We start from the raw sequence: 115,343 nt of genomic DNA, 5'->3' as shown, positions 1-115,343 counted from the left end.
CAATGAAATCTATGTTGAATCAGATTCGTGAGCGTGCGTTCATGAAACCGGTTCCACCAATATTTGATACAGATAAGAAGGTGCGTCGTGAATATATTGATCGCGAACGACGGGTAGAGTTGTTCTTTGAAAATAATCGTTATTTTGCTTTACGTTATAAAGGCATTATAACTAACCCTGTTGAAGAGAACAAAGAAGAACAGTATTTGGCTATGCCAGAAGATACTCGTGCACAGAGATGGTTTGATGAGAAGAAGATGCAATATCCTCAGACACAGCACTACATACATGGTATGAAACCTGTGTTGGATGAAAATGGAGCAATTAAGGTAGGTGGAAAGTCTTATCGTATGGAACGCTTTGAAGGGCAACAATTGAATCCGAGACGTGTGACTTATCGTGATTACTTCTTCCCAATAAACTCCAATGAAATTGCTAAGACACCTTCTTTGAAGCAAAATCCGGGATGGTAAAGTGTAACCTAAAAACTAATTGATTATGAAATTATTGAAGAATTTTATATGTATCGCTTTAATGAGCATGGCAATGGGGGCATGCGATTGGTATAGTGACCCGTTGGAATTGGTGTATCCAGGTACAGATTTGAGTGGTAATAAAGACGACAATAAGGAGTCTGAACTGATTAAGGATGTTGAGCAAGTACTTGCAACTAGTGCAGATGAGGTCTGGAAAATTGCGAAGGAAAATGTTACGGTATATCTTTTCTTTAATGTGGAGGAAGGTAAATATCAGATGAAATCTACGGTTAATCCGAAGTTGGTTTCTTATGAATATAAAACTTCAGTCAATGAGGAGGAGAATGTGGTACTTTCATTTGCTGGATCAGATTTAAAGACAATATTAGGTGATGAGACTTTTGTGGTAACGAATGCAAAAATAAGTAGCATTACTTGTAAGGGACAAGAATCTAATACGGAGTATGTGTGGAAACGTACAGCCCGTTCAGAGATGGATGCGCTGATGACTGAAGAAGAGAAAGTAGAATCCTTGTTAGCTTCTGTGGAAGAAGGTGGAGGTTGGAAAATAGATTTGGTTAATGCTTGTTACTTTATTTTTGATACAGAACAGAAGACTGTAATAACTAAATCGGAACGTGAACCTCAAAATGTTTCTGGAACTTATTCTTTAGTCTTGAATAATGAAGGAAAGGTTGAACTGACTTTGGTACAATCGCATTTTGAAACACTGACTAAGGAGAATGTGCTGGTGGTAACAGAGTATAATGAGAATTCTATTACCTGGCAGGGTAAGTCGAATGGTACTTCTTATATAATGACTAAAGTGACAAAAGCAGAAATGGATAATATTAAGACACCAGAACAACAATTGATTGAAAAGATGTTTGCTCAAGGATGGGGCTCAGGTGTAATTCGTTCAGCTTCTGATGGAAACTTTGCAGCTTATTATTATGTCACGAAGGATGACCATACTGTTCATTTCTTAAGTTATGCGAATAAAACTGTAGTACGAGAAAATATAGTTGCCACTGTAACAGAAGAAGGTGTATTGACTTTCCAAAAGCCTATAACAGTAAGCGGTAGTTCATTGTCTGCTATTAAGGTGAAAGAAGATGGAGTAGAATTAGTAGGCCTGACCGCAGAAAGTAAATTGGTTGGAAATGTTTCTTATGGAAAGGATAAGACCAGTTTATATAAGATGGTAGATTGGATTAAACTGCCAGGTGGAGGTCAGCCTCAGTTTAAAAATGCAAGATGCATCTTAAGCGCTAATCTGGAAGCTGAATATAATAGAGTTCCTGCATTTGATTTCCCGATATTTGAATGGAATGGAGATTGGACTTCAATCGTGATATATGCAGATAATTATTATTTTATGCTTTATCAGGGTGGCAATATGACTCCAATTGAAGGTACAGATATTATCCGATTTAATAAAGATGCAGGATTAGCTCCAGGTTATGGTTCGGATATAAATAAAGTAAAATCTGACTATCCTAATATTTATGGTTTCTTATTTGATGAAGATCATATCATTGTGAGAAGCAATGAAACTCCTGAGGCAGGTTTATATGTGTTCAGTATTTCAAGCGACAGTTTTGTATATTGGCCGCAACCCGTTTTTCAATAATAATTAGTAAATAAAAATGAAAGATATGCGTACACTATTAATATGTTTGATGGCTTTAGGCTTGTTTACAACAAGTTCTTGCGTAAATGAAGGTGGACAGGTTTTTGGAGAACTTCCTGAAGGTGTAGTTCCTGTAAGTGGGGAAGCTTTGGAGGCCAGAGGTGCCATTTATAACAAAGATTTGAATGAATTGAAGATTATGTGGCAGACCACAGCTGATGCCAAATCTTATAAAGGTGTAGAAGTCTCTTTTATGGCTTTGAACGGACTTTCTAAATCAGTAAAGATCATGGCAAATCCTAATTTTGCCAGTTCTTATGATTATTTTACCGTGGTAACCAAAAATCCTAGTACAGTACAGTATCGTTGTATTTGGAATAAAGATGGAGCAGAGGAGGTGAGTGAATGGGCTTCCGCAGAAAACCTGACCTTGACTAATGTGACTTCGTCAGAAGTATTTTTTGATATCATGCCTCCCACCTATAAATTGGTCACAGAATCTGCTGTAACTCCTGAGATAGCTGCTGCTTATGATAATATTGTAGGAAAGACAGATGAAGAAAAGAAGGCTTATTATACGAAGGTGTTACAATTGGTATTATCTTCTATGTATTATTCATCTGTAGATGCAAAACAGCAGCCGGTTCCTTGGTTAAAATGTATTTTGGGCCCTATGGATTATGCTGGGGCTGTTGCTTATGTTTCGGGTGACAGCGAAGGACCGTTGATGAGAATGAGTTCAGAATATGTAGGACAGGTCAATAACGGAGCTGTATCCATGGACGATGCAACTTTTGAGATTCGTGGTGTATTGATTCATGAATTTACCCATTTAGTACAGAAAACTGGTGCTGTAGACAGCAATCAGCCTTCTTGTATAGAAGGAATGGCTGATGCCGTAAGAAGTGCTTGTGGTGGAGTTACTGATGCCAATCGTATTAATACAGCTTTGAATTCTGGTGCATATTATGATGAGAATCGGAAGTCTGGCAATACTCCTTGTCCTTATATATGGCAATTACCTTATGGAACTTCTGGCTATTTTATGAATTGGCTAAGAACTTATGATGGTGATTTTTTGCGTAAATTGACGGTGTCAATTGTGCAATTAGGTTCTCAGTGGTCTTTGGAGAAGGCTGTTCAATATATTCTGGGAGAGAATTATAAGATAGAGGATTTATGGAAGGAATATGTGGAAGATGCAAAGAGTGAGAATGTGAAATAAAATATAGTATTTTATACCTTAACTAGATAGAAATCCCCAAGTTTACTTCGTTGGAATGTAAATTTGGGGATCTTTATATTAGATAAAACAATTATAATCTCATCACCTCCTGTTCAAAGTTATCCTTATCACCTTTAGCCTTGTTGCGGATTTTACTTCTATAATTATATACTGTGGCTAATGAGTATCCCAAAAAATGGGCAATTCGGTTGGCATCGGTTACACCCAGGCGAATCAAGGCGAAAATACGTAACTCCGTGTTTAAGATTTCTCCGGGTTTGGGTTCAATTTTTCCATCTTCATTCAATAGACTGTTGAAATCATGGATGAAATTAGGAAATAGTTCCAAGAATGATTTATCAAATTCATTATAGAAGTTTTTACGCTCTTCACGCAGAAAATCTGCCGAACGGATGGCTTTAAATAAATCTTCTATACGGGAAGCCATAGCTAATTTCTCTAATGAGCGTCTGTATTGCTCCAGTTTGTCCAGGTAGCTGACACAACGGTCCAAGTAGCGGGCGATGTATACTTCTTTGATTTTCCCTGTCTGCTGCAACTGTTGGTTGAGAGCTACTAGTTCTTTGTTGCTTTTCGAGAGATTCTTTCGCATGAGAGAAAGTTTTCTTAGTCCATGGTATAGGTAAAAGGCCAGTAGGATGAGACATACAGCCAATCCGGTAATGCTAAGAGTGAGGATTCTTCCTAATCGTTTTTCCTGTGCCTTTTTGTCGGAATAAGCCTTATCGATGATGGGATAGAATTCTGTAACTTCTAAAAAACGTAAGCGTGCATTGCAGGCTACAGCGTCTTTCATGGAGCAACTTACGTAATTATAAGCTCTTTCCGGGTCGCCTTGCTGGTATACCAGACGAGCAAGCTTTTGAAGGGCTGCGTATTCACGAACCGATGCATTGAGGTCAATGAGGGCTGTCTGAGCAAGGTAATAGATTTCCATGTCTGTGTCTTTCTTGGCTTCGTATGCCAATGAAAGGGTATAGTATGCGTATGCTTTCTCTTGCATGTCTAAAGGAGAAGTAAGTACTTTGTTCAAAATGGGAATAGCTTGGTCTGCCTGACCGCCTAATATCATTTTTTCTGCCAATACAATACTACGGTCGCTCCCCTGAGGAAGTATTTTCAATAGGGAGTCACGATACAGTTCCGTCTTTTTCAGATACGTTTGTTTTACGTGTGGGTCTACTGTATTGTCTGCCATCCATCCATAACAGGCTCTTATGGTGAAATAATAATATTCTAAGTTGGGTGAAGACAACTCGTGAGGGTGAATAGTTTGTAACTCTGTCAAGGCTTCGTTGTACATTCCCATGACACCTCTTACTTCTGCCCGATTGATGGAGATTTCGATGTCTCGCTCCGGTTGAGGCTGGAGAGAGTTGTAGTATGCTTTACGACGAATATAGTGGCAGGCAGAATCAGCCTGATAATGTAGATATAAATTGAAGAGTTCTCCACAGAGTTTATAACGTTCAATATTGTCTGTGGCATAGTTCAGTCTTTGTTTGATTTGAGATATGACAGCTTCTCTGTCATTTTTAAATTTCTCTTTTTGGGAAATCGCTTTATCTAATTGCTCTAAGATTCGTTGCTCGGAGCTTTGTGCAGAAATGGAGATGAGCCAGCCTTCTGCAATAAACAGTATAAGGAAAAGTATAGATCTCATAGTTTTAAGGTTGAATATCTGGTGTTATATCATTTATATTTTAGTTGTTTCAAACTTTGTTAACTTGTTGTAAATCTTGCGTTTATTTTCTTTATGTATTTATATTTTATTTCCAAAGATAAGAAATCTTTTTTCATGAATCTACTTTTGCGTTGAAAAACATTTCAACCTCAATATCATGAAACATACATTAATTTTATTGATTGTATTCCTCTTCTCGTGGGGAGGAGGACAGAATGCTCGGGCAATGGAGATAAAGAAAGTAGCTCCTTCTTTCTGGTGGGCAGGAATGAAAAATCCAGAACTCCAAATTTTGTTGTATGGAGAGGATTTGGCTTTGTCGGATGTAAGCGTATCGGGCGAAGGTATTTATCTGAAAGAAGTGGTTAGACAGGACAATCCGAATTATTTGTTACTTTACCTTGATTTATCGGAAGCAAAGGCACAGACTTTTCAGATTCTGTTGAAGAACGGAAAGAAGAAATTGCAGGTTCCATACGAGTTGAAATCGCGCATGCAGAGAGGAGAAGATGTAAAAGGTTTTACTTCTGAAGATGTACTTTACCTGATCATGCCTGATCGTTTTGCCAATGGTAATCCAGAAAATGATGTGGTAGACGAGATGCGTGAAAAGAAGGTAGACCGTACAGATTCGTTTGCACGTCATGGTGGTGATATTCAAGGTATATCGAATCATCTGGATTACATTGCTGATTTAGGAGTGACAGCAATCTGGCTGAATCCTACTCAAGAAAATGATATGGAAAGTGGTTCCTATCATGGATACGCTATTACAGATTATTATCAGATTGATAAACGGTTTGGAAGTAATGAAGATTTCTGTGCATTGGTAGAGAAAGCGCATGAAAAAAATCTGAAAGTGGTGATGGATATGATTTTTAATCATTGTGGAAGTGAAAACTACCTGTTTAGAGACAAACCTTCTGATGATTGGTTTAATTACCGTTCTAATTACGTTCAAACCTCGTTTAAAACGGCCAGCGTAATGGATATTCACGCTAGTGCATACGAAAAGAAGATTGCTACTGACGGGTGGTTTACTTCTGTAATGCCTGATTTTAACCAGCGTAACCGCCATGTGGCTCGTTATCTGATACAAAGTAGTATCTGGTGGATTGAATATGCAGGAATCAATGGTATTCGTCAGGATACACATCCCTACGCAGATTTTGATTTTATGAGTCAGTGGTGTAAAGAGGTGTTGGATGAATATCCTTATTTCAATATTGTAGGAGAAACTTGGTTGAATAGCAATGTGCTGGTTTCTTATTGGCAAAAAAACAGCAAACTGGCAGCTCCGCTGAATTCTAACTTGCCTACGGTGATGGATTTTCCTTTGCAGGCTTTAATGAATCAGGCATTTGATGAAGAAACCGGTGAATGGGGAGGAGGATTGTATAAGCTTTATGATTATCAGACACAGGATTTGGTATATGCCAATCCGATGAATCTGCTGACCTTTTTAGATAATCATGATACTTCCCGCTTTGCACAGACAGATGAAATGGCGAAGAACCTGAAACGTTATAAGCAGGCCATGGTCTTTCTGCTCACTACCAGAGGCATTCCGCAGATTTATTATGGTACGGAAATACTGATGACCGGTGATAAAGGCAAGGGTGATGGTGACTTGCGTAAGGATTTTCCGGGAGGATGGCAGGGAGATACGCGCAACTGCTTTGTAGAAAATGGACGGACGGAACAGGAAAATGAAGCATTTGAGTTTACTCGTCAATTGCTGAATTGGAGAAAAGGTAATCAGGTGATAGGTAAAGGTAGCCTGAAACATTATTCTATTCAAAACGGAGTGTATGTGTATCAGCGTGAGTTTAACGGTAAATCGGTGGTAGTTATCATGAACGGAACGGATGATTCAAAAGAGTTGGACCTGACTCCTTATCAGGAAATTCTTCCAAGAGAAAATGCTTTCGACGTATTGACTGGAAAAAATGTGGATTTAAGTAAGAAACTTCGCTTGGATGGAAGAGAAAACCTCATTTTGAACTTCTAAAACGTTTCTATTTTGAGACTATGTAAAACTGATTAATCAGCTTATTATAAGATGATTACCATTTATGCTGATTTATATTTTCCTTTTTGTGAAAATAAGATGAGAAAGTGACGCATAATTTTGCTTTCGGTAATTGAAAAACATAAAATCTAATCAATATTAATACCACAAAGAACTTATGAAAACAAGAAAAACTTTTGCCTTTGTAGCTTTGTGTTGTTGTGCATTGTGGGCGAATGCACAGAAATTGACCTCACCGGATGGGAATCTGGTAATGGACTTTAGCTTGAACCAAAAGGGTGCTCCTGTTTATGAATTAACTTTTAAGAACAAGCCTGTGATAAAACCCAGTACATTGGGACTGGAATTAAAACGGGAAGACCCGGAAAAAAGGATTGGCTTTGAATGGACAGAACGTAAGGACAAGGAACGGGTAGATGAGAAAATGAATCTGATGACCGGTTTTAAAGTCAGAGAAACACATACTTCTACTTTTGATGAAACCTGGCGTCCGGTATGGGGTGAAGAAAGTGAAATACGCAATCATTACAATGAATTGGAAGTGACACTTGATCAGCCGGAAAATGACCGTTACATAGTGATTCGTTTCCGTTTGTTTAATGATGGCCTGGGATTCCGCTATGAGTTCCCTCAGCAACCTAATTTGAATTATTTCGTCATTAAGGAAGAACATACTCAGTTTGCCATGACGGGAGACCATACGGCATTCTGGATTCCGGGAGACTATGATACACAGGAATATGACTACACAACTTCACGACTCTCTGAGATTCGTGAGAAAATGAAAACGGCGGTGACGGAAAATTCTTCACAGTTCGTGTTTTCACCTACGGGAGTACAGACAGCTTTGATGATGAAGACGGATGACGGTCTTTATATTAATCTGCATGAAGCTGCTTTGGTGGACTATGCTTGTATGAGCCTGAATCTGGATGATAAGAATATGGTATTTGAATCATGGCTGACTCCGGACGCGAAAGGAGATAAAGGCTATATGCAAACTCCTTGCAACTCGCCTTGGCGTACGATTATTGTCAGTGATGATGCACGTAACATTTTGGCCTCTCGTATTACGTTGAACCTGAATGAGCCGTGTAAAATTGAAGATACTTCCTGGATTCATCCGGTAAAATATGTGGGTGTATGGTGGGATATGATTACCAACAAAGGAACTTGGGCTTATACTGATGAGTTGCCAAGTGTAAAACTTGGGGTGACTGATTATTCACAGACAAAGCCGAATGGTAAGCACTCAGCCAATACTGCTAATGTGAAACGTTACATCGATTTTGCGGCACAACATGGTTTTAATGCGGTACTCGTAGAAGGATGGAACCAAGGTTGGGAAGACTGGTTTGGCAAGAGCAAAGACTATGTGTTTGACTTTGTGACTCCTTATCCAGACTTTGATGTACAGGAAATTCATCGTTATGCGGCAGGTAAGGGTATTGAAATGATGATGCATCATGAAACTTCAGCCTCTGTCCGTAATTACGAACGTCATTTGGATAAAGCATACCAGTTTATGGTGGACAATGGGTATAACTCAGTGAAGAGCGGCTATGTGGGTGACATTATTCCTCGTGGTGAACATCACTATGGACAGTGGATGGTAAACCACTATCTGTATGCTGTGAAGAAAGCTGCTGATTATAAAATTATGGTAAATGCGCATGAAGCTGTTCGTCCGACCGGATTGTGTCGTACTTATCCGAACCTGATTGGTAATGAGTCGGCACGTGGTACGGAATACGAGTCATTTGGCGGAAATAATGTGAACCATACGACTATTCTTCCGTTTACACGTTTGATTGGTGGTCCGATGGATTATACGCCGGGTATCTTTGAACCAGACTGCAGCAAGATGAATCCGAATAACAAATCGCATGCACGTACTACCCTGGCACGTCAGCTGGCACTTTATGTTACGATGTATAGCCCATTGCAGATGGCTGCTGATGTACCGGAAAATTATGAACGTTTTATGGATGCTTTCCAGTTTATTAAAGACGTGGCTGTCGACTGGGATGAAACTAAATATCTGGAAGCGGAACCGGGAGAATATGTGACGATTGCCCGTCGTGCCAAAGGTACTACCGACTGGTATGTAGGATGTACTGCAGGGTATAACGGTCATGAATCGAAACTGACTCTCGATTTTCTGGAACCGGGAAAGAAGTATGAAGCCGTGATTTATGCAGATGCCAAAGATGCAAGCTGGGATAAGAATCCGCAAGCTTATACTATCACTAAGAAAAAAGTCACGAACAAGACGAAGTTGAATCTGAAGGCAGCTGTGGGAGGTGGATATGCTATCTCAATTAAAGAAATTAAGTAACTGAACAGGATTGTAATAAGGTAAAGATTGGGCTTTCAATAGGTATTAGCATAAAATTTACGGAATACTTTAATTTAATAATATGGAAATAAAGAGGAATGTAGTAAGTAAATTCCTGCTATTATGGGTAGTTGGAATGTTACTTTCCGTGCAAGTTTTTGCACAAGGACTGACCGTGAAAGGTGTAGTGAAAGATAATACCGGAATGGGCGTGATTGGAGCTAATATTCTGGTGAAAGGAACAACGAACGGAACCATTACGGATTTTGATGGTAATTTTACCTTGGAAGCAAAAAAGGGAGATGTGATAGTCATTTCTTTTATCGGTTATAAAACTCAGGAACTTCCTGCGGCAGCTACAATGAATGTGACGCTTCAGGATGATACGGAAGTGTTGGATGATGTGGTGGTGATTGGTTATGGTTCGGTGAAGAAAAATGATGCGACTGGTTCGGTTACTGCAATTAAGCCGGATGAACTGAGCAAAGGTATTACTACCAATGCGCAGGATATGTTGACTGGAAAGGTAGCTGGTGTGAGTGTGATTTCCAATGACGGTACTCCGGGGGGAGGTGCACAGATCCGTATCCGTGGAGGCTCTTCCCTGAATGCCAGCAATGATCCGTTGATTGTAATTGACGGGCTGGCCATCGATAACAACGGTGTCAAGGGTATGTCGAATGGGCTTTCTCTGGTGAACCCAGAAGATATTGAAACGTTTACGGTACTGAAAGATGCTTCGGCTACAGCCATCTATGGTTCCCGTGCTTCCAACGGTGTCATCATTATTACTACGAAAAAAGGAAAGAGCGGTCAGGCTCCGAAGGTCAGCTACAACGGTTCGGTTTCCGTATCCACCATTCAGAAGAAATATGATGTGCTGAATGGAGACGAATACCGGGCATACGCTCAGCAGATTTTTGGCGATGAATTGCCGGCGTCGCTAGGTACGGCTAATACCGATTGGCAGGATGAGATATTTCGTCCAGCCATCAGCACAGACCATCATGTGTCCATCAATGGAGGTTTGAAGAATCTTCCGTATCGCATTTCATTAGGATACAGTTATAATGATGGTATTTTGAAAACTTCTAATTTTCAGCGTTTTACCGCATCAGTTAATCTGGCTCCTTCTTTCTTTGATGACCATTTGAAGGTGAACGTAACGGCGAAATACATGAATGGAAAGAATCGGTATGCTGATGCCGGAGCTGCTATTGGAGGTGCACTTTCCATGGATCCTACTCGTCCGGTATATGGCGGTGACAGCATGTATGATGTGTTTGGAGGGTATTATCAGAATGCACAGTCTACTTCTGATTTTTCGGATCCGGACTGGCGGTATACGGCGAATAAGAATACGCCGCAGAATCCTGTGGCAGCTTTGGAACAGAAAGATGACAGTGCCAACAGTAATGATTTCGTAGGTAATGTAGAAGTGGATTATAAATTCCATTTCTTGCCCGACCTGCATTTGCATGCCAGCTTGGGTGGTGAATATGCAGATGGTACACAGACTACCATTTATTCACCTTATTCATTCTCTTACAACTATTATGGAAATACTTCGGCTGTGACTGAATACAAATACAATTTGTCGTATAACGTATATGCGCAATATATCAAGACATTGGGCGCACATACCTTTGACATCATGGCCGGTGGGGAGGAACAGCATTTTCACCGGAATGGATTTACCATCGGGAATGGAGTGGATCCTTATACTGGGGAAATTCATGATGCTGTATTGAAGGAACAGACGGCGTATGCTACCCGTAATACATTGGTCTCTTATTTCGGACGTTTGAACTATACGTTGTTAGACCGTTACCTGTTCACCTTTACCATGCGCTGGGATGGCTCTTCACGTTTTGCCGATGGGAACCGCTGGGGGACTTTTCCCTCTTTGGCTCTGGCTTGGAAGATGAAGGAAGAAAACTTCTTGAAAGATGTTAATTTTCTGTCTGATTTGAAGCTTCGGTTGGGATGGGGTATCACCGGACAACAGGATGTGACTTCGGATTTTGCATATATGCCGCTGTATGTAGTGAGTGATGATTATGCACAATATCCGTTTGGAGACACATATTATCATACTTCTCGTGCCAATGCCTTCAATACGAACTTGAAGTGGGAGCAGACCACCACTTATAATGCCGGATTGGATTTCGGATTCTTCAACGGACGTATCAGCGGTAATGTGGATGGTTATTACCGTGAAACAAACGATCTGTTGAACAGTGTGAAGATTCCGGTAGGTACGAACTTCAATGCACAAATGTTGCAGAATATCGGATCGCTGAAAAATTATGGAGTGGAATTTGCCTTTAACGTAAAACCTGTGGTTACGAAAGATTTTATGTGGGACGTGACCTATAACTTTACTTGGAATCATAATGAGATTACCAAGCTGACCGGTGGGGATGATGCCGATTATTACGTAGAAACGGGTAACAGCATATCCCGTGGTAACAATACGAAGGTGCAAGTCAATAAGGTGGGTTATGCGGCTAACTCTTTCTATGTGTACCAGCAGGTGTATGATGAAAACGGTAATCCGATTGAGAATATGTTTGTTGACCGCAATGGAGATGGTATCATCAACAGTTCTGATAAATATATCTATAAGAAACCGGCAGCTGATTTTATGATGGGACTCACTTCGAAGATGACATATAAGAACTGGGATTTCAGCTTTTCTTTACGTAGTAGCTTGAATAATTATGTGTATTATGACTTCCTGGCAAATAAGGCAAATGTAAGCAGTTCAGGATTATTCTCTAATACGGCTTATTCAAATACAACTGCGGAGGCTATTGCGCTTGGTTTTACAGGAAAGGGAGAATATTATATGAGTGATTACTTTGTACGTAATGCTTCATTCTTGCGTTGTGATAATATTACGTTGGGTTATTCTTTTAAAGATTTGTTTAAAACTTCTGCTTATAAAGGTCTCGGAGGACGTGTTTATGCGACAGCGCAGAATCCGTTTATTATTACTAAGTATGAAGGATTGGACCCGGAAGTAAAAAGTGGAATTGATTCAAATCCTTATCCGCGTGCATTTACATTCTTGTTGGGAGTTAATTTACAATTCTAATTTTATGAAAACATTAAGACGTATGAAAGCTAATTATTTGAAACATATATTTTCTGCTGCATTGATTGTGGCCATTTCATTAGGGAATGTTTCCTGTGTCAATGATTTGGACATTAGTTCTATTGACCCGCAAAGTTCATCTAGTTTTGACCAAGATGCAGCTTTTGTTAAGCAATATGCATTGTTGGGATTGACAGGGCAGAAAGGTCTTGCTGGAACTCCGGATTTGGATGGACAGGATGAAGGCGAATCGGGCTTTTACCGTACTATTTTTAATTGTCAGGAATTACCTACAGACGAATGTGTATGGGTGTGGCAAGACAATGTCGATATTCCTCAGTTTACTAATATAGCATGGAATTCTTCAAGTCAGCGTACGGAATGGGTTTATGTGCGATTAGGTTATGACATTACGCAAATGAATTTCTTCTTGGATCAGATTGCGGATAAATCGGATCAGGAATCTTTGCGGCAGCGGGCTGAGGTGCGTTTCTTGCGTGCGTTACATTATGCTTATTTCCTTGACCTGTTCGGCAAGGCGCCTTTCAAGGAGCATTTTGACAATGATTTGCCGGTAGAGAAAACAGGAAAGGATTTATTTGATTACATCCAGAATGAACTCAGTGAATGCGAGGCAGACATGTATGAGCCGGGACAAGCTCCTTTTGGTCGTGCAGACAAAGCTGCTAACTGGTTGCTGAGGGCTCGTGTCTACTTGAATGCGGAGGTGTATACCGGTACGGCAGATTATGAAGATGCCAAGACGTATGCAGATAAAGTTATCAATAGTGGTTATTATGAATTGTGCGATGACTACAAGCTGATGTTTATGGCTGATAATGACCAGAATGAAAAGGCCATGAAGGAAATTATTCTTCCTATTCGTCAGGATGGTATGAAAACTCGAAATTATGGAGGATCTACTTATTTGATTTGTGGCACGCGTACGGGTGGAATGCCTCATATGGGTACTACAAATGGATGGTCTTGCTTGATTGCAAGAAATGCGCTGGTATATAAATTCTTTGATGAAGACAAAGTCCCTATGATTCCTGAAAATGTAGAGGTACCAGGACAGAGTGATTTTGCAAATGATGAGGCTATTGATTCATGGGATGCTCAATATGGTGTACGGACGCAGGATATGATTAAGGCAGCTGGAGATGACCGGGCTATGTTTTATTCTGGAGCAGGTGGAGGAAAGAGAACGATGGATCCGAAATCCATTACTGGTTTTCAGAGTGGTTTGTCAATTGTGAAATGGCAAAATATCCGCTCAGATGGAGCTTCTACCAGTCATACAGAATATCCAGATACAGATATACCTTTGTTCCGTTTAGCAGAAGCTTATTTGACCCGTGCTGAAGCCAACTTCCGTCTGAATCAAAAAAGTTTAGCATGGGAGGATATTAAAACATTGCGTGCGAAACGTGGTTGTACCAAACAACCTACATTGAATGAACTAACAGAGATGTATTTATTGGATGAATGGTCACGTGAATTTTATTTGGAAGGCAGACGTCGTAGCGATTTGATACGTTTCGATTGTTTTACAACTGATAAGTATTTGTGGGACTGGAAAGGTGGTGCGAAAGAAGGAAAATCAGTAAGCGATATTTATAATGTATATCCTATCCCTGCTACAGATTTGAATAATAACAATAATATGCATCAAAATGAAGGGTATTAATTTATAAGAATTTTGGTAATATGAAAAAAATAATATTTCCCATTTTATCATTAATCGGATGTATACTTCCGTTATTAACAGCTTGTAATACGGATATAGATGATAATCCGGTTTTACATGAAGCTGAAACTTTTGTCCTTGAGACTCCAGATGACAAACTTTATGATTTGGGAGAAGCTCAAGATACAGTTGTTCTGACATGCGCACAGCCTGCTTATGGCTTTACTGCTGCTACTACCTATAGTGTGCAAGTTTCATTGGAGGAGACATTTGTTGATGAAACTGAAGAGGTAGGGTCTAATTATAAGGTTTTGTCTACTGCTTATACATCTTCTACGGTTTTATTGAAACCTGCGGAACTGAATGCTGCAATTGTAGAATTGTGGAAACAGGCTAATCCGGATGTGGAAACCTATATAGGTATCGTGATTCCAGTGTATGTTCGTCTTACGGCAGTAATTACAGGTAGTGAATTGGGAAATTCTGTTTCCAATGTAATTAAAATTAATCAGATAAAACTGGGTGAGGTTGTTTCTACCATAGCACCTCCAGAAGAAATGTATCTTGTAGGTTCAAGTATCGGAACGTCTTGGGGTACATGGAAACCAATGGTTAGTGTAAATGGCCTGGCGGGGGAATTCTGGAGTATGGTTTATTTTGACGCAGGGGCTGAATTTAAGTTTGGCAAGTTTGAGCAAGACTGGAATGGTTACTCGAAGATTCATCAGTTTAATGATAATGCTGGAGCTGGTCTTTCTGACAGTGGTGATAATATCAAGGTGGATAAAGGAGGATGGTATATAGTGTATTTGATAGCTGAAGTGAATGGAGAGGATTATCAGTATACCATGAATTTCTACAAGCCTAATGTATATGTGTTGGGAAATACGGTGGGGGATTGGAATTATAATGATGCTTATTTATTCTCTGTTCCTGAAGATAAAAACGGTAGTTTTGTGTCTCCGGCCTTAATTGCTACGGGTGAAGTCCGCATGTGTGTCAAAGCAGACACTGATTGGTGGCGACTTGAGTTTACATTAAAGAATGGTGAAACAATTTTCTATCGTGAAAATAATGCTGTAAATAATGGATGGACAGATTTAGGAGAAGAGTATTCTTTATCAGCTAATTCTGGACAGACTATTTCATTGAATTTTACAGATGGAACCGGGTCGCTTAATTAAATAAAATGTGATTGACATAAAAATAAGGAGCTTCTCATTAATACAATTGAGGAGCTCCTTATTTTTATGTTATTCTTTAATTTCTTTCAACTGGAAATCCTTTCTTCGAAGTACGAAACTGTTACTCAGGTATTTTTCACGAACAATCTTGTTTTCAGCTAGTTCTTCCGGAGTTCCCTGGAAGAGGATTTTTCCTTCAAACAGCAGGTAAGCGCGGTCGGTGATGCTAAGTGTTTCCTGTACGTTATGGTCTGTAATCAGAATACCGATATTCTTGTCCTTCAGTTTCCAAACGATATGCTGGATATCTTCCACGGCAATCGGGTCTACTCCGGCAAATGGCTCATCAAGCATGATAAATTTAGGGTCGATAGCCAGACAGCGGGCAATTTCTGTACGGCGACGTTCGCCTCCGGAAAGTTGGTCCCCTAAGTTCTTGCGTACTTTCTGCAGACGGAACTCGGCAATCAGGCTTTCCAGTTTCTCTTTTTGATATTCCGGTGATTTATTAGTCAACTCCAATACAGAAGCGATGTTATCTTCCACGCTCATTTTGCGGAATACGGAAGCCTCCTGTGCCAGGTAACCGATACCATTTTGGGCTCGTTTGTAAACAGGGTAGGAAGTTATGTCTTTATCATTTAGATAAATATGTCCTTCATTGGGGACAATCAATCCGGTAGTCATATAGAACGAAGTGGTCTTACCCGCACCGTTAGGGCCGAGCAGTCCAACGATTTCTCCTTGTTTCACATTGATGGAAACATGGCTTACCACTGTTCGTTTCCCATATTTTTTGACCAGGTTCTCGGTTCGTAGCACCATTCTGCCGTCTGAAGGTAATTCAAACTTTTCGGTTGTAGATTCTTGATTTTCTTGTGCTGCCATTGTCCTTTTGTTTGCTGTTCAGTCGTGCAAAAGTAGTAAAAATCTTGGCTTCTGTGGTTCTTAATTCGAAAATCCTCCTGTCTTTTATTATAATATAGCTAAAAAGCACTACTTTTGCGTCAAACATGATTGTAATAATATGATAAAGCCTGTTACAAACCTCGGAAAATACCTCATGTTGATGGGGCGTGTATTTTCCCGTCCGGAACGTTTCCGAATGTATTTTAAGCAATACCTGAATGAAATGGTACAATTGGGTATCAATTCGATTGGTATTGTGCTGCTGATATCTTTCTTTATCGGTGCCGTAATTTGTATTCAGATTAAATTGAATATTGAAAGTCCTTGGATGCCGCGTTTCGTGGTGGGATATACCACTCGTGAAATCTTGCTGCTGGAGTTCTCGTCTTCTATCATGTGTTTGATTTTAGCGGGAAAAGTTGGGTCGAACATTGCTTCGGAGATTGGTACGATGCGGGTGACGCAGCAGATTGATGCACTGGAAATTATGGGAGTAAACTCAGCCTCTTATCTGATTCTTCCAAAGATTCTGGGATTGATGACTATGATTCCTTTTCTGGTGATTTTCAGTATTTTTGCGGGAGTGATAGGTGCTTTCTGTACAGCCTGGTTTGCCGGTATCATGAATGCGACGGATTTGGAATATGGTTTACAGTATTGCTTTGTGGAATGGTATATCTGGTGTAGCTTTATTAAATCCTTATTTTTTGCCTTTATCATAGCCAGTGTGTCTGCTTATTTTGGATATACGGTAGAAGGAGGTTCTATTGCGGTGGGTAAAGCCAGTACGGACTCTGTTGTTTCAAGCAGTGTCTTGATTTTGTTTTCAGATTTGATACTTACACAATTGTTGATGGGATGATACAGCTAAATTCTATATGCAAGTCATTTGAAGGACGTACAGTTCTTGAAGATATTAATTTTTCGTTTGACAACGGGAAAACCAACTTGATTATCGGACAGAGTGGTTCCGGTAAGACGGTACTGATGAAATGTATCGTAGGGCTGCTTACTCCGGAGTGCGGGGAGATTCTGTATGACGGACGTAACCTGTTGGACATGGGAAAGAAAGAAAAGAAAGCACTGAGACGTGAAATGGGCATGATTTTTCAAAGTGCAGCATTGTTCGACTCACTTTCTGTACTGGAAAATGTGATGTTTCCACTGGATATGTTCTCTAATGATACTTACCGTGACCGGGTGAAGCGGGCACAGTTTTGCCTGGATCGTGTGAACTTGATTGATGCGCAGTCAAAATATCCTGGAGAAATCAGTGGGGGTATGCAGAAGCGTGTGGCTATTGCACGTGCTATTGCTTTGCAGCCGAAATACTTGTTCTGTGATGAGCCTAATTCTGGGCTTGACCCTAAAACTTCATTGGTGATTGATGATTTGATTCATGATATTACCAAAGAGTATAATATGACCACAATCATTAATACACATGATATGAACTCTGTGATGGGTATTGGTGAAAGCATATTGTATATTTACCAAGGTCACAAGGAGTGGGAAGGAACAAAAGACGAGGTATTCAATGCCACGAATGAGCGGTTGAATAATTTTATATTTGCTTCAGATTTGCTGCAAAAGGTGAAGAAAGAGGAAAATAGCAAGGCTCGTAAAGTTTAATATTGACAAGACTCAGGGTGAAATAACAAGGAACGGTAGAAGGTGGATATGCTTTCTGCCGTTTTTTATTTGGATGGTTGATAAGGATTCTAAAGCCGTAAAGATTTTTTAGCTTGTCAGTTTGGTTATTGAAAGATTAAACATTATTTTTGCAACCTCTTTTGGTAAATACGAGAAATAATTAATAATTAAATAAATAAGTCGAAAATGAATATTTCATTGCAAAATGTAGACAACGTAAGCGCTGTGCTTACTGTTCAGATTGAAAAAGCTGATTATCAGGAAAAAGTTGAAAAAGCACTGAAAACTCTTCGTCAGAGAGTAAATATGCCTGGATTCCGTAAAGGAATGGTTCCTATGGGATTGATAAAAAAACAGTACGGAACTTCTGTATTGCTGGAAGAAGTTGACAAACTGTTGCAGGAAAAAGTAGGTGAGTATATCCGTGAAAACAAAGTTAACATGTTGGGTACTCCTCTGCCGAAAGAAAATAACGCAAACTTTGAAACTGATGAGAATTTTGAATTCTCTTTCGATATTGCATTGGCTCCTGAATTCAATGTAGAATTGTCTAATAATGATACTGTTGACTACTATGATATTAACGTAACAGATGAAATGGTAGATCAGCAGGTAAATATGTACAGACAGCGTACTGCTAAGTATGACAAGGTTGAAGACTATCAGGATAAGGATATGCTGAAAGGTTTGTTGGCTGAGCTGGATGAGAACGGTAATACAAAAGAAGGTGGTGTGCAGGTAGAAGGTGCAGTAATGATGCCTTCATACATGAAGAACGATGACCAGAAAGCTATTTTCAACGGTGCGAAGGTAAATACTGTATTGGTATTTAACCCGTCAGTTGCTTTCGATAACAATGAAGCTGAATTGGCTTCTCTGTTGAAAGTGAAGAAAGAAGAAGTGGCTAACTACAAAGGTAACTTCAGCTTCCAGATTGAAGAAATCACTCGTATGATTCCGGGTGACTTGACTCAGGAACTGTTCGATCAGGTATTGGGTGAAGGAAAGGCTCACAGCGAAGAAGAATTCCGTGCTCAGATTAAGGAAACAATTGCAAAACAGTTTGAAGCTGACAGCGATTATAAGTTCTTGTTGGATGTACGTACTTACTTATCAGAAAAGGTTGGCAAACTTCAGTTTGCTGATGAACTGATGAAACGTATCATGTTGGAAAACAACAAGGAAAAAGGTGAAGAGTTCGTTTCTGAAAACTACGAAAAGAGCTTGGAAGAACTGACTTGGCACCTGATTAAAGAAAAACTGGTAGCTGCTAACGATATTAAGGTAGAACAGGCTGATATCACTAACATGGCTAAGGAAGCTACTCGCGCACAGTTTGCTCAGTATGGCATGATTAATGTTCCTGATGAATTGTTGGAAAACTATTCAAAAGAAATGTTGAAGAAACGTGAAAGTGTAGAAGCTCTGGTAAACCGCGTTGTTGAATCTAAGTTGTCTGAAATCTTGAAAGGTCAGGTAACATTGAACCACAAAGCTGTTTCTGCAGAAGAATTCAACAAAATGTTTCAATAAGCAATTTGGCTTTCAAAATTGATTGCTAAAATATTCTAAAAAAGGAGGCTTTTAACTTGACTTCTTCTGTAAGATAGAAGTGTTTTGTACTTTTGTTTTTTCAGAGGAAAGGGGGTTAAAAGCCTCTTTTATATTGTAGAATTAATATAAGGATTATGATGGACGATTTTAGAAAATATGCTACCAAGCATCTCGGAATGAACAGTATGGTACTTGATGATGTCATCAAGTCGCAAGCAGGATACTTGAATCCGTATATTTTGGAAGAACGTCAATTGAATGTGACGCAGTTGGATGTCTTTTCTCGTTTGATGATGGATCGTATCATTTTCCTCGGAACCCAGATTGACGATTACACAGCTAATACTTTGCAGGCTCAGCTTTTGTATCTGGATTCAGTGGATTCTGGTAAGGATATTTCTATTTATATCAACTCCCCAGGCGGTTCTGTGTATGCAGGTTTAGGTATTTATGATACCATGCAGTTTATCAGTAGCGATGTGGCTACAATTTGTACAGGTATGGCAGCTTCTATGGCAGCCGTATTGTTGGTAGCTGGAAAAGAAGGAAAACGTTCAGCTTTGACTCATTCACGCGTGATGATTCATCAGCCGATGGGAGGAGCGCAAGGTCAGGCTTCAGATATTGAAATTACTGCTCGTGAAATTCAGAAACTGAAGAAAGAACTGTATACAATCATTGCAGATCACTCTCATACGGATTTTGATAAGGTTTGGGCAGATTCTGACCGTGATTATTGGATGACGGCATCCGAGGCTAAAGAGTATGGTATGATTGATGAAGTGCTATCTCGTAAACCTTCATTGTAACACTGTGATTTACTTAAAAACTAGATAGGCTTTGGAAGAAAAAAGGACTTCAAGAAACTCGAAAAGGAGATGTAGCTTTTGCGGTCGCACAGAAGACGAAGTGGGCTTCCTGATTACAGGAGTGAACGGATGTATCTGTGACAGTTGTGCAGAACAGGCACACGAAATCGTAAAAGAAGCGATGCATCATCAAGGACAGGGGCAAACAGATCTGAATTTGTCTGAGCTCCCTAAGCCGAAGGATATTAAAGAATTCTTAGACCAGTATGTGATCGGTCAGGATGATGCAAAACGCTATTTGGCTGTAGCGGTGTATAATCATTACAAACGTTTGCTTCAGCCTAAGGATAAGAATGATGTGGAGATTGAAAAGTCAAACATCATTATGGTGGGAAGTACTGGAACAGGTAAGACATTATTGGCTCGTACCATTGCTAAGTTGCTTCACGTACCTTTTACCATTGTAGATGCGACTGTGCTGACCGAAGCAGGGTATGTGGGAGAAGATATTGAAAGTATTCTGACACGCTTGCTTCAGGTGGCTGACTATAATGTAGAGGAGGCAGAACGGGGTATCGTTTTCATTGACGAAATTGATAAAATAGCCCGGAAAGGAGATAACCCTTCCATTACGCGTGATGTAAGCGGAGAAGGAGTACAGCAAGGCTTGTTGAAGTTGCTGGAAGGTTCTGTGGTGAATGTCCCTCCTCAGGGTGGACGTAAGCACCCTGATCAGAAGATGATTCCGGTCAATACTAAGAATATCCTGTTTATTTGCGGAGGTGCTTTTGACGGTATTGAACGAAAAATCGCTCAACGTCTGAATACAAATGTGGTAGGATATAGTGCCGCGAAGGAAGCGGTGAAAATAGACCGGGGAAATTTGATGCAGTACATTGCTCCTCAGGACTTGAAATCATTCGGTTTGATACCGGAAATCATTGGCCGTTTGCCGGTACTCACCTATTTGAACCCATTGGATCGTATGGCCTTGCGTAATATTCTTACAGAGCCCAAAAATTCAATTATCAAGCAGTATGTAAAATTGTTTGAGATGGATGGGGTGAAACTGGAATTTGAACCGGAAGTGTTTGAATATATTGTCGACAAGGCGATAGAGTACAAATTGGGTGCTCGTGGCTTGCGTTCTATTGTGGAAACCATAATGAATGATGTCATGTTTGAAATTCCGTCACAACAGACCGAACGTTTTGTGGTGACGTTGGATTACGCCAAGCAGCAAATGGGGAAGGCAAATGTTTCCCGTCTGCAAATGGCATAATGTAAAGGTTTTTTAGTGAGAAAATAAAAGCTTCCGATGAAATATTCCCAGAAATATTTGTGTAATATGAAAAGTTGTTTATAACTTTGTTACATGCGGAAACAAAATTTCTACAATCAATGAAAATCTAAATCCAAGAACAATGGCGGAAAATATCAATTTAGTAGCAGCTCTTAAAAAGTATTTTGGATTCGATACTTTTAAAGGAAACCAGGAGGCGATTATCCGAAACTTATTATCAGGAAAGGATACGTTTGTGTTAATGCCTACAGGAGGTGGAAAGTCATTATGCTATCAGCTTCCTTCTCTGTTGATGGATGGAACTGCTATTGTGATTTCACCGCTTATTGCCCTGATGAAGAACCAGGTGGATGCTATGCGTAATTTTAGTGAGGAAGATGGTATTGCTCATTTTATTAATTCCTCATTGACAAAATCGGCTACTGATCAGGTGAAAGCTGACATCATGGCCGGAAAGACAAAGTTACTTTATGTAGCTCCTGAATCTTTGACGAAAGAGGAGAATGTAGATTTTCTGAGACACGTGAAGATTTCATTTTATGCGGTAGATGAGGCACATTGCATTTCGGAATGGGGGCATGACTTCCGACCGGAGTACCGCCGGATTCGCCCGATAATCAATGAAATTGGAAAAGCACCAGTGATTGCTTTGACGGCAACGGCTACTCCAAAGGTAAAGATGGATATCCAAAAGAATTTGGGAATGATGGATGCAACGGAATTCCGTTCGTCATTTAATCGTCCGAATCTTTATTATGAAGTACGTGCCAAGTCTGCTAATGTGGATAAAGATATTATTAAGTTCATCAAGCAGAACGAAGGCAAGTCAGGCATTATCTATTGCTTGAGCCGAAAGAAGGTAGAAGAGTTGACTGAAATATTGCTGGCAAATGGCATTAAGGCCCGCGCTTATCATGCAGGAATGGATTCTGCTACCCGTAATGGGAATCAGGATGCTTTCCTGAAGGAAGACATTGATGTGATTGTCGCTACGATTGCGTTTGGAATGGGTATTGATAAACCGGATGTACGCTTTGTGATTCATTATGATGTACCTAAGAGTTTGGAAGGGTATTATCAGGAAACCGGACGTGCAGGACGTGACGGTGGAGAAGGACAGTGCATTACATTCTATTCCAATAAGGACCTGCAGAAACTGGAGAAATTTATGCAGGGAAAGCCTATTTCAGAGCAAGAAATCGGACGTCAGCTATTGCAGGAAACAGCTGCTTACGCAGAATCTTCAGTGTGTAGAAGAAAAATTTTGTTGCATTATTTTGGAGAGGAATATACGGAAGATAATTGTGGTAATTGTGATAACTGTTTAAATCCAAAGAAACAAGTGGAGGCTCAGGATTCGTTGTGTGCAGTGATTGAAGCAATCATTGCCGTAAAAGAAAACTTTAAGCAAGATTATATTATCGATATATTGTTGGGTAAAGAAACATCTGAAGTGCTTGCGCATAAGCATGAAGACTTAGAGGTGTTTGGTTCAGGTATGGGAGAAGAAGAAAGATTGTGGAATGCAGTCATTCGTCAGGCTCTTATCGCTGGTTACCTAGCAAAGGATGTGGAAAACTATGGCTTATTGAAAGTTACGCCAGAAGGACATAAGTTCTTGAAAAAACCGAAGTCGTTCAAGATAGTTGAGGATGCAGACTTTGAAGAAGAAGAGGTAGATGAAACTCCGATGAGAAGTGGAGCTTCGTGTGCAGTAGACCCCGTGTTGTATTCCATGTTGAAAGACTTGCGGAAGAAAATGGCAAAGAGACTGGATGTACCACCTTATGTGATTTTCCAGGATCCTTCTCTTGAGGCAATGGCTACTATTTATCCGGTTACTTTGGAAGAATTGCAGAATATTCCGGGCGTAGGAGCTGGAAAGGCTAAACGCTATGGTCAGGAATTCTGCGAATTGATTAAGAAGCACTGCGAAGAAAATGAAATAGACCGTCCGGAAGATTTGAGAGTGCGTACTGTAGCTAACAAATCTAAGTTGAAGGTCTCTATTATTCAGAGTATCGATAGAAAGGTAGCTTTGGATGATATTGCAGTGGCAAAAGGTATTGAATTTGGTGAATTGTTGGATGAAATCGAAGCTATTGTATATTCAGGAACCAAACTGAATATTGACTATTTCTTGGAAGAAATTATGGATGAAGACCACATGCAGGATATTTATGATTATTTCAAGGAATCAGTAACTGATAAGATTGATGATGCAATGGATGAACTGGGTGACGACTATACAGAAGACGAAATTCGTCTGGTACGTATCAAGTTCATTTCTGAAATGGCTAATTAATCATTTATTAAATGATATTGTACAGCTGCTTGTGAGGGGCGTTCCTTGCAAGCAGCTGTTTTATTTGATAGGTATGTGGTATAAAAAAGATGTTAACTGCTTTTTTACTTTTTGAGAAAATTCTGTATATTTGCACGCAATAAAATCTAAAGCATAAAGCCCTATGTCATTTATTGCAGATAAAGTTGTTATGGACGGATTAACTTACGATGATGTATTGTTGATTCCGGCCTATTCTGAGGTTTTACCTAAAACAGTCGAACTCTCGACTAAGTTTTCACGTAACATTGAGTTGAAAATTCCGTTTGTAACTGCAGCTATGGATACAGTTACCGAAGCACAGATGGCCATTGCCATTGCTCGTGAAGGAGGTATCGGAGTAATTCATAAGAACATGTCTATCGAGGAGCAAGCTCGTCAGGTAGCAATTGTGAAACGTGCGGAAAACGGAATGATTTATGATCCGGTGACCATTAAGAGAGGTTCTGTAGTGAAAGATGCACTCGATTTGATGGCTGAATACAAAATCGGAGGTATTCCTGTAGTAGATGATGAGAATTACTTGGTTGGTATTGTTACAAACCGTGACCTGCGCTTTGAAAAGGATTTGAATAAGCGTATTGATGAGGTGATGACAAAGGAAAACATTGTAACAACAGAGCCGGGTACAGACATGGAAACTGCTTCCAAGATTCTGCAGGAAAATAAAATTGAAAAACTTCCGGTTGTAGATAAGGATGGAAAGTTGATAGGTCTGATTACTTATAAAGATATCACAAAAGCAAAAGATAAACCAATGGCTTGCAAAGATTCTAAAGGTCGTTTGCGTGTAGCTGCCGGTGTGGGAGTAACTGCTGATACATTCGACCGTATGGAAGCTTTGGTGAACGCTGGTGCAGATGCCATTGTAATTGATACAGCTCACGGACATTCTATGTACGTGATTGAAAAGCTGAAAGAAGCTAAGAAACGTTTCCCTGGAATTGATATTGTTGTAGGAAATGTAGCTACAGGTGAAGCAGCTAAGATGTTGGCTGAAGCTGGTGCTGATGCAGTAAAAGTAGGTATCGGCCCGGGGTCTATCTGTACAACTCGTGTGGTTGCTGGTGTAGGTGTTCCTCAGTTGACAGCCGTATATGATGTAGCAAAAGCCTTGGAAGGAACTGGTATTCCTTTGATTGCAGATGGTGGTTTGCGTTATTCAGGTGATGTGGTGAAAGCATTGGCAGCTGGTGGTTATAGCGTAATGATCGGTTCATTGGTTGCAGGTACAGAGGAATCTCCGGGTGACACAATCATCTTTAACGGTCGTAAGTTTAAATCATATCGTGGAATGGGTTCATTGGAAGCTATGGAGAATGGTTCAAAAGACCGTTATTTCCAGAGTGGAACTACTGATGTGAAAAAGCTTGTTCCGGAAGGAATCGCTGCTCGTGTGCCTTATAAAGGTTCTTTGTATGAAGTGATTTATCAGCTGGTAGGTGGTTTGCGTGCCGGTATGGGTTATTGCGGAGCTCATAATATTGAAGAGTTGCATAATGCGAAGTTTACTCGTATCACTAATGCAGGAGTTCTGGAAAGTCACCCGCACGATGTATCTATTACAAGCGAGGCACCTAACTATAGTCGTCCTCAGTAAGATAATCTTTGACTTATATAATACGGATATAATCATTCTGACGTCAGGCAGACTTGCTTTTGGTGAGTCTGTTCTGGCGGACAGGATGATTTTTTGTTTAATGAAATGATGAATAGAATCTGTTATGTATAGAATTGCGTGGTTATTCCTATGTTTGTTGATGGGATTGGAATTCTCTGTTTCTTATGCAGAAGATCGCAGAGTACTTTTCCGGATTGATGGAGAGGAAACTTCAGTAGAGGAGTTTGAGCATTATTATACCCAGGTATATGCAGTTAGTCGTGTATCTGTAGAACAGTTCTTGCCTCATTTCTTGTATTATAAATTGAAGGTGGCAGATGCTAAAAGACAAAGCTGGGATACTATCACTGATTTCCGGTTGCAATGCAGTGCCTTGCAAAATGAAATCCTGAAATCGGAAAAGAGGGGAGTGCCCCAAAAACAAGATACTCTTTTAAATTGGGTAAGATTTCGTCAGATTTCGTTTCTTTTGCCCCAACATGCTTCTTCCGAACAGGAACGTGTAGCCAGACAGCGTATAGATTCCGTTTATACGGCTTTAAAAAATGGTATACCTTTTGAAAAACTGGCACAGCCCTATATCAAGAATCTGTTGCCTTCTCCTTATTTGGATGGCGAGTGGATTCCGGAAAGATGTCTGATAAAAGAGTTTACCGAGCAATTGAGCACATTGAAGAAGGGGAATTATTCTGCTCCATTTTTTTCTCCTTTAGGTATTCACATCGTGTATTTATTGGATCGCAGGCAAGGGGTATATCCATCAGGAGCGACTGGAAATGTGGCTGTGCAAAAGGTTGCTAATTCAGGTCCAACCGAGTGGAAAGATAGCCTGTTGAACAAGACTCGAATGGAGTTGTGTCAAGTTTCCGATGGCTTGCTGGCTGCGTATTGGGATAAGCGCCATGGAGGCACAAAATCAGGTAATATTTCTGATAAGGAATTGCAGAACTATTTTGAAAGTCATAAAAACGATTATACATGGGATTTACCTCATTTTAAGGGAGGAGTGATACATTGTTTGAACAAAAAAGTGGCTTCAAAGCTGAAAAAGAGATTGAAAAAATGTCCGTTAGATAAATGGAATGAGGAAATTTCCGCTTTTTCTCAAGAGAATCCCGAATGTAAGGTCGTTGTAGAAACAGGTTTGTTTCAGATTGGAACAAATCCTTATGTGGATAAATTAGCTTTTAAATGTGGACATTTCACTCCTCGTACGGATTTACCTTATGCTTTTGTATTGGGAAAGCGCCTGAAGAAAGGGCCGGAAGACTTTCAGGATGTGCGCGATGAGGTGCAGCGTGACTATCGTTTGTGGACGGAGAGAGCACAAATGGAAGAGTTAAAGCGAGGCTTCAGGATTGAAATTAACCAAGACATTTTAAAAACCGTTAATTGTAGCGGAAAAAAGTAATTAATGCCGTATCTTCGTCCTTTGTAATGTAATGGACCAAAACAAATCAAATAGACAGAAAATGAATAAATTGATTATGACTGGTGTCTTGGCTATTTTGCTTGCCTTGACAGGAACAGTACCCGCCGTGGCACAAGATAATGTGATTGATGAAGTGGTGTGGGTTGTCGGCGATGAAGCCATTCTGAAATCAGACGTAGAGAATGAACGTTTGAATGCACAGTATGAAGGCCGCCGTTTTGATGGTGATCCCTATTGTGTGATACCGGAAGAATTGGCTGTGCAGAAACTTTTTCTTCACCAGGCAGAGATAGATAGTATTGAAGTGAGCGATCAGGAAGTTCTGCAGCAAGTAGAAACACGAATTTCATGGTTGACTGACCAGATTGGTTCAAAAGAAAAACTCGAAGAATATTACAATAAGACTTCTACCCAGATACGTGAAATGTTGCGCGAGAATATTCGTGACGGACTGACGGTACAAGAAATGCAGAAGAAGATTGTAGGAGACATCAAGCTGACTCCTGCGGAAGTGCGTAATTATTTCAGTAAGCTTCCTCAGGACAGTATTCCTTTTGTACCTACTCAGGTAGAGGTGCAGATTATTACCAGAGAACCTAAGATTAAGGAAGAAGAAATTGAACGTGTAAAGAAAGAACTGCGTGATTTTACAGATCGTATCAATAAGGGAGAAACTACTTTTTCTACGTTGGCCCGTATGTATTCAGAAGATCCGGGCTCTGCTCGTCGTGGAGGAGAATATGGTTTCACAGGTCGTGGGGAGTTGACTCCGGAGTTTGCCAATGTGGTATTTAACCTGACTGACCCGAAGAAGATTTCAAAAGTGTTTGAAACAGAATATGGTTATCATATAGCTCAGTTGATTGAAAAGCGTGGTGACCGTGTAAGCTATCGCCATATTTTGATTAAGCCTCGTGTAGATGAGAAAGAAATTGAGGCCGAACTGAATAAATTGGATACACTGGCTAACGACATTCGAAAAGGAAAAGTAACTTTTGATGAAGCGGCTACATGGGTATCTCAGGATAAAGATACACGTAACAACCACGGTTTGCTGGCTAACCCGCAGACTTCTACTTCTCGTTTTGAAATGCAGCAGCTGGCTGGCTTGATTTCTCAGGAAGTAGCAAAGACCGTAGAGGGAATGCAGATTGGCGAAGTATCCAAACCTTTTACAATGATTAATGCAAAAGGAAAAGAAGTGTGTGCTATCGTAAAATTGAAAAATCGTATTGACGGACATAAAGCTACAATCTCAGAAGACTACCAGCGTCTGAAAGACATTGTTACAGCTAATCGCAGTGAAGAAAAACTGCAAAAATGGATTGTAGAAAAACAAAAAAATACTTACGTGCGTATCAACCCGTCTTGGCGTAAGTGCGATTTTAAATATCCGGGATGGATTAAACAGTGATGAGAAAGTCTGCAATTTTTTTGTTCTTTGTGACATTTTGCCTGACCATTCTTGGCCTTTCGGCACAAGGGGGAATAGCTGTGCCTCCACAGACTGCGCGTACGAAGGTGAAGACTGAGGGGAAACAAAAGACAGAGGATTCCAAACAGCGTCCGGTAGCTAAAAGTAAAGTCTATCTGTTACATTCCGATTTGTTACGCAAGGATGCAAGTCATCCGGACGCACAGATTGTAACCGGTAACGTAAAGTTCCGTCATGATAGTGTGTACATGTATTGCGACAGCGCATGTTACTATGATAAAGTCAGCAGTTTTGAGGCTTTTGGTAATGTGAAAATGGTACAAGGGGATACGTTGTTTCTTTATGGCGACCGGTTGTACTATGATGGATTGACGCAGATTGCCGAGATGCGTTGCAATGTCCGTATGGAAAACCGTACCACTACATTGCTGACCGATAGCCTGAATTATGACCGTGTATACAATCTGGGGTATTTCTTTGATGGAGGAACCCTGATGGATGAACAGAATGTGCTGACTTCTGAATGGGGAGAATATAGTCCTCAGACTAAGCAATCCGTATTTAATTACAATGTAAAGCTGGTGAACCCTCAGTTTACACTGACTTCGGATACCTTACGCTATAATACGGCTTCGAAGATAGCTGATATTGTCGGCCCTTCGGATATTTGGAGCGATGCCAATCACATTTATTCAGAAAAGGGAACTTACAATACCGTAACAGGTAAGGCCGATTTGTATGACCGTTCTGTGCTTACCAATCAGGGAAAGCAGCTGACCGGTGATACGCTTTTCTATGACCGTAATACAGGGGTGGGAGAAGCGTTCAGCCGGATGGTGATGACGGATACGATAAACCGGAACATGCTTACCGGAGAATATGGCTATTATAACGAGCAGACAGATTATGCCTTTGCTACGGATAGTGCCGTAGCTATAGACTATTCTCAGGGAGACAGTTTGTTTCTTCATGCGGATACTTTGCTGATGGAAACTTTCCATCAGAATACCGATTCTATGTTCCGTGAGATGAGAGCCTTTCACAAAGTACGTTTTTATCGTACCGATGTGCAGGGCACGGCCGATTCGTTAGTATTCTCCACTGTAGACAGTTGTCTTACGATGTATCGTGATCCGATTATCTGGAACAAGAACCAGCAGCTTTTAGGCGAAGTGATAAAGGTCTATATGAACGACAGTACAATTGACTGGTCGCACATCATTGGGCAGGCACTATCAGTAGAACGTGTGGATTCAACGATTTATAACCAGGTGACAGGAAAGGAGATGAAGTCCTATTTCGCGAACGGAGAAATGCGAAAGACGGAAGTGATAGGTTCCGTACGAGTCGTTTATTATCCGATGGACTCAGACAGTACGCTGATAGGCATGAATGTATCTGAAACCAGTAAACTGGAAATCTATCTGCAAGACCGTAAGATAGAGCGCATGGTGATGAGTCCGAAATCCAATGGTGTGTTATATCCGATGTCGCAGATTCCTGCCGGAAAAGACCGTCTGGAGAATTTTGTGTGGTTTGATTACATTCGTCCGCTCAATAAGGCCGACATCTTTAATTGGAGAGGGAAACGAGTGGAAGACCAGCTGAAGAAAAATGTGCGTGGTCCGGTCGTTTTGCCGAATGCCCGATTGTTTGAAAATAAGAAGGAGGAATAATATATGGGAATGTTTACAATGAGAAAGCCTCGCGGATTCCGTCATGAATACATTTATGTGGATGAGCGCAAGGAAAAACTGCAGAAAATAGAAGAGACAGCCAAACGTGAACTGGGAATGCTTCCTCCTAAAGAGTTTAATCCGGAAGACATTCGTGGTAAGTTTGTAGAAGGTACTACCTATCTGAAGCGCCGCAAGGAAAGCGGACGTAAACCTCTGAGTTACGGAGCCATGTTTGTGGCTATTGTGGTATTGCTATATATTTTACATTATCTGATTACAGGAGAATTTACACTATGACATCGGGAGATGTAATCCGTTTGTTGCCGGATTCTGTAGCCAATCAGATTGCGGCAGGAGAAGTCATACAGCGTCCGGCTTCTGTGATAAAGGAGCTGGTAGAGAATGCTGTAGATGCCGGAGCAAAAAATATAGAAGTGCTGGTGACGGATGCCGGAAAAACATGTATACGTGTCATTGACGACGGACGAGGTATGTCGGAAACGGATGCTCGTATGGCTTTTGAACGTCATGCCACTTCCAAAATTCGGGAGGCGGCCGATTTGTTTGCCCTTCATACCATGGGCTTTCGTGGAGAGGCCTTGGCTTCCATCGCTGCCGTAGCACAAGTGGAGCTGAAAACTTGTTCCAGTGAAGACGGATTAGGTACTTTCATTCAGATTTCCGGTTCTCAGGTAGAAAAGCAGGAGGCAGTGGCCTGCCAGCGAGGCAGTGACTTCTCTGTGAAAAATCTGTTCTTCAATGTACCTGCCCGTCGGAAGTTCCTGAAATCCAATCAGACGGAGTTAAGTAACATTGTAGCTGAATTCGAACGCATTGCGCTGGTCAATCCCGATATATCTTTTGTGCTGAGCCATAATGGTACAGAGATGCTGAACCTGCCAGCCCTTCCTTTGCGGCAGCGTATTATGGGAGTGTTTGGCAAGAAACTGAACCAGGAGCTGCTTTCATTGGACATTGATACGACCATGGTGAAAATACATGGATATATCGGTCGTCCTGAATCGGCCCGTAAGAAAGGAGCGCGCCAGTTCTTCTTTGTGAATGGTCGTTATATGCGCCATCCCTATTTCCATAAGGCTGTGTCCAGTGCGTACGACAACCTGATTCCGGTGGGTGAACAAGTATCTTATTTCATTTATTTCGAAGTGGAACCTTCCGATATAGATGTCAATATACACCCTACAAAGACAGAAATTAAGTTTGAGAATGAACAAGCCGTATGGCAGATTCTTTCTGCGGCAGTAAAGGAAACATTAGGACGTTTCAACGCGGTACCTTCGATTGATTTTGATACAGAAGGTATGCCGGACATTCCTGCCTTTGAGAATTCTCCTTATACGGTGGCACCTCCTCAAACCAGCTTTGATCCTTCTTATAATCCCTTTAATACTACAGCTGTGCCTCCTTCTGCTTACTCTTCTGCATCAGCAACCAATAAAGAAACGGAGAGGGAGAGCTTCGGACAGGATGTAAGAGAATGGGGTGCGTCTACAGGCACCTCTGTACGTTCTTCCATGAATAAAGGTGGAATGCCGGATTTTGGCAGAAGCGGAAATTATACTCCTTCGTTTGGCAGTCACAAAAATCGGGTAGAATGGGAACCTTTGTTTGAAGGGCTGGAACGTACTTCGTCGGATTCGGATATTCAACCGGAAGAAGAAGTACGACCGTTTTTCCCAGAATCAACAGAATGGGGACAGGCTTCTCAAGAAGATGCTGTTACTCCATCTTTCTCTGGTGAAGAAGGTGAAAAGCAGTCTCAGGAAAATTCCATGCACCATTATCAGTATAAAGGCAGCTATATCTTGACTTCTGTAAAGTCTGGGTTGATGATTATTAATCAGCAGCGTGCCCACATCCGTATTCTCTTCGACCGCTATATGGCGCAGATAGAAAATAGAAAGAATGCTTCTCAGCGAATGCTGTTTCCGGATATGGTACATTTCTCTCCTTCTGAGATACCTGTGCTGGAGGAGTTTATGGACGATTTGAATGCCTTGGGATTTGATCTTAGTAGTTTGGGAGGAGGTACTTATTCTATTAACGGTATTCCAGCTGGAATTGAGGGATTGAATCCAGAGAAACTGGTTACCGAAATGATACAGACTGCAATCGAGAAAGGTTGCAAAGTGAAAGAAGAGGTACAAAGTATGCTTGCACTTTCATTGGCAAAAGCAGCTGCTATTGTACCGGGGCAAGTACTGACTGATGAGGAAATGAACCGTCTGGTCGATGACTTGTTTGCCGTATCTACTCCGAACTATACGCCAGATGGAAAGACTGTGCTGACAGTATTGAAGGAAGATGATTTGGAGAAGATGTTTAAATGATAGAAATTCTACGAATAATACAATGTGTAATCCGGGTTCTCGCAAACGAGTAATCCGGATTTTTTTATTTGTATCACACTGATTTTCGATTTCATTTTTGCAACAAACGTAATTTTAATCTATCTGAAAGTTCCAAAAAGGAAAATCTGAACAGCTCCTCTTCTTTTATGAATAATCGTGTAAGTGCCTGACATACTACCTTTGCTTCAGATTAAGAAACGAGAAAAAATGAAGCAATTAGTAGTTATTTTTACACTGTGGTTAGTGTGGATGCCTGTCGGGGCACAGAAGACACTGACATTGGAAGAATGCCTGAAATTAGGCATTGAAAATAATCTCTCGCTCGAAGGAAGCCGCAATGAGATGCGGAAAGCCAAACATCTTCTTAGCGAGAATCGTGCAAAACTGTGGCCGCAAATCAGTGCGGTGGCGGGGTTCAATGACAATTTTAATCCACCGGTATCTGTCACCGATGGGTCGGCCTATGGGAATCTGTACAATGTAACCAAAACTTTGCAGTACAATGCATCGGCAGGGTTGCAGTTGCAGATGCCGCTTTATAATCAGACGGTGTATACGGCAGTCGATATTGCCCGCACCCTGAATGAGTTGAACCGTCTGTCGTATGAAAAGGCACGTGAGGACCTGATGATGCAAATCAGCAAGATGTATTATCTGGGGCAGAATACCATGGAGCAGCTGACACTCATTCAAGAGAACATGGTGCGGTTGCGGGAACTGCGCGACATCACTTTGGCATTCTTTGACAATGGGATGGCCATGGAGGTGGATGTAAAGCGTGTCAATATTAACTTGGAAAACCAGCAGGTGCAGTATGACAATGCAAAGTCCATGTTGGTGCAGCAGTTGAATCTTTTGAAATATGTGATGGACTATCCTGCGGAAGAAGAAATTACACTGACTCCTGTAGATACAGAAAGGATGCAGTCGGCTTCGCTGACCGGTCTTCGTAGCGATTTGTATGAATTGCAACTCTTGCAATCACAGGAGAAGCTGGCCAGGCAGCAAAAGGATTTGATTCGTCAGGGATACCTTCCTTCGCTGACACTGACCGGAAGCTGGATGTATTCAGCATATACGGATAAGGCCCGCCACTGGTTCCATTCCGGACCTTCCAATCACTGGTATCCTTCTACCGGATTGGGGATTACACTTCGTGTCCCGATATTCGACGGTTTTGACAAGCGGGCACGTATCCGGAAAGCTCAGATTGACCAGGAAAATGCAAAACTGAATTATGAGAATACGCTCAAGAACATGCAGACGCAGTATCTGAATGCCACAAACGAGCTGATGAACAACCAGCGTAATTTTAAAAAGCAGAAAGACAATTATTTGCTGGCAGAAGATGTGTATCAGGTCACAACTGACCGGTATCGAGAGGGAATCGCTTCCATGACCGAGGTATTGCAGGATGAAATGCGCATGAGTGAGGCGCAGAATAATTATCTCAGTGCACACTACAACTATCAGGTGGCTAATCTTGCTTTACTGAAGCTTACAGGGCAGATGGATCGCTTGTTACAAGGAAATTAAATTCATTAAATCATTTAAAATTCAGATAATATGGAAACTCAGTATACTAATCATACACTTCAGGAAAAGGCTTTAAAGTTAAAGAAACAACGTCGTCGCCAGATTTTAGCCAGTCTTTTAGGCATCGCTATTCTTGCATGGGGAATCGTAGAAGTAGCTTGTCTGTTTTTAGATTACAAACATACCGAAACAAGTAACGATGCACAAATTGAACAGTATAATTCTCCGGTCAATCTGAGAGCTTCGGGTTATATCAAGAAAATCTATTTTACGGAACATCAGGATGTGCGTAAGGGAGATACCCTGTTGGTACTGGATGACCGTGAATATCGTATTCGTGTGATGGAAGCTGAGGCTGCCTTAAAGGATGCCTTGGCGGGTGCTACTGTGATAGATGCTACTTTGCAGACCACGCAGAACTCTGCTTCGGTTTATGAAGCTTCGATTGCCGAGATTGAAATTCGTCTGGCCAAACTGGAGAAAGACCGTCAGCGTTATGAGAATCTGGTAAAGCGGAACGCAGCTACTCCTATTCAGCTGGAACAGATTGAAACGGAATATGAGGCTACCCGTAAGAAACTGGAAGCAACCAAGCGTCAGCAGCGGGCTGCCATGTCAGGAGTGAAAGAGGTTTCCAATCGCAGAGAAAGCACGGAGGCTGCCATACAGCGTGCAACGGCTGCATTAGAGATGGCACGTCTGAATCTCTCTTATACCGTGGTAGTGGCTCCTTGTGACGGAAAATTAGGGCGGAGAACCTTGGAGGAAGGGCAGTATATTACTGCCGGACAGACGGTGACTTATATCCTTCCGGATACCCAGAAATGGGTGATTGCCAATTACAAGGAAACGCAGGTGGAGAATCTGAAGGTAGGGCAGGAAGTACGTATTTCTGTTGACGCTATCAGTGACCGTGAGTTTACCGGAAGGATTACGGCCATATCCGGAGCTACAGGTTCTAAATATTCTCTGGTACCTACCGACAATTCAGCTGGAAACTTTGTCAAGATTCAACAGCGTATTCCGGTACGTATTGAATTCACCGACTTGTCCAAAGAGGATAATGACCGTCTGGCTGCCGGTATGATGGTAGTGGTGAAAGCCAAATTGTAAACCGATTTTTTGTAAGTTTTTCCCAAAAAGTAGAATTATGCCTTCACTTCCTAAAAATTATCCGTTTTATAACTGGGTACCCAAGCCGTTGGGTATACTGATTCTGATACTGCTGTTCGTGCCTATACTGACGGCCAGTGGGGTGTATACGGCTAACAGTGGAGAGATGCTGAGCGGGCTGGGCATCCAGTCGGAACATATTCAGTTTGTCAGCTTTCTTACTTCTGTGGGTATGGCCGCTTTTTCTCCGTTCTTTTACGGACTGGTTTGCCTGCGTCGGGAGAAGATGATGTGCATCGTAGGTTTCTCTTTGCTTTATATCCTGAGTTACATTTGTGCCAAGACCGACAGTATTTACCTGTTGGCCGTGTGCAGTGTGGTGATGGGTTTTTTACGAATGGTGCTGATGATGGTCAATCTCTTTACGCTGATTAAGTATGCGTTTGGGATGGAGGCTACCCGTAACATTACACCCGGAAATGATCCGGTAGATGAAGAAGGCTGGGACAAGCTGGACCGTGAGAAGAGTACCAGTATGCCTACTATCTATTTGTTTTTCATGATTCTGGGTCAGTTGGGTACTTCACTTACCGCATGGCTGGCCTACGAATATGAATGGCAGTATGTGTATTATTTTATGATGGGAGCGTTGCTGCTTTCTATTTTGGTGATATTTGTTACCATGCCTTATCACAAGTATTCCACCCGACGTTTTCCCATTACCTTTCGTAAATTCGGCAGTGTGGTGATATTTTGCCTGATGTGTGCTTCGGTAGTATATGTACTGGTGTATGGAAAAGTACTCGACTGGTATGATGACCCTTCTATCTGCTGGGCTACGGTGAGTGCCGTATGTTTTACGACCTTGTTTATTTATATGGAGAAAAGACAGTATTCTCCCTATTTCCTGATGGATATTTTCAAGTTGAGCTCCATTCGGATGGGAATCCTGCTCTTCCTGCTGCTGATGATATTCAATTCCAGTGCCATGTTTGTCAACGTGTTTACGGGAGTAGGCATGAAGATAGACAACTGGCAGAATGCTTCCTTGGGCAACTGGACCATGTTGGGGTATTTTATAGGTTGCATCATTGCTGTCATGTTGGGCAGCAGGGGAGTGCATCTGAAGTATCTTTTTTCCCTTGGTTTTGTGTTGATAGGTCTTTCGGCTTTATTCATGTATTTTGAGGTGCAGACTTCCGGCTTGTATGAGCGGATGAAGTATCCGGTCATTATTCGTGCCACGGGAATGATGCTTCTGTATTCATTGACGGCCGTACATGCTAACCAGCGGATGCCGTATAAATACTTGTCTACCTGGATTTGCATTATGCTGACCGTCCGCATGGTCATGGGCCCCGGTATCGGTACGGCACTTTATACTAACGTGATGCAGCATCGTCAGCAACATTATGTCACTCGTTTTGCACAAGACCGTGATTTATTGAATCCCGAAGTTGCGGCTTCTTATTCGCAGACTGTAAAGGGGATGCAATATCAGGGAAAGAGTGAACAGGAAGCCGAACAGATGGCTGCCATGTCGGCAAAGGGAAGTGTGCAGGTGCAAGCTACTTTATCGGCTGTTAAGGAAATGTCGGGTTGGACTTTCTACGGCTGCATGGCATGTGCGATCTTTTTCTTGCTGTTTCCGTGGAAGAAAAGAAAACTGGAGCCGTTTGCTGCTACAGTATCTTAAAAAGAAGTTGTTACGTCACGGCGGGACTTTTCGTTTCTTAATCTATATTTTCAGCGGGGAATAATCACGTGTAAGTACCTGCCGTGACGTTTTTTTGTATATCTTAGCGCAGTATGCAAAAGAAACGACTTTAATTTGCAGTTATGATTTCACAAACAGAGCGCTTGAAGCGTCTGAATCAGATGCTGGTAGAGCGAAGGGATATTTGCTGTTCGGAAGGAAGTGTGGACGCTTTCCCGGCTGTATTGCAAAAAAACTTCCAGATGGAATACCTTGGTTTGATAGTCTGTAAACAGGGAGAATTTCAGTTTACTTTAAACCAGAAGCCTTTTGTAGCAAAAGCAGGGGAAACGATTTTTCTGTATGAGGCTACCATTTTCTGTGCAGGCTTATGCACAGCCGATTTGCGTATAGATATTTTATTTTACCGTATTGACCCTATCCGGGATTTATTAGGAAGTTCGGTGATGGCCATGCACCTTTATGCCACATTAACTCCGCAGCCTTGTTACGTATGGTCTACGGGTGAAGAAGAAGATATATCCCGCTATATTTCTCTGATAAGCAGGTATCGGCATACAACAAACAATCCGTTTGATAGCCATGAACGGAAGTTACTGCTGCTGGCTTTGACCTATAGACTTTGCTCTATTTATAGTCGTCGGTTGATGGAAGAAAATCAAGTGGCTGGGCATAAGATTGATACATTTATCCAGCTCATCCGGTTGGTGGAGCGATATTACAAGCAAGAGAGGGGAGTTGCCTTTTATGCTGACAAACTTTGTCTGTCTCCTAAATATTTGTCTGCGCTGTCAAAGTCTGTATGCGGATATACAGTGCAGGAACTGGTGTTCCGTGCCATTATCCGTCGGAGTATGTTGCTGTTGAAGAACTCCAACAAGACTATTCAGGAAATTTCGAATGAATTTCATTTTCCCAATTCCTCCGCATTTGGCACATTCTTTAAGAAGGAAACAGGGCTTTCTCCTTTACATTATCGTTGTGCGGAAGAAAACTCACTCTCAGACATGTAAATGACTTTGTTTTTAGCGTTTTTTGAAGCTATTTTCAGGATGCCCGAAAACGCCTTTGCGTTTGAATGAAAACTCTTTGGCATTTTACTTGAAACGCTTTTGTGTTTTAGTTGAAACGTAAAGGAGTTTTATCTTGAACGTCGAAGCGATTTTTTGAGAGAAAAAGTGAACAAAAAAGCCGTCCCTGAACAGGAACGGCCTTTTTTGTGTATGGAATTGTCTGAATTAGAATCCCAGTCCAGCTACGTGGTTAAGCAGTTCATACACTCCACTGCAGATACCCAATACAATGACTCCGATAAGGCAGATAAACAGACCTGTACGGGCCAGAGCCGGTGTGCGGAAGGTGGCTACCGGTGCATCGTTTGGAGTGATGTACATGGCTTTCACAATCAGCAGGTAATAGTAGAGTGAAATAATCGTATTTACCAATGCCAGGAACACTACCAGCCAGTGACCGCTATGGAAAGCAGAGGCAAATACAAAGAATTTAGAGAAGAATCCGGCAAACGGAGGGATACCGGCCAGTGAGAACAGCGCCAGTGTCATAACGAAGCTCAGGCGAGGGTTGGTCTTGTACAATCCGTTATAGGTGCTTCTGTCCACCTTTCCTCCAGTGTGCTGCTCTATGGTGCTGATGACACCGAACACAGCCAGGTTGGCTACGATATAGACTACGATGTAGTACACCAGTGAAGCCATTCCCTGTTCATTTCCTCCCAGTACAGCCAGCATGATATAACCGGCCTGTGAGATACTACTGTACGCCATGAAGCGTTTCAGGTCTTCCTGAAGGATGGCAAAGATGTTGGCAATGGTGATAGTGACCACAATGACGATGCTCAGCAAGAGACTCCAGTCGGTTACCATCTGTCCGAATACTTTTATCAGGATGCTCATCAGCGCAAAGGCGGCTGCACCTTTGGAGATGACTGACAGGTAAGCCGATACATTGGTCGGAGCTCCCTGATAGGTATCGGGTGTCCACATGTGGAAAGGTACAAGACTCAGCTTGAAGCCCAGTCCGGCAAAGAAGAACACCATCGCCATTACCTGGAGCGGGGTTCCGGTCAGGGCTGTGGTTATGTCGGCAAAGTAGGTGGTACCAGTTGTACCATATACCATGGAGATACCATAAAGCATCAGGGCAGAAGAGAACATGGAGTTCAGGATGAACTTGGCTCCTGCTTCCGCACTGTGATGGCGGTATTTGTCGAAAGCCACCAGACAGGCCATCGGGATACTGGCCAGTTCCAGGCCTACGTAGAACAGGATGAAGCTGCCTGCGCTGACCATGAAATACATACCCAGCAGCGTGCTGAGCGTCAGCATATAGAATTCTCCGGCTTTGTGACGGGTATCTTCGCGTGAGAGCCATTCACCTGACTGCAGGAATACGAGCAGCGTGCCGGCAGTCAGTATGGTTTTTACAACAGATGCCATTTGGCTGGCATGATACATTCCTCCAAAGGCTTCTCCGCTGGTAGGTACAATGTTTAAGGCCAGTTGTACAACCATCAGTGTGCAGGCAAGAGTCTGAAGCGGCTTGTGATTAGGCATTTTCAGTATCAAGTCTGCCAACAGCATGAAGAGGATAATGGCGACCAGGCTTATTTCAGCCTGCATGGTTAATAATTCGCTCATATAATTTCTTTTAGTTTATTCAGGTTATCGGATAAGTTGGCTGATAATAGGTTCTACGCTTCCGCTGATGACATTGCTGACCCAGTAAGGAGCGAGTCCCAGTCCGGCTACAGCTATAATCAGGCAGATTACGGCAAAACGTTCGTCCCAGGTAGCGTCGGTCAGTTTCAGGTGTTCCGGGTTCTGACAGGTGCCATACAGGATTTTTCCTACTACACGCAGGATGTACACAGCCGTGATGACAATACTCATCGTAGCGATGATGGTACAAGTGCGGTGGAACAGGTCCGGATTCTGGAATGAACCTACGAATACGGTCATTTCAGCCACGAAACCGCTCAGACCAGGCAGACCTAAGTTGGCCAGACCGGCAATGACATAACCCACGGCCAGGAAAGGCATGATTTTCATCAGTCCGCTCAGCTGGCGGATGTCACGTGTGTGCGTACGGCCGTAAATCATACCGATAAGGGCAAAGAACAAGGCGGTCATCAAGCCGTGGCTCAGCATCTGCAGGATGGCACCGGTAGCACTCACGCGCGTCATCATCAGCAGGGCAAACAATACCAGTCCGCAGTGGCTTACAGAAGAGTAGGCGTTGATGTATTTCAAGTCGGTCTGTACTACGGCACTGAACGCTCCGTACACCACGGAGATGGTGGTCAGTATCAGGAAGAAATCGCCCCAGATAGCGGCACCGGTCGGCATCAGGTACATGGCGATGCGGAAACATCCGTAACCTCCTAATTTCATCAATACACCGGCGTGCAGCATACTTACGGCTGTTGGGGCAGAAGCATGACCGTCGGGGCTCCATGTGTGGAAGGGGAACAAGGCACCCAGCACACCGAATCCTAAGAAGACCATCGGGAAGAAGATACGTTGCATTTCGGTCGGTATCTGGTGTTTTACGATTTCCAGAATATTCATAGTCTCGGCACCGGCTCCGTAGTAGATGCCTAAGATACCAATCAACAGGAAGGCAGAACCACCCATCAGCATCAAGGTCAGCTTCATGGCAGCATATTCCTTGCGGCCGCTTCCCCATACACCAATCAGCAGGTACATCGGAATCAAAGCCACTTCATAGAACATGAACATGGTGAACAGGTCGGTTGAGATGAAGAATCCGAATACTCCGGTGCTCAGCAGGGTGAACCACAAGAAATATTCTTTAGTGAGCGGTTTCAGCTTCCAGGAAGCGAATGTACCGGTAAATACGATGATGGCACTCAGCAGCAGCATCACTACAGAGATACCGTCTACTCCTACCGAATAACAAATGTGAAGCGGGGCATACCATACGATGCTGTCTGTGAAAAGCATTTCAGCTGTAGCTCCCGCATGGCGCTGTCCGATGTAAGACACCGTGAGGTAAGCCGCAAGCGCCAGCAATAAAGTGGAACCGGCCACCATCACTCCTCTGACTTGATTGACGTTGCGGGCAATCCATAGTCCTAACAACATCAGCAGAGGTATCAATACGAAAAGACTTAATATATTCATAAGCGTATAAGTTCTTCTTTTTTAGTTCAACAGCAAGATAATTGTCAGGACAATGATACCTGCCAGGAAATAATGCGTGTAGGTTTGTACCTTTCCACTTTGTATAGGCTGTACGGTTTCTCCGGCTGCGTTGGTACCCCAGGCCATGAAATTCATGAACTGGTCGATGACATGGCGGTCAAACCATGCCAGCGGAGTAGAGATGCAGCGGAAGATGATCTTCTTGGTCACGAACAACCAGATTTCGTCCATGTAGAAACGCTTGTAGGCCGCACGATGCAGGGTGCTGAAGCGTGTGGCGAGCATGTCGGCTACAGGCTGCTGTTCGCGGGCGTACATCCAGGTAGCCAAGGCAATGGCGATTACTGCAATAGCGATACTCGTACCGGCTACTGTCCAGTCGAGGTGGATGTCGTAGGATTCACCGTTGGCTGAAACGAAATGTCCGAAAGGAATAAAACCGGCTACGATGGTGACCAGCGCCAGGAACATCAGCGGGAAAGTCATGGTCAGCGGACTTTCATGCGGCACGTGGTGTGCATGCAGTTCCTTGTTTTCCTTTCCCCAAAAGATGCAGTAGTACAAGCGGAACATATAGAAAGCAGTCATTCCGGCAATGAGGGCCATAATCCATCCCATCACAGGGCTGTACTGGAAGCAGGCGGTCAGGATTTCGTCTTTTGAGAAGAATCCGGAGAACGGAGGGATACCTGCGATGGCCAGACAGGCAATCAGGAAGGTGATGTGGGTAATCGGCATGTATTTGCGCAGACCGCCCATGGTTTCCATTTCGTTGCTGTGTACGGCGTGTATGATGCATCCGGCTCCCAAGAAGAGCAGAGCTTTGAACATGGCGTGTGTGAACAGGTGGAACATACTGGCCATGTAACCTAAACCACCTTCGTGCGGATTGGCTGCCGTACAAACACCCAGTGCCACCATCATGAAACCAATCTGTGAGATAGTAGAGAAGGCCAGCACACGTTTGATGTCACTCTGTGCACAAGCTACGCTTGCGGCATAGAATGCGGTGAAAGCACCTACCCAGGCTACCAAGTGGAGTGTGTGCGGCGCAAAGCCGATGAACAAGGGGAACATACGGGCTACCAGATACACTCCGGCTACTACCATGGTAGCGGCATGAATCAGGGCAGATACCGGTGTCGGACCTTCCATGGCATCCGGCAACCAGATGTGCAGCGGGAACATGGCACTCTTTCCGGCACCACCGATGAACATCAGTCCCAATGCCCAGGGAAGTACCATTCCGGCCTGCATCAGGCGTTCGGTTCCAGGGTTGAAGGTGAAAGTCTGCATGTAGTATCCGTAGATAAGGATACCAATCAGGAAGCCCAAGTCAGCAAAACGGGTGACGATAAAGGCCTTTTTGCTGGCAGCGATTGCTTCCGGTTTGGTGTAGTAGAAACCAATAAGCAGATAGGAAGACACACCTACCAGTTCCCAGAACACATACATCTGGAAAATATTGGTAGCTACTACCAGGCCTAACATAGAGAAGGTAAACAACGACAGAAAAGCGTAGTACCGCTGGAAGCCGACTTCGCCTTTCATGTAGCCGAAAGAATAGATATGTACCATCAGCGACACCGTGGAAATAACCACCAGCATCATGACGGAAATCGGATCGAGCAAAATGCCCATGTCGATGTGAAGGGAGGAAGTGAACGGCAGCCATTCAATGTTCCACGGAGTCAGCGTAGGGTAGAGACCTTCGGCAGTACGTGGAGCAGAGAAATAATTGAATGCCGTCAGATAGCTCAGCACGGCTACCGCTCCTAACGATAGGGTACCGATTGTGCCTGCTACGCGATGAGGCATTTTCATGCCGGCCAATGCCAGAACCAGGAAGCTCAGCACCGGGAGGGCAAGTATCAGAATTGTATAATCCATAAGCAATTGAATAAAATGTGAGAAAGTTATCCTTTCAAGTCAGTAATATCATCGGTAAGCACCTGTTTCAGGTTGCGATACACATTAATAATGATGGCAATGGCTACAGCCGTTTCAGCTGCGGCAATGGCTATGCCGAACAGGCTGAAGAAATGGCCTTCCAGTTGTCCGGGGAAAAGATAACGGTTGAATACCGCGAAATTGATGTTGGTTGCATTAAGCATCAATTCTACCGAAATCAGCAAAGCCAGCAAGTTTTTGCGGGTAAAGAATCCGTAGATGCCGCAAAACAACATAACGGTACTGATGACGAGGTAGTGAACTACATGAATTTCTATTTCCATAATCTTACTGTGTTATTTTTGTTTACGTGCAATCAGTATCGCACCAATCATACAAGCTAAGAGCAATACACTGACTACCTCAAATGGTAATACAAACTGGTATTTCCCTGTACCAATCAAGGCATGTCCGATGTTTTCTACCGGAAGTTCGACTCCCTGTGGAATCAGGTTCAGGGCAAATCCGTTGGTCATAACTAAGAAAAGCACGAGAGCTGCACCGATAACTATGGTCAGCAGTACACTGATAAGCTTGGCGCGGTTTATCTTGTACTTCATATTCTTGTCCGACTGGGTCAGCAGGATGGAGAATACATACAGCACCACGATACCTCCAGCGTAAACCATCAGCTGTACGGCGCTCAGGAAGGTATAGCCCAGGATTCCGTAGATGGCTCCCGTACCTAAAAGAACGAACAGCAGATAAGTAGCGGCACGCAGGATTTTTCCTGTAGTGACAGCTAAAATGGAACAAGCAATGATACAGGCTCCTACGATATAAAATACGATTTCTTGAAGTGATATATTCATATCCGTTTCGTTTTATTTATTTCTTGTTCAGTGTCATGACGAGTTTTTCTTTCTGGAATACTGCATTCTCAAAGTCATTCGTAAACTGAATGGCATTGTGAGGGCAGGCATTGACGCACAGCATGCAGAACATGCAAGAGCCTAAATTGTACTCGTATTTCACCAGGAATTTTTTCTTTTTACCGTCTTCCGTCTCACGCATTTCCGTGGTCAGCCGGATGGTGCCGTTCGGGCAGCTCATCTGGCAAAGTCCGCAGGCAATGCAATGGTGATTTCCTTCTTCATCCACCGGCATCACCAGCATGGCCCGGTGACGTTCCGGAATGTGAAGTGTAGTATGGCGGTTTTCAGGATACTGTTCGGTAATTTTCTTCTGGCAGAACACCTTCATGGAAGTGCGCATACCTACCAGCAGACTCTTGACTCCACCGACATATCCTTTTAAATATTCTTTAAATCCATTCATAGTCAAAAATTTTTAATCAAAATGTCAGACCAAATACTTTGCATACGGTCATTAATAACAATACGACCAGCGAGAGCGGCATCAGGTATTTCCATTCCAGTGTCAGTACCTGGTCGATACGCAAACGGGGGAAGGTCCAGCGAATCCACATGAGCAGGAAGACGATGAAGAAGGTCTTTCCAATGAACCATACAAATCCGGGGATGTAGTCCATCACCATGTTCAGTCCGTCGAGTCCGGCAATGTGCAAGGGCATCCAGCCTCCCAAGAACAATGTAGTGGCGATACCGGCAGTAATGAACAGGTTCAAGTATTCGGCCAGATAGAAGAATCCGAAATGCATACCAGAATATTCTGTGTGGTATCCGGCAGTCAACTCCTGTTCTGCTTCTGCCAAGTCGAACGGACCACGGTTGGCTTCCGCGTTTCCGGCAATCAGGTAGATGATGAAAGCCATGATGGCAGGAATGTGTCCTTTGAAAATGTTCCATCCGTTGGCCTGACCTTCTACGATGGTCTGAATATCCATGGCACCACTCATTATGACCATGGTCAGTACGCTGAGGCCGATAGAAAGCTCGTAGCTGATAATCATGGCTCCACTTCGTACGGCACCAATCAATGTATATTTACTGTTACTACTCCATCCGGCCAGCAAAATACCCAATACACCGATGGAAGAAGCTGCCAGCACAAAGAAGATACCGATGTTCATGTGAAGGATTTCTCCACCTTTATTCCATGGAAGACAAGAGAATGTCAGAATGGAAGCAAGAATTACCAGGAACGGAGCCAAAGCATAAAGAAAATGGTCGGAATGTTTCAGGCTGATGATTTCCTTGGTAAGGATTTTCAATACGTCGGCAGGTACTTGCAACAAACCTCCTTTTCCTCCTACACGGTTCGGGCCGATACGGCACTGGAAAGCCGCACAGACTTTACGTTCCATGTAGATAAGAATGATGGCCAGTACCGCGTACATGACGAGGATAAATACTCCCACAACGAGTCCTTCCAATGTAAGTGCCAGCCATTCAGGCATTACACTGCAAAGGAATGCATGAATCTGCATGAGCAGCGGGCTGAGATTATAATAATCTAAAAACATAATTCTTTTATTTTTTCAGTTTTCTGTAATGATTGTTCCTCTGTTTGTGTGGAGATTAACGGTCAATGTCAGGGATGACAAAGTCGAGTGTACCTCCAATGGCAATTAAGTCGGCAATTTTAGCTCCACGGCAAACGGTGTCCATGGCGTGAACCAATGGTAGTCCGGTAGAACGATAGTGCAGACGGTAAGGAACTTTATCACCATGGCTCTCCAATATCACATCAAACTCACCACGACTGGTTTCTACTGATGAAGTGAATACACCCTCCGGCAACTTGATGATGGGTTTGGTCTTGGCACGGAATTCTCCTTCCGGAATATTGTCAATCAGTTGCTCGATGATATGGCAAGACTCCATGATTTCATCCATACGTACCATATAGCGGGCAAAGGAATCACCTTCCGTGTATACAATCTCCTTAAAGTCCACCTTGTCGTAGAGTGCGTACGGATGATGCTTACGCACGTCGTTGGCCCATCCGGAAGCACGTCCGGTACCTCCTGTACATCCCAGTGAGATGGCATCTTCCTTTGACAAAACTCCTACACCTTTCAGACGGGTATCGGCAATGACGTTTGAAGTAAAGATGTCATGATAGTCCTGAATTACACTGCGCAGGTGTTTGATAAAGTCTTTCACCTTCTGCTGGAAGGTAGGATGAATGTCAGCCTGTACACCTCCAATCATGTTGTAGTTCTGAATCAGACGGCCTCCGGTAGTTTCTTCAAAAATATCCAGAATCATCTCACGTTCACGGAAACCATAGAAGAAAGGAGTCAGTCCACCCATATCCATGACCAGACAGGAGTAGAACAGCAAGTGTGAGTCGATACGCTGCAACTCGTCCATGATGGTACGGATGTATTGAGCACGTTCCGGTACTTCTATTCCGGCAGCTTTTTCAATACACATACACAACGCATGGCGATTCTGGTGAGCACTCAGGTAGTCCAGACGGTCGGTCAAGGCTAATGTCTGCGGGTAGGTGAGGCTTTCGTTCATTTTTTCGATGCCTCGGTGGATATATCCCAGTATCGGGTCAATCTTACGAATGTTTTCTCCTTCAAGAGAGGTACGCATACGCAATACACCGTGTGTAGAAGGGTGCTGCGGCCCGATATTTACTACAAAATCATCTTCTCCAAACACCACGTTCTTACGGCCCTCAAGTGTGCCGTCGGGACGGAGAAAGTATTCATCTGTCATATCGGCATTTTCCTCGTTATCCATCCGAAGTGGGTTGGAGTTCATGTCATAATCCTTTCGCATAGGATAGCCAATCCAGTCCTCACGCAAGAAGATACGGCGCATATCCGGATGATTCAGGAAGCAGATACCGAAGAAGTCGTACACTTCACGTTCTTTAATCAGAGCGGTTTTCCACAAGTCGCTTACTGTGGGAAGTAATGCCTTTTCACGGTCTGTTGTTACCGCTTTGAGTGTGATTCTTGCACCTGTGCGGGTAGATTCCAGTAAGTAAAGCGCACCTAAGCCTTCTTCACCCCAGTCCATTCCTACGATATCACGCAAGAAATCCATCGGGTTTTCTTTGTCATTCAGTAGTGTCTCAGCTATCTGGTGTAACTTTTCTGCCGGGACTTTTACGACAGTCTCTCCTGTCTGGCTGATTTCGGCTTCAGGAATAATGCTTGTTATTTTTTCAATTTCCATTTGCATTTTTTCTTTTTACGTAGGGTTTATTCCTCTTTTTCTTTACGGTTTACTTCTCCTAAGAAGCGCTCCACTTTGATTTTACGTTGAAGCTGCATCATGCCATAGAAGAATGCTTCCGGACGGGGAGGACATCCCGGAATGTACACGTCTACCGGAATAATCTTGTCGATACCGTTTACTACGTGGTAAGATTTGATGAAAGGACCTCCGGAGATGGTACATCCACCTACTGCTACTACGTATTTAGGTTCGGCCATCTGGTCATATAGACGTTTTAATACCGGAGCCATTTTGTGTGTGATGGTTCCTAATACCATGATCATATCGGCCTGACGAGGAGAGTTTCGGGTTACTTCAAACCCAAAGCGGGCCATGTCATAACGGGCTGCGCCTAATGCCATAAATTCGATGGCACAACAGCTGGTTCCGAAAGTCAGACTCCAGAGCGAATTGCTTCGTCCCCAGTTAATCAGTTCGTCCACTGTTCCCAGTACGATTCCGGCACCGTCCATGTTCAGACGACGTACCATGTCTTCTAGATAATCATTGTTCTTGAAGTCCTCATACTCCATAGAACGAATAGAGGTAGCTTTTTTTACTTCCATTCAAGAGCTCCTTTCCGCCAGGCGTATGCCAGGCCCAAAATTAAAACTACCAGGAAGAAACCTACACTGACCAGTGCATATACTCCTACCTGGTCTGCCACTACAGCCCAAGGAAAGAGAAATACCGTTTCAATGTCGAACATCAGGAACAAGATAGCAAACAGGTAGTAACCTGCCTTGAATTGCACCCATGATTGTCCACGCGTAGGAATACCACATTCGTACGGTTCTCCCTTCTGCGGATTGAATGACCGTGGAGCAAGTAATTTTGCGATGGTCATTGCTGCCACAACAAGGACGATAGCAGTCAGAATAACGACAATAATAAATGTAAAAAACATATATCTAAGAATTTTTGATGATACATATAGATGGCAAATTGCTTCCGTTACACCGCAAGCCTCTGTCTGCAATGTATCGGAACAATCTATTTTAAACTGTTCTTAGATAGTATTAAATAAGGATTTTTTTGAGGGTATATAGATAATAGAATTTATCTAATTGTGTATAAGGATGTGTGGAATATACAGAACAGACCAGCCCTAAATGTGTGGGTGGTCTGGAAATAAAGTCTTGTCCAAACGAGAATACAGGCAGGAAAAACTTACCGTCCAAATTTTTCTGGGTTTGTATGAATAAAATTTTCTGCGGAATATCTGCTTGTCTGTTGGCTATCAGAAAGTCAAGCGTTTTCGAAGGAATATTGTCCGGATGCTGGTAGATGAAATCAGCCGATTGGTTTTCCTCTGTTGTATTGTTCTCATTGAGCACGGTGGAATAAAGCGCAAAGAAGTTTGCTCCTACGAGTACGCTCATAAGAGTAATTAGGGATATACAAGCAAAAATCTTCCACTTATTCATGCTAATACCTTCAAAAAACGTTGCAAAGGTAGCCATTTATTTTGATTCATGAATCTGTATTTTCATTAATTTTTCTTGTCAGACAGTTTACTCTGTTTTTAGAAAGGATAACCAATGGCAAAATGAATACCCATTCCGTCCTTGAATTTAGGGATATTATAGTATCCACTCTTTTCGGTGTCGTATGGCACATGAAGGGCAAAGCCGAAGTCCAGTCTCAGAATCAGGAAGGAAAGATCATAACGAATTCCGACTCCAGTTCCTAATGCTATGCTGTCAAAGAAATGTCGGAGACTGAATTCTGCACCGGGACGAGCTTCATCTTTGCGCATTAGCCATACGTTTCCTGCATCTAAAAAGGTAGCTCCGTTTAAGTTTCCGCCCAAAAAATTGGATAAGATGCGGAAACGGTATTCCAGGTTGGCTTCCAGTTTAATGTCTCCAGTTTCATCTACGTAGGAATAACCGGAGTTGTTGGCCGGATGGAATCTTCCCGGACCGATGGAGCGTACGGTAAAGGCACGAATACTGTTGGCACCTCCCACATAGAACTGTTCACTATAAGGTGCAATTGTCTTGTTACCGTATGCCCATATCATACCTCCCATCAGTCGGGTGGCTAACTGCTGCTTTTCACTGATGTGGTAGGTATATCTTACTTCTGAAGAATATTTCAGGAACTGTGCAAACGGATTTCCCAATAGTTCCTTCTCCTTTTTGCTGAATTTCTGTCCAAAAGCTGCATAAATGACGGATGTCACGTTTCCGGCTGAGGTGAGCGAATTTTCCCACCACACACGATTCTTTTTCTTCCGGTAGCTATTGTCGTAAGTAACCGTGTAGGTCAGTGACGGAATGAATTGGTCGTCCAAGCTATGGAAGAGCATCGGGTTAGCGTTGGCAATGGAGTCAAAGCGTGCAGTACGGTGCTGCAAGGTGTTGAACGCCAAGTGAATTGGAGTTACGGTATGCTTGATGCTACGTTTCGGTTGAAAACTATAGGATACGGTACCTCCAAATGACAACATCTTGAAGTAACGGGCACGGTTTACCTGTTCTGCATAAATCTTAAAGTTGGTTTCAGATGGGAAACGGAAGGGGTCTACCCGGTTTTTAATCCAGGGTAAGACTAATCGTGGAAAATTCAGAGAGAGGGCAGCCCCTAGTTCGTAAGAATTCATCACAGAACTTTCTCCGTCTACAGTGGAGCTGGTCTGCCATTCGTAAGAACCTTTCAACTCTAAGTTCAATGAAGCACCCATTCTTTTGAAATTCTTTTTCGAAAGATTGAATTTGGCTCCCGGCCCTGTTTGCTTGGTACTCTTGGTGGTGACATTAAGTTCCAGTTCGCTGTCGTAAGGTAGGTCGAACATGGCATTGACCGTAATGTCCAGGGTATCTCTTCCCGGACGAGGAGTATAATTGAAATCATTGTATTTGAATACGCCTAATCTGGACAATGCTTGTTGGGTATAGTTCTGACGTTGCTGAGAATACATTTCTCCGCTTTTATAAAGAAAGCGTCGGCGGAGTACCCCATATCGTATACCCGGCTTTTTCCCTGCATAATTGATGGTGAAGTTATGAAAATTCAATGAATCATTGGGTTGTTCTCCATTATGTCCTACCAGATTGATGCTTGTCTTTCCAATGTAGTAAGTACGCAATCCCTCTTCCGGAATATTATGTTTCTGTACAACTCTTAAGTTGACGTAACCGGGACGAATCAATGTGTCGGCCATGAAAGTAATGAAGTCAGGGCGATAGAAATAATATCCATTGTTACGGAATAGTTCTACCAGGCGATTTCTTTCTTCGTCCAGTTTATTGACAGTGAACGCATCTTTTTTTATTAGCAGGCGTTTACTATATGTCGCCTGAATCAGACTGTCTTCTTTGGGTGAAAATCCTACATAGGTAACGGAGTCTAACTTGTAACGTTGTCCGGTGTATATGGTATAATTTAATTTGGCTTTCTTTGGATTCTTGGCAGTATCTACCTGTACTGTCACATTACCTTGGAAAAAACCATTCTCACGTAAAACATTGCTTGCTACCTTTGTACGGGTATCAGGATTGACGGTAGATACATAAATCGGGTCGGCGGCCAGTTTCTTGAAAATCCATTTGCCAATGCCTTTTTCGTATCGTTCAAATCGGTTATACACCCATAATCCCAAAGGGAAGGGAATACGATACTTAGGGCTGCCGAAAAATGAATTGTTCGGTGCCACGTTCAATGCGCCTTGTACTTCTTCCAGAGTTGCTTCTCCATTATCGGCTTCATTGTATCCCACAATTTTAGGAGTCGGTGTACCGATATAAAGCAACTCGTCTTCCGGAAGATGCTTGGTTGTGGAACATCCGGTTATGATAAACAACAGAAGTCCTGTCAGTAACAGTTTATTTATTCTTCTCTTCCTCATTTTCATCTTCTTCTTTTTTTTCGACTTCAGGCTGTGGTCTTTTCTTCTTTCTGAAAATAAACAGTTCGCCTACTTTACTTACTTTCTTACGTAATACGATACCGGCTCCGGTTTCTATGACTTCTCCATCAAGCACACTTTCGTAATTCTTATCATGGAAAAGTTTTACATAGCGGGTACCACTGTTGTCCAAACGATATTCCAATGAGATATTATCGATAAAAGACTCGTCCTGCTGCACATTATTACCTGTGGATACTTTTCCACCAATCACTACTCGAATACGGTTGTTCCAGAATCTCTTGGCAAACTGGAAATTATAATCCGTAGATGTCTGGCCGGTTTCTTCTCCGTTATTGGTTTCTATACCGAAATTCACATCAATAGTCTTGAGGGCACTTCCAGCCACTTTAGAAATCTGGTCTTGCAGGAAAGAGTTCATGACACTGCTTCCACCACCTCCCAGTGTACTACCTTCTGTCAGGTACATACCTGTTACCAGCATGGTTACAGCTACCTTATTCTTTTCTTCAGCCGACATGGATGCCAACTCGTTTTGCATGGTACCGTCATCCGGTGCATCAATAATAAAGGTAAATCCTAAATTCTCCAGTGTATTGGTAATGTTTACACCCACATCGAAGTTGACCATGCGTGAAGCTTGTCCTTCTTGCGCAACAGAAGAACGTACTCTTTCCGTGGCTTTTATACTCATGAGGGGATTCATTGCATTTCCACTCCATTGTATGTAACTTCCGCTTTGAATATGGAATGTCTTTAACTGGATAATTGGAAGCTGGTATTTCATTTCTCCACTTAGAAGAGAATATCTTCCGTTTAGAATAATATTTCCTTCCGGAGTATATTGGAAAGACAAGTCGCCACCTCCTTCAAAATACATGTAATTGCTTCCTTTTTCATCCATATTGACACGGCACTGCACTCCCTCGTCTATGTGTAAGGTCATTAGCATATCGATACCTCCTAATGAAAGTGCAGGAAGGGCTCTTCTTTGTATAGAAGTCGTATCGCTGAAGTTGGTAAAGGTTACAGTTTCCCCCAAACGGTCTTCTACAGTGAGTGGAGAATCCTGTAGGATATAGGTAAAGTTGCTTGTACCTAGGATATTCATATTACCGCGTATGTTCATATTATCTGGCGTACCTTTGAGAGTGGAGTGGAAATCCACGTACAACTTTCCATATACAAGCGATTGTTTGGTCTGTTTGGCATTCAGCAACTCAAAATTGTTGGCGTCCATTTTCAGATTCATCTTCATCTGGCTGAAATCTGCCATATCCACATCTCCGTCAATGGTGAACGGAGTTTTTCCTTTTGTGAATATCTTGAAGCGGTTGAATGTGAGCTTACTATCTTTGATTTCCACAGGCTTGTCATCAAATCGAAGATTCAGAGAAGCTTGCGGAACATAGATATTCACACTGTCCAGATTGATTTTTCCATTCATAAGAGGTTGTGACGCATTACCGGTCATGTGCATGGTGCCATCAATATCTCCACTTAACATAGCCATTTTTCCCGGAATGAAAGAATTGGCTATTTCCAGTGGAAAATGATGTAATGCCATACGTGCATCAATTCTGTCTTCTGTCTGTTCTTTCTTTTCTGCAGGGAAGTATGATCCTTCTATGCTGATAATTTCGTTGTCATTCTGCATGATGAGGCCGTTGATATGTTGCTCTCCGCTTTGTTTAGGAAGATAAACTGCACTCAAAGCCCAATTCCCTAATGCTATTCCATTATAGCTAAGCTTATTGATGTTATTTTCAAGTGAAATTTGATCCATGCCTTCCTCTGTCTGTACATAATGTGCTTCAGAGTTGATGATACCTTCTATATCAGGCATATATGGAATGACTCGTTTGAATTCTCCAATATTTATTTGGCTCAGAGACAAAGTCAGATCTTGTCGTGCCGTAGAGTCAGGGGTAGAATAAAAGCTGAGTCCTGTCCGCAATTCATCATAGATGGATAAATTAGCCATAATACGGCCGTCATCTCTCAGGTAGATGTAATTATCTGGATTAACCGTAAATTTGCGGTAAACCAGAATCGGATCAAATGGGGTAATGTGGAGACTGATTCCACCTTTTTGCAGACCAGCCACCATACCTATATTTACACCACATTCCTTTTTACCGTTCAGGTATTCAATGGTTGCATTTGCTTTGTCAGCTCCAATATCTCCATTCAGCATAATATCGAATGCCTCCTGAAACGGCTTGTCATTGGCAATCACTCCGCTACTGAATAAAATCTTCTCTGGCTGCTGAGTTGCATTAAAATAAATTGTATCAAAAGCCAGACTATCAGTCCTTAATCCATAAAGATTCATAGATGCATTCAATCCTTCTGCAGGGGAGGTGCGTATATTCACATTCATGCGGTCGAAATTTATCTTTTTGATGGCCAGTGTATTGGAAATAGGGTTGTCCTTCCCTGCAAAGATTCTGAACTGGGTTTCTGGCCACAGCTCACGAAGAGCTACCTGATCAATTGATTTTTGCTTCCATTGTGTACTCAGTGCATCAGTCAGCTTGGTTACCTGACTACCCAATTCATCAATACCTCCTCGGCTTCTGAATAAAAAAGTAAGGTCGCCCGCATTCGCATAACTTCTGATAGAATCGCGTGCAGTACTGAATCCGAAATGTATGTCTTTCGTCTTAAACGTCTTTTTTTCAGTAATTAAATTTATGTCTTTTACAGATAAACGAACACCATGGCTCTTTTTCATGTCCGTTTTCAACTGAATATCTATATTTTCAGTAGTCTTTAACGGAGAGTTGAGCAATCCCATTCCGTATAAATCCAGGTTCTTCACTTGAATCAACATATCTGCAGCAATTGCAGAAGGGTGTAAAGATGCATCTAACTGGGATGAAATGTTCATCAGGTTGTCATTTACATCCAGATTAAGATTCGCTTTAGATTCTTTCAGGGCTGCATTAAGTTGTACGCCAGAAAAGATACGAGTTCCCCATTGAAGGTGATTGAGTCCGGCATTGGCTGTTAATGTAGTTTGTTTAGAAAAAATGTCGGTTCCTGCTCCTTCAAGTTGCATGCCAGCAGAGAGATAAAACAACGAATCAGCTGGCAGGAAATCATGCAGGTTAAGTTCATTGATTTGTATATCTGCCTTATAAGCCTCTTTAAGAAGGTTGTATTCGGCATTTAGTTGTACTTTTCCCTCATGCTGGCTTAATGTTGTTTCAGTAAATAAATCGTTACCTTTCATACCGGCCTTTCCATGAATATTCATTCCTGACGGAATAACTACTCCGCCGGTCAGACTACTCAGAAAATCCATTTTGTAGAAATCTGAATTTAGGTTGATGACTCCCTCTCTGGAAAGACTGTCGAGCACATTTTTTACCGTTCCGTCCATTTCCATCCGGAAACAATCGGGAATTTTAACCTGACAAGTGGTCAGTTTCAGGTCACTCAGACTTCCATCTACCCCGATACGAACTTGTAATGGAGCCGCAGGGAAGGATTGAATAAATTCTTGCGGCATATCTGGTATTAGCTTGAATAAGTCTGCTTTACCGATTTCTGCCATGAATTGCCCGTTCAATACGCCGTCCTGATTCTGTTCGGTGACCGACCAGTCTATCGTAGCCTTGAGAGCCAGAAAAGAATTTGCCGTTTTGATTTGTAAAGAAGGCACACGTATGGCTTTCTCGTCTGCTTGTAATTGTCCCTCAGTCGATTTGATTTCCAGTCCCGAACGCTCTTTAAGTTCGAACTGGTGCAGTAATGCCCGGATATTATTCCCTTGATAGTATAAAGAATCCATCTGCAAATTGATGTCGGTCACTGCAATATGTGACGGATCCAATCCCTTCTCTATGGGAGGTGTATTCCCTGAGTTATAGTATAATCCACTTTGTAAAAGCTTAAATTCTTTAGCAGAATAAGCCGCTTTATGCAAGTCAACCAATCCATCTCTTAAAGAAGCATTCCCGACTGTAAGCCCTAAATTCATGGAGTCAAGCGGCATATCCATCTGAAAGTCCACATTGGCCAAATCAATCTTTTCTAATTTAAACTTCCAGAATGTAGGTGTACTTTGAGTGGTATCTTGTGCGGTTGTATCTGCCAGACATAGCTTCAGATTGGCATCTTTCAGTGTGAGCTCGTTGAGTATAGCAGTTTCCGGCGTCAAGTCAACTCCATGTGATTTCAGGAAAAGTTCTCCCAGGTTTCCTTGTAAAGACATTCCTTCAATCAGGTCAACCGTATTGACCGAAGCGTTTTTCAGTTCCACTCCATCAATCTCTATCTGCTTCTTTACCAGAGGGAGTAATTGTATTTTTACGGTCAGCTTTTCTACATTCAGGAGTGTATCCTGAGGATTGGTAACCGTAGTTTCATGGACTACTAAATTTAGTGGAAAAGAAAGTGAAATTCGTTGTATATGAATATTCATTCCTGTAGCTTGCGAAGCATAGAAGGTTGCTTTGTCCACGATAAAATTCTGGACAGCAGGTATATAGATTAATATACACAATACTATAAAAAGGATAAATGGGCTTGCTAGTACAATTCCACCCCATTTTATATATTTTTTCATATACAATTGAATCATTAGTTATGCGAATATATAAAAAAGAACCAAAAGGTGATACATTTTGTTTATGAACAATGTTTTGAAATCACATTATTTGTTTACCTTTGCGTAGTTATTAATTTTAATACAATTCTATGAAACCAACTTTATTTGTACTGGCTGCCGGTATGGGGAGTCGTTACGGTGGCTTAAAACAGCTTGATGGACTGGGTCCTAACGGTGAAACAATCATGGATTATTCAATTTTTGATGCAATCCGTGGTGGTTTTGGGAAATTGGTCTTCGTAATCCGTCGTGATTTTGAAAAAGATTTCCGTGAAAAGATTGTAAGCAAATATGAAAATCATATTCCTGTAGAAGTTGTGTTCCAGGATTTGAACGACCTGCCTGCTGGCTTTACTTGTCCGGAAGGTCGTGTAAAACCTTGGGGAACTAATCATGCAGTGTTGATGGGTAAGAATGTAATTAAAGAACCATTTGCCGTAATCAACGCTGACGACTTCTATGGACGTGACAGTTTTGCCGTATTGGGTAAATACTTGTCAGAATTGCCAGAAGGTGCAAAGAACGACTACAGCATGGTAGGTTTCCGTGTAGGAAACACTTTGTCTGAAAGTGGAACTGTTGCCCGTGGTGTATGTGCAACTGATGAAAATGCTCATCTGACAACAGTCGTTGAACGTACAGAAATTATGCGTGTAGACGGTGTGGTTTCTTATAAAGATGAAAATGGCGAATGGGTTGGTATTGAAGATAATACTCCTGTTTCAATGAATATGTGGGGATTCACTCCTGATTATTTCCAATATTCAGAAGAATATTTCGCTGAATTTCTGAAAGAAAATATCGGCAACTTGAAATGTGAATACTTCATTCCGTTGATGGTGAACAAACTGATCAATGAAGGAACTGCCACTGTTAAGGTTTTGGATACAACTTCTAAGTGGTTCGGTGTGACATACGCTGCAGACCGCCAGAGTGTAGTTGACAAGATTCAGGCTTTGGTAGATGCTGGTGAGTATCCTGCTAAATTGTTCTGATTAGAAAACAGATTATATACTTAATATAGTATGACCGGAATTGCAGATATGTGATTCCGGTTTTTTATTGCAAAGGAAATCGGAGATATTCTGATTCTTTTGATAAAAGGAAAAGGAGCCCGATGTAATTTCGGACTCCTTTTATAAATGAATAATTTGGGTTTTAATTCTTAAGGTTCACTTCTGTAATCATTAATAAGCAGGGTTCTGAACCATGTTCGGGTTTGCATTCATTTCTGATGCAGGAATTAACGGGAGAGCCTTCTTTGAGTTACGGTCAAAACTCTTAGCTTCTTCAGTCAATACATCGTGCCAGCCACGGTCAGCTTCTGACGTGTAACGGACGATAGTTTCACCACGTCTCATTGCATCGAAATAGCGTTGTCCTTCACCAACGAGCTCCTTACGGCGTTCTGTATAGATACGATCCAGTGTAATGTTGGCAGCAGTTATCTGTTTAGACGCGTCTGTAGTACGATTGCTGATAATATCATTCAACAGGCTGGCAGCCTTGTTAAGGTCATTTTCCTGAAATGCAGCTTCAGCTGCTGACAGATAAACTTCAGACAAACGTAATACCGGAACATTGGCATAACGTGCATCTCCATTTACAGCAGGCATTTTGTTGATATAAACCTTAAATCCAGCATACGGTGATTCTGAATCCATTGGCTCTTGTAGAACATTGTTTCTTACATCTTGTGGATCAGAAGTCAGCATATCAGAGAAGGACTTTGTAACAACTACATCACCGTATCCGACACCGGCTACATCGGCATATAAATATGCGATACCTTCACGGTCAGTCCAGTCGGTAGTATCATCGATGACTAGTTCGAACAAGATTTCCTTTGCATGTGATGCATTGGCTTCAGACCATGCTCCTACATATTCAGAGGTACTCCATAAAGAATAAGGAGAGTTGTTGATGATGTCTTCAGCAACGGCCAGTGCATTACTCCATTCCCCCTTGGTCATATATACACGAACCTGTAAAGCTTTTGCAGCCCAGATATTGATGTAACCTTTGCTGTCTTCATCGTTTTGAGTCATCAGAGCACCTGAAGAAATCGCATCGTTCAGATCTTTTTCAATAGCTGTATAACATTCAGCAACAGTATTACGAGCTGGCTTTTCGCTGGCTTCAATAGGAGAAGTAACGATGGGCACACCTAAAGATGCTCCCTGATCCATAGTATACGGCTTGCCGTAAACACGAGTCAGATCGAACAACGCCATTGCACGGAGCACTTTTGCTTCCGCTACATATTGTGCAATCTCATCCTGTGCCTCTTCAGCATCTGAAAGTTGACCGCTTTCTCCAGCTTCAATTACACGATTTGCACGCGCAATTACTACATACGGAGTCTGCCAGATAGCAGAAGAAGAACCGAAATCATCAGCTGTAGAATAGTTCATGTAATAATAGAACTGGGCACGTCCACTACCGCTGTTATATTCATACTGTACGTCTTCACCTCTCATGTCTCCGTATACAAACATCAGTCGGCCATAATAATCAACCAAAGTGCTGTTTCCTTTTACTGCAGCATAAAGTCCAGTTCTCACATTAGCAAGGTCTGAGCTTGTTTGAATAGCTGTTTCTGCATCGATACCATCAGCTGGAGTCTGGTCCAACCAGTTATTGACGCAAGATGACAAGCTGGCGGTCATTGCCACACCAAGCGTAGCTGTAAATATATGTCTAAATATTCTCATTTGTTTTTAATTCTTAGCGTTAAAAAGTCAATTCAATACCGAAAGTAAAGGTTCTCAGAGCCGGAGTCTCGAATGTACATACACCGCTAACCGGCATTTCCGGGTCTACAGTCAGGTCTTTAGACTTCCAGGTCAGCAGATTTGAACCAGAGAAGTAGATACGTGCATTGCTCATACCGGCCTTGCTTGCCCAGTTCTGAGGTATACGGATACCCAAAGTCAGGTTCTTCAAACGCAGATAGTCAGTAGACATTAACCAACGTGAAGACATGGACTGAGCATTATTACCATACTGGAATGCAGGTAACTTGGCAGATGTATCACCTGGGCCAGTCCACATATCTTCTAATTTGTAATAGGCCGGAACAGCACCATTATACAAGTAAGTACCTCCATCTGTATGCTGCCATGTAGCATAGTCGAAAGCATCTCCACCCAAAGAGTAAGTGAATGTGAATCCTAAATCGAACCATTTCCATTGCAAGTTGTTAGTCAGACCTCCTTCTACTTTCGCATCATGTTTACCTACTATTACTTTGTTGGCTTCAGATACATTGGTTGTAGTCTGACGTGCATCAGCTGTGCCATCATTCTTGTAGAACATTTCTTTACCTGTCTGTGGATCTACACCAGCGTATTCATACAAGTAGTAAGAATAGTAAGCTTCACCGATACGGTGAATTAATGGTCCAGAAACGATTTCGTTTTGCTCACCATTTAAAGTTACCAGTTCGTTAGTGTTATGACCGATGTTCAAAGAAGTAGTCCAGGTAAAATCATCTGTTTGGAAGTTGGTAGTCTGGATTGTTACTTCCACACCACTGTTCTTCAACGCACCGACATTTACCGGCATATAATAACCATAGCTTGAATCATAGTAACCACCTACCTGAGAAACCGGGAGATCGTAGATCAAGTCGCTGGTTTTACGCTGATAGTAATCAAATGTTAAAGAGAAACGATTCAGGAAAGTTAAATCCAATCCTACGTTGAAAGTTTTATTCTTTTCCCATTTCAAATCCGGGTTAGCAATACCGATAATACCCATGCCTGAAATACCGTTATATTTCTGTCCATATTTATATAGGTTCATATAACCGTAATAGTCAGAAGGTTGGGTGCCGTTTACACCATAAGACAAACGTACTTTACCGTCAGTTAGTACTTCTTTGGTTGGTTCCATGAAGTTTTCATGGGTAAATCTCCATGCACCGGATACAGACCAGAAACTACCCCAGCGATTGTCTCTAGCCAGACGTGAACTACCATCTGTACGATAGCTTGCGCTCAGATAATATTTACCTCCGAAATCATAGTTCAAACGGCCAAGGAAAGAAGTCAGGCGATAAGACTGAGTGTTACTGTCGGCAGAAGTAGAACCTGCGTTAGTGAACTCATACAAATCACCTGGATAATCTTGTCCAGACATATAATTATAAGCATAAACATTATCTTCCGTTTCAAAGCCCAGCAGCGCATCAATATTATGTTCGCCGAAAGATTTGTTATAAGTCAACTGAGTCTGAGTGTTCAGCTGTTCGTTCTTGTTGATGATACGTTGCATAACACCACCAGGACCACCGTTGTTAGAATTTCTGTCCCACAACACATCGTTGGTATTAGTCATGTAGTCGTAAGAAATCTTTTCGCTTAAATTCAGGTTATCCCAAATGTTATAGGTAGCTTTAATTGTGTTGAAAGCCTTAATGATGGTAGCACGGTCAGAACTGTGGTTGAATTCGTATAATGGATTTACACCAAACATACCACAACCGTTATTTAATGATCCGTCTTCGTTGTATGGAGTAGAAGAAGGACTTTGAAAGAATGCATAGTTAGCAACTGCACCATCGTATGACGTTCCTTCATTAGTTTTTGACTGAATCATCTTAGAGAACTGGCTTGTTACTTGAACGGTCAGTCTTTTAAATGTATGAGTTAAGTTTGCATTTCCAGTGAAGCGTTCCAGACCTTGGTTCTGAACGATACCATCCTGCTTGGTGTAAGACAAAGAAGTATAGAATTGGGTATTTTGTCCACCACCAGATACACTTACCTGATAGTTTTGATGACCACCAGTCTTGAATAATTCATCTTTCCAATCGGTCCATCCAGTAGAAGGTTTCGCAGCAAAGGCATCGATATTTGCATCTGCAAATGCTGTAGCTTCAGCTTCAGATACTCCCTGGCCATACAAACCATAATTCTTCAAGCCAGTCCACAACAGCTCGCGGCGTTCGTCACCACTCAATTGCGGACGATAGTTGATAGCCATGTTTGAGAATCCCCAGTCACTACGGAAATTGACTTTTGTCTTTCCCTGACTACCGCTCTTTGTTGTAATGACGATTACACCGTTGGCAGCACGCGAACCGTAAAGTGAAGCAGCTGCAGCATCCTTAATAACGGTAATTGATTCAATATCATTAGTATTCAAAGTGGACAAAATATTAGTACCGGCATCACTGTAAGAGAACTCACTGACGTTTCCACTGGTAACAGGAGTTCCGTCGATTACATAGAGAGGGTCATTCCCTGCATTGATAGATCCCATACCACGGATTCGGATGCTGCTTACAGCACCAGGGTTACTAGATGATGAACTAAATGATACTCCAGGTACGCTTCCTGACAATTTTTCTTCTACAGAAAGAACAGGAACGTCTTCTAATTTACCTGTATTTACAGTTGAAGCTGCACCTGTGAAGGATGCTTTTTTGAAGTTACCATATCCGGTTACTACTACTTCGTCAAGTACTTCAGCATCAGACTTTAATACAACCTTTACAACAGGTTTAACTTTCACTTCCTGCGACTGCATTCCGATGAAAGAAATAACCAAAGTTCCGGCGGAACTATAAATACAAATAACTCACTGGTAATGAAGCAAGTAAAAATCCCATTATCTCTTCAGAGTATGATGTATAATGATTTGTAGATTAATCTCGAATACAAGTTTTCTACTAAGACTCTACTGAAGAATTAGACAGAAAAAACGCCTTTGCGCTTGGAAGAAAACATAAGTACGTTTTATCCAAAACGTAAGGACGTTTTGATTAAAACGCTTAGGTGTTTCACTTCAAACGTAAGGGCGTTTGAGGTGTACTGAAAATAGTTGTCAGTTTGAAGATTAATTCCTGACTAAGTTGAGAGGTTGACGGGCTGGCAGGCATATGCCTGTATAAGGCTTTAGGGTAAAAGAAAAAGCAATACGACAAAAAGAAGTTAACATAAATTTACATGACTATATTGGAAATTTAATGTATTACAAAAAATTAAAACTTACATTTCTTCAAGTCTTTTACAATCGTTCCCGAAAAAATATCACTGTATCCTTGAGTAGTCTTCACACTCTGGTGCCCTAACAGTTTCTGGACTGTAGTTATTTGTGCACCATTATAAATCAAAAGAGTAGCATTAGTATGTCGGGCCGTATGAAATGAAAAGTGCTTTTCTATTTTAGCCAACATACCTATTTTCTTTAAATCCTTATTTACGGAAGAATTCGATTTTAAATGAAAAAAATCATTCACATTCCGATTATACTCCTGCAATAATCGGAGCGCTTTCCCTTGAAAGAGAAGGTATAGTGGTATGCTAACTTCCGTATTAGTCTTTACAGTTCTAAATATAAGCCATTTTTCTCCTTTTATTGTGACAATGTTATTTTCATTAAGATGTACAAAGTCTGAATACCGGACTCCTGTGTAACAACAAAATAAAAAAGCCTTTAAACTATGTATTAGCGATTTTGAGCACAATGGCAGTTCCAGTTTTTCCAGTTTCCTGATTTCTTCAGGTAGCAGAAAACTATGTTTGCTCTGAGTTGTTTTTATCTGGTACTTTCTGAACGGATAATCTTCCGGCTGAATGTATCCTCTTTTAATAGCCTCGTTAACAAAAGTCCTCAATTGTCGCATGTGTTTGGCAATTGTATTTGTTTCGTACATTTTTTGTCGCATGAAATCTTCAAACTCAAGAAGAAATGAATAAGTTATATCTTCAAATTCAATAGAAGAACGAAAGTGATTGAGTAGATCCAATGTCGTAAGAAGGTTCTTTTTGGTAGTATCCTTGCGTGATGAATGTTCTACCCAGTTTCTACCAAAGGGTAAAAATGTTATTCTTTCAGTATCATTTTGATGGTTGAGAGTTTTAAAAGCAGACAAGTTAATATGAACGCCACGTTTCCATGATTTTAATTCCTCCCATTGTAATTGCAGCATAAACTCTTCCAACATTCGATTCAGTTCCTCACAGTGTGGATGTTGAATAATTTTGCTATGATGCTTGTCCCATTGTTGCGGATTAACATATATTCCTGTCGAAATGTAAACCTTCTTGCGATTTCTATAAGCTTCTACCTGAATAAGAGCATTACCTGATTTGTTTAACTTCTTTTTACGATTGTAGACCAATCTGAAATAAATCTTGTTCATACTATGTTGTTTTTAAGAAAATATGCAGATAATATGCAATAAGAAGAAGATTATTACCTATATAGTGCCTATTTTAACCAAATTAAAAGTAACAAGTGCCGGCGAAAAAGGATTCATATTTTTGCATTATAATAAAGTGCAAGTACAAGAAATGCACATCATTTACTTTATAAAAACAGACTTTTGCATAAAAGTGGCACGTATAAGTGTTAAAAAGCAACCTTTTGCAGGTATTTTCTGGAAAACAGTATAAATATTTAAAAAGATATTAGTACTTTTGCCTCCCGTTAGAGTGAATGAATTTTTATTAATGTAAAGTTAAACTTTAAGAGAGATTTTTATGAAAAGAAAATTGATGCTGTTAATGACCTGCCTGATGATAGGTATCGGTCTGGTAAACGCTCAAGTTTCAAAAGTAACTGGTAACGTTACTTCTGAAGAAGATGGTTTACCTGTAGTGGGCGCATCGGTGTTGGTAAAAGGTACTACTGTAGGGACAGTGACCGACATTGATGGAAACTTTACAATTTCTGGTGTGCCGGCTTCGGCAAAAACTTTAGTAGTTTCTTTTATCGGCTTGCAGAGCCAGGAAGTAGCTGTAAAACCGGTGGTGAACGTAGTGTTGAAGTCGGATGCGCAGGCTTTGGAAGAAGTGGTGGTTGTGGCGTATGGTACGCAGAGCGCACGTACGGTAACTGCTTCAGTAGCTTCAATCCGTAACGATGCTTTAAAGGACGTGCCTAATACAAGTTTGGACCAGATGATGCAGGGACGTGCCTCTGGTTTGAATGTAACGACTCCTTCTGGAGGAGTAGGTCAGGCTCCTGTGGTACATATCCGTGGTGTAAACTCTATTACTTCGGGTACTTCTCCTTTGTACGTAGTGGATGGAATGCCGATTCAGTCGGGGGATTTGGGTGGAGGATTGGGTAATGCCAATGCGCTGGCAGACATTAATCCGGCCGATATTCTTTCTATTGACGTGTTGAAGGATGCGGCAGCAGCAGCTTTGTATGGTTCACGTGCGGCAAACGGGGTCGTGCTGATTACTACCAAGCAGGGAAGCAGCGGAAAAGCAAAAGTAACGTATGATGCTTCTGTCGGTTTCTCTAACCGGACGAAGTTTATTGATATGATGAATGCACAGGAGTATGTAGACTTCAAGAACATGGCGGTTCGTAATGCATACGGAACAGATGTAGCGGCAGAACTGGCTGCTATGGATAAGACATTCATAGCTAATCCTGCTTATGGTGATAAGGCGTTTAACTTGATGCCGGGAGTAGACTCTAATTGGGCAGACGCTATTTTTCAGAATGGGTTTACACAAGACCAGACTGTAGCAGTAAGTGGTGGAACGGAAAAAGTGAAATATTATATGTCGGCTAATTACAATACGCAGAAAGGTATTGTAGTAGGCGATAACTATAAACGTCTGGGCGGTAAGGCTAACATTGTGGCTAACGTGACAGACTGGCTGAAGATTGGTATGAACTCAAGCGTGAACGTAAGTTCTACGGCGCAGGTGGATGCGGCACGTAACGGTTCAAACTTTGCAGTAGGTGGTTTTCCGCGTATGGCGCTGGCTAACTCTCCTAATATTCCTATTTACGATGAAAATGGAAAAGGATATTATGACCGTTCGTTGGGGGTATTAGGTTATGGACCGAATGCAGTGATGAATACTTTCTCAAATCCGGTTGCTTTGGTGGAACTGGGTAACAAGACGAATGTAGACGTAACGCGTATTTTGAGCAGTTTCTTTGCAGAAGTTACTCCTGTGAAAGGTCTTACATTGAAAACCCAGTATAATATTGACGATGCGCGTATTGAAAACTCTCGTTTCTGGTCACCTAATCATGGAGATGGTGTGAATAATGGAGGATATGCATTTAATGCGGCGGTACATAGCAGTATCTGGACTTGGACGAATACAGCTACGTATGATTTTACAGCTAATCGCCATCATTTCAATTTCCTGGTAGGTATGGAAGCTACTGAAAGCAGCTACAATGAATGGGATGCTGCTCGTACGGGATTGCAGGATGACAAGTTTACAAATTTCCAAGGTACCTTTGCTAATGCAACGGCTTCAGGAAGTATTTCCAAAAGTTCTATGGTTTCGTATTTTGGACGTATCAACTATGACTTTGCATCGAAATACATGTTCTCTATCAATTTCCGTCGTGATGGACTTTCTGCATTAAGCAAGGATAACCGCTGGGGTAACTTCGGAGGTGTTTCGGCTGCATGGCGTGTGTCTGAAGAGACTTTTTTTGAACCACTTAAGCATGTGGTGGAAGATTTTAAGATTAAAGGTAGTTATGGTGTAGTGGGTAATACGAATATCGATGATTACGCTTCACGCTCGTACTATTCTCCTTATTATTATGGTTCTCAGGGAAGTTATCGTCTGAGTAAGATTGCTGACCCGAATTTGAAATGGGAATCTTCAGAAAAGTATGACGTAGGTTTCAGTGCACGTGTACTTGATCGTTTTGATATTGATTTTGACTATTTCTATACGAAATCTTCAGACTTGATTTTGGATGTGCCGCAGGCTCCTTCAAAAGGTCTTCCTGGAAATATCCTGACAACTAACGCCGGAAAGATGACGAACTCAGGTATAGAGTTGACGATTTCTGCGGATATTTTACGTGACGGTGCATTCAAATGGAATACTAGTTTTAATATTACGACTACTCGTAATAAGGTTGTATCTCTGGCTAACGGTTTGGATAATATTATCAAAGGTGATGCCAGTGGATTGGAAATTACAAATATTACAGTACCAGGCAAGTCTATCGGTCAGTTGTATCTGACACCGACAGGTGGAGTAGATCCGGAAACTGGGTTCCGTGTGTTCTATGGAGAGAATGGAGAACGTGTGCTGTATAATCATGCCTCAGAGGCAAAATGGATTCTTGAAGATGGAACACCTTATGAGGGTAGTCTGAAACCGGTAATTTGTGGCAATACGTTGCCTACTTGGTATGGTGGATGGAGCAATAATTTCTCTTACAAGAATTTTGACTTGTCTTTGTTCTTCCAGTTCTCAGGTGGAAACTATATCTATAATGGTACAAAGGCTACGGTAAGCGATATGCGTTATTGGAATAACTCGAAGGAAGTGCTTCAGAATTACTGGACTCCGGAAAGAAAAAATGCCATGTTCCCGAAACCAGTGTATGGCGATAACTATTCTAATGGTTCGGCCATGCCTATCAGCGAGTGGGTGGAAAAAGGTGATTACTTGCGTTTGAAGAATATTTCACTGGGTTATACTTTCAATACGAAGAACTGGGCGAGCGCCATCGGTATCAGCAAGTTGCGTGTATATGCACAGGTGCAGAACTTGTTCGTAATTACGGGCTATTCTGGTATGGATCCGGAGGTGATGTCGAATACGACCAATGCTACTCTGGCTCCGGGTACGGATAAAAATACCTTGCCACAGGCACGTACCTACACATTTGGTGTAAACTTGGCGTTTTAATTGTTGAATTTTTAAAAGCAGATTCGAATGAAAAAATATATTGTATATGCTATATTGATGGCTGGAACTACGTTGAGTAGTTGCAGCAGTAGTTTCTTGGATCAGGAACCACCTTTGTACATTGAGCCGGGAGATATTTATAATGATGCAAATCGTTTGGAAGCAGCTGTATTAGGCTTGTACGGTTCGATAAAAAATGATGCGTCGGATTCCTTCATGGGAGGAAAAACCTATCTGGTATTTGATAACCGTGGAGAAGATATTGTAAATTCTGACCCGAACTTGATTACTTTGGCCAATACATATAAGTTTAATGTGGGCAAAACAGATGCAGAAAATACGGTGACCTGGAGCATGGCATACGCTGCCATTAACCGTGTCAATATTTTCTTGGATGAATTGGAAGGCGCTAAAGCTGTTGCTGGAGAAAAATATGAGCAGTACAAAGCAGAAGCAAAGTTTGTGCGTGCATTTGCTTATTATTATTTGAATAATCTATATGCTACACCATACGTAATTAATCCGGATGCGAAATCTGTGCCTTTACGTTTAACTCCGGAAAAAGATGGAGAGCACAATGCTTTGAAACGTGCAACAGTAAAGGAGGTTTACGAGCAGATTCTTTTGGACTTGGAAAATATCAGTGCTTTGCCGGTAAAAACAACAGCGGATGAATCGACTGTGACTCGTGCTACACAGGCTGCTGCCAATATGTTGAAAATGCGTGTATATATGTCAATGAACAATTGGACAGAGGCGGTAAAAGCAGGTAAGCTGGTGACGGGATACGAACTGACTCCCAAGTTTGGAGATATGTTCAAGGCACCTTATTATACGGATGAAACCATATTCTCTTTGCCTATGAAGGAAACAAATCGTCCGAATACCCAGCAAGGATTGGCAGAATATTATTACGCTAAGAATACAATTCTGTGGGTAGACGTGGAAAACGGTATCATGGGCAAGCCGAATTACAATTCAGCTGATGATGCTCGTGTACAGATGAAAAATGAAAAGAATCAGCTGCTGAAGTTTACGGATGCTGCACAGAAACTGGATTGGGCACCGATTTTCCGTTATGCGGAAACATTGTTGAACTTGGCCGAGTGTTATGTAAATTTGGGTGGAACTGAAAATGAAAAGCTTGCCAGAGAATATTTGAAACAGGTGAGATTCCGTTCATTACCGGAGACAAGCAATCAGCTGGATATTGATCATTTGTCTGGTGAAGATTTGAAGATGGCGGTTTACAACGAGCGTCGTCTGGAGTTTATTGGTGAGGCGATGCGAGGCATTGATGTGTTGCGTCGTGGGGCAAACTTTGAACGGAAAACACAGATTACTCCGCAAAGTAGCGGATATGTCTGGCCGATTCCACAAAGCGAAGAATTGATGAATCCGGATTTGAATAAATAAGAAAGAAATAAAAGAGCGTATCTGTAAAGAGATGCGCTCTTTTTGCTTATATTTGTGCCGTATAGAAATTAGATTTACACTGAATGAAAGAATTTGTAATATCAGAAGCACAGACTGAAAAAGCTGTGCTGGTGGGTTTGATAACCCAGACTCAGAATGAACGTAAGACCAATGAATATTTGGATGAGCTGGCTTTCCTCGCTGAGACGGCTGGGGCAGAGGTAGTAAAACGTTTTACACAGAAACTGGATACGCCGAACTCGGTGACTTATGTAGGTAAAGGTAAGTTGCAAGAGGTGAAAGAATACCTGGAGTTGCAGAATGAGAGCGAGGAGACGGAAATCGGGATGGTGATTTTCGATGATGAACTTTCGGCCAAGCAAATCCGTAACATTGAGAATGAACTGAAAGTGAAGATTCTGGACCGTACTTCACTGATTCTGGATATTTTTGCGATGCGTGCGCAGACAGCCAATGCCAAGACGCAAGTAGAACTGGCACAGTATAAGTACATGCTTCCGCGTTTGCAGCGTTTGTGGACGCACTTGGAACGTCAGGGTGGTGGTTCCGGTGCCGGTGGTGGTAAAGGTTCTGTAGGTTTGCGTGGTCCGGGTGAAACTCAGTTGGAAATGGACCGCCGTATCATCTTGAACCGTATGGCTTTGCTGAAGCAGCGTTTGGCTGAAATTGATACGCAGAAGTCTACTCAGCGCAAGAACCGTGGACGCATGATTCGTGTGGCCCTGGTGGGATATACCAACGTGGGTAAATCGACCTTGATGAACCTGCTGGCCAAGAGTGAGGTCTTTGCGGAAAACAAATTGTTTGCTACGCTCGATACTACCGTACGTAAAGTCATTATCGAAAATTTACCTTTCTTGCTTTCGGATACGGTAGGGTTTATCCGGAAATTACCGACTGACTTGGTCGATTCGTTTAAGTCTACGCTGGACGAGGTGCGTGAGGCGGATTTGCTGGTACACGTAGTTGATATTTCACATCCCGATTTTGAAGAGCAGATTCAGGTGGTAGAGAAAACAATTGCCGATTTGGGTGCAGGTGGAAAGCCGAGTATGATTGTATTTAATAAGGTAGATGCCTATACGTATGTGGAAAAGGCAGAAGATGACTTGACGCCGAAGACGAAAGAAAATATTACGCTGGAGGAACTGATGCATACTTGGATGGCGAAACTGAATGATAATTGTATCTTCATTTCCGCACGTGAAAAGACTAATATTGATCAGTTCCGTGAATTATTATATAAAAAGGTAAAGGAACTGCATGTGCAGAAGTATCCTTACAATGATTTTTTATATCAGACATATGACGAAGAATAACAACAAAAAATATGACACAACACTATCGTTTACTGACAAGAGAAGAAATCGCACGATTGGAGGCACAGCATTGTATTGCTTCCGACTGGAGTGGAGTTGAAGTAGCTGATAATTTTTGCACAGATTATATTTATCACACTCGTTTCTCTGGAAAAGTGCGACTGGGCGTTTTTGAAAAGGAGTTTACTCTGGCTGGTGGAATGGCTAAGCATTCTGGTGTGTATTATGCTACTTTACACAATGTAACGGTGGGTGACAATTGTTACATTGAGAATGTAAAGAATTATATAGCTAACTATGAGATAGGGCATGATACGTTTATCGAGAATGTAGACATCATTTTGGTAGATTGCCATAGCCGTTTTGGAAATGGAGTGGAAGTTTCTGTCTTAAATGAGACTGGTGGGCGTGAGGTGATTATTCATGACCGTCTATCTGCTCATCAGGCTTATATTATGGCACTTTACCGCCATCGTCCGGTGCTTATCGACAAAATGCGAAAGATTATTGAGTCTTATGCAGAGTCACATGCGTCAGATACAGGGGCTATCGGGAGTCATGTAATGATAGTGAATGCCGGTTACATTAAGAATGTACGGATTGGGGATTATTGCCAGATTGAAGGTGCCGGCCGTTTGAAGAATGGAAGTATCAACAGTAATGAGTACGCACCGGTGCATATTGGGTACGGAGTGATTTGTGATGATTTTATCATCTCAAGTGGCTCATACGTAGAAGATGGTACGATGCTTACACGTTGTTTCGTGGGGCAGGCTTGTCATTTGGGGCATACCTATTCGGCTTCTGATTCATTGTTCTTCAGTAACTGTCAGGAGGAAAATGGAGAGGCTTGTGCCATTTTTGCCGGACCCTTTACCGTAACGCACCATAAGTCTACATTACTCATTGCCGGCATGTTCTCGTTCATGAATGCAGGTTCAGGCTCTAACCAGAGCAACCATATGTATAAGTTGGGGCCGATTCATCAGGGGGCATTGGAGCGAGGTGCTAAGACCACTTCTGATTCTTATATCCTGTGGCCCGCCCGTATTGGTGCCTTCTCACTGGTGATGGGACGTCATGTTACCCATCCGGATACTTCGAATCTGCCTTTTTCTTATTTGATAGAGGAAAAGAATACAACTTATCTGGTGCCGGGTGTCAATTTGCGGAGTGTAGGTACAATTCGTGATGCACAGAAGTGGCCTAAACGTGACCAGCGGAAAGACCCGAACCGTTTGGACCAGATTAATTATAACTTGTTGAGTCCGTACACTATTCAGAAGATGATGGCAGGGCGACAGATTTTGAAGGAACTGGCTCGTGTGTCGGGGGAAACTTCCGAGATTTACTCTTATCAAAGTGCGAAAATCAAGAATTCGGCACTGAATAAGGGAATCAAGTTTTATGAGACTGCTATCCATAAATTTCTGGGAAACTCCGTTATCAAGCGCTTGGAAGCCATTCGTTTTGCTTCTGATGAAGAAATCCGTACTCGTCTGATTCCAGATACGCCGATTGGAACTGGAGAATGGGTGGATATTTCTGGACTGATTGCTCCGAAGAGTGAGATAGAACGTCTGATGGAAGATATTGAGTGCGACCGTTTGAATAGTGTGGATGAGATACACGACCGTTTTGCAGAGATGCACGCCAACTATTATACGTATGAATGGACGTGGGCGTATGAAAAGATGCTTGAATTCTATGGCCTGCAGGCTGATAAGATTACAGCGGCAGACATCGTGGCTATCGTACGTCAGTGGCAGGAAGCCGTAGTGGGACTGGATAAAATGGTGTACGAAGATGCCAAGAAGGAATTCTCGTTGACTTCCATGACCGGATTTGGGGCAGATGGAAGCAGTGAGGAAAAGGTGCGCGACTTTGAAGAAGTGCGTGGCGTGTTCGAAAGTAATCCGTTTGTGACAGCGGTGCTGGAACATATAAAGGTAAAAACGGAGCTTGGAAACGAACTGATAGAACGTGTAAAGAATTTATTGTAAAATGGGAGGTACTGCGTATGGAAAGGATATGCAGATATATATGTTTGCTTTGCGTTTGCTTCATGGCTTTGCAGGTGCAGGCCAATAGAAGAAAGGTAATGGAATATCCAGGTTTCGTATTGTCGAATACGGCGGAGATAGAATTCAAACGGGTTATCCAGACCAGTGAACAGACTCAGGTTGATGCGGTGATGTATGGTAAGCCGGGAACCCCAGTCGTCATTTCTTCAAAAGCAGCATTGAAATGGGCCGATGGAGGGATGGCACAGCTTCGTGAGGCGGAACGTATTTCCATTGATGGAGTGACTGAGCCGGAAGTAATCGAAGAGAATGGGACTTTGGAAGTAACTCTTTCTTTTTCGCCGGTTCCTTCGGATGTGCATGAAGTAGATTTTATTGAGCCTGAGATGGGATGGAACATCTTTGGCATTCAGTTGAGTCGGGAAGAACCTTATGTGTATGTGCCTAATTACCTTACTACAGATAAGCCGGAACGGAGCAATGAAATTCCAGAACCTGGATTGTCGGTAGGAAAGGCCATAGTAAACGGTTATATTTTAGGGTATGATCCGAGAATGTCATTGTTTACGGAACTGGAATATGAAGACGGCCTTTTTCCTAAGGAGTGGAAGCAAAGCATTAAAGTCCGTCAGGATGGCTCGTTTCATTTGGAAACAGAGTTATTGCAACCAACTTTGACGGCATTGCGGTTGAATGAAGCTGTTTTGAAGTTGTTTCTTGTGCCCGACGAAGAAGTGACCGTATATATCAATCTTCCTCGCCTGAGCATGTCCGCTTCCCGTTTGCTGGGTAAACGTTACGAGAAAAAACAGAAGGCCTGGTTTGACGGAGCTGCTGAGACTATTAACCGGGAGCTGGCCGGTTCCCCTTCATCTGCTGCACTGAATGCCTATCGTGCCGTTGAAAAAGGCTTGATGGAGAGTCCGGAGGTCGCTTCCAGGTTACAATCCGACTATGAGCAGGTGATGCCCATCTGTAGTCGGCTTACTGCTTCCTCTTCTCTGTCTTCTGATGACCGGAAAGTACTGAAAACGGTGAATTTTCCGGAAATTCGTATGTATGTGGAAGCTGTGGCAGAAGCACTTCAGCAGAATGCCGAACGGATGGAGTCGGTGAAAGAAGCGGTGATTGCTTCGCTGGATGCGCAGGTAGAAGGGGCGGATATTCTTCCTAAGATTATTGCTCCTCATAAAGGGCGTGCCATTTTGATAGACTTCTGGGCTACGTGGTGCGGTCCTTGTAAAAAAAGTATGCAGTCTATGGTACCGCTGAAGAAAAATCTGTCATCGAAAGACATCGTATATATTTATCTGACAGGACCTTCTTCCCCCGAAAATATCTGGAAATCAAATTTGTCCAAGATGACGGGAGTGCACTATCGGCTTACTGATTCACAATGGAAGTACTTGTGCACTTCCTATGGAGTAACAGGGATTCCGGCTTATCTGATTATCAGTCATGACGGAAAATTGCAGGGACGTTATGTGGGATTCCCCGGAGTAGATGTACTGCAAAAGGACTTGATTCGTGCAATAGAAGAGTAAGAAGAATTACAGATAACTTTTTGTAGGAATTAAGGAAAAATTTCAATAATACTTTGTAACTTTGTGTCCACTAATAACTCACAATTAATTTAATGTATTATGGCAACACCCGAATTCAAGTATCAGCCAATGTTTGAACATGGCAAGGATACAACTGAATACTATTTGCTTACAAAAGACTATGTGTCTGTAAGCGAGTTTGAAGGAAAACCCATCCTGAAAATCGAAAAAGAAGGTTTGACTGCGATGGCCAATGCGGCTTTCCGCGATGTTTCTTTCATGTTGCGCCGCTCTCACAACGAACAGGTGGCAAAGATTCTGACTGACCCGGAAGCAAGCGATAACGATAAGTATGTAGCTTTGACTTTCCTGCGTAATGCAGAAGTAGCTGCCAAAGGCGTACTTCCTTTCTGTCAGGATACCGGTACAGCAATTATCCACGGTGAAAAAGGACAGCAGGTTTGGACTGGCTACTGTGATGAAGAAGCGCTTTCTCTGGGTGTGTACAAGACTTATACAGAAGAAAACCTTCGTTATTCTCAGAACGCTCCGCTTACTATGTACGAAGAAGTGAATACTCGCTGCAACTTGCCGGCTCAGATTGACATCGAAGCTACTCAGGGTATGGAGTATGAATTCCTTTGCGTAACAAAGGGTGGTGGTTCTGCTAACAAAACTTACTTGTATCAGGAAACAAAGGCCATCTTGAATCCGGCTACACTGGTTCCGTTCTTGGTTGAAAAGATGAAGACTTTGGGAACTGCAGCTTGTCCTCCTTATCACATTGCATTTGTAATTGGTGGTACATCAGCTGAAAAGAACCTGTTGACTGTGAAATTGGCTTCTACTCGTTTCTACGATAACCTGCCGACTACTGGTAACGAATACGGACGCGCATTCCGCGATGTAGAACTGGAGAAACAGGTATTGGAAGAAGCACACCGCATCGGTCTGGGTGCTCAGTTTGGTGGTAAATACTATGCACACGATGTACGCATCATCCGTTTGCCGCGTCACGGTGCTTCTTGTCCGGTAGGTTTGGGTGTATCTTGCTCTGCTGACCGTAACATCCGTTGTAAAATCAACAAAGACGGTATCTGGATTGAAAAACTGGATTCAAATCCGGGCGAACTGATTCCGGAAGAATTGCGTCAGGCTGGTGAAGGCAATGCTGTGAAGATTGACTTGAATCGTCCGATGCCGGAAATCTTGGCTGAACTGGATAAATATCCGGTAGCTACTCGTCTGTCTTTGAACGGTACTATCATCGTAGGTCGTGACATTGCACATGCCAAACTGAAAGAACGTCTGGATCGTGGTGAAGACCTGCCTCAGTATATCAAGGATCATCCTATTTATTATGCTGGTCCGGCTAAGACTCCGCAGGGTATGGCTTGTGGTTCTATGGGCCCGACTACTGCTGGTCGTATGGACCCGTACGTAGACTTGTTCCAGAGTCACGGTGGTTCTATGATTATGTTGGCTAAAGGTAACCGTAGCCAGGCTGTAACAGATGCCTGCAAGAAACACGGTGGTTTCTATTTGGGTTCTATCGGTGGTCCGGCTGCCATCTTGGCTCAGAACAACATCAAGAGCATTGAATGTGTAGAATATCCGGAACTGGGTATGGAAGCTATCTGGAAGATTGAAGTAGAAGATTTCCCGGCATTCATCCTGGTAGACAATAAGGGTAATGATTTCTTCAAACAAATCAAACCTCGTTGCACTGGCAACTGTAAGTAATTGATACATCTGATATGCTTCTTTCTGTAAGAGGGGAGAGGCATAGGACCATACAAAGGATTTGCAAACCGTAGCCTGTCGATGGCCGGATTTGCAAATCCTTTTTCTTTCACTCTGCGCTGGCAGGTTTGTTTCACCATAGTGGATTAACAATGAATATTCTACGTTTTTGTAAAAATTGGACGTTGCCCATAGCCATGGCAATGGGAGTCATTCTGTACTTTGTGTATGTCAATATCCCTTTTCTTGCACCCACTAAGCCCTTTGTGGCTCATGCCATCGATATTGTACAGCCGGTATTGATTTTCCTGATGCTTTTTCTGACATTCTGTAAAATCAATGTACACGATTTGAAGTTGTGTGCCTGGCATTGGCGTTTGCTGCTGATTCAGGGAGCAAGTTTCTTGCTTTTGGGATTGCTCCTGGTGATCTTCCCGGATTTCTCGGCCCGTATATTGGTGGAAGGAGCTATGATTTGCCTGATTTGTCCTACGGCTACAGCAGCTGCGGTGGTTACACGCAAGTTAGGAGGAGATGCAGCCCATCTGACTACCTATACCATTTTAGTCAATTTGCTGGCAGCCATTTTGGTGCCGCTGGTACTTCCGTTAGTTCACCCGCACCCGGAACTGAATTTTGGCAGTTCGTTTGCGCTGATTTTGGGAAAGGTGTTCCCCTTATTGCTTTGTCCGTTCCTGGCAGCCATTTTACTGCGGGCTTTGCTTCCGAAAGTACATGCCAAGTTAGGACAGTATCATGAACTCTCTTTTTATCTGTGGGCTGTGGCGTTGACATTGGCCATTGGAGTAACGGTGAAGAGTATCGTACACAGTGACGTGTCTTTCTGGTACCAGGCCGGATTGGGAGGCGTTTCTTTGGTCTGCTGTGCCCTGCAGTTCTATTTCGGGAAAAAGATAGGACGTCGTTACGCTGATTCCATCAGCTCCGGACAGGCCTTGGGACAGAAAAATACAGTATTTGCCATCTGGATGGGCTACACTTTCTTCACTCCTGTGACGGCTGTTGCGGCAGGATTCTACAGTGTGTGGCATAATGTAGTCAATTCCTACCAGTTGTATTTGCAGCGTAAATCGGAGGGAGAGTCCGACGCTTTGAAAAATTAACAGCTTGTCTGTCATTGCTGTGCTCGGAAAGTTGTAACTTTGCCGTCACTTTGTAATGTAGAAGAATAAATTCGCATGATTTCAATAGAAGGACTGAAAGTGGAGTTCGGAACTACTCCGCTGTTTGAAGATGTATCGTTTGTTATCAACAAAAAAGACCGTATTGCACTGGTAGGAAAGAACGGTGCCGGAAAATCGACTATGCTGAAAATCCTGGCCGGATTGCAGCAGCCTACAGAGGGAGTGGTAGCCGTACAAAGAGGCATTACCATCGGTTATTTGCCGCAGGTCATGATACTGAGCGATACACGTACGGTAATGGCTGAGGCCGAGATGGCCTTTGAGCATATTTTTGAGATGCAGGAAAAACTGGAGAAAATGAACCAGGAACTGGCCGACCGTACAGATTATGATTCTGAAAGCTATCATGAGCTGATAGAGCGGTTTACCCATGAGAACGAACGTTTCCTGATGATGGGAGGAACCAATTACCGTGCAGAGATAGAACGTACGCTTACGGGATTGGGATTCAACCGCACAGACTTTGATCGTCCTACTTCTGAATTCAGCGGGGGATGGCGTATGCGTATTGAGTTAGCGAAACTTCTGTTGCGTCGTCCCGATGTGCTGTTGCTCGACGAGCCGACCAACCATCTGGACATTGAGAGTATCCAGTGGCTGGAGAATTTCCTGAAGATGAGTTCCGGTGCGGTAGTACTGGTAAGTCACGACCGGGCATTCATTAACAACGTGACCAACCGTACCATTGAAATTTCCTGCGGACGGATATACGATTACAAGGTAGCTTACGATGAGTTTGTCGTGCTGCGTAAGGAACGCCGCGAACAGCAGTTGCGTGCTTACGAGAATCAGCAGAAAGAAATAAAGGATACGGAAGATTTTATCGAACGTTTCCGTTACAAGGCTACGAAGGCTGTACAGGTGCAGAGTCGCATCAAGCAGCTGGAGAAAATCGTACCTATTGAAATTGACGAAGAAGATACTTCTACACTTCGTCTGAAGTTCCCCCCTTCCATGCGTTCCGGTAACTATCCGGTGATTTGTGAGAATGTGAAAAAGGCGTATGGCGACCACGTGGTCTTTCACGATGTGAACCTGACCATCCATCGGGGTGAAAAGGTGGCCTTTGTAGGAAAGAACGGTGAAGGTAAGTCTACACTGGTGAAGTGTATCATGGACGAGATTCCCTATGAAGGAAAGCTGACCATCGGACACAATGTACAGATTGGCTATTTTGCACAGAATCAGGCACAGCTGCTCGATGAAAACGTGACTGTCTTTGATACTATCGACCGTGTGGCAAAAGGAGACATTCGTCTGAAGATTAGAGACATCTTAGGTGCCTTCATGTTTGGAGGGGAGGCTTCCGAAAAGAAAGTAAAGGTGCTTTCAGGAGGTGAACGCAGTCGTCTGGCTATGATTAAGTTGCTGCTGGAGCCGGTGAACTTCCTGATTCTGGACGAGCCGACCAACCACCTCGATATGCGTTCGAAGGATGTGCTGAAGGAAGCTGTGAAAGAGTTCGATGGTACGGTCATCGTAGTATCTCACGACCGTGAGTTCCTTGACGGACTGGTGACCAAGGTATATGAATTTGGTGGCGGACTGGTGAAGGAACATATCGGCGGAATCTACGACTTCCTGCAGAAGAAGAAAATGGAGAGCCTGAATGAACTTCAGTTGTCCCAATCTCCGCAGACTGCTTCGCCCAAGAAAGAAGAGCCTGCAGAGAGTGAAAGCAAACTTTCGTATGAAGCGCAGAAGGAGCTGAACAAGAAAATCCGCAAGCTGGAGAAGCAGGTGGCCGACTGCGAGGCAAAGATTGAGAAACTGGAAGAGCAGGTGGCACAACTAGAGGAACAGATGGCTACTCCTGAAGGTGCTTCCGATATGAAGCTGTACGAGCAGCACCAGCAGCTGAAAAAACAGATTGCGGAGGCAGAAGAGGAATGGACACTGCTGCTGTCGGAACTGGAAGAAATGAAATAAATAAGAGAGACTTGATTAAAATAACGCATTTATGAACAAGAAAAATTATGTAGCCGTAGCTACGTTGGCATTTGCTATGCTGACAAGCTGCGCCGGACAGAAGGAAGCGAAAAGCACTTCTGGCATTGATTTGGCAAACATGGATACTACCGTGTCTGCCGGTACGGACTTTTTCCGTTACGCATGTGGAGGATGGAACGATGCACATCCGCTGACTGCCGAATATTCTCGTTACGGCACGTTTGATGAACTGTTTGAAAACAGCCAGAAGCAGTTGCGCGAACTGATTGAAGGACTGGCTGCGCAGAAAAATAATCAGGCTGGTTCTGCCGCACAGAAAATCGGTGACTTGTATAACATGGCTATGGACAGCGTAACCTTGAACAAGCAGGGTGCAGAACCGGTGAAAGCTATGCTCGACAAGATTGCCGACATGAAAGACAAGAGTGAAATCGTGCCGATGATGACTGAAATGGCTCATATAGGTATCGGTACCTATTTCCGCAGTTATGTATATGCTGACCCGAAGAACAGCTCACTCAACATCTTCCAGATGGGACAGGGTGGTATCAACTTGGGTGAAAAGGAATATTATCTGGATACCGACAGCATCACTCAGAACATTCGTGAACAGTATAAACTTTACATCGGCAAGCTGTTCCAGTTGGCTGGTTTCTCTGAAGCAGATGCACAGCAGAAAGTGGCTGATGTGATGGAAATCGAAACTGCCATTGCTAAAGTTTCACGCAGTGCAACAGAACTTCGTGACCCGGAAGCTAACTACCACAAAATGTCTTTCGATGAACTGAAGAAGACCATTGCCGGAATTGACTGGGATGCCTATATGAAAGGTTTGGGTATTCAGGCTCCGGCAGAACTGAACGTAGAACAGGTAGAACCGATTCAGGAAGTAGCTCGCCTGATGAATACACTTCCGTTGTCTAAGCATGTATCTTATCTGGAATACAATCTGCTGGATGCAGCAGCTTCTTGCTTGAGCGATGACTTTGTAGCTGCCCGTTTCGATTTCTATGGCAAGGTATTGTCTGGTCGCCAGGTAAATCAGCCGCGCTGGAAACGTGCTGTAAACTCAGTGAACGGTATGCTGGGTGAGCTGGTAGGCGAGATGTATGTGGAAAAATACTTCCCGGCTGCCGCCAAAGAACGTATGGTGAAGTTGGTGAAGAACTTGCAGACTGCCTTGGGTGAACGTATTGATGCACAGGAATGGATGAGCGACAGCACCAAGATCAGAGCACATGAAAAATTGGCTGCTTTCCATGTAAAAGTAGGTTATCCTGATAAGTGGAAAGACTATTCTAAACTGGAAATCAAGAACGATTCTTACTGGGCTAACGTATGCCGTGCTTCAGAATGGGGATTCAATGATATGTACAGCCGCATTGGCAAGCCGGTTGACAAGGACGAATGGCTGATGACTCCGCAGACTGTCAATGCCTACTATAATCCGTCAACTAACGAAATCTGTTTCCCTGCTGCTATTCTTCAGCCGCCGTTCTTCAACATGGAAGCTGACGATGCTGCCAACTATGGTGCCATTGGTGTAGTAATCGGTCACGAAATGACGCATGGATTCGACGACCAGGGCCGTCAGTTCGACAAAGACGGAAACCTGACAGACTGGTGGGCTCCGGGTGATGCTGACCGTTTCAAGGAACGTGCACAGGTAATGGTGGATTTCTTCAACAAGATTGAAGTATTGCCGGGCCTGCAGGCTAACGGTGAACTGACACTGGGTGAAAACTTGGCCGACCACGGAGGTTTGAACGTAGCTTATCTGGCTTTCCAGAATGCAACTAAGGATGCTCCGCTTGGTGTAGTCGATGGCTTCACTCCGGAACAGCGTTTCTTCCTGGCTTATGCTACTTTGTGGGCTGGTAACATCCGCGACGAACAGATTCGTGTGTACACTAAGTCAGACCCTCACTCATTGGGTAAATGGCGTGTAAACGGAGCGTTGCCTCACATTCAGGCTTGGTACGATGCCTTCCACATCACACCGTCTGATCCGTTGTATGTAGCTCCTGAAAACCGTGTGAACGTGTGGTAAACTACAGACGATAATTCACAATCTCTATAAATGGGGGGTATATGAACTGTTGCAAGGTTCATATACCCCTCTTTTTGTTTTTAAGATGGAGAATCCACAGGGCAAGTAGTCTGTTGTTCTTTTTCTCCTGGAAATATTCTTTCAAATGCCCTTGTCTATTCTCTGTTTGGAAGAATGGATAAGGCAAATTTGTGGTTTGCGAGGGAGGAATTCACGGTTTCCGGTGATGTATACCTTAAATGAAAAACTTTTCTTTGTAAAAGAAAACATTCAAAAATGGAAATTATGAAAAACAAGTTAAGTTTTTTATTGTCAGTCGTTTGTCTGTGGGGAGTAATCTTAGTTTCAGGATGCAGTGAAAAGGATGAAACTCCCACAAATTTGACCTTGAAAGAAGGCACACAAACTACTCAGGTGGTTTATGCCGATGAGGTAACGAATCAGGGTGGAATCAGTTTTACAGCTCTGTCCGATTGGACAGCCACAGTAACAGAAGTTGCGACAGAAGCCTCAACCAAGGCTGCTTCGGGAAAAGTGGAATGGCTGGAATTGAGTGCCTATAGCGGAGGTCCTGGTGAATATACCTTAACCTTGACATTGATAGAGAACCTGACCGGAAAGGACCGGAAGGCTACCATCGAAATTCGTTGTGGTAACGATGTGATAACCATTACCGTAGAACAGAAAGCTACTACAGAAGCAGGGGAAACTCCTGCTCCGAAAGAAAAACGTCTGGCTCGTTATGAGATTACAAATTCAAGCAGCTTGTATCCGGACAGTTATACTAAGTCTATAGGGGAACTTACTTATAATGAGAACGGAAAGCTGGCAGCCTTGAAAACCATTAGTTACCAAGGTGATACGCAGGGATATCTCACAGAGAGAATCTATCAGTTCACCTATCAGGAAAACCAGATGTGGATTGACCGGAAAACACTTTCCGGATATGAATCGGATGAATCGTATGTGATTACATTGAACTCAGAGGGTTATGTATCACAGTTGTATAAGAAAAAGGAATCTTCTTCTGAGCAGCATACATTGTGGATGTTTGTTTATTCCGACGGTTATCTTCAGCAGATACAAGAAGATTATGACTATTATCCAGGTGACCATGAAGATGGAGATGAGGAAGATGGAAATGTGGCAATCGATCCGGGAGTATCTTCTGGCAGGATGGGACGTGCTTCGGATAGGTCTATTCTGCAATTGAACTGGCAGAATGGCAACTTGATGTCGACGGAGGGAGAATTCTCGGATGAAAGCTATATGAGTTATGCATATACTGAATACCCGAATGTAACGCCTTACTTTGATTTTAATGTAGTAGTTCGTCCGTTGTTCGGCAGTCATGCTTATGAATATGATGATATGGTGTCCATGCTTTATATGTTGCGTATGATGGGTAAAGGTAGTAAGAATCTGGTAACGAAAGATGTTGTGGACTGGGGATATCGTATGCCGGAACCGGGAGAACCAGAAGTGATACATGAAGATACATGGGCTCCTTTTGCATATAGCTTTACGGAAGATAATTATCTGGATGTAATTACTAGCAAGTGTACTTTGTATTCATACCAGGAGGATGAACATGGAAATCGTGTTTCAGAGTCTACGTCTTATTACAATGATGAATACCGTTTTGTGTATGAATAAGTAATATTCTCTTTTGATGGAAAAATAAACCCCTTTCTCTTTACTCCGCCTGAGTGTTGAGAAAGGGGTTGCTTATTATAGAGATAAGGGTATAGGGACTTAGTATCCACCGCCTAATGCGTGATACAAGTTGATGACTCCTTGTATCTCGTCAAAGCGGTCGGTTACGGTGTTTAGCTCTGCCTGAAGTAAAGCCTGACGGGCAGTGATTACTTCCAGGTAGTTTTGTGAACTGTGTTGCATCAGCAGTTCCGAACTTCGTAATGCCGACTGCAGGGATGTGCATTGTTGTTCGTCAAGCTGAATACGCTTGCGGGCAGTCTGCCATTGAACCAGTGCATCGTTCACTTCTGCTCCTGCATCAAGCAGACTCTGTTGGAAAGTCAGCAAAGCTTCTTCCTGCTGGGCTTTGGCTATTTTCAGGTTGGCTATGTTCTTTCCTCGGTTAAATAGAGGTTGTACCAGAGAACCTACAGCAGAAAGCAACCATTGTCCCGGATTGGTGATGGCTGCACCGGCTGCATTGGTCCATCCGGCAGAACCGCTCAGGGTGATACCGGGATAGAAGGCCGAACGGGCAGAGTTGGTGGCATAATAGGCTACAGCCAGCTGGTTCTCACATTGACATACGTCCGGACGGCGACTCAGCAGTTGCAGAGGGATTCCCGTAGAAAGAGAATCCGGAAACTGTTGAGCTTCTAGGGTGGAACGTCCGACTTCCTGCGGTGACATGCCTAACAGGGTAGAGAGTGAATTTTCCATTTCATTGATTTGACGTTCGATGGAGAGTACGGACGCATCTACCGCTAGTTTGCTGGCTTCTGTCTGTGCTACAGCCATTTCGGTGGCCTGGCCAGCCCGCTTCAAGGCTTTCATCGTGCGCAGACTTTCTGTCCAGGTATCTGCCGTGCGACGTGTGATGCCCAGTTGCTCATCCAGCATCAGCAGGGTATAGTAGCTGTTGGCAATGGTTGCTACTAACTGGGTTTGCACCGCCTGACGATAGGCTTCACTTTGTTCGAGTGCGGCTTGTGCCCCGCGTTTGGCATTCAGCAGTTTACCGAAAAGATCAATCTCCCAGTCTGCAGAGATGGCCAGATTGTAAGTCTTGGAAGGCTTGTTACCGTCTAGACTGGTAAGTGTTCCCTGCGGAGTCAGTGAGACCGAGGGAAGATAAGACAGTCGGGAAGTCATGAGCAAGGCTTCGGCCTCTTTCACTTTAAGACGGGCAATGCTTAGATCCGTGTTGTGAGCCAGCCCCACCTCAATGAGTTGTTGCAGTTGCGGGTCAGTGAAGAGCTCTTTCCACGAAAGTGAGGCCAGTGAGGTTGTATCTTCTGCAGCCACTGGCTGGCGATACAAGCTGTCGGATACCGTGACGGTACTTGGCCGTTCGTACGCCCGATAGATGTGGCAGCTGCTCAGGGTAGAAGCCAACAGGCAGGTTATTAGTATCTTATTTTTCATGCGTATAATCCTTTGGAGTTACTTCTTTTCAATTTTAGGTAACTGACGTTCCGGCATCAGCTTTTCTTGCAGGTATTGGAATATCATGAACAACGGCGGTACAATAAAGAGCAGGGCAATGGTTCCGATGAGCATACCTCCCACCGTACCTACTCCGATGGAGATGTTACCGTTGGCACCTACGCCCGTGGAGAACATCAGCGGCAACATACCGAAAATCATGGTGAGCGAAGTCATCAGAATCGGACGCAGGCGGACTTGTGCGGCTGAAACGGCAGCCTGCATGATGGTCATGCCGTGGCGACGGCGTTCCGATGCATATTCTGTCAGCAGGATGGCAGTCTTCGAAAGCAAACCAATCAACATGATTAATCCGGTTTGCAGATAAATGTTGTTTTCCAGTCCGAACATCTTGGCAAAAAGGAAACTTCCGGCCAGACCGAACGGTACGGAAAGAATAACTGCCATCGGTACGAACAAACTTTCATACAAGGCACAAAGAATGAGGTAGATAAATACCACACAGATGACGAACACCAATGTAGTGGTATTTCCCGTATTGGACTCTTCGCGCGACATACCGCCAAACTCGAAGCCGTAGCCCGTAGGCAATGTCTGGGCAGCTACTTCCTGAATGGCCTTGATGGCCTGTCCGGAACTGTAGCCTGTAGCGGCTGCTCCGTTCACCTGAATGGCAGAGAACAGGTTGAAACGGGTCAGCATTTCAGAACCGTACACGCGGGTCAGCTTCAGGTACTGGCTGATGGGACTCATTTCTCCCTCATCATTACGTACAAAGATGCTGTGGAGCGATTCGGTGTCCAGGCGGAATTGAGGCGGAGCCTGCACCATGACACGATACAGCTTGGAGAAGCGGTTCATGTTCGAAGCATAGTTACCTCCGATGTAACCCGAAAGGGTACTCAGTACGTCGGCAGGTGATACGCCGTTTCGTTTGCAACGGGCAGCATCCACTTCGACAAGGTATTGCGGGAATTTCGTATCAAATGACGTGGTGGCACGGCCAATCTCCGGACGCTTGTTCAGTTCATCCAGGAACAGGCGGGTATATTTCAGCAAGTCTTCCGTGGTACCGCCTTTCTGGTCCTGCACATAGACTTCGAATCCGCTGTTTACACCGTATCCCGGAATCATCGGACGGGTAAAGGGCATGATGTCGGCACTGGAAATAAAAGCCGTACGGCGACTGATTTCTGCCATGACCGCATCAATGGCATCCTCTTTGTCAGGACGTTCGCTCCAGTCTTTCAGACGGATGGTGAACATACCGTTGCAGGCACCCTGTCCGCTCAACATAGAGTTACCAGTGGTGTTGGAGTAGAGTTCCACTTGCGGAATAGTGCGCAGGCAACTGTCTACCTGCTCCATGACTTTGCGGGTTTCCTGCACGCTGTTGCCCGGTGAAGTACGTACATCGATAAACACGGTTCCCATATCTTCGTTGGGTACCAGTCCGGTTTTGGTAGTCATCATCAGGAAGGCAAATCCGGCGCAGGCTACTACCAGCAGTGAACCGGCCAGCCATTTACGTTTGAGCATGAATACCACGCCCACCTTATATTTGGTAACTAACCGGTGGAAGGCGGTATCGAATGCGATATGGAAGCGGGAAGAGAAACTCAGCTTGCTCCCGTCTTCTGCAGTCTGGTGAGGCGTCATGATGAGGGCACAAAGAGCCGGACTCAGTGTCAGTGCGTTCAGTAGGGAGATGGCTACGGCAGCTGCCATGGTCAGACCGAACTGGGTATAGAACGTACCGGTAGTTCCGCCGATAAAGCTCACCGGAATAAATACGGCCATGAAGACGAAGGTGGTAGTTACCAGGGCAGAGGTAATGCCATCCATGGCGTCGATGGTGGCCAGGTAAGACGAGTTATATCCTTCATCGAACTTGGCCTGTACCGCCTCGACCACCACGATGGCATCGTCGACCACCGTACCAATCACCAGTACAAGAGCAAAAAGGGTCAGCATGTTGAGGCTGAAACCCACAAGAGAGAGAAAGGCAAAAGTACCTACCAATGACACGATGATGGACAGGGCCGGAATAAAGGTAGAGCGTAGGCTCTGCAAAAAGATGTACACCACGAGTACCACCAAGATGATGGCTTCAATCAGCGTTTTGATTACGCTCTTGATAGAAGCATCGAGGAAGTCTTTTGTACTCATCAAGTCGACTATCTTGATACCTTTCGGTAATGTCTTTGAAATTTCTTCTACGGTACGGTCTATCTCTTCAATGATTTCATTGGCATTAGAACCCGATGTCTGTGCAATCATGATGTTACAGCCCGGGTGACCGTTTACCTCACCGATATAATCGTAGGCACGCGTACCCAGTTCGATGGTGGCCACATCTTTCAGTCGAAGCACTTCCCCGTTGGGCAGTGACTTGATGACCATGTTTTCGTAGTCCACTTCGTTTTCGTAACGTCCGCGGTATTTCAGTACATACTGGAAGGTATTCTTGGCTTCGGCACCTAATGTACCTGTAGCTGCTTCCACGTTCTGTTCATCGAGTACGGTTGTAATGTCGGAAGGAACCAGTGAGTATTTCTGCATCTTGTTCGGGTCGAGCCAGATACGCATGGAGTATTCGTAGCCGAAAACGTTCACTTCGCCTACACCGGCAATACGCGAAAGGCGAGGTTCGATGTTGATTTTCATGTAGTTGGTCAGGAATGCTTCATCGAATGAATCATCCGGACTATATACAGCCAGCTGCTTGATGTTACTGGTCTGTCGTTTGCGCACGGTGATACCGCTTTTGGTTACTTCGGCGGGAAGTAGCCCCTCGCCCGTGGCAATACGATTCTGCACGTTGACGGTAGCCATGTCCGGATCGGTCCCCTGACGGAAATAAACCGTAATTTTGGCTGCACCGGTGTTAGAAGCTGTAGATGTCATGTACATCATGTTTTCTACTCCGTTGAGTGCTTCTTCCAGCGGTACGACCACACTCTTCAGTACGGTTTCCGCATTGGCACCCGTATAAGTAGCCGATACGCTGACCGTAGGCGGGGCTATTTCAGGAAACTGCTCGATAGGCAGCTGAGACAGGCCGATAAATCCCAATATCAGGATAAGTACGGAAATGACACCGGCCAGAATGGGGCGGTCAATAAAAGTTCTTATCTTCATGGCTATCGGTTATTTTTCAGGTTCAGAAGTAGAGGTCACATCCACGGCGGTTCCTTCACGCATCAGACCAGCTCCTTCGGCAATGATTACGTCGCCTGTCTGCAAGCCGGAAAGCACGATGTAGGTCTGGCCGTCATTGTATTTATAGACGGTAATAGGCGTAGACTGAGTTTTTCCGTCTACCACCTTCCAGGTAAATATTTTATTCTGTAGTTCGTAGGTGGCACTTTGCGGAATTGCAATGCAGTTTTTGTATTCTGTCGGGATGGATACGATACCGCTTCCTCCGTTACGCAGCAGATGTCCTTGATTGGGAAAAACAGCTCTCAGGGTAACTCCTCCCGTTCCTTCGTCTACCGTTCCGCTGATGGCATCGATACGCCCCGCATCGGAATAGGTTTTTCCGTTACTCATGGTCAGGCCGACAGACGGCAGTTTCTGACAGGCTTCTTCCAGCGAACCATATTCCTGAATTAGGTCGAGCATCTGATTTTCAGCCATGGAGAAATAGGCATATATTTCCGCATCGTCTGATACGGTTACCAGAGGCTCGGTAATGCTGCTGTTTACCAAAGCTCCCACACGATAAGGAATCATGCTGGCTACACCGTCTACCGGACTTTTTACTTCCGTGTATGACAGGTTGTTGCGGGCATTGATTTCTTCAGCTTTGGCCTGTGCCAGTGCCGCTTCTGCCTGAAGTAGCTGGTTGCGGGCTGTCTGGCGGTCAAAATCAGACACTACTTTTTCTTTGTAAAGTTCTTCTTTGCTGTCGGCTGTCAGCTTGGCGGTTTGTAATTGTGCTTCCGCACTTTTCACATTAGCTAAAGCCGTTTCCAATGCGGCACGATAAGGCACCTGGTCAATGACAAACAGCACCTGTCCGCTATGTACGATGTCGCCTTCATTGATACAGATTTTGGTAATTGTGCCGCTCACTTGCGGGCGTATGTCTACAGATTGTTTTCCGCGCAGTGTGGCGGGGTAGGTAGACTGTAAAGTCTGATGGGTAGTGGTTACAGTCAGTGTCTTATACTTTTCGCCGGGCATGTCTTGTTGCTTTGCACCGCAGCTGGCAAGTAACGGCAGGCAGCACAGCATCGTGAAATAAATGTAAGTCTTGATGTTCATATCCATGTGAGTTTAGTAATCATTCCTTCTTGAACGCATTCCTTTCTATTGCAAACTTACGTAGAACAAGGAAGAATGCAACATATGTGGTGATGAACACACCGGATGTGGTGACGAACACGTTTGGTGTGGCTCCTTTCTCTGTGGAAAATGCATTATCTTTGCTTGTGAATAAGTAATAAGTATGAAGAAAAACCGTATTGCCCTTTATATTGACCTCCTATTCTGTTTGGTCATTATGCCGTTGGCCATTATGCTGCTGCCAGTCGACCGCTGGATTGCCCATAATACAGCTTTCTTGCTCACGCTGGTAGCCTATGTGTACCTGCTGTATTTTGTGTATCGCTGTGCTTGTTTGCCCAAGCTGTTTATGCAGCGGAAATACCTGCGCATTGCCTTGCTGCTTGTGGTATTGGCTGCGGTAACCGAACTGCTTACGTATTTCCCGATGCCTGCTGAACGTATCACGGCAGATACACAGCTGATGGCTGCCCGGATGAATATGCGCCGGCAGACTATCTGGTTTTTCTTTCTTGTAGTTACCGGATTCTCATTGGCCATCGAACTGACTTTCGAGTTATTCCGTCAGATACTCTCACGTCAGGAAGTCGAAGCAGAGAAAGATAAGGCGGAGCTGGCTCTTTATAAAGCCCAGATTAATCCTCATTTCCTTTTTAATACCCTTAATACGCTGTATGCCCTTGTGCTTTCCGGATCGGACAAAACGGAGTCAGCTTTTGTGAAATTTTCCGGAATCTTACGCTATATGTATTCTCAAAGCGGAGCTGAACTTATTCCGGCAGCGCGTGAACTGGAGTATGTGCGTCAGTATGTGGATTTGCAGAGACTTCGTTTGAACCATCATACCATGGTTAATCTTGTGGTGGAAGCTGTGTATGCGCAGGCACTGGTTCCTCCTATGATACTGATTACTTTTGTGGAAAATGCATTTAAGTATGGCACTTCGTCAGAAACCGATTGCACTATTCTTATTCGTATTCATGTGGATGAATTTTGTTTGTGGCTTGAAACGGAAAATGCAGTGATGCGCCGACGGGAGGACGGAGCATGCGGCATCGGTATCGCTAACTGCCGCAAGCGTCTGGAATTGCTTTATCCCGGTCGTTATACTTTACAGACAGGTGAGACTGACGGTACTTATCGGGTAAGGCTGGAGATTAAAATTAAAGATGAATAATAGGATGAAAGGGGATATTATGAGCAGGACACTTAAATGTATCGCGATAGATGATGAACCGATGGCCTTACTGGTTATTGAGCAATTTTGCAGGCGTAAAGGTGGAATGGAACTGACTGTTTTTAGTGAACCTCGGGTAGGGTTGGAGGCGATACGTCGTGACAAGCCCGATCTCGTTTTCCTGGATATTCAGATGAATAGTATCAACGGGCTGGAAATAGCCGATACCTTACCGTCTGAATCTTGCTTTATCTTCACCACGGCCTATGCGGAGTATGCACTGGAGGGGTTTAATCTGGATGCCGTAGATTTTTTGCATAAACCTTTTTCGTACGAACGTTTTGAGGTAGCCGTAGAAAAAGCCTTGCGCCGTATGGATGCACATCGTCCGGTGCTTCCTGAGTGTTTGGTCGTGAAGCAGGAATACAACAACGTGAGTATTCCTCTGTCGGATATTTTGTATGTAGAGGCCTTGGGAAATTACGTAAAGATTGTGCGTGTGTCGGGTGGTCATGTGTTGACCCGTACAAACCTGAAAGCCATTACAGATATGTTGCCCGATGGGGCTTTTTTACGGATTCACCGTTCGTATGTGATTGCTGTTCCGGCTGTAGTTTCTTTTACCCGTACGCGGGTAGAACTGAAAGGGCACGTCGGCGGGTTGCCTGTAGGAGCACAATATGCAGTTCAGGTAGCAGAAGTGTTGGGGCGATAAAGTGTTTTAGCGATTCTTTAGCTGTTGGAAATAGAAAGTTTTAGATTCTGACTGTAACTTCTTCCCACTGGAATTTTTGTGCCGTTGTAGAGCGTGATTTCTTTGCTGGTGTAGCTCGCAATGCGGTGAGCCGGCACAATAAAGGATTTGTGTACGCGTATGAATTTTTCAGCAGGAAGAAGTTCCTGAATACTTTTCATGCTGGTTTGTGACATCAGGCATTGGCGCTCCGTCAGATGAATGCGTACGTAATTATCCATGGATTCAATGTAGAGAACGTCCTTGAGTTTAATCTGTACATTTTTGTATTCAGCTTTCAGGGTAATGCTTTCATCGGCAAAGGATGGATGGGCAGAAAGCTGCTGAAGTTTGTGAAGTTCGATGGCCTTTTGGACAGCCTTTTCAAATCGGTGGTAAGAGAAAGGTTTGTGCAGGAAATCTACGGCACTCAGTTCAAATCCGTCGAGGGCATATTGGGCATACGCTGTGGTAAATATAAGCAAGGTGCCCGGAGGAAGGTCACGGGCCAGTTCCACTCCGTTCAAGTCTCCCATTTCTATATCGAGAAACAGAATATCTGGTCTGCTTCTTCTTACCTGTTCCATCCCTCGGAGAGGATTATTGAAGGTAGTCAGTTCTATATTCCCATAGCGTTGGCAAAAACTGGTTATGATCTCCAGCGCCATAGGTTCATCATCAATGGCAATGCATTTCAAACTCATGTATTCAAATTAATGCGTAGGGTTACGTGAAATAGCCCTTCTTTCTTTTCTATCCTCAAGTCATATCGGTGGAGATAGAGCAGTTCCAGGCGTTTCCGGCAATTCTCAATGCCTATACCTTTAGATTCGTTTATCGGGGAATGGTTTAATAACGGATTTTGAGTTGTGAATGATAATTCCCCGTTTTTAGCCTGAATGCAGATGCAGGCATCTCCTGGTTGATGAGAAGAAACCCCATGTTTGAATACATTTTCCACAAAAGTAATTAATATCATGGGAGCGATACCCAGTTGCTCTGTTTCATCGTGTTCGTAAGAAAAATGGATATGAAAGTCCTTCGGCATCCGGTATTTCTGCAGTTCGATATACTGACGGATGTATTCTGTTTCCGTACGGATTGGAATTTTATCTTTTGTGTTGTGGGCATACATGTATTTCATCAGGCTGATGAATTGGGTAAAGGCATCCTCGGCTTGAGAAGAGCCGGTCACTACCATGGCATACAGTGTGTTCAGGTTGTTGAACAGGAAATGCGGATTTATCTGTGCCTTGTAGAGCGCCAGTTCAGCCTTTTTCTTTTCGAATTCCACGGCTTGACGCTGCATAATCTGATGGTAAAGTTCGGTGAGCAATCCCACGGCCATGCTGAAGGTGGTGACCACTACGTACAAAAACCAGACAGCCTGTTGCTGTAATCTGATTTTGGGTATGTGCTGAATGAATTTCGGCTTGCGCATCCGGTGCATCGGCACCTCCATCTGGTAGCGGGTAATGAGGTAAGTTCCTGCAAGGGTAAGCAGAATAAGAAGGATGGCTATCCAGAACTTCCGTTTGTCGGCGAACAGGAAAGGCATGGTTAGTCGGCGGTTCAGGATGTAGATAAGATACAGCCATGAAACCAGTAGGTACACAAAGGTGGAATCATTCACCAGCCAGCGTTCGATGGGTAACAAGGTAATCATGGCTGGAAGCAATATCAGACAAAAGACCAGGTCAATGTAAAACGGAAGATTCTTGATGTGCCACATAACTTATTCCTTTTTCTGCAAAAATACGGATTTTCGGGACTTCCTGAAAATAACCTCCGGTCCGTTTACCACTACATTGGTGTCGTTTACCCTTACTTTCGGGATAGCGTAAAAATTGTATCTGAAACTGGCCTAATTTTGTTTGTGGAAAAAGGAACGAAAACAAAAAACATAGGTTATGACGAGATTCATTTTTACACTGCTAAGTTGGGTATTCCCGTTGGTGCTGATGGCACAGAGCCTTTCAGGAACGGTAACGGATAAAACCACAAAGGAGGGTTTGATTTCGGCTACAGTACAGTTGGTGTCATCCGACGGAAAATCAAGTTATACATCGACTGATTTGAACGGAAACTTTCAGTTTAAGAAACTTCAGCCGGGAACTTATACCCTTCAGGTGACGTATGTAGGATACAAGTCCTATAATGCAAAGCAAACGCTTTCAGAAGGACAAGAAAAACGGGTAAAAATAGAAATGACCGAAGATGCGCAGTTATTAGGTGAGGTTTCCGTGCAAGGACGTGCCACACGTGCCGAACAGCAAGGTGACAGCCTGTTGTATAATGCCGAAGCCTTTCAGGTGATGATGGGAAGTTCGGCCGAGGATTTGCTAGCCAAAATGCCGGGCATCGTAGTAGAAGGCGGTACGATTCAGGCACAGGGAGAACAGGTTCAGAAAGTATTGGTAGATGGAAAGGAATTCTTTGACGGCGATGTGAATCTGGCCATCAAGAACCTGCCATCGGATGTGATAGCCAGCATTGAGGTGTTCGACAAGAAAAGCGAGCAGGCTGAGTTTACCGGATTTGATGATGGAGAGGAGGTCAAGACAATCAATATTGTGACGAAGGGTGGTTTCCGTCAGGGAACTTTTGGTGAAGTTTCCGGTGGATATGGTACGGACGACCGTTACAAGGTAAACGGAAACTTGAACTTCTTCAATGACGACCGGCGTATTTCTGTGTTGGGCATGTCGAATAATGTAAACCAGCAGAACTTCTCTCAGGAAGACTTGGCCGGTGTTATGGCGGCTGGTAATAGCGGCAGAGGACGTGGTGGTCGTGGAGGAGGCGGTGGAGGACGGTCCGGAGCTCCGGGTGGAAGCAGTGCCTCTAATTTTATGGTGGGAAGCCTGGGAGGAGTAACTTCTGCTAATGGTCTTGGTTTGAACTACGTAGACCAGTGGGGTGAAAAATGGAAGATAACCGGCAGTTATTTCTTTAATCAATCGGACAATCTGACCCAACAGCAGACTGACAGGGAATATTTTGAATCCGTATTGCCCGGAATGACTTATAGTGAGTATAAGGAAAATTCCATGAAGAACTGGAACCATCGTTTCAATATGAAGTTAGATTACCAGATGACTGAACGTACTTCGTTACAGTTTCGTCCTACGCTGAGCTTTCAGAACAATGACAGTTACGGGCTGTTGCAAGGACAGAATTTAGTGAATGGAACAGCAGACAGTGAAACAGAAACTACTTCTTTCGGGAAAAGTAATGCATATAATATCGGAGCAGATTTGATGCTCCGTCACCGCTTTCTGAAAGAAGGACGCACGTTGTCGCTGATGCTGAGTGGCAAGATGAGTAATACGGACGGTGATACTTATACAGATTACTTAAATACCTTATACGGCCTGGAGCTTTCTCCGGTGACGGATGATTACAGCCAGTGGAAGCAGACGCTGAGCCGGCAGTATACCCTGCGTTCTAACTTGAGCTATACCGAGAAGTTGACAGATAACCTGCAACTACAGTTGGGGTATAAAATGAGTTATACAGATTCCGAAAACGATAAAAAAACGTACGACCGTTCTGCCGTGACCGACCTTTATGACCAGTTGGACGAAAGTCTTTCAAACGAATATCAGTCGGGTTACCTGACTCAGGCGGGAAATGTAGGACTTCGTTATCGTGCCGGTAAACTGAGTGCCATGCTGGGGGTTGATGCACAGTGGGCAAACTTGAAAGGAGATCTGGTCTATCCTCAGCCTGATGAACTGTCGCATAACTATTTTTCAGTGTTGCCTTCGTTCACGTTGCGTTACTCGCTGGACCGGACCAACTCTTTCCAGCTTCGTTACCGCAGCAGATCTTCTTCTCCTTCAGTCACTGATTTGCAGAATGTGATAGACAATTCGAATCCGTTGTTCTTGTCTACGGGAAACCCGAATCTCGACCAGCAGGTATCCCATACGGCTAATTTGCGTTATTTGCGCACCACAAAGTCCGGACATACCTTCATTGCAATGGTAGGGGCTACCATACAGCAGGACTATGTGGCCGACAGTACTTTTGTGGCAAAGGAAGACATTGCCTTGTCGCCTACAGTTACGCTGAACAAAGGTTCTCAGTTTACCCGTCCGGTCAATCTGGATGGATATTACAGTCTCCAGTCTATGGTGACCTACGGTTTCCCGGTTGATTTCATCCGGAGTAACATTAACTTCAGTCTCTCGGCCAATTATGCCAATGTGCCTACTATTTTCGACGGAGTAGAAAGTCGTACACGTGAACTGAATCTGATTCCGAAGCTCATTATTGGAAGTAACATCAGCAAGAACCTTGATTTTACCGCCTCCTATTCGGCCGGAATTAACAAGGTGTTCAGCTCGCTGGATTCTGCTGCAGGAAGTGATTATGTGACGCATACGGCAGCTGCCAAATTAGGCTGGACTTTCTTCTGGGGACTTACTTTCCGGAGTACATTCAATTACATTGGCTATACCGGACTGGATACCGGTACGGAAGACTATTTCTTGTGGAATCTTTCGTTAGGTAAGAAGTTCCTGAAGAATAATGCCGCGGAAATCAGAATAGAGGCCTTCGATGTACTGAAACAGAATCAGGCTTTCACGCATCGCACGGGTAGCAACTATTATGATTACGTGAACAGTAACGTACTGCAACCCTATGCCATGATTAGTTTTGTATATACAATCAGATAATCTTTAAAAACAAGTTGAAAATGAAGAAAATTCTTTTGGTAGCCCTAGTGGCTATGCTGGGTATGCAACCAGCAGATGCACAACGCAAAGGTGGCAACACCCGTACCCCTGAACAGATGGTGGAAAAACTTGATGAAAAGTTGAACTTGACCGATGAACAGGAAAAACAGATTACTACGCTTTATACAGACTTCTTTAAGCAGGAATTATCGCGTGAAGAGCGTAGAACTGCCATGCAGGAACTGAACAAAAAAATAGAAGCTCTGTTGACCGATGAGCAGAAGACTGCGTTTGAACAGATGAAGAAAGAACGTCCACAGCGAAAACGTTAATAATCTGTCGTTTCCGTTTGTGATATGGCCCTGTCAGCTTAGATATGCTGATGGGGCTTTTTATTTATATCCAATAAATGGGAGTATAAGAACGGTTATTTATGGGAATGTTTTTTTAGGTTTTATCATGTATTTTTGCCAAAAATAAGTTTTGAGAGAATAACATTTGTGAATAATAGGAGACTCAAAGCTATGAAAAACTGCTAAGTCCTTGTATTTATTTAATGTGTTATACGTTATAATGGAATGTAGGGTTTATGCAAGAGTGACTTTAATGGCAGCCTGTCAGACGGGGAATTAACATGAAATTCTTTCTGTTTAGTAGAAAGTGAAGAACAATGGTAAATAATGCTTTAAGAAGCAGACAGGCTGGTAAAATAATAAATGATATTAGAGTCACCAGGATAAAGAATTCGTATTACAATATTGGGGAAATTGTAATACGGATTCTTTTTTTGTATATAAAAATGATTTTATGCCGGAAACCAGAAATGTATGATAGTTCCCTGACCTTCTTTCGATGTAATGTCGCAGTCTCCTTGCAGTTTGTCGCAACGTTCTTTTATGCTCTTTAGTCCTAGTCCTGCATGAAGAATATTGCTGGAAAGGTTGTCGGTAGAAAATCCTTTGCCGTCATCTTCGATGATGATGTTTACCTGTCCCTTCTCATAACTGGCTGTGATAAAAGCATTTTGAGCGTTTGCATGTTTAAGCATATTGGAAATAACTTCCTGAAGAATACGGTAAACCTCTTGAGTATGATCGGCCGGGAAAGCTATTTGTTGTATATTCTCTTCAATGTAGCACTGAATCTGCGGACTTTTCAGAGACTTCAGTTTATCGGTATAAAGAGTCAGGACCTGATATAGGCTAAAGTTGCTGAAAGCAGGAGTTGCCAGCTGATGTGAGAGATTGCGTAGCTCTTCTCTTACCTGTTTTAGTTGGACTGTTAATGACGTGGCATCAGACTGTTCCATTTCCATCTCTATAGCCAATAAGTCGTTACATACTCCGTCGTGTAGTTCCTTGGAGATACGGTTGTTACTATCTTCCAGTCCACAGATATACCGTTCGGTCATCTTCTTGTGCATGTCAGTAAGCAGCAGTTGTCTTTGCATTTCCTTGTCTTTGATTTCTTTTTCCAGTTTCAGCTGTTTCAGATTAAATGCAATCTTTCGTTTATGCATGCTTATTATCAGAATGATGAGAAGCAGTACAACTAAGATAAGCGCTCCTCCAATGCTATAAGTACGTATCAGGTAAGCTGCTTTTTCTTCAGCACGTTTTCCGTTGAGTCCGGCAATCTGTAAGTCTTTTTCCTTGAGATCCAGTTCTGCCTCAAATCCAGACAGACGGTTCTGAAAATATTGGTCGTTCAATTTCTCGTTGGCTTGATATGCCTCTAAAGTAAGCTGATAGGATAGCTGTCCGTTGTTTCTTTTGGCTTCTATTTCTGCAAGTGTAAGCAGAATTTTGGGTAACAGACCAGAAGGATTCTTTCGGGCAAAGTCGGCCGCCTTCATGACATAGTTACGTGCCTGAAGCAAGGAGTCCGTATCATGGAATAACATGTAACCATATAGGTAGTCCAAATTAGCAATGTTTGCCTTATTGTGTGTGCTGTGTTTATAACTCATGGCTTTCTGATAGTATTGAAGAGCTTGTCGGAGTTGTCCGGCATCTCTTGATACTCTGGCATATTGCGTGTAAGCCAATAGCTTGAGGCCGTCGGGCATTTCCGGGCGGAGTTTCTGGATGGCCAGTTTTAGCGTATCCATTGCCTGGACAGGCTGCTGGTTGTTAGCTAACAAAATGGCATGGTTACACAGTCTGTTTACTTCCCCGATGCGATAGTCAATGGTCAGTGTATCGGTTTGTGGATAGGTAAACATTTTGCGTGAAATCTGTATGGCTTCATTGTTCTTACCCGTTTCATTGTACAGGATGGAAATGTTAGACACGATAATGGCCGCAAGATTGTAATTTTGTAAGTCCTCAGTAATGGCAAGCGCCTTCTGATAAAGTGAAATGGCATTGTCGAGCATGAACAATCTGCGGTGTATGACTCCTGAAAGATTGTAGGCCTCTGCTAAGTTCACAGAATCTTTTACCTGTTCCAGTTGACTGACAGCCTCTTCAGCCGTTTCTCTTGCAGCCGGCAACTGGTTATTCTGCCATTGCCCGTAGGCAATCTCGTATGTAGCGATTGCTGCAATTTCCTGGAGCTGGTGTGCCATGGTATTTTCTGGAAACTTTTCCAGTGCCATTGCGCTTTCCCGGATTTGGGTCAGTAGCGTATTTGCCCTCTCACTATCTCCCTTCTGGTTTAGAAATCGGGCATAGTCCAGGTTGATATTCAGTGCGTAAAGCTTATCCTGCTTGTAATGGTCTTCATGGATAATGAGATTGTACACTGAATCCATCTGTGCATATTCGCCGTTGTTGCCGAATGAATGCAACGAATCAGCCAGTTTATCGCTCTTTTCATTGGCATTCAGAGATACACTCAGGCTGAGAAATATAAAGAATAAAATCTGTTTCATTTTGTAATCCAACCTTTTAGAAAAGCAATTCGCATAAGATGTGATACGTTTGTAGCCCCGCTTTTCAGCAAGATGTTTTTTCTCATCGTATCAATTGTATTTTTGCTGAGATTGAGTTTATGGGCTATCTCGTCGGAGGTAAGTCCGCATGATAACATTTGGATAATTTCGTTTTCACGCGGGCTTGGTGTATAGTTTATTACTTTGGCTGCCGACTGGTCACCTACAATGGAAAGCACAATATGCAGTGCTGTGGGTGAGTAGTATTTGCTGTTTTCTTCCAGAATACTCTTGATGGCTTTTTCGATTTCTTCAATTTTGTCGTTTTTAGTGATGATACCTGACACCTCTGCTTTTGTCAAAAGCTTAATAATCCAAAACTCTGTATGCATGGTGTAGACAAGTATGGGGAAGTGAAGCGATTTTTGTTGAAGGTAAGCAATGACATCCAAGGCTGTTTTATCCTGAATCTCGTAGTCTATGATTAATAAATCGGGCGTAGTATGATTCAGGTAGTTGTATAACTCCGAATAATGATGGCCGGTAGTTATCTGGTATTGTTGGTTGTTTGCCAGCAGTTGTGTAATACCTTCGGTAATGATGGGATGATCATCTAATATATATAAGTTTTTCATGTGGAAGCGCGTGTAATTTTGTATTTTTTGTTTTTTACAAAGATGGTAATTTTTCTTTCGTTATGCAAATATGAGGAAATGTTTGTCTTTCTGTAAAAGGTGAAAATAGTTTTAATTACCATTCTGTAAAACATGGAAGTGTAAATGGAAAGATGTAAAAGCGATTTCTATGTTTCTCTAGAATGAAACATACGTTTCTCAAGGCGGAACTGTATGTTTTCTGTGTAGAAAACGTATGGCTCCGCTTCGGAAAACGTAGAATGTGGTAGTCGGTTTATGAGTTTATGCGGTAGGATTTTAATATATGAAGGCTAATGGTTTACGTCATGGTTTACTTGATGGGCCTTGTAATAAGGAATTTGGAGGGAAAATTCAGAGTGTATAAAAACAAAAAAGCATCGACAATCATCAGATTATCAATGCTTTTTACCAGTCGGGGTGACTGGATTCGAACCAGCGACCACACGCCCCCCAGACGCGTACTCTAACCGGGCTGAGCTACACCCCGAATTGCGGATGCAAAGGTACTGCTTTATTCGGAATAACCAAATATTTTCCGCAATAATTTCTTAGTATTTTTAGATTACATTTAAACGCTGTTTGAACACGACAAAACTTATCCCATGGTTTCGCGGTAGAAATCAAGCAGTTCGTAGATTTCCTCTTGGGAAGCGGTCTGGTTGATACGAATGTCACCGATTCCTCCTAGAAGAGTGAAATTGATGACACCACATGAGGCATTCTTTTTGTCATGCTTCATAAAGTTGTACAGGCATTCGTAGTCATCGCAGGTGAAATAAAGGCTGCCATAGTTTTCCTTAATGAACTGGATAGTGGTACGCAGGGCTTCTTTAGGGAAACCACAACGAATGTGTGACAGATAAAGTTCACAGACCATCCCCCAGGCTACAGCATATCCATGAAGTACCGGATGGTTAGTCTTCAGGGCAAAACTTTCAAAAGCATGTCCGATGGTATGTCCGAAATTCAACGCTTTCCGGATGTTTTGCTCATAGGGGTCTTTTTCTACGATGTCTTCCTTGACTTGCACGGACTGGCCGATAAGTTTCTGCAGCAATGCGTAGTCTATGTGGTCAAAGTCAAATGTCAACAGTTCGCTCCAGTGTGACGGTTGGCTGATTAGACCATGCTTCAGCATTTCGCCGTAACCGGACAGCAGGTTAGGCATATCGAGGGTTTTCAGAAACTGGCTGTCAATCATCACTTGGTCCGCAGGATAGAAGGAACCGATTTCATTCTTGAGTCCGTTGAAGTTGATTCCGGTTTTTCCACCCACGGCGGCATCAATCATGGAAAGCAGGGTGGTGGGGATGTTGATGCAAGCAATACCTCGTTTGAAGGTAGCTGCAGCAAATCCTCCTAGGTCGGTCACCATACCTCCTCCCAGGTTGATGAGCAGTGAGTGGCGAGTAGCCCCTCGGCTGCTAAGCTGGTTCCAGACATAGGCCAGTGTCTCTAAGTTTTTATGCACATCTTCCGGACCAATGACAATTTGTTCTGCATCCTTCAGCAAGGCGATGTCTTGAAGCAGGGGGAGGCAAAGACGAAAAGTATGTTCGTCGGTCAGGATAAAAATCTTGTCGTATGAATGTGCAGACAACTTCTGACAGAGTTCTGTATTGAAATTTTGGCAAATAATGACTTCTTGTTTACTCATAAGTGTATTTGTTTTGGGCACAAATTTAGAAAAAAAGTTAGAAGAAGTCGGATGTTGACTTACAATTAAGTATTTTTGTGCGAACAAAAAATAATCAAGTTATGAAAGGAATTTTACCGGCTTCGTGCCGTTTGTTGGGGTATGTGTTGCTGTTATTGTCTGTGTTTGTTCCGTTGCTGATGTATATGTTCGGACAGGTGGATGACGCTAACTTATTGTATGTGAAACTGGGTATGAAGTTAGTCATCTGGATTTCATTGTTTATGGTTTTTCTGGCCAGAATGAAAGACGAAAATGAGGAAGCTTTTTCTATTCGGCGGAAAGCAATGGTGATTTCACTTTATTTGTGGGGAATTTATTATGTGGGTATGTTGCTGAATGCAGCTTATGGAGGAAATCTGCAGGAAGCAGACAATTCAGTAGGTATCGTATATATGGTTATTAATGTGTTCTGTAAAGAGTTTTTGATGCAGAAAGCAAAGATTGAAAAGAACTTTAGACAAAAATAAGTTAAAAAATAAAGAGTAGGGGTAAACCTTTTTTGTCGATAATTGTCAAAGGTACAATTAATCAACAAGGAAGAGATAAAGGCAATGAAAAAAGTTTTATTGGGATTGCTGCTGATGGTGGGGGTAACCATTTCTGCTTTTGCACAAAGCAGCGGCAGCCGTGGAACCGTAACAGGAACGGTTCTTGATGAGGGGGATAAATCGCCTGTCATTCAGGCTACAGTACAGCTCCTTTCTGTGAAGGATAGTTCAATGGTAGTGGGAAATGTGACTAATTTGGACGGACATTTCTCTTTATCAGTGCGTCCGGGAAAGTATCTGCTGAAAGTTTCGTATATTGGATATACTCCATTTTTCAAGCAAGTTGCATTGACTCGTAACAATCCACGTTTGAATGTAGGTAAAGTTGAATTGGCTTCGGATGCCATTATGCTGGCAGAAGCTGTAGTGGTAGCTGAGGCTCCGGAGGTGACGGCGGTGGCCGATACGCTGGTGTACAACAGTTCTGCCTATCGTGTGCCTGAAGGTTCGGCTTTGGAAGAACTGGTAAAGAAGCTTCCGGGAGCAGAAGTGGATGAAGATGGGAAAATCACGATTAACGGAAAAGAAATCAAGAAAATCATGATTGATGGAAAGGAGTTCTTTGCCGATGATCCGAATATTGCCATGAAAAATCTTCCGGTAAATATTATTGATAAGGTGCGTGCGTATGATAAACAATCGGACTTGGCTCGTGTGACAGGTATTGATGACGGTGAAGAAGAAACTGTGCTCGACCTGAGTGTGAAGCCGGGGATGAATAAGGGATGGTTTGGTAATGCGGACGTAGCAGCTGGTACGGAAGATCGTTACAGTGGCAAATTAATGCTGAACCGTTTTGTCGGAGAAAATCAGTTTACGGTGATTGGGTCAATGAACAATGTGAATGATAATGGCTATCCGGGAGGAGGTGGCGGCTTCCGTGGAGGAGGCCAGAATGGTCTGACCAGCATCAAAATGGGTGGTTTCAATTTTAGCACACAGAGTGAAAAACTGGAAACAGGTGGTAGTGTGAATTATAACTACAAGGATGCAGATATTATCAGCAAACAGGCTTCAGAAACATTTGTTTCTTCGGAAACCAGTTCTTTCAAGAATGCTTGGAATGCCAACCGTAATAAGACTACCTCGCTTACGGCCGATTTTCGTATAGAATGGAAGCCGGATACTATGACAACGGTGATTTTCCGTCCGCGTCTGACATACGGAAAGAATGATAATTGGAGTGCAACAAATTCTTTTACTTTCAGTCAGGATCCGGGGTATACGACCGATGAGATTTTGAATGCAGCTGACAATCTTTCGTCATTGATTCCGGAAGAAAATATTGTTAATACAATTGCTCGTAACAGTCTGCAGAAAGGTGATAATTTTAATGTAGGAGGTTCGGCAATGATTAACCGTCGTTTGGGAAAGCCTGGACGTAATATTACTTTCCGTGGCTCCTATAATTATACGAACAGTTCGAGTGAACAGTTCTCGGTGTCTGAAACTGACTATTACCAGAAAACAGAGGAGGAACGGCTGGAAATTTTGAATCGTTATATCTCTACGCCTACTTTGAACTATAATTATGGTGCGCGCTTTACTTATAGCGAACCGATATTTAAAGGTGGCTTCTTGCAGTTCAGTTACTATTTCCAGTATAAGCGTTCAAAGAGTGATAATTCTACTTATACAATGCCGGATGACTGGGAGATAGCACAAGGTTATGGAGGAGATAATGTGGGTGTACTGGATGAAAAAAACAGTAAGAGTGCACAATATACATATTATAACCATCAGGCCGATGTTTCTTTCCGCTGGATTCGTGAAAAGATGAGTCTGAATGCAGGGCTTTCTTTCCAACCGCAGAAATCGAAGTTGTCTTATAAGAAAGATCAATTGGATACGGTGGCCATACGAAATGTATTCAACTTTACTCCGACATTTGATTTCCGTTATAAGTTCTCGAAAACGAGCCAGTTGAGAATTAATTATCGCGGAAGAAGCTCTCAGCCGAGTATGACGGATTTGCTACCTATTGAGGATACGACCGACCCGTTGAACATTCGTCGGGGAAATCCGGGATTGAAGCCGGCATTTACCAACTCGTTCATGGCTTTTTATAATACATTTGATACTGAGAAACAGCGGGGTATCATGACGCACTTCCGTTTTGAAAATGTATTGAACAGCATTAGTAATCGTAGTACATACGATCCGCAAACCGGTGGAACTGTAACTATGCCGGAGAATATCAATGGTAACTGGAACTTGTTTGGTATCTTGGGATCTAATACGGCTTTGCGTAATAAGAAGTATACCATCAATACCTTTACGATGGCTCGTTATAATAACATTGTAAGTTATATGAGCGATGCACAGGCTGAGAGCGCATCGGATAAGAATAAAACACGTCAGTTGTCTTTGAGCGAACGCTTGAGAGGTACGTATCGTAATGACTGGTGGGAATTCTCTTTGAACGGTTCATTGGCTTATACGCATTCGCGCAATAGTTTCAAGGAAGAGAACAATATGGATACCTATCAGTTCTCGTACGGAGCAAGTACCAATGTCCGTTTGCCCTGGAACATGTCGATTGCTACAGACATCTCTCAGAACTCACGTCGTGGATATGCGGATGCAAGCATGAACCGTGATGAGTTAATCTGGAATGCACAGCTCTCGCAAGACTTTCTGAAAGGAAATGCAGCTACAGTCAGCATTCAGTTCTATGATATTTTGCGTAATCAGAGCAATATCAGTCGTGTAATCAGTGCCGCTATGCGAAGTGATACGGAATACAACGCGATTTACAGCTATTGCATGGTACACTTTATTTACCGTCTGAATCTGTTTGGTGGAAAAGGGGCCGGCCCGAGAATGGGCGGACCGGGTAGAGGTCCTGGGTTTGGTCCTGGATCGGGACATGGACCTCGCAGATTTTAAGGTTGAACGCATATACCGCAAAAGTCAATTCCACTTTTGCGGTATTTTTTTTGCCTTTTTCCAGATTACTCGTAATTTTGTTGAAAACGAAGTCGTAAGATGGACGTAGCAGTTTGGAATAGCATCTTTGTAGCCGTAATCTACTTTCTTTATTTTGCGGTGATACTGACAACTATCTTTGTCGTGATTCTTGACAATCGTAGTCCGGTAAAGACTATGGCCTGGATTCTGGTTCTCTTTTTTCTTCCTGTAGCCGGATGGATTCTGTACTTGTTTTTTGGGCGTAGTACACGTAAGGAACGCCTTATCAGCCGGAAAGGCTATGCTCGCTTGAGCAAGCGCCCTATGGCGGCTTATCAGGAACAACCGTCCGTAATGGCAGAACATGGCAAACAGCGTTTGATGGATTTTTTTTCACGCGTAAATAATGCGCTGCCTTTCTCCGGAAATAAAGTTACAGTTTATACGGATGCTGTTTCCATGTTGTCGGAATTGTTGAAAGATATTTACAGGGCTCGTCATCACATCCATCTGGAGTTTTATATTTTTGAGGATGATGCAGTAGGTCGGTTGGTTAGGGACGCCTTGATTGACCGGGCTCGTGACGGGGTGAAGATACGGGTACTGTATGACGATGTGGGATGCTGGAAAGTGCCTCTTGATTTTTATGAACAAATGCTTTGTGAAGGCATAGAAGTTCTTTCGTTCCTGAAAGTCCGTTTCCCAAGATTTACCAGTAAAGTGAATTATCGCAATCATCGGAAGATTGTGGTCATAGATGGTTGTGTGGGTTTTATTGGTGGAATGAATTTAGCTGAACGCTATGTGAAAGGACTAGGAAAAGGGAATTGGAGAGATACGCATGTCAGGCTGGAAGGTAAGGTCGTATATGGATTGCAGACTGCATTCCTTACTGACTGGTATGCTATTGACCGTACTTTGCTCACTTCAGCAGAATATTTTCCTCCGATTTCGGTGAAGGGAGGTGTGCTGGGACAAATTGTGACTTCCGATCCGGTAGGTGAGTGGAGGGATATTATGCAAGGACTGATGATGGCTATCTGTTCTGCCCGGAGATATTTTTATGTGCAGACTCCTTATTTTTTGCCGAACGAGGAAGTGATGACCGCTTTGCAGACAGCTGCATTGGCAGGGGTTGATGTGCGACTTATGCTTCCTAAAAGAGGGGATACCTGGCTTATTCATAAAGGTTCGCTATCTTATCTTTCGGAGATGATGAAGGCAGGGGTGAAAATTTACCTCTACAAAAAAGGATTCCTGCATTCTAAGTTGATGGTGTGTGATGACGAATTGTCTACGGTGGGCTCTACGAATATGGATTTTCGAAGTTTTGAGCATAACTTCGAGGCCAATGCCTTTTTTTATGACAAGGAAACGGCCATGACTTTAAAAGAAATATTCCTGGCCGATCAGAAGGATTGTTTTCTGTTGTCAGCCAGGATTTGGGAAAAACGTTCTTGGAAAAATAAGATTACTGAATCGGTTGTGCGTCTTCTTGCTCCTTTACTCTGAAGAAGGAAAAATTGACGCTTCCGTAGTGACGGTGTTCGAAGAAGCAGGGATGATTCTCAAAGTTGAGGTCTTTTCCATGCTCCAGAACGAAAATACCTTCCGGCTTGAGCAGGTTGTACTGAAATATCAGGTCGGGTATACTTGCCAACTCTTTTAGGGCATACGGAGGGTCAGCAAAGATAAAATCGAATTGTAGTCCGCATTTTTCGATGTATTTAAAAACATCGGCTCTTAAAGGGATGCACTTGTCTGTTTTGACTTCACGCATGACTTTGCTGATGAATGCATGGTGCTGTGGGTCTTTTTCTACTGAAATGACCTGATCACACCCTCTTGACACGAGTTCTATACTGATACTGCCTGTTCCGGCAAACAAATCAAGTGCTGTTATTCCATCTTCAAAGTCAATATAGTTGTTGAGCACATTGAACAAGTTTTCTTTGGCAAAGTCTGTTGTAGGACGTGCCTTAAATGTATGGGGGACGTCAAAACGTCTCCGTTTGTATATTCCGCTTATTACTCGCATGAGATTAAAGATAGCATATCAAATGGAATATCCTTGATACGGCTCATTGCTGAGTCGTTGAATTCCATCTGAGGATTAATGATGAATAGTTTTCGTATGTATTTTTTTAGTCGCAATGGTAATTCTTCCCATTGTGGAACTCGATTGCTCCCGCAAATGTATAACTGGTCATCTTCTTGATTGTAGCCAGCCTGCTGCCAGATGTTCAACAGATAATAGCATGAATCATTCAGACCGGAAATGGGGTAAGTGTTCAGTAGCAGTAGTTTTTCTTTTTCGAAGGCTATCACTTCTACACTTTCGGGATGGAAGATGGCAAATAATTTACGGCATTCACTCGGTTTTACCTTATGTGCGAGGTATTCGGTAATTGGACTGACGGATGCAAACAAACGAGCATTGGGAAAATGCTCTGTCAGGAACAGATGGGTGAGCTTGTCCAGTCCAAAAAGAATAACAAGGTTGCTCTTTCCTAAAATATTACAAAGTACGACTTCGTTATTTTGTGGGGGCAGGTTCTGATAGAACAGAAGGTCAGTCTGTTCGTCCTCATACAATTCCAGCGGAAGTGTGGTATAACGTGAAGTATGAATAAGAATATTAACCTGCTTGAAACGATGCTTCAGTTCTTCTGTCTCTGTCAAATAGGCTTTTACATTGGCAGCCATTGAGCGCTGCGTATTGACTGGTGAGGAACTGAAGTAGACTTCCTCTGATTGCTGAGGGTGATAGATAGAAAAAGAAAATCCATCCGTACTCAGACGGATGGATAATATATACTGTTCTGATTTATTAAAATCAATAGGTTGGGCCATAGGATTATTCCCAGTTTCCTGCATTGTTGTTCGGCTGTTCGATGTCACCAACTCTCAAACCGCAATATTTACCCAATTTTGACTGCATGTCTTTCAAGTTGATCAATTCCTGGCTGTTCAAGTCACCCAAATATACATCGTATGCAACCTGTGCCTGGAACAAGTTCAGAGGAGCACCAGATTTTGTAGTATCCTGACGGATAGCCATTTCAAATTTAGCTCCGTTGCCGTAAGGAACGTATGCCAAAGAGTCCGGATTAAATCCTTTAGCAAAGATAGTATCCATTACAGCTACCCACATTGTATCACGACGGAAGTTCTGTAAGCCTTCTTTTTCAACTTCGCTCCAGTTTCCAGTTTTCTTAGCCTTGTTAATCAAGTCCATAGCCTTCTTTTCAGTCATACCGTTGTTCAACTGATCATCTGTCAATGAACCTACTTTCATGATGAAAGGAAGTTTAGCAGTCTTTACGAAAGTAATCAGACTGTCGAAGTTTGCTGTATAAGCACCGTTATGAACGGTACGATATTCCTGCTGAGCCTTACGGATGTCAATCAGGCGGGCAATAATTGCTTTTTCTCTGGTTTTTTTCGCATTGTCAAAGTTGATAGGGCCCATAATACTGCCATAGCATATATATACCAAGCAGATAACGCAGGCGGCTAACACAAGATTAAGAACTGTTTTCATGATAATATTGTTTTTTTAGTTTATATTCGTAGCGCAAAAATAAGTAAATTAGTTGAACCACGTCAATCTTACGTAAACTTTTTATACTGGCATTATGTTAAATAATGATTTATCGCAACAAATTAAGCGAAATTTTCCTTATAAACCAACAGAAGAGCAGGAAAATGCGGTGAAAAGTTTTGCTGAATTCCTGTTTTCGCCTTCTGCTGACAGTGTATTTCTGATGAAAGGTTATGCCGGCACGGGTAAGACTACATTGATATCTGCATTGGTTCGTACGCTTGATTCATTGCAACGAAAAGTGATTTTGTTGGCTCCTACAGGAAGGGCAGCCAAAGTTTTTTCCGGGTATGCGGGACATCCGGCTTATACGATTCACAAGAAAATATATCGCCAGAAAGTCTTTTCGAATGAGACAGATAATTTTGTGGCTAATCAGAATCTACATCGAAATACATTGTTCATTGTAGATGAGGCTTCTATGATTGCGAATGAAGGACTTTCAGGGGGGCATTTTGGGAGCGGACGTTTATTGGATGATCTCGTGCAATATGTATACAATGGATTGGGGTGTCGGTTGATGTTGATTGGAGATACAGCACAGCTTCCGCCGATAGGGGAGGAAGAGAGTCCGGCGCTGTCTGTATCGGCATTGCAGGGCTATGGACTGGAGGTAACAGAGTGTGTGCTTACAAAAGTGGTACGACAAACCGAAGGTTCCGGTATCTTGTCAAATGCGACGGCTTTGCGTGAAAGGATAGTAAATGAGGATTTCTTTGAATATCCTAAAATCAGTTGTAAGAACTATTCTGATGTACGTATCCTTCCTGGAAGTGAACTGATTGAAGCCATTGATGAATGTTATGGTCATGTGGGGTTGGATGAAACTATTGTTATCTGTCGTTCCAACAAACGTGCTTCTCTATATAATAAAGGTATAAGAAATACGGTATTGTATAGGGAAGATGAACTGAATACGGGAGATATGCTGATGGTTGCCAAAAATAATTATTTCTGGGGGACAGACTGCAAGGAACTTGATTTTATTGCGAATGGTGATGTGGCAGTGGTACGTCGTGTACGCCGTGTACGGGAAATGTATGGTTTTCGCTTTGCAGATGTTGTACTTGCTTTTCCTGATTATGACGGGATTGAACTGGAAGTAAAGATTTTATTGGATACCCTTCATTCGGACCAGCCTTCATTGTCGAAAGAAGAAAATGACCGTCTGTTCTATGCTGTATTAGAAGATTATGCCGACTTACCGACCAAGCGGGAACGTATGAAAAAAATGAAGGAGGACCCTTATTACAATGCGTTGCAGGTAAAATATGCGTATGCTGTTACATGTCATAAGGCGCAAGGTGGACAATGGAAAAGAGTTTTTCTTGATCAAGGCTATATGGCGGAAGAAATGCTTTCACCCGATTATTTCCGCTGGCTGTATACCGCATTTACCCGTGCAACGGAGTTATTGTATCTGGTGAACTGGCCGGAAGAGCAGACAGAAAAATAATTATAGGGTTGGATATACAGGATGATGATATTTTAATGGGCATATATAAAGGAAAGGCTGTCCCTCTTAATGGATGTGGAAGGACAGCCTTTCGTTGTGTGATTTTTATAATAGTAGTTTATTTAATGACATTTAGTTCTTTTCCTACCTTGATGAAAGCCTGAATTGCCTTGTCCAGATGACATTGTTCATGACCGGCAGAAAGCTGTACGCGAATACGCGCCTGGCCTTTCGGCACTACTGGATAGTAGAATCCGGTTACATAAATACCTTCCTCTTGCATGCGGGCAGCAAAATCCTGTGACAGTTTGGCATCATACAACATGACAGCGCAGATAGCACTCTGTGTAGGTTTGATATCGAATCCGGCAGCAATCATCTTGTCGCGGAAATAGTTGACATTGCTCATCAGTTTGTCATGCAAGGCATTGCTTTCTTTGAGCATGCGGAACATTTCCAAACTTGCTCCTACGATAGCTGGTGCTACGGAGTTAGAGAACAAGTAAGGACGAGAGCGCTGGCGCAGCATATCGATAATTTCTTTCTTGCCAGTGGTAAATCCACCCATGGCTCCACCAAAAGCTTTTCCTAATGTACCTGTAAAGATGTCAATCTTATCGTATACACCAAATTGTTCAGCTACTCCGTGTCCTGTAGGACCTACCACTCCAGCAGAGTGTGATTCGTCTACCATTACGAGTGCATTGTATTTTTCTGCCAGTTCGCAGATTTTGTCCATTGGAGCCACATTTCCATCCATAGAGAATACGCCGTCAGTGGCAATGATACGATGACGCTGTGCTTGTGCTTCCTGAAGACAACGTTCCAAATCTGCCATATCAGCATTGGCGTAGCGATAACGTTTAGCTTTACACAAACGTACACCATCAATAATGGATGCATGGTTCAAGGCATCTGAAATAATGGCATCTTCTTCTGTGAAGAGAGGTTCAAACAAACCACCATTTGCATCAAAGCATGCAGCATACAAGATAGTGTCTTCTGTATGGAAATAATCAGAAATGGCAGCTTCCAGTTGTTTGTGAAGGTCTTGTGTTCCACAAATGAAGCGTACGGACGACATACCATAACCATGAGTGTCCATGGCTTTTTTGGCTGCCTCAATCAGGCGTGTGTTGTCCGACAAACCTAAATAGTTGTTGGCACAGAAATTAAGCACTTCCTCTCCTGCGTTGACTTTGATGTCTGCACGCTGTGGAGTGGTTATTACACGTTCTTTCTTATATAAGCCGGCTGCTTCTATGTCGGCAAGTTCCTTTTTAAGGAAATCTCTAAAGTTTGTATACATATATTGATATTAAGGTTTTGCTTATGCAAAGATGCAATTTTTTTATTTAGAAAAAAAGAGCTCGCATATTTTTATTTCATTTATAAGAACTTTTGTATATTTGCTCCGAATTTAAAAATCTAGCTCGTTAATGAAAAACATTTTAATAATTGGAGCTACTGGACAGATTGGTTCGGAGCTCACGATGCTTTTGAGAAGAAATTATTCAGGTAATGTAGTGGCTGGTTATATTCCTGGTGCTGAGCCTAAAGGAGAATTGAAAGAATCTGGTCCTTCAGCTATTGTTGATATTACGAATCCGCAACAAATTGCTGATGCGGTAAGTCAATATCAAGTAGATACAATTTATAATTTGGCTGCATTGCTTTCAGCTGTAGCAGAAAACAAGCCTCAGTTAGCTTGGAAAATTGGGCTTGGGGGATTGTTCAATACGCTTGAAGTCGCTCGTGAAAAGCAGTGTGCAGTATTTACTCCGAGTTCTATCGGTTCGTTTGGACCTGGTACTCCTAAAGACAAAACTCCTCAGGATACAGTACAGCGTCCTAAAACAATGTATGGTGTCACTAAGGTTTCTGGAGAATTGTTGAGTGACTATTATTTCACTCGTTTTGGTGTGGATACCCGTTCTGTTCGTTTCCCGGGATTGATTTCGTATGTGACTCCTCCGGGTGGTGGTACTACAGACTATGCTGTTGATATTTATTATTCTGCAGCTAAAGGTGAAAAATTTGTCTGCCCGATTGCTGAGGGTACTTATATGGATATGATGTATATGCCGGATGCCTTGCGTGCAGCGGTAGAAATTATGGAAGCAGATCCGTCTAAGTTGGTTCATCGTAATTCATTCAACATCGCTTCTATGAGTTTTGAACCAAATACAATCTATCAGAATATCCGTAAATATCTTCCGGAATTTGAAATGCAGTATCAGGTAGATCCATTGCGTCAGGCTATTGCAGAGTCTTGGCCAAATTCATTGGATGATACATGTGCCCGTGAAGAATGGGGTTGGAAACCGGAATATGATTTGGATGCCATGACTCAAGACATGCTTGCGAAACTGAAAGAACGTTTTGGGCGTTAATTGTTAACAGATTTGATGCTATATAATTGAAATCCCCTCACTCTCCCTGATTATAGAAAAAAGAGTGAGGGGATTTTTTGTATAAGAATTTCTTTTGTTAGAATATACTTTGGAAAAATGCCTTGATGGCTTCTGGCTTTATGTAATGAAGTGTATGCTCTTTTACTTTTATAGAATCCATCAGGCAATGTAGCCCTTTATAGCCGTCAGCAGATTCTTTCAGCACTTTTTCTGTATAGAAGTTTTCGGCTTTCTTGTTTTTCGGGCTTTCCGGTAGATTTTTAAACTGCCCGATGTAGATGTTTTCTTCGAAAGCATTTCGGGTAGAAGATGTAAAATCAAAACGGCTGGGTTCTGCTGCATAATAGATATTTTGACGGAAGCAAGTACTGTCTGCATATCCATCCCAAGAGTCAGAGGTGATCATCGTACGGTCTACTATATCAGAAGGTTTAAGGTTAGCGTGGATGATATTACGTTCGACTAATGTTTGCTTTACGGGACCAGCAATGTGGATACTGGGAGAAAACATACCTTGACGTGTTTCTTTCGGGCGTATACCGTCTCCTATACTGATATTATATCGAACAATACTTCCGATGTTTCCGCAGCTATAATCTCCTGCATTTCCACTGTTGCATATAAGTACCATTCCTCCGTAATTGTCGTGACTGTAATTGTATTGTATAAGGGTATTCTGGCAATTGTAGTCGGAATCGAATCCTTGTGCATCCCATGGTGCTTTATGTCCCCATACTTCATTATATTGTATGATGGTATTGTCACAACTCCAAGGCCAGATACCTGCTGCTGCCTCTGTCATAGGAAGAATGTCGGGTGAATCGCACATGAGATTATACTCAATCAGTGTACTGTCACAACCTATGGGGACAATGCCGTCACCAGGTACTTTTTCAATCACATTGTTTCTTACGATGGTATGTTTATTCGGATACCAGTTTTTACGGTCGTAATAACCGCTCCAAATCATGGCATTGCGTTCACATCTTAAAATGTGACAATTTTCTATGGTCAGACTATCAAAGCGTGAGCGAATACTGTCTCCTCCGTTTACAATCAGAATACCACTTCCTCCTCCCTCTTCTTTGACAAGAGAACCATTGACATCACGTATGGTAAGGTTGTTTATTCTGATATTATGAGAAATACCATAATTCGTGCATTCTACTTTTAATCCAGTACGTCCGGCTTTTCGTTCTTTACCTGTATTACTGATTTCAAGGTTTTGAATTGTGAAGTAATCGGAATTGAAAATACGTACGGCATACATGGATGTATCATTCCCTGCAATACAGGGTTTTTGATTACCCTCGCCGTATGCATCGATGATGATGGGGTGAGTGTAGGTACCTTTGCCTGTAATATCTAAAATTCCATTAAAGACTTCTCCTCGTTTCAATAGTATTTTATCCCCTTTTTGAAGAGATGTTTTTTTTACTCGCTCCAATGTTTTCCATGCATTATCGGCAGAAAGACCGGAGTTAGTATCATTTCCATTGGTTGCATCCAGATAATAGGTTTGTGGGGGAGTGCTACAACCTGCTATAAAAAATAAGGATGTTATAAAAAAAACTTTTTTAATTGTATGCATAATGTGGAAATAGGTAAAATTAAAAAGTCACAGGTAGGCATAGATGCTCCTGTGACTTTTGTGTGATAACTTATTTTAGATTTTCGTTCAAATCAGCATCAAATGATGGGATTGTAGCATAATTGCGTGATTCATCCCAATTTCCGCTCATTTCTACACCTTCTTTTAAGGATATTCCTTCTGCCACTTCTATTGGTGTATTGGCTTGACGTGTTGCAAAAGCATTTTTTAAATCATCCATACGGAGCTGGTCATTAGCCCGAACTACTAATGCTGGGTAATATCCGGCAACTTCATAACCGTGTTCTTTCCAGCACTTATTGGCAAATGTGGTTGGATCGCTTGCATAATTATTTGCATCATCTACTCCTGCTCCGTATGCACGGTCTAAAACCTTTTGTAAGCATTGTTTGGCTTCTTCATTTACTGAACCGCTACGAGCTTGTGCTTCTGCATACCATAAAAGAACTTCACTATATGAAACCATATAAAGAGTTTGGCTGCAAATACCATTATTCATGGTATATTCTCTGTCATTATAATCATTCATCGCACTACCGTCAGAGCCTCCTCCGTAAAGTAAGGTACGGAACATAGGATGGCATTCGCTCAGAATGAAAGAACCATTGCTATCTTTTTGGTACCAGTTGATTAACTGATCCTTATAAGTATTTTTTTCAACTAAGATTTTCCCTCCATCGCTTCCATAAATGGCATTTTTACGTGGTCCTTCTGGCATTTCTTTCCAGAACTTGATTTCGCCTACTACATCTCCCCAGCCGCCATTAGTGACAGATTCGTATGCTTGACATACAGAATGCCAGGAATCCAGTCCGGACCAGCCCCATGGATTATCTTTGTTAAATTTTATGGCAACAACACCTTCTTGTGAGTAAGGGTTGGATACATACATGAAGCGATCTTTATAGTTCGTTTCTAATTTATAATAATATGTATTATTTTTTACTCCTTTAATGACAGCTTGGGCCATTTCTGCTGCCTTTTCATAATAAGAGGTTTGATTGAGCGGATAACCTGCGCGAGCCATATAGACAGCGGCTAATACTGCTTGAGCAGCTCCCTTATTGACATAATTATTCAAACCATCTGCAATTCTCGGTGCAGTAGTATATGCTTCAGGAAGAATTCTTTCAGCCTCTTCCAAATCTGTACATATTTGTGTATAGATTTGTTCTATAGTTGACTTCCCGACAGTAAAGTCTAAGTCTGTGGTTAATACAATAGGAACTTCACCATACCAACGCACTAATTTAAAGTAAGCTACTGCTCGCCAGAATAGTGCTTGTCCCTTTCCTATATTAATTTCTTCTTCACTGGTGGGAACTTTTTCTATATTATTGAGGATAAAATTAGCAGCTTTAATAATTGCATAATTAGTGTTCCATGCACTTTTTGCATCTGCATTGTTATCGTTGACTTTGTAACTGTCAAATTCTCTATATACATCTTTGTTACCACTGGTAAGAGCTGTGATATCATCACCCATCCAGTTGGGAGATAGGCTATGGCTGCCATTGATAGAGTACTGTACCTGTGCGTATAGAACGTTGATAGCACCGTCTAAGTCGTTTTGTGATGTAAAGTAATTTTCAGGTACCATCTGTCCTTTAGGATCTTCAGTCAAGAAATCGCTACAGGAGGTTATAGCTACTGTACATGCCATTAATGCACTTATAAATATTTTTGTTTTCATATTATCGATCTGTTAGAAATTCAATGTGTTGCTAATATTAGAAATTCATTTTGATACCAAAGGTAAAGGTTCTAGGAGTTGGGTAACCACCTATATCTACACCACTACTAACATCTACACTTTTTGAAGAATCATCTGTAAAGGCAGAAGCGGTCGGATCCATTCCTTTATATTTAGTAATGGTAAACAGGTTCTGGCAGCTAACGGACAAGCGTATATCGGCAAATTTTGTCTTTGATTTTGGGAATGTGTATCCTAGGCTTAAATTTGCTAAACGTACATAGCTGGCATTTTCTACCCATTGCGTAGAGTTTGCATAATTGGTACCTCCGTTCAGTAAAGAAGCGAATTTAGCATTTTCAGGATTCACATCCCAGTTATATTCGTATGCTTCTTTGGTATTGATAAATGAGGCATCTGATATTGAGGTTGACATCGCGTAACGTACCAAGTTCAAACGATCCATTCCAAATGCACCGGTCAGGAACATGCTTAAATCCCAGTTCTTATAGTTCACTGTGTTGTTCCATCCAAATGTAAAGTTCGGGTTTGCATTACCGATTACAGTACGGTCTCCTGCATCGATACTTCCGTTTTCGTTTAAGTCAGCATATACATTTTTACCGTCTTCACTGATGCCTTCCCATACATATCCGTAGAAAGAACCGATGCTGTATCCCGGCATGACGATAGTGGCTTCATCTGCCATTTTATCTGCTGGAGTTTTTCCGTAGATGTATTCATTACTACCTAAACTTTTTACTTCATTTTTCAGGTATGTTCCAGTTAATGTGGAATTCCATTGCCAATCTTTGGTTTGAATAAGATGGGCATTGATAGAGAAGTCAAGACCCTTATTGTCGATACGTCCTACATTGGCTAAATAGTTTCCACCTCCATTATATCCAGGAATAGGTTCCTGCATTAAGCAGTCAACAGTACGTTTATAGAAATAGTCGAGTGAGAATGAGAGACGTTGGTTCCATACTGCAAATTCTACTCCTAGGTCAAATTGTTTAGTTTTTTCCCAAGTGACATCTGGAGTAGGGAGTGAAGTTGGCCAGTAACCATAATATAATTGTGAAGAAGTTCCATAGTTTGTATAGGCTTGACCTAATAGTCCAAGAGTAGAGTATGCTCCGATTCCTTGGTTACCAATCACACCATAACTGGCACGTAGCTTCATGTTTTGCATAGCTTTAAAATCTTCCATGAAAGGTTCATTGCTAAGATCCCATGCTACAGCAACAGATGGGAAATATCCCCATTTTTCTTTACTAAACTTTGAAGAGCCATCTGCACGGAATGTAGCTGTCAGTGTATAACGGTCATTGTAGTTATAGATGACGCGGCCTACACCGGATAGAAGTGTTTCTCTTGAGTAGCTGTTGCCGAGAGTCTTAGTGCTTGCCATATTCACATTCCACCATCCTACGGCTTCAGTAGAAAGGTTGTTTCCACCAATATTCATATTACGATATTCGGTAGAAGTCGCTTCCCAAACGGCTGTAGCGGTCAGATTGTGTTTCCCGAATTTTTTCATGTAAGTGAAATTGTTTGTAGATTGTAACATCATTCGGAAAGCATCACTGTTTCCCATACTGCTGATAGCAGTGGGGCTTGCTTTGGCAGAAGAGAATGAGTAAGATTTATTATCTTGATAATCGAATGCATTTGTTGTGGTAAAGGTTAATCCATCTATGATTTTAAACTGTAAAGCTAGATTTCCAGTAGCGGCGTAAGTCCGAAGTTCGCTGTTTGATGCTGCGATAGACCCTAACGGGTTACTTCCTGTAGTGTTTTTTCCTACATTGTATTTACCATCTTCGGTAAACATATCCATGGTTGGGTCATAGTTTAACGCATTGAAAATCGGGTTGGTTTTACTTGCAATATAAGTATTACCATTTCTGACTCCATGATTGAACTGTACATCTGTAGTGATAGTAAGCCAGTTTGTGACAGCAGAGTTCAAATTAACACGTGCAGAATATCGTTCATTGTCAGAATAGCGTAAAACACCTTCTTCGTTTACATAGTTGGCAGAAACATAATATTGTGTTTTTTCACTACCGCCTGAAATTGCAAGTTTATAATTCTGTACCAATCCGGAACGGAACATTTCGTCTTGCCAGTTGATACCTTTTTTACCCGTTTTGAGAGCATCCATTTCTTCTGCGGAGTATCCATTTCCCGGATACCAGAAATTATATGCTTCAGCATATTCATATGGACTGAGCATATCATAATGTTTGTAAACGTTTGATACGCCTAAAGTTGCATCGAATGTGATTTGTGTTTGTCCGGCAACTCCGGTTTTAGTAGTGACCAATA

General features: G+C 42.7%; 77 protein-coding genes and 1 tRNA gene (2 of these 78 cut by a window edge). 44 read left to right on the top strand and 34 right to left on the bottom strand.

Translation table 11 applies throughout. The features are described 5' to 3' along the window. The 3 genes in view from BACPLE_RS00640 to BACPLE_RS00630 are tightly spaced (at most 25 nt apart) and all read left to right on the top strand, a layout consistent with a single transcriptional unit that may run on beyond the window. On the top strand, positions 1-473 hold the 3' portion of the coding sequence (locus tag BACPLE_RS00640; protein WP_007557913.1) for a RagB/SusD family nutrient uptake outer membrane protein. It extends 1,483 nt beyond the left edge of the window; 473 of the gene's 1,956 nt are visible here — the last part of the coding sequence; its start codon lies off the left edge, out of view; it ends in the stop codon at positions 471-473. A gap of 25 nt (positions 474-498) precedes the next feature. After that, a complete protein-coding gene (locus BACPLE_RS00635; protein WP_007557912.1) occupies positions 499-2,109 on the top strand; it encodes a hypothetical protein in 1,611 nt (536 codons plus the stop codon). Between the two features lie 25 nt (positions 2,110-2,134). Next, complete coding sequence (locus tag BACPLE_RS00630) at positions 2,135-3,334, top strand: basic secretory protein-like protein (protein WP_157131874.1); 1,200 nt, start codon at positions 2,135-2,137, stop codon at positions 3,332-3,334. 91 nt (positions 3,335-3,425) lie between these two features. Here BACPLE_RS00630 and BACPLE_RS00625 read toward each other — a convergent pair whose 3' ends face one another. Further along, positions 3,426-5,018: a DUF6377 domain-containing protein gene (locus BACPLE_RS00625; RefSeq protein ID WP_007557908.1), complete on the bottom strand. Its 1,593-nt coding sequence runs from the start codon at positions 5,016-5,018 to the stop codon at positions 3,426-3,428. Positions 5,019-5,196: 178 nt separating this feature from the next. Between BACPLE_RS00625 and BACPLE_RS00620 the strand changes: the two genes are divergently transcribed. From BACPLE_RS00620 to BACPLE_RS00600, 5 genes are all read left to right on the top strand, one after another. After that, positions 5,197-7,050, top strand: coding sequence for a glycoside hydrolase family 13 protein (locus tag BACPLE_RS00620; RefSeq protein WP_007557906.1), 1,854 nt, complete (start codon positions 5,197-5,199; stop codon positions 7,048-7,050). Between the two features lie 178 nt (positions 7,051-7,228). Continuing rightward, complete coding sequence (locus tag BACPLE_RS00615; protein WP_007557904.1) at positions 7,229-9,409, top strand: glycoside hydrolase family 97 protein; 2,181 nt, start codon at positions 7,229-7,231, stop codon at positions 9,407-9,409. An 82-nt stretch (positions 9,410-9,491) separates the two neighbouring features. Further along, positions 9,492-12,509, top strand: coding sequence for a SusC/RagA family TonB-linked outer membrane protein (locus BACPLE_RS00610; RefSeq protein ID WP_007557903.1), 3,018 nt, complete (start codon positions 9,492-9,494; stop codon positions 12,507-12,509). 22 nt (positions 12,510-12,531) lie between these two features. Next, positions 12,532-14,199 (top strand): starch-binding outer membrane lipoprotein SusD, encoded by a 1,668-nt coding sequence (gene susD / locus BACPLE_RS00605; protein WP_007557901.1) that lies wholly within the window; start codon positions 12,532-12,534, stop codon positions 14,197-14,199. Between the two features lie 20 nt (positions 14,200-14,219). Then, entirely contained in the window at positions 14,220-15,383 is a 1,164-nt protein-coding gene (locus tag BACPLE_RS00600; protein ID WP_007557899.1) for a SusF/SusE family outer membrane protein, read from the top strand. A gap of 69 nt (positions 15,384-15,452) precedes the next feature. Here BACPLE_RS00600 and lptB read toward each other — a convergent pair whose 3' ends face one another. Further along, positions 15,453-16,271 (bottom strand): LPS export ABC transporter ATP-binding protein, encoded by an 819-nt coding sequence (gene lptB / locus BACPLE_RS00595; protein WP_007557897.1) that lies wholly within the window; start codon positions 16,269-16,271, stop codon positions 15,453-15,455. A gap of 139 nt (positions 16,272-16,410) precedes the next feature. Between lptB and BACPLE_RS00590 the strand changes: the two genes are divergently transcribed. The 16 genes from BACPLE_RS00590 to BACPLE_RS00515 all read left to right on the top strand — a co-directional run bounded on the left by BACPLE_RS00590 (position 16,411) and on the right by BACPLE_RS00515 (position 37,873). After that, positions 16,411-17,154 (top strand): MlaE family ABC transporter permease, encoded by a 744-nt coding sequence (locus BACPLE_RS00590; protein WP_007557896.1) that lies wholly within the window; start codon positions 16,411-16,413, stop codon positions 17,152-17,154. Further along, the gene (locus BACPLE_RS00585; protein ID WP_007557894.1) at positions 17,151-17,924 is read left to right on the top strand and encodes an ABC transporter ATP-binding protein; all 774 of its coding nucleotides are present in this window, start codon (positions 17,151-17,153) and stop codon (positions 17,922-17,924) included. Before BACPLE_RS00590 ends, BACPLE_RS00585 begins: the two co-directional genes overlap by 4 nt. 207 nt (positions 17,925-18,131) lie before the next feature. Continuing rightward, on the top strand, positions 18,132-19,478 hold the full coding sequence (gene tig, locus BACPLE_RS00580) for a trigger factor (protein WP_007557892.1): 1,347 nt from the start codon (positions 18,132-18,134) through the stop codon (positions 19,476-19,478). 158 nt (positions 19,479-19,636) lie between these two features. Beyond that, positions 19,637-20,308, top strand: coding sequence for an ATP-dependent Clp endopeptidase proteolytic subunit ClpP (clpP, locus tag BACPLE_RS00575; protein ID WP_022053439.1), 672 nt, complete (start codon positions 19,637-19,639; stop codon positions 20,306-20,308). A 31-nt stretch (positions 20,309-20,339) separates the two neighbouring features. Next, the gene (gene clpX, locus BACPLE_RS00570) at positions 20,340-21,590 is read left to right on the top strand and encodes an ATP-dependent Clp protease ATP-binding subunit ClpX (protein WP_040312287.1); all 1,251 of its coding nucleotides are present in this window, start codon (positions 20,340-20,342) and stop codon (positions 21,588-21,590) included. A 142-nt stretch (positions 21,591-21,732) separates the two neighbouring features. Further along, the gene (recQ, locus tag BACPLE_RS00565; protein ID WP_007557886.1) at positions 21,733-23,916 is read left to right on the top strand and encodes a DNA helicase RecQ; all 2,184 of its coding nucleotides are present in this window, start codon (positions 21,733-21,735) and stop codon (positions 23,914-23,916) included. A 163-nt stretch (positions 23,917-24,079) separates the two neighbouring features. Continuing rightward, on the top strand, positions 24,080-25,555 hold the full coding sequence (gene guaB / locus BACPLE_RS00560; RefSeq protein ID WP_007557884.1) for an IMP dehydrogenase: 1,476 nt from the start codon (positions 24,080-24,082) through the stop codon (positions 25,553-25,555). Between the two features lie 124 nt (positions 25,556-25,679). Then, a complete protein-coding gene (locus BACPLE_RS00555) occupies positions 25,680-26,987 on the top strand; it encodes a peptidylprolyl isomerase (RefSeq protein ID WP_081458086.1) in 1,308 nt (435 codons plus the stop codon). A gap of 61 nt (positions 26,988-27,048) precedes the next feature. Then, positions 27,049-28,422, top strand: a complete 1,374-nt coding sequence (locus tag BACPLE_RS00550) for a peptidylprolyl isomerase (protein ID WP_040312310.1) — start codon at positions 27,049-27,051, stop codon at positions 28,420-28,422. Next, a complete protein-coding gene (locus BACPLE_RS00545) occupies positions 28,422-30,119 on the top strand; it encodes an OstA-like protein (protein WP_007557878.1) in 1,698 nt (565 codons plus the stop codon). The genes BACPLE_RS00550 and BACPLE_RS00545 overlap by 1 nt, the downstream gene beginning before the upstream one ends. A gap of 3 nt (positions 30,120-30,122) precedes the next feature. Then, positions 30,123-30,419, top strand: coding sequence for a hypothetical protein (locus BACPLE_RS00540; RefSeq protein ID WP_007557876.1), 297 nt, complete (start codon positions 30,123-30,125; stop codon positions 30,417-30,419). Next, positions 30,416-32,473, top strand: a complete 2,058-nt coding sequence (gene mutL / locus BACPLE_RS00535; RefSeq protein ID WP_007557875.1) for a DNA mismatch repair endonuclease MutL — start codon at positions 30,416-30,418, stop codon at positions 32,471-32,473. The genes BACPLE_RS00540 and mutL overlap by 4 nt, the downstream gene beginning before the upstream one ends. A 228-nt stretch (positions 32,474-32,701) precedes the next feature. Continuing rightward, complete coding sequence (locus BACPLE_RS00530; protein WP_040312286.1) at positions 32,702-34,030, top strand: TolC family protein; 1,329 nt, start codon at positions 32,702-32,704, stop codon at positions 34,028-34,030. A gap of 30 nt (positions 34,031-34,060) precedes the next feature. Next, complete coding sequence (locus tag BACPLE_RS00525) at positions 34,061-35,143, top strand: HlyD family secretion protein (RefSeq protein WP_007557869.1); 1,083 nt, start codon at positions 34,061-34,063, stop codon at positions 35,141-35,143. A 37-nt stretch (positions 35,144-35,180) separates the two neighbouring features. Continuing rightward, on the top strand, positions 35,181-36,839 hold the full coding sequence (locus tag BACPLE_RS00520; RefSeq protein ID WP_007557867.1) for an efflux MFS transporter permease: 1,659 nt from the start codon (positions 35,181-35,183) through the stop codon (positions 36,837-36,839). A 143-nt stretch (positions 36,840-36,982) separates the two neighbouring features. Further along, positions 36,983-37,873, top strand: coding sequence for a helix-turn-helix domain-containing protein (locus BACPLE_RS00515; RefSeq protein ID WP_007557865.1), 891 nt, complete (start codon positions 36,983-36,985; stop codon positions 37,871-37,873). Positions 37,874-38,098: 225 nt separating this feature from the next. Here BACPLE_RS00515 and BACPLE_RS00510 read toward each other — a convergent pair whose 3' ends face one another. From BACPLE_RS00510 to BACPLE_RS00450, 13 genes are all read right to left on the bottom strand, one after another. Next, positions 38,099-39,517: an NADH-quinone oxidoreductase subunit N gene (locus BACPLE_RS00510; protein WP_007557863.1), complete on the bottom strand. Its 1,419-nt coding sequence runs from the start codon at positions 39,515-39,517 to the stop codon at positions 38,099-38,101. Positions 39,518-39,541: 24 nt separating this feature from the next. Continuing rightward, positions 39,542-41,023 (bottom strand): complex I subunit 4 family protein, encoded by a 1,482-nt coding sequence (locus tag BACPLE_RS00505; protein WP_007557861.1) that lies wholly within the window; start codon positions 41,021-41,023, stop codon positions 39,542-39,544. 21 nt (positions 41,024-41,044) lie between these two features. Then, positions 41,045-42,934, bottom strand: coding sequence for an NADH-quinone oxidoreductase subunit L (nuoL, locus tag BACPLE_RS00500; RefSeq protein ID WP_007557859.1), 1,890 nt, complete (start codon positions 42,932-42,934; stop codon positions 41,045-41,047). Between the two features lie 26 nt (positions 42,935-42,960). Then, a complete protein-coding gene (gene nuoK, locus BACPLE_RS00495) occupies positions 42,961-43,278 on the bottom strand; it encodes an NADH-quinone oxidoreductase subunit NuoK (protein WP_007557857.1) in 318 nt (105 codons plus the stop codon). A gap of 12 nt (positions 43,279-43,290) precedes the next feature. Continuing rightward, the gene (locus BACPLE_RS00490; protein ID WP_007557855.1) at positions 43,291-43,806 is read right to left on the bottom strand and encodes an NADH-quinone oxidoreductase subunit J family protein; all 516 of its coding nucleotides are present in this window, start codon (positions 43,804-43,806) and stop codon (positions 43,291-43,293) included. Between the two features lie 16 nt (positions 43,807-43,822). Continuing rightward, positions 43,823-44,272 carry a 4Fe-4S dicluster domain-containing protein gene (locus tag BACPLE_RS00485; protein WP_007557854.1) on the bottom strand — a complete coding sequence of 150 codons (450 nt, stop codon included), beginning with the start codon at positions 44,270-44,272 and terminating at the stop codon, positions 43,823-43,825. Positions 44,273-44,288: 16 nt separating this feature from the next. Then, a complete protein-coding gene (gene nuoH, locus BACPLE_RS00480; RefSeq protein ID WP_007557852.1) occupies positions 44,289-45,380 on the bottom strand; it encodes an NADH-quinone oxidoreductase subunit NuoH in 1,092 nt (363 codons plus the stop codon). Positions 45,381-45,435: 55 nt separating this feature from the next. Next, entirely contained in the window at positions 45,436-47,055 is a 1,620-nt protein-coding gene (locus tag BACPLE_RS00475; RefSeq protein WP_040312285.1) for an NADH-quinone oxidoreductase subunit D-related protein, read from the bottom strand. Between the two features lie 26 nt (positions 47,056-47,081). Beyond that, positions 47,082-47,663 carry an NADH-quinone oxidoreductase subunit B gene (locus BACPLE_RS00470; RefSeq protein ID WP_007557848.1) on the bottom strand — a complete coding sequence of 194 codons (582 nt, stop codon included), beginning with the start codon at positions 47,661-47,663 and terminating at the stop codon, positions 47,082-47,084. Then, a complete protein-coding gene (locus BACPLE_RS00465) occupies positions 47,654-48,004 on the bottom strand; it encodes an NADH-quinone oxidoreductase subunit A (RefSeq protein ID WP_007557846.1) in 351 nt (116 codons plus the stop codon). Before BACPLE_RS00465 ends, BACPLE_RS00470 begins: the two co-directional genes overlap by 10 nt. 112 nt (positions 48,005-48,116) lie before the next feature. Beyond that, entirely contained in the window at positions 48,117-48,479 is a 363-nt protein-coding gene (locus BACPLE_RS00460) for a hypothetical protein (RefSeq protein ID WP_040312284.1), read from the bottom strand. 143 nt (positions 48,480-48,622) lie between these two features. Continuing rightward, positions 48,623-50,956, bottom strand: a complete 2,334-nt coding sequence (gene tamL / locus BACPLE_RS00455; protein ID WP_007557843.1) for a translocation and assembly module lipoprotein TamL — start codon at positions 50,954-50,956, stop codon at positions 48,623-48,625. Next, on the bottom strand, positions 50,928-55,547 hold the full coding sequence (locus BACPLE_RS00450; protein ID WP_040312308.1) for a translocation/assembly module TamB domain-containing protein: 4,620 nt from the start codon (positions 55,545-55,547) through the stop codon (positions 50,928-50,930). Before BACPLE_RS00450 ends, tamL begins: the two co-directional genes overlap by 29 nt. Before the next feature lie 131 nt (positions 55,548-55,678). Between BACPLE_RS00450 and BACPLE_RS00445 the strand changes: the two genes are divergently transcribed. Next, positions 55,679-56,584, top strand: coding sequence for a glycosyltransferase family protein (locus tag BACPLE_RS00445; RefSeq protein WP_007557839.1), 906 nt, complete (start codon positions 55,679-55,681; stop codon positions 56,582-56,584). A gap of 192 nt (positions 56,585-56,776) precedes the next feature. Here the strand turns inward: BACPLE_RS00445 and BACPLE_RS00440 are convergent, their stop codons facing one another. The 3 genes from BACPLE_RS00440 to BACPLE_RS00430 form a co-directional block, all read right to left on the bottom strand. After that, a complete protein-coding gene (locus BACPLE_RS00440) occupies positions 56,777-58,303 on the bottom strand; it encodes a RagB/SusD family nutrient uptake outer membrane protein (protein WP_007557835.1) in 1,527 nt (508 codons plus the stop codon). A 19-nt stretch (positions 58,304-58,322) separates the two neighbouring features. Further along, complete coding sequence (locus BACPLE_RS00435; protein WP_262501060.1) at positions 58,323-61,145, bottom strand: SusC/RagA family TonB-linked outer membrane protein; 2,823 nt, start codon at positions 61,143-61,145, stop codon at positions 58,323-58,325. A gap of 433 nt (positions 61,146-61,578) precedes the next feature. After that, a complete protein-coding gene (locus tag BACPLE_RS00430) occupies positions 61,579-62,742 on the bottom strand; it encodes a site-specific integrase (protein WP_007557831.1) in 1,164 nt (387 codons plus the stop codon). 340 nt (positions 62,743-63,082) lie between these two features. On the opposite strand from BACPLE_RS00430, the gene BACPLE_RS00420 reads away from it, so the two are divergent. From BACPLE_RS00420 to BACPLE_RS00375, 10 genes are all read left to right on the top strand, one after another. Beyond that, positions 63,083-66,238: a SusC/RagA family TonB-linked outer membrane protein gene (locus tag BACPLE_RS00420; protein ID WP_007557827.1), complete on the top strand. Its 3,156-nt coding sequence runs from the start codon at positions 63,083-63,085 to the stop codon at positions 66,236-66,238. A gap of 27 nt (positions 66,239-66,265) precedes the next feature. After that, positions 66,266-67,654 (top strand): RagB/SusD family nutrient uptake outer membrane protein, encoded by a 1,389-nt coding sequence (locus BACPLE_RS00415; RefSeq protein WP_007557825.1) that lies wholly within the window; start codon positions 66,266-66,268, stop codon positions 67,652-67,654. An 83-nt stretch (positions 67,655-67,737) separates the two neighbouring features. Beyond that, positions 67,738-68,994: a GTPase HflX gene (gene hflX / locus BACPLE_RS00410; RefSeq protein WP_007557823.1), complete on the top strand. Its 1,257-nt coding sequence runs from the start codon at positions 67,738-67,740 to the stop codon at positions 68,992-68,994. Between the two features lie 11 nt (positions 68,995-69,005). Continuing rightward, a complete protein-coding gene (locus tag BACPLE_RS00405) occupies positions 69,006-70,997 on the top strand; it encodes a DUF4954 family protein (RefSeq protein ID WP_007557821.1) in 1,992 nt (663 codons plus the stop codon). 17 nt (positions 70,998-71,014) lie between these two features. Next, complete coding sequence (locus tag BACPLE_RS00400) at positions 71,015-72,562, top strand: TlpA family protein disulfide reductase (protein ID WP_040312283.1); 1,548 nt, start codon at positions 71,015-71,017, stop codon at positions 72,560-72,562. Positions 72,563-72,661: 99 nt separating this feature from the next. After that, positions 72,662-74,305, top strand: a complete 1,644-nt coding sequence (locus BACPLE_RS00395; protein WP_007557817.1) for a fumarate hydratase — start codon at positions 72,662-72,664, stop codon at positions 74,303-74,305. 152 nt (positions 74,306-74,457) lie between these two features. Beyond that, positions 74,458-75,429, top strand: a complete 972-nt coding sequence (locus BACPLE_RS00390) for a transporter (RefSeq protein WP_007557815.1) — start codon at positions 74,458-74,460, stop codon at positions 75,427-75,429. A gap of 75 nt (positions 75,430-75,504) precedes the next feature. Beyond that, entirely contained in the window at positions 75,505-77,439 is a 1,935-nt protein-coding gene (locus BACPLE_RS00385) for an ABC-F family ATP-binding cassette domain-containing protein (RefSeq protein ID WP_007557812.1), read from the top strand. A 31-nt stretch (positions 77,440-77,470) separates the two neighbouring features. Further along, positions 77,471-79,510, top strand: coding sequence for a M13 family metallopeptidase (locus BACPLE_RS00380; protein ID WP_007557809.1), 2,040 nt, complete (start codon positions 77,471-77,473; stop codon positions 79,508-79,510). A 285-nt stretch (positions 79,511-79,795) separates the two neighbouring features. After that, entirely contained in the window at positions 79,796-81,166 is a 1,371-nt protein-coding gene (locus BACPLE_RS00375; RefSeq protein ID WP_157131873.1) for a BACON domain-containing protein, read from the top strand. A 99-nt stretch (positions 81,167-81,265) separates the two neighbouring features. Here the strand turns inward: BACPLE_RS00375 and BACPLE_RS00370 are convergent, their stop codons facing one another. From BACPLE_RS00370 to BACPLE_RS00360, 3 genes are read right to left on the bottom strand one after another with little or no spacing between them, the layout of a single operon-like run. After that, a complete protein-coding gene (locus tag BACPLE_RS00370; RefSeq protein WP_040312282.1) occupies positions 81,266-82,633 on the bottom strand; it encodes an efflux transporter outer membrane subunit in 1,368 nt (455 codons plus the stop codon). Between the two features lie 18 nt (positions 82,634-82,651). Then, the gene (locus BACPLE_RS00365) at positions 82,652-85,795 is read right to left on the bottom strand and encodes an efflux RND transporter permease subunit (protein WP_007557805.1); all 3,144 of its coding nucleotides are present in this window, start codon (positions 85,793-85,795) and stop codon (positions 82,652-82,654) included. 9 nt (positions 85,796-85,804) lie between these two features. Then, positions 85,805-86,932: an efflux RND transporter periplasmic adaptor subunit gene (locus BACPLE_RS00360; RefSeq protein ID WP_007557804.1), complete on the bottom strand. Its 1,128-nt coding sequence runs from the start codon at positions 86,930-86,932 to the stop codon at positions 85,805-85,807. A 178-nt stretch (positions 86,933-87,110) separates the two neighbouring features. Here BACPLE_RS00360 and BACPLE_RS00355 point away from each other — a divergent pair, with 178 nt between their 5' ends. Both BACPLE_RS00355 and BACPLE_RS00350 read left to right on the top strand, forming a co-directional pair. Further along, the gene (locus BACPLE_RS00355) at positions 87,111-88,124 is read left to right on the top strand and encodes a sensor histidine kinase (RefSeq protein WP_007557802.1); all 1,014 of its coding nucleotides are present in this window, start codon (positions 87,111-87,113) and stop codon (positions 88,122-88,124) included. 19 nt (positions 88,125-88,143) lie between these two features. Beyond that, complete coding sequence (locus BACPLE_RS00350) at positions 88,144-88,839, top strand: LytR/AlgR family response regulator transcription factor (RefSeq protein WP_040312305.1); 696 nt, start codon at positions 88,144-88,146, stop codon at positions 88,837-88,839. Positions 88,840-88,856: 17 nt separating this feature from the next. On the opposite strand, the gene BACPLE_RS00345 is transcribed toward BACPLE_RS00350, so the two are convergent. Both BACPLE_RS00345 and BACPLE_RS00340 read right to left on the bottom strand, forming a co-directional pair. Beyond that, positions 88,857-89,561: a LytR/AlgR family response regulator transcription factor gene (locus tag BACPLE_RS00345; protein ID WP_007557800.1), complete on the bottom strand. Its 705-nt coding sequence runs from the start codon at positions 89,559-89,561 to the stop codon at positions 88,857-88,859. Continuing rightward, positions 89,558-90,589 carry a sensor histidine kinase gene (locus BACPLE_RS00340; RefSeq protein ID WP_007557799.1) on the bottom strand — a complete coding sequence of 344 codons (1,032 nt, stop codon included), beginning with the start codon at positions 90,587-90,589 and terminating at the stop codon, positions 89,558-89,560. Before BACPLE_RS00340 ends, BACPLE_RS00345 begins: the two co-directional genes overlap by 4 nt. Positions 90,590-90,767: 178 nt before the next feature. On the opposite strand from BACPLE_RS00340, the gene BACPLE_RS00335 reads away from it, so the two are divergent. Next, complete coding sequence (locus tag BACPLE_RS00335; RefSeq protein ID WP_007557798.1) at positions 90,768-93,542, top strand: TonB-dependent receptor; 2,775 nt, start codon at positions 90,768-90,770, stop codon at positions 93,540-93,542. A 20-nt stretch (positions 93,543-93,562) separates the two neighbouring features. Continuing rightward, complete coding sequence (locus BACPLE_RS00330; protein ID WP_007557797.1) at positions 93,563-93,874, top strand: hypothetical protein; 312 nt, start codon at positions 93,563-93,565, stop codon at positions 93,872-93,874. Positions 93,875-94,347: 473 nt separating this feature from the next. Here BACPLE_RS00330 and BACPLE_RS00325 read toward each other — a convergent pair whose 3' ends face one another. From BACPLE_RS00325 to aroB, 4 genes are all read right to left on the bottom strand, one after another. Further along, positions 94,348-96,417 carry a tetratricopeptide repeat-containing sensor histidine kinase gene (locus BACPLE_RS00325; protein ID WP_007557796.1) on the bottom strand — a complete coding sequence of 690 codons (2,070 nt, stop codon included), beginning with the start codon at positions 96,415-96,417 and terminating at the stop codon, positions 94,348-94,350. Continuing rightward, on the bottom strand, positions 96,414-97,052 hold the full coding sequence (locus tag BACPLE_RS00320) for a response regulator (RefSeq protein ID WP_007557794.1): 639 nt from the start codon (positions 97,050-97,052) through the stop codon (positions 96,414-96,416). The genes BACPLE_RS00325 and BACPLE_RS00320 overlap by 4 nt, the downstream gene beginning before the upstream one ends. A gap of 433 nt (positions 97,053-97,485) precedes the next feature. Next, a tRNA-Pro gene (locus BACPLE_RS00315) sits at positions 97,486-97,560 on the bottom strand. Between the two features lie 108 nt (positions 97,561-97,668). After that, positions 97,669-98,730: a 3-dehydroquinate synthase gene (gene aroB, locus BACPLE_RS00310; protein ID WP_007557792.1), complete on the bottom strand. Its 1,062-nt coding sequence runs from the start codon at positions 98,728-98,730 to the stop codon at positions 97,669-97,671. A 101-nt stretch (positions 98,731-98,831) separates the two neighbouring features. Between aroB and BACPLE_RS00305 the strand changes: the two genes are divergently transcribed. The 3 genes from BACPLE_RS00305 to cls all read left to right on the top strand — a co-directional run bounded on the left by BACPLE_RS00305 (position 98,832) and on the right by cls (position 103,742). Beyond that, entirely contained in the window at positions 98,832-99,239 is a 408-nt protein-coding gene (locus BACPLE_RS00305; RefSeq protein ID WP_007557790.1) for a hypothetical protein, read from the top strand. 84 nt (positions 99,240-99,323) lie between these two features. Beyond that, positions 99,324-102,209 (top strand): TonB-dependent receptor, encoded by a 2,886-nt coding sequence (locus BACPLE_RS00300; RefSeq protein WP_040312304.1) that lies wholly within the window; start codon positions 99,324-99,326, stop codon positions 102,207-102,209. Between the two features lie 99 nt (positions 102,210-102,308). Continuing rightward, a complete protein-coding gene (cls, locus tag BACPLE_RS00295) occupies positions 102,309-103,742 on the top strand; it encodes a cardiolipin synthase (RefSeq protein ID WP_007557786.1) in 1,434 nt (477 codons plus the stop codon). Here cls and BACPLE_RS00290 read toward each other — a convergent pair. Genes BACPLE_RS00290 through BACPLE_RS00280 form a run of 3 tightly spaced genes read right to left on the bottom strand, consistent with a single transcriptional unit; the run spans position 103,702 to position 105,774 of the window. After that, complete coding sequence (locus BACPLE_RS00290) at positions 103,702-104,268, bottom strand: RsmD family RNA methyltransferase (RefSeq protein WP_007557784.1); 567 nt, start codon at positions 104,266-104,268, stop codon at positions 103,702-103,704. The genes cls and BACPLE_RS00290 overlap by 41 nt on opposite strands. Next, complete coding sequence (locus BACPLE_RS00285; protein ID WP_040312303.1) at positions 104,259-105,083, bottom strand: DUF3822 family protein; 825 nt, start codon at positions 105,081-105,083, stop codon at positions 104,259-104,261. The genes BACPLE_RS00290 and BACPLE_RS00285 overlap by 10 nt, the downstream gene beginning before the upstream one ends. A 4-nt stretch (positions 105,084-105,087) precedes the next feature. Further along, the gene (locus tag BACPLE_RS00280; protein WP_007557780.1) at positions 105,088-105,774 is read right to left on the bottom strand and encodes a hypothetical protein; all 687 of its coding nucleotides are present in this window, start codon (positions 105,772-105,774) and stop codon (positions 105,088-105,090) included. A 94-nt stretch (positions 105,775-105,868) separates the two neighbouring features. Here BACPLE_RS00280 and BACPLE_RS00275 point away from each other — a divergent pair, with 94 nt between their 5' ends. Then, positions 105,869-107,290, top strand: coding sequence for an ATP-dependent DNA helicase (locus tag BACPLE_RS00275; RefSeq protein WP_007557778.1), 1,422 nt, complete (start codon positions 105,869-105,871; stop codon positions 107,288-107,290). Positions 107,291-107,408: 118 nt separating this feature from the next. On the opposite strand, the gene kbl is transcribed toward BACPLE_RS00275, so the two are convergent. After that, entirely contained in the window at positions 107,409-108,599 is a 1,191-nt protein-coding gene (gene kbl, locus BACPLE_RS00270) for a glycine C-acetyltransferase (protein WP_007557776.1), read from the bottom strand. Between the two features lie 130 nt (positions 108,600-108,729). Here kbl and BACPLE_RS00265 point away from each other — a divergent pair, with 130 nt between their 5' ends. Further along, complete coding sequence (locus BACPLE_RS00265) at positions 108,730-109,683, top strand: NAD-dependent epimerase/dehydratase family protein (RefSeq protein ID WP_007557773.1); 954 nt, start codon at positions 108,730-108,732, stop codon at positions 109,681-109,683. Between the two features lie 97 nt (positions 109,684-109,780). Here BACPLE_RS00265 and BACPLE_RS00260 read toward each other — a convergent pair whose 3' ends face one another. The 3 genes from BACPLE_RS00260 to BACPLE_RS00250 all read right to left on the bottom strand — a co-directional run. Then, positions 109,781-111,295, bottom strand: coding sequence for a right-handed parallel beta-helix repeat-containing protein (locus BACPLE_RS00260; RefSeq protein WP_007557771.1), 1,515 nt, complete (start codon positions 111,293-111,295; stop codon positions 109,781-109,783). A 70-nt stretch (positions 111,296-111,365) separates the two neighbouring features. Continuing rightward, positions 111,366-113,009, bottom strand: a complete 1,644-nt coding sequence (locus BACPLE_RS00255; RefSeq protein ID WP_007557769.1) for a RagB/SusD family nutrient uptake outer membrane protein — start codon at positions 113,007-113,009, stop codon at positions 111,366-111,368. A gap of 37 nt (positions 113,010-113,046) precedes the next feature. Next, positions 113,047-115,343 carry the 3' portion of a SusC/RagA family TonB-linked outer membrane protein gene (locus BACPLE_RS00250; protein WP_007557767.1) on the bottom strand. The gene runs 715 nt beyond the window's last position, so 2,297 of the gene's 3,012 nt are visible here — the last part of the coding sequence; the start codon falls outside the window, past its right edge — the gene reads right to left on this strand; it ends in the stop codon at positions 113,047-113,049.

Origin of the sequence: Phocaeicola plebeius DSM 17135 (assembly GCF_000187895.1) — a bacterium.
Lineage (GTDB): Bacteria > Bacteroidota > Bacteroidia > Bacteroidales > Bacteroidaceae > Phocaeicola > Phocaeicola plebeius.
This window is presented reverse-complemented; position numbering and strand designations above follow the sequence as displayed.

Coding starts and splice junctions, on each gene's coding strand:
- BACPLE_RS00615 (WP_007557904.1), top strand. CDS start 7,229: ATGAAAACAAGAAAAACTTTTGCCTTTGTAGCTTTGTGTTGTTGTGCA.
- BACPLE_RS00375 (WP_157131873.1), top strand. CDS start 79,796: ATGAAAAACAAGTTAAGTTTTTTATTGTCAGTCGTTTGTCTGTGGGGA.
- BACPLE_RS00345 (WP_007557800.1), bottom strand. CDS start 89,561: ATGAGTTTGAAATGCATTGCCATTGATGATGAACCTATGGCGCTGGAG.
- susD (WP_007557901.1), top strand. CDS start 12,532: ATGAAAGCTAATTATTTGAAACATATATTTTCTGCTGCATTGATTGTG.
- BACPLE_RS00350 (WP_040312305.1), top strand. CDS start 88,144: ATGAGCAGGACACTTAAATGTATCGCGATAGATGATGAACCGATGGCC.
- BACPLE_RS00260 (WP_007557771.1), bottom strand. CDS start 111,295: ATGCATACAATTAAAAAAGTTTTTTTTATAACATCCTTATTTTTTATA.
- BACPLE_RS00430 (WP_007557831.1), bottom strand. CDS start 62,742: ATGAACAAGATTTATTTCAGATTGGTCTACAATCGTAAAAAGAAGTTA.
- BACPLE_RS00420 (WP_007557827.1), top strand. CDS start 63,083: ATGAAAAGAAAATTGATGCTGTTAATGACCTGCCTGATGATAGGTATC.
- tig (WP_007557892.1), top strand. CDS start 18,132: ATGAATATTTCATTGCAAAATGTAGACAACGTAAGCGCTGTGCTTACT.
- BACPLE_RS00365 (WP_007557805.1), bottom strand. CDS start 85,795: ATGAAGATAAGAACTTTTATTGACCGCCCCATTCTGGCCGGTGTCATT.
- BACPLE_RS00555 (WP_081458086.1), top strand. CDS start 25,680: ATGTATAGAATTGCGTGGTTATTCCTATGTTTGTTGATGGGATTGGAA.
- BACPLE_RS00275 (WP_007557778.1), top strand. CDS start 105,869: ATGTTAAATAATGATTTATCGCAACAAATTAAGCGAAATTTTCCTTAT.
- BACPLE_RS00550 (WP_040312310.1), top strand. CDS start 27,049: ATGAATAAATTGATTATGACTGGTGTCTTGGCTATTTTGCTTGCCTTG.
- BACPLE_RS00450 (WP_040312308.1), bottom strand. CDS start 55,547: ATGAAAAAATATATAAAATGGGGTGGAATTGTACTAGCAAGCCCATTT.
- BACPLE_RS00545 (WP_007557878.1), top strand. CDS start 28,422: ATGAGAAAGTCTGCAATTTTTTTGTTCTTTGTGACATTTTGCCTGACC.
- cls (WP_007557786.1), top strand. CDS start 102,309: ATGGACGTAGCAGTTTGGAATAGCATCTTTGTAGCCGTAATCTACTTT.
- BACPLE_RS00590 (WP_007557896.1), top strand. CDS start 16,411: ATGATAAAGCCTGTTACAAACCTCGGAAAATACCTCATGTTGATGGGG.
- nuoH (WP_007557852.1), bottom strand. CDS start 45,380: ATGTTTTTAGATTATTATAATCTCAGCCCGCTGCTCATGCAGATTCAT.
- BACPLE_RS00380 (WP_007557809.1), top strand. CDS start 77,471: ATGAACAAGAAAAATTATGTAGCCGTAGCTACGTTGGCATTTGCTATG.
- BACPLE_RS00505 (WP_007557861.1), bottom strand. CDS start 41,023: ATGAATATATTAAGTCTTTTCGTATTGATACCTCTGCTGATGTTGTTA.
- BACPLE_RS00370 (WP_040312282.1), bottom strand. CDS start 82,633: ATGAAAAATAAGATACTAATAACCTGCCTGTTGGCTTCTACCCTGAGC.
- BACPLE_RS00440 (WP_007557835.1), bottom strand. CDS start 58,303: ATGAGAATATTTAGACATATATTTACAGCTACGCTTGGTGTGGCAATG.
- lptB (WP_007557897.1), bottom strand. CDS start 16,271: ATGGCAGCACAAGAAAATCAAGAATCTACAACCGAAAAGTTTGAATTA.
- clpP (WP_022053439.1), top strand. CDS start 19,637: ATGGACGATTTTAGAAAATATGCTACCAAGCATCTCGGAATGAACAGT.
- BACPLE_RS00330 (WP_007557797.1), top strand. CDS start 93,563: ATGAAGAAAATTCTTTTGGTAGCCCTAGTGGCTATGCTGGGTATGCAA.
- BACPLE_RS00320 (WP_007557794.1), bottom strand. CDS start 97,052: ATGAAAAACTTATATATATTAGATGATCATCCCATCATTACCGAAGGT.
- BACPLE_RS00405 (WP_007557821.1), top strand. CDS start 69,006: ATGACACAACACTATCGTTTACTGACAAGAGAAGAAATCGCACGATTG.
- BACPLE_RS00415 (WP_007557825.1), top strand. CDS start 66,266: ATGAAAAAATATATTGTATATGCTATATTGATGGCTGGAACTACGTTG.
- hflX (WP_007557823.1), top strand. CDS start 67,738: ATGAAAGAATTTGTAATATCAGAAGCACAGACTGAAAAAGCTGTGCTG.
- BACPLE_RS00525 (WP_007557869.1), top strand. CDS start 34,061: ATGGAAACTCAGTATACTAATCATACACTTCAGGAAAAGGCTTTAAAG.
- BACPLE_RS00475 (WP_040312285.1), bottom strand. CDS start 47,055: ATGGAAATTGAAAAAATAACAAGCATTATTCCTGAAGCCGAAATCAGC.
- BACPLE_RS00625 (WP_007557908.1), bottom strand. CDS start 5,018: ATGAGATCTATACTTTTCCTTATACTGTTTATTGCAGAAGGCTGGCTC.
- BACPLE_RS00290 (WP_007557784.1), bottom strand. CDS start 104,268: ATGCGAGTAATAAGCGGAATATACAAACGGAGACGTTTTGACGTCCCC.
- BACPLE_RS00510 (WP_007557863.1), bottom strand. CDS start 39,517: ATGAGCGAATTATTAACCATGCAGGCTGAAATAAGCCTGGTCGCCATT.
- BACPLE_RS00255 (WP_007557769.1), bottom strand. CDS start 113,009: ATGAAAACAAAAATATTTATAAGTGCATTAATGGCATGTACAGTAGCT.
- recQ (WP_007557886.1), top strand. CDS start 21,733: ATGGCGGAAAATATCAATTTAGTAGCAGCTCTTAAAAAGTATTTTGGA.
- BACPLE_RS00610 (WP_007557903.1), top strand. CDS start 9,492: ATGGAAATAAAGAGGAATGTAGTAAGTAAATTCCTGCTATTATGGGTA.
- BACPLE_RS00630 (WP_157131874.1), top strand. CDS start 2,135: ATGCGTACACTATTAATATGTTTGATGGCTTTAGGCTTGTTTACAACA.
- nuoK (WP_007557857.1), bottom strand. CDS start 43,278: ATGGAAATAGAAATTCATGTAGTTCACTACCTCGTCATCAGTACCGTT.
- BACPLE_RS00540 (WP_007557876.1), top strand. CDS start 30,123: ATGGGAATGTTTACAATGAGAAAGCCTCGCGGATTCCGTCATGAATAC.
- BACPLE_RS00600 (WP_007557899.1), top strand. CDS start 14,220: ATGAAAAAAATAATATTTCCCATTTTATCATTAATCGGATGTATACTT.
- BACPLE_RS00335 (WP_007557798.1), top strand. CDS start 90,768: ATGACGAGATTCATTTTTACACTGCTAAGTTGGGTATTCCCGTTGGTG.
- BACPLE_RS00530 (WP_040312286.1), top strand. CDS start 32,702: ATGAAGCAATTAGTAGTTATTTTTACACTGTGGTTAGTGTGGATGCCT.
- BACPLE_RS00485 (WP_007557854.1), bottom strand. CDS start 44,272: ATGAATGGATTTAAAGAATATTTAAAAGGATATGTCGGTGGAGTCAAG.
- BACPLE_RS00305 (WP_007557790.1), top strand. CDS start 98,832: ATGAAAGGAATTTTACCGGCTTCGTGCCGTTTGTTGGGGTATGTGTTG.
- BACPLE_RS00465 (WP_007557846.1), bottom strand. CDS start 48,004: ATGTTTTTTACATTTATTATTGTCGTTATTCTGACTGCTATCGTCCTT.
- kbl (WP_007557776.1), bottom strand. CDS start 108,599: ATGTATACAAACTTTAGAGATTTCCTTAAAAAGGAACTTGCCGACATA.
- BACPLE_RS00490 (WP_007557855.1), bottom strand. CDS start 43,806: ATGAATATATCACTTCAAGAAATCGTATTTTATATCGTAGGAGCCTGT.
- BACPLE_RS00620 (WP_007557906.1), top strand. CDS start 5,197: ATGAAACATACATTAATTTTATTGATTGTATTCCTCTTCTCGTGGGGA.
- nuoL (WP_007557859.1), bottom strand. CDS start 42,934: ATGGATTATACAATTCTGATACTTGCCCTCCCGGTGCTGAGCTTCCTG.
- BACPLE_RS00460 (WP_040312284.1), bottom strand. CDS start 48,479: ATGAGCGTACTCGTAGGAGCAAACTTCTTTGCGCTTTATTCCACCGTG.
- BACPLE_RS00325 (WP_007557796.1), bottom strand. CDS start 96,417: ATGAAACAGATTTTATTCTTTATATTTCTCAGCCTGAGTGTATCTCTG.
- BACPLE_RS00340 (WP_007557799.1), bottom strand. CDS start 90,589: ATGTGGCACATCAAGAATCTTCCGTTTTACATTGACCTGGTCTTTTGT.
- BACPLE_RS00445 (WP_007557839.1), top strand. CDS start 55,679: ATGAAACCAACTTTATTTGTACTGGCTGCCGGTATGGGGAGTCGTTAC.
- guaB (WP_007557884.1), top strand. CDS start 24,080: ATGTCATTTATTGCAGATAAAGTTGTTATGGACGGATTAACTTACGAT.
- BACPLE_RS00395 (WP_007557817.1), top strand. CDS start 72,662: ATGGCAACACCCGAATTCAAGTATCAGCCAATGTTTGAACATGGCAAG.
- BACPLE_RS00390 (WP_007557815.1), top strand. CDS start 74,458: ATGAATATTCTACGTTTTTGTAAAAATTGGACGTTGCCCATAGCCATG.
- tamL (WP_007557843.1), bottom strand. CDS start 50,956: ATGAAAATGAGGAAGAGAAGAATAAATAAACTGTTACTGACAGGACTT.
- BACPLE_RS00520 (WP_007557867.1), top strand. CDS start 35,181: ATGCCTTCACTTCCTAAAAATTATCCGTTTTATAACTGGGTACCCAAG.
- BACPLE_RS00635 (WP_007557912.1), top strand. CDS start 499: ATGAAATTATTGAAGAATTTTATATGTATCGCTTTAATGAGCATGGCA.
- aroB (WP_007557792.1), bottom strand. CDS start 98,730: ATGAGTAAACAAGAAGTCATTATTTGCCAAAATTTCAATACAGAACTC.
- mutL (WP_007557875.1), top strand. CDS start 30,416: ATGACATCGGGAGATGTAATCCGTTTGTTGCCGGATTCTGTAGCCAAT.
- BACPLE_RS00385 (WP_007557812.1), top strand. CDS start 75,505: ATGATTTCAATAGAAGGACTGAAAGTGGAGTTCGGAACTACTCCGCTG.
- BACPLE_RS00285 (WP_040312303.1), bottom strand. CDS start 105,083: ATGGCCCAACCTATTGATTTTAATAAATCAGAACAGTATATATTATCC.
- BACPLE_RS00400 (WP_040312283.1), top strand. CDS start 71,015: ATGGAAAGGATATGCAGATATATATGTTTGCTTTGCGTTTGCTTCATG.
- BACPLE_RS00265 (WP_007557773.1), top strand. CDS start 108,730: ATGAAAAACATTTTAATAATTGGAGCTACTGGACAGATTGGTTCGGAG.
- BACPLE_RS00280 (WP_007557780.1), bottom strand. CDS start 105,774: ATGAAAACAGTTCTTAATCTTGTGTTAGCCGCCTGCGTTATCTGCTTG.
- BACPLE_RS00585 (WP_007557894.1), top strand. CDS start 17,151: ATGATACAGCTAAATTCTATATGCAAGTCATTTGAAGGACGTACAGTT.
- BACPLE_RS00300 (WP_040312304.1), top strand. CDS start 99,324: ATGAAAAAAGTTTTATTGGGATTGCTGCTGATGGTGGGGGTAACCATT.
- BACPLE_RS00515 (WP_007557865.1), top strand. CDS start 36,983: ATGATTTCACAAACAGAGCGCTTGAAGCGTCTGAATCAGATGCTGGTA.
- BACPLE_RS00470 (WP_007557848.1), bottom strand. CDS start 47,663: ATGGAAGTAAAAAAAGCTACCTCTATTCGTTCTATGGAGTATGAGGAC.
- BACPLE_RS00360 (WP_007557804.1), bottom strand. CDS start 86,932: ATGGATATGAACATCAAGACTTACATTTATTTCACGATGCTGTGCTGC.
- BACPLE_RS00355 (WP_007557802.1), top strand. CDS start 87,111: ATGAAGAAAAACCGTATTGCCCTTTATATTGACCTCCTATTCTGTTTG.